Source organism: Kaistia nematophila (assembly GCF_026343855.1).
GTDB lineage: Bacteria > Pseudomonadota > Alphaproteobacteria > Rhizobiales > Kaistiaceae > Kaistia > Kaistia nematophila.
In genome coordinates, this window is sequence record NZ_JAPKNK010000005.1 from 114,876 (window position 1) to 227,431 (window position 112,556).

A 112,556-nucleotide genomic window follows, 5' to 3' on the forward strand; every position below is an offset into this window, starting at 1 on the left:
GCTTTTCGATGAGCCGGTCGCCGACGGCCGCGACCCGCTCCGCCAGCCAGGCGCCCTCATAGAGCATGCGCGCCACGGCGAAGAAGGGTTCGAGGTCCATCTCGACGATGGTTGCGCCGCCCTTCGCGAGATCCGCGACGGTGGCGCGGAAGTCGTTCGCCTGGACGGTGTCGCCGAAGGTGACGAGGCTCGCGGCGTTGGGCACGCCGATGCGGAGCGAGGGCGGCGGCGCGGTCAGGGCGGGAACGGCGATCGGCCGCGAATAGGCATCCGCGCTATCCGGCGCGGCGGCGGCCTCGAGCGCGGTCCAGGCATCGGCGACCGTGAGCGCGAAGATCGAAATGGTGTCGAGCGTGCGGCAGGCAGGCACGACGCCCGTCGCCGACAGCGCTCCCAGCGTCGGCTTCAGGCCGACGAGCGAATTCAGCGCCGCCGGGACGCGGCCGGAGCCGGCCGTGTCGGTGCCGAGCGCGAAACTGGCGATGCCATGCGCCACCGCGACGGCCGAACCCGAGGACGATCCCCCCGGCACGATCGCCGGGTCGAGCGCGTTCTTCGGCACCGGATAGGGCGTGCGCACGCCGACGAGGCCGGTGGCGAACTGGTCGAGATTGGTCTTGCCGAGGCAGATGGCGCCAGCGGCGCGCAGTCGCGCCACGACGAAGGCATCGGCGTCGGGCGCATAGGCGAAATCGGGGCAGGCGGCGGTGGTCGGCATGCCGGCGACGTCGATATTGTCCTTCGCCGCGAACGGAATGCCCCAGAGCGGCCGGCCGTCCGGCTCGCCCAGCGCCTTCGCCTCGGCCAGCGCATTTTCGCGCGCCGCATGGATAAAAATGCCCGCATCGCCAACGGCATCCAGCCGGCGGAAAGCTTCGGCGATCACCTGTTCCGGCCGCAGCCCGGCCCGATAGGCCTCCCGCAACGCGTCGATGGTGAAGGGCAGTTCCGTGAGATTCATGGTTCGCTCGCCGCAGAGATCAGCCTCTGCAGCTTGCAGCTTTTCCTGTTGTCTAGAATTGCTATGTTTTCAGCAACGCGGTGCAGAAAATGCACCGCCTCGCGGGAGGAGGTCCGGATGAGGCACATGCAGACATTCCAGATGATCGAGGCGGTGGCGCGCGCCGGCTCGATGCGCAAGGCGGCCGAGGACATGAACATCACCGCCTCGGCGCTGGTCCGTCGCATCAACCGCTTCGAGGAGGAGTTCGGCGCCGAGCTGTTCGAGCGCCTGCCGAACGGCGTCCGGCTCAATTCGGCCGGCGAACTTCTGCTGCACCACTACCGCGCCACGCGCTCGGACCTTTTGCGCGTGCAGGGACAGGTGGCGGATCTTTCCGGCGAGCGGCGCGGCCATGTCTCGATCGCCTGCTCGCAGGCGCTCCTGCCCTATTTCCTGCCGCAGGAGATCGCCCGCTACCGCGCCGACCATCCCGGCGTCACCTTCTCCGTGCATGTGCGCGATCGCGCCCAGGCCGAGCAGGACCTCGCCTCCTATTCGAGCGACCTGGCGCTGGTGTACGAGCCGATCTACCTGGTCGATTTCGAGGTGCTGCATGTCATCCCGCAGCCGGTGCATGTCGTCATGCGCGCCGACCACCCGCTGGCGTCGAAGAGCGAGATCCGGCTGCGTGATTGCCTCGACCTGCCGCATATCGCGCCCAGCACGCAGTTCGGCGTCCGCCACCTGCTCGATTTCGCCGCCCGGCGCGGTTCGCGGCGTGTCTCGCCCGTGGTCGAGACGGAGAGTTTCGACATGATCCGCCATTATGTCCGGCACGAGAACGTCATCGGCTTCCAGATCGGCATCGGCCTGCGCGATCCCGGCGACGGCTCGCTGGTGTTCCGGCCGATCGCCGAGCGCGACCTGCCGGCCGGCAACCTGATCCTCGGCCAGATGCGCGGCCGGGCGCTGCCGGTAGCCTCCGCCCGCTTCGCCGTCCAGCTCGCGGCGAGCCTGAAGGATTATGCCGCCGGCGGCATCGGCTAGGTTCCGGCCAGCGGGCGGAGTGCGATCCATCGGTCGAGTCGCCATGGTGCGATGCCGCAAAGCCCGCCGGCGCGGTCGCCGCGCGGTCCGCGCGCCCTGTCGCGCCCTTTTTTCCACTGCCGTGTTGATCAGCTTGCAGGCAGGGCGCGGACGCCATCGTCGACGGGTGGCGGCCGGTCGCCTGCCGGGCGGCCATCCTGGACCAGGTCGAAGGCGCTCTTGTAGGCTATTGTTATACAACAAGTATTTTCAGCGTCGATTTGGCTGCCGAAATCGGACCGCTCCTTCGGCGTGTCGGGCGCGGGATGACAGGCCGCCGCAGGGCCGGACCGGGGAGCTGGAAGATGCCGCCCCGTGGGCATCCCTGCGGAAAATTTAGCCTATACCAAAATTCCCTCCCGCTTATGCTGATGCGAAAGGCCGGTCGATCCGTCGCCGAGGAGCCGTCGCCGAAGATGAGGTTCGCCGCCCCGGGCAGGCCCGGATGCCGTCGTTCCGGCATCCCGGCAGGGCGCCGCGAGGGCCGCGGCGCCGGTCGAGGAGGGCAGGGCGAAAGCGCTGCCGCGGGCGACGCCGGGTGCGCGTCGCTCCAATTCAGCAAGACAGGGAATTCCAAATGCCGACAGAGACTGTGACTCGCGCTTCGGTTGATCCGGACGCCCTTGCCGCCGTGATCGAGGCGAACGCGCAGCGCCAGACCGACTGGCTGGCGACTCTGGTGAGCTTCGACAGCACGCGCGGCAACGAGGCGCCGTGCCAGGCGTGGCTGGCGGCGGAATTCGCCAAGCGCGGCTGGTCGGTCGACAGCTTCACGATCGATGAGGTGGATATCGCCGGCAAGCCCGGCTACTCGCCGGTCGTCGACGCCGATTATTCCAAGGCCGTGCAGGTGGTGGCGAGCCACAAGGTCGATGAGCCCGCCGGGCGCAGCCTGATCCTGCAGGGACATATCGATGTCGTGCCGCCGGGAGCCCCGGAACTCTGGGAGCATCCGCCCTTCGAGCCGCAGGTGAAGGACGGCATGATGAGCGGGCGCGGCGCCAACGACATGAAGGTCGGCGTCACCGAAATGGTGTTCGCGCTCGACGCGCTGCGCGATCTCGGGCTGGAGCCGGCCTCGAACGTCTTTGTCGAGACGGTCAGCGAGGAAGAGTGCACCGGCAATGGCGCGCTGTCGACGCTGGTGCGCGGCTACGTCGCCGATGCCTGCCTGATCCCGGAATCGATGGACAATCGCCTGCTCCGGGCGGAACTCGGCTCGGTCTGGTTCCGGGTGCGCGTGCTCGGCCAGCCGGTGCATGTGCTGCAGGCGCAGACCGGCGCCAACGCCATCCTCTCGGCCTATGAATATGTCGGCGACCTGATGGCGCTGACGGCGCGCATCAACGAGGAAGCCAAGGACCATCCCTGGTTCGGCCATATCGAGAACCCGGTGAAGTTCAGCCTCGGCAAGATCCGCGGCGGCGACTGGCTCGGCTCGGTGCCGTCCTGGTGCGAGTTCGAGTGCCGGCTTTCGGTGCTGCCCGGCCATACGCTGCCGGAGGTGCGCCAGCGCGTTCTCGACGCGATCGCAGCGAGCGCCGAGCGGCTCGGGGCGGCGCGGGTGCCGGAGCTGACGTGGATCGGCTTCCAGGCGGACGGCCACGTGCTGGAGCCGGGCAGCGATGCCGAGGCGGTGCTGGCGCGCGTGCACGAGACGGTGTTCGGCGCCAGGCTCGAGACATTCAGCCAGACGGCGACCAGCGACGCCCGCCAGTACGATCTCTATTACGGCATTCCGGCGCTCTGCTATGGCGGCTGCGGCAGCGGCAGCCATTCGCCGAAGGAGAAGACCGATCTCGCCTCGATGAAGCAGATCACCAAGGCGATCGCGCTGTTCGTCGCGGAGTGGTGCGGTGTGCGTCCGATCCGCGCCTGATCCGGCAGGAGGGCGGCCCGTTGCATCGGGCCGCTATCCCTCAGATGGCGATGCGGGCGTTGGTGCGGCCGTCAGCCGTGATCGAAGCCTGGATGTGGCGGACGATCTGGTCGGCGTGGGCGCTCGCCAGCGCGTCGGCGCGCTCGACGTCGCGGGCGACGATCGCCGCGATCATGTCCTCGTGCTCGTTGACATATTCGCGCGGCAGCATGTCGTGGAACGACGAATAGTAGAGCCGCAGGATGCGCCGACCCTCGTCGAGGAGCTGGGTGAAGAGGTCGGTGTAGTAGCGATTGCGGCCGGCCCGCGCGATCTCGATGTGGAAGTCCCGGTTGGCCGCGATCATCGCCAGCGCATCGCGCGCCTCCACCGCCTTCGCGAAGGTCGCCTGCAGGTCGCCGATGCGGCGAATGTCGTCCTCGCGGTGATGCACGGCGGCGAGGCGCGTCGTCACCCGGTACATCAGCGTCAGCGCGTCGAAGAATTGCGGCAGGCCGAGGAAATCGATGTTCGCGACGATGGTCGCGCGGTTCGGCAGCGTGGTGATCAGGCCCTCGGCGGCCAGGCGGACCAGCGCCTCGCGGATCGGCGTGCGCGACAGCGAAAAGCGCTGCGCCAGCTGCACTTCGTCGATCGGGCTGCCGGGCGGCAGTTCGAGTTCGATGATGTCGTTCCGCAGCGCTTCATAGACATGGCCGACACCGGAACCGCGCCGATGGGCGATCGAGGTTTCGACGGTCTGCGCGTCGTTCTGCTTGCTCATGGTGGCGTCAGCCCCTCGCGTTCCGGTGCGGCCTTCTTAGCCAACAATCCGGTTGTGTGAAAAGTGTCGATGCCTTTTATTTTGTTTGTCGACAACAGGAATGCAGGCCGTTACACATGATGCATTCATCGAAAACAGGATCGTGCGCTTCATGAAGATCGGCGTGATCGGGGCGGGTATCGTGGGAGTTTCGTCAGCGTTGGCGCTGGTGGAACGCGGCCACGACGTCACCATCCTCGAGCGGGCCGATGTCGCGGCGGGCGCCTCGCGCGGCAATGCCGGCGCCTTCGCCTTTGCCGATGTCATTCCGCTGGCGACGCCCGGCATCATGCGTCGCGCGCCGAAGTGGCTGTTCGATCCCGACGGTCCGCTTTCGATCCCGCCGGCCTATCTGCCGAAGATCGTGCCCTGGCTGCTGTCGTTCTGGCGCGCCAGCCTGCCGGGGCGCTATCGGGAGGCCGTGGTGGCGCAGGCGTCGCTGATGGCGCATTCGCAGGCGGCGCTGGAGCGGCTGGTCGCCGGCCATGCGCTGGAAGGGCTGCTGCGCCGCGAGGGCCAGTTGCAGCTCTATGAAGGCGAGCGCGATTTCCGCAGCAGCCTCGGATCCTGGGAAGAGCGCCGCGCCGCCGGCGTCCGCTTCGAATTCCTGCAGGGTGCTGCGGCGATCGCCGAGATCCAGCCGGGGCTCGCGCCGCGCTTCACCCATGCCGGCTTCACGCCGGACTGGATCAACGTCGTCGACCCGGTTGTGTGGACGCGCCGTCTCGCCGATCTCTTCCAGGCGCGCGGCGGCCGGATCGAGCGTTGCGACGTCAGCGGGATCAGGCCGTCCGAAAGCGGCGTCCGTCTCGTCGCGTCGGGCCAGGAATTGCCGTTCGACCGCGTCGTGCTTTCGGCCGGCGCCTTTTCGGGGCGGCTGCTGCGTCCGCTCGGCATCCGCCTGCCGCTCGAGACCGAGCGCGGCTACAACACCACGCTGCCGGCCGGCCGCTTCGACCTGCGCACCCAGGTGACCTTTGGCGGCCACGGCTTCGTCGTCACCCGCATCGGCGACGGCATCCGCGTCGGCGGCGGCGTGGAACTGGGCGGGCTCGACCTGCCGCCGCGCATGGAGCGGGCCGATGCACTGCTGCGCAAGGCGGCCGATTTCCTGCCGGGTCTAGACACCTCCGGCGGCACGCAGTGGATGGGCTTCCGGCCTTCCATGGCTGACAGCCTGCCGGTGATCGACGCGGCGCCGGGCCAGCGGAACCTCATCCTCGTCTTCGGCCATGGCCATCTCGGCCTGACCCAATCGGCCGGCACGGCCGAGCTCGTCGCCGATCTCGTCGAGCGCAAGCCGACCGCCATCGACATCAAGCCTTATCGCGCATCCCGCTTTTCGAGTGCTTCCGCATGACCAATCACACCTTCTCCTGCATCGACGGCCATACCTGCGGCAATCCCGTGCGCCTCGTCGCCGGCGGCGGCCCGCGCCTCGGGGGCGCGAACATGATCGAGAAGCGGGCGCATTTCCTCGCCGAATATGACTGGATCCGCACCGGGCTGATGTTCGAGCCGCGCGGCCATGACATGATGTCGGGCTCGATCCTCTATCCGCCGACACGGCCGGATTGCGACGTCGCGGTGCTGTTCATCGAGACCTCGGGCTGCCTGCCCATGTGCGGCCACGGCACCATCGGCACCGTCACCATGGCGATCGAGAACGGCCTGGTGACGCCGAAGGAGCCGGGCAAGCTCCGCCTCGACACGCCGGCCGGCCTGGTCACGGTCGAGTACCGCCAGGAGGGCCGCTTCGTCGAGGAAGTCCGCCTCACCAACGTGCCGGCCTTCCTCTATGCCGAGGGGCTGACGGCCGAGGTCGAAGGGCTCGGAGAGGTGACGGTCGACGTCGCCTATGGCGGCAATTTCTACGCGATCGTCGAGCCGCAGGCGAATTTCCGCGACATGGCCGATTTCTCGGCCGGGGAACTGGTCGGTTTCAGCCCGAAGCTGCGCGCGGCGTTGAACGCCAAGTACGAGTTCGTGCATCCGGAGAACCCGGCGATCCGCGGCCTGAGCCATATCCTGTGGACCGGCGCGCCGCTCAATCCCGAGGCGACCGCCCGCAACGCCGTCTTCTATGGCGAGAAGGCGATCGACCGCTCGCCCTGCGGCACCGGCACCTCGGCGCGCATGGCGCACTGGGTCGCCAAGGGCCGCCTCAAGGTCGGCGACGACTTCATCCACGAGAGCATCATCGGCAGCCTGTTCAAGGGCCGCGTCGAGGCGGCGGTGAAGGTCGGCGATCGCGACGCCATCATCCCGTCGATCGGCGGCTGGGCCCGCCAGACCGGCTTCAGCACGATCTTCATCGACGATCGCGACCCCTATGCGCACGGCTTCACGGTGATCTGACAAGGCGGGATCAACCCGCCGCATCCGGCGCGCACCCTTCACGAGGACTTCCATGACTGACATCGCATTCATCAATGCCCGGCTTCCCGATCTCGATGCGGAGAGCCTCGGCGCGCCGACGACCGTGGTCGTCCGCAATGGCCGCATCGCCGAGATCGGCGGCGCCGCGCCCGAGGGCATGCCGCGCCGCGATCTCGCTGGCCGCACGCTGATGGCGGGCCTGATCGACTGCCACTTCCATGTCGTCGCCCATTCGCTCGATCTCTGGTCCAACGTCATCGCGCCGGATTCGCTGGCAGCGCTCCGCGCCGCGAAGATCATGCAGGGCCTGCTCGACGCCGGCTTCACCACGGTGCGCGACCTCGGCGGCGCCGATATCGGCCTGGTGCGCGGCGTCGAGGAAGGGCTGATCGACGGTCCCGACCTCGTCATCTGCGGCAAGGGCCTGTCGATGACCGGCGGCCATTGCGACCTGCGCGCCCGCACCGACATCCGCCCGGACGCGATGGGCTGGCGGCTCGCCAACATGGGCGTGCTGGTCGATGGCGTCGACGACGTCCGCCGCGCCTGCCGCAAGATGCTGAAGGAAGGCGCCCGCTTCATCAAGGTGATGGCGAATGGCGGCGTCGCCTCGCCGAACGACCCGATCGACTCGCTGCAATATTCGGACGACGAGATCCGCGCCATGGTCGAGGAGGCCGGCAATGCCGGCACCTATGTCTCGGCCCATACCTACAGCGACGCCTCGATCCGCCGCTGCGTCCAGCTCGGCGTCAAGTCGCTCGAGCACTGCAACCTGATCGGCGCCGAGACGGCGGCGATGGCGGCCGAGGCCGGCTGCACCGCGGTGCCGACGCTCGCCGCCTATGAGGGCCTGAAGCTCGAAGGCGCCGCCCTCGGGCTCGGTCCGGCCGAACAGGCCAAGGTCGACATCGTTCGCGACAAGGGCCTGGAATCGCTGCAGATCATGCGCGACGCCGGCCTGCCGATGGCCTTCGGCACCGATTTGCTCGGCCAGCTGCGCAAGTATGGCGGCCTCGAATTCGACCTGCTCGCCAAGGTTCTGAGCCCGGCCGAGATCCTGCGCTCGGCCACCGAGATCGGCGCGAAGCTGTGCCGGATGGAAGGCGAGGTCGGCGTGATCGCGAAGGGCGCCCGCGCCAACTTCGTCGTCGTCGACGGCGATCCGCTCGCCGACGTCACGCTGCTCGGCCGCCCGGCCGAGACGCTGCGCGCCGTCGTCAAGGACGGCCGCGTCGTGCGCGGCGCCCTGGCGGAGGCGGCGTGATGGCCGTCCCGTTCGACATCGAGCACGTCGCCCGCATCGTCGCCGGCCCCAACGCCGCCGCGAACCTGTTCGCCTACCTGCATGCCGGCATCAACCGCGACGTCGGCTGCGGCCTCCTGACCGCCTCGGTCTACGACATCCCGAACCTTCGCTCGCGCCGGGTCTTCTCCGAGGATGTCGAGGCCTATCCGCTCGGCAATTTCAAGCGCCTCGACAAGAACCTCTACTTCGAGACGGTGCTGGCCGGCCGGCGCCACTTCTCCTCGACCACCATCGAGGAGATCGCCGGGGTGTTCTTCGACTGGGAGAAGATCCAGGCGCTCGGCTTCGAATCCAACATGAACCTGCCCGCCATCGCCAACGACACGGTGATCGGCACGATCAACCTTCTCGAGAAGAAGGGCCACTACACGGCCGAGCGCGTCGAAAAGGCGCTCGCCTGGCAGCCGATCGTGACGCTGGCTTTCCTGCTGCTCGCCAGCGAGGGCAGCGACGAGGCGAATTTCCAGCCCGGCCTTTCGGTCGCGCGGAATGCCGGAATGGAAGGGGGCGCCGCCACGGCGTGAGCCGTCGCCTGCCACCACAACAAGAACGAGCCGAAAAGGCCTGGGCGGCGGATCGAAAACGACCCCTGCCAATGACAAACACCTGACGGAGACATGGAAATGAAGAAGACCCTCATGACCGCTGCCGCCCTGTCGGCCCTGACGCTGATGTCGCCGCTGGCGGCCAATGCGGAAGACGCCCCGGTTCGCGTCGCCTTCCTCGCGGCTTCGAGCCAGAACGGCTTCAACCAGGCGATCTATGCCGGCATCCAGAAGGCGGCCAAGGACTTCGGCGGCAGCGTCACCACCGAGATCTTCGACGGCGAATTCTCGGCAACCAAGCAGTTCAGCCAGGTCGAGGATCTGGTCGCAGGCGGCCGCTTCGACGCGATCATCATCGCCCCGAACGACACGGTTGGCATCGCCACCGCGCTCGAGGACGCCACCGGCGCCGGCCTCAAGGTCGCGACCACGCTGTTCCCGGTCGGCCCGGAACTCAGCAACATGCAGCCGCAGGTGAAGGGCCTGACCACGACCGTCGCCACCGATCCGTCGATCGGCGCGCGCGCCCAGGCCGAGAAGATCGTCGAGTACTGCGCCGACAAGAACCCGTGCAAGGTGGCCGTCATCATCGGCCAGCTGATCTATCCGTTCGATAACCTGCGCAACGAGACCTACAAGAAGGTGCTCGGCGAGCACAGCAACATCCAGATCGTTGCGACGGGCGAGGGCAACTACGACCCGAACACCGCGATGAAGTCGATGCAGGACATCCTGCAGGCGCATCCCGACGTCAACGCCGTCCTCGGCAGCGCCGACCAGCACCTGATGGGCGCCGAGATCGCACTGACCGATGCCGGCATCGACCTTTCGAAGGTCTACACGATCGGCGGTGGCCTGAACCAGATCGCGGTCGACGCGATCCGCGCCGGCAAGTGGAACGCCACGCTGATGCAGGTGCCGGCGTCGATGGGCGCCGCGGCGCTGACCGCCATCGTCAAGGCCAAGCGCGGCGAAGAAGTCCCGACCTGGATCGACGAGTCGAAGCTGCGCGAGATCCCGCAGATCGTCGACAAGAAGTGGCTGGATGCGAATCCGGACTTCGTTGCCGAGTGGCAGGGCTGACGCCTCGGCGTCACGTTTCGGCGGCGCCGCTTCGGCCGCGCCGCCTCCTCTGCCCGGGCGATACGAAGAAAGGAAAACCATGACTGCGGAAGGCCATGCCGTCAGCATTCGTGGTGTCGTCAAGAGCTTCGGAGGGACACGGGTCCTCGACGACATCAACATCGATTTCAAGGCTGGCGAGGTCCATGCCCTCGTCGGCGAGAATGGCGCCGGCAAGTCCAGCGTCGGCAAGATCGTCGGTGGCTACTATTCCGCCGATGGCGGCGAGATCACGGTCTTCGGTGAGAAGATCGGCCGTTTCTCCCCGCGCGAGGCGCTTTTGCGCGGCATCGCGATGATCCACCAGGAGCTGCAGCTCGTACCCGAGCTCACCGTGGCCCAGAACGTCTTCCTGGGCCTCGAAAGCCACCGCGCCGGCCTGCTGGTCGGCGGCGATCTCGAACGCTTCGCCGTGATCGAGGCGACCTGCGACTTCGGCCTCGATCCCAGGGCCAAGGTGGCGAACCTTCGCATCGCCGAGCGGCAGAAGGTCGAGATCATGCGGGCGATTGCCCGCAACGCCCGCGTCATCATCATGGACGAGCCGACCTCGTCGCTGACCGAGGACGAGGCGGAGCGGCTGCACCAGCTGATCCGGCGGCTGAAGTCGAACGGCGTCACCGTCATCTATGTCAGCCATTTCCTCGATCACATCCTGGCGAACTGCGACCGCATCACCGTCATGCGCGACGGCCGCGTGGTGCGCACCGCCTCGGTCGAGGGAGAGACCAAGCAGAGCCTCGTCGACAGCATGCTCGGCCAGGCCTCGAACATCATCTGGCCGAGCCTTCCCCCGGCGCCGGCGGAGACGGTGAAGCCGATCGCCGAGATGCGCAATGTCTCGACCGATACGGGCCTGCGCGACGTTTCGCTGCTCGTCCGGCCGGGCGAGATTGTCGGCCTGATCGGGCTGGTCGGCTCCGGCCGCACCGAAATCGGCCGTGCCATGTTCGGCGCCGATCCGATCGAGGCGGGCAGCTACGCGATCGACGGCATCGAGCAGCGCCGGCTCAACGTCACCCGCGCCGTCGCCCAGGGTGTCGCGCTCGTTCCAGAGGACCGGCGCAAGCAGGGCCTCGTGCTGACGCAGACGACGCGGCCGAATATCAGCCTCGCGACGCTGGGCGGCCTCAGCCGCTTCGGCCTCCTCAATCGCAACGAGGAGATGGACCGTGTCCGCGCGATGATCAAGCATTTCGGCATCGTGCCGGGCAAGGTCGATGGCGAGGTCGCGTTCTATTCGGGCGGCAACCAGCAGAAGGTGCTGCTGTCGAAATGGGCCGTCGCCAAGCCGCGTCTGCTCATCCTTGACGAGCCGAGCCGCGGCGTCGACATCGGCGCCCGCCAGCGCATCCATGAATTCATCGTCGAGATGGCCGCCGCCGGAACTGGCGTCCTGCTCATTTCCTCCGAGCTGGAAGAGGTCATCAACCTCTCCCACCGCGGCTACCTCATGAGCGAAGGCCGGATCTTCGACGAGGTGTCCTGCCGCGATCTCACCGTGGACGCCGCGCTCAACCGCATCTTCCGGGAGCAGAGCCGCAACCACGACATCCAGGAGACAACCCTGCAATGACCGATACGCGTGCAATCCTGGCAGGCGGACGGCAGGCCCCCCGGTTCTCGGTCGCGTCCTTCGCGCGCGAATATGGCGTTCTCGTCATCATCGCCGCGCTTCTGATCGGCCTGACCTTTGCCTCCGACAGCTTCCTGACGCCCCGCAACCTGCTCAACATCGTCAACCAGAGCGCTCCGCTCGCGATCATCGCCTGCGCGCTGACCTTGGTGATCATCGCCGGCGGCTTCGACCTTTCGACCGGCGCCATCTTCGGCGTCGCCTCGGTCTCGGCCGGCTGGATCGCCGTCAATGTCGATCCGGTGACGGCAATGATCGCCGGACCGCTGATCGGCGTGGCGCTGGGTCTTGTCAACGGCGTGATCATCACCGCCTTCAACGTGCATTCCTTCCTGGTGACGCTCGCCACCAGCCTCGTCTATCGCGGCATCGCCATCCTGATCACCGGCGGTGCGCTGATCCCCGTGCGCATTCCGGAGTTCGCCTGGCTCGGCCGCGAGAAGGTCGGCATGGTCAACATCGCCGTGATTGTCTTCGTCGTCTTCATGCTGGTCATGATGCTGCTGCTGAACCGCACCACCTTCGGCCGGCGCGTGTTCGCGGTCGGCGGCAACGAGGAAGCGGCGATCCTCTCCGGCATCCGCACCAAGCTAATCAAGATCGCCACCTTCGCCATCTCTGGCGGCGCGGCGGGCCTTGCCGGCGTCATCACCGTGTCGCGCCTCTCCATGGCCTCGCCCCAGGCGGGCGCCGGCATGGAGCTCGAGGCGATCGCGGCGGTCATCCTCGGTGGCACCTCGATCATGGGCGGCGCCGGCGCGATCTGGCGTTCCGTCTCCGGCGTGCTGCTGATGGCGCTGATCGGCAACGGCTTCAACATCCTGAACGTGAACCCGTTCTTCAAGGATCTGACCACCGGCGTGATCATCGTCGTCGCGGTGGCGCTCGCGGCGTCGAAACCGCGCCGCTGATCCTTTAGCGGGCGCGCCCGGCGCGCCCCCATTCGCTTCCGGCTCCCGCGATGGCCCGACGGTCGTCGCAGGCATCGGCACTCATTTGCCCGAGAGGTCGTTCATGACTGAGAAGATTACGCGTGTCTCCACCGACGTTGGCGGCACCTTCACCGATCTCGTCTATTTCGAGATGGACATGGCCACCGGCGTGCAGACCGTGCGGACGGAAAAGTCCGACACCACGCCGCCGGATTTCGAGAAGGGCGTTCTGAACGTCTTCGACAAGGCCGGCGTCGACGTCGAGGCGGTCGACTTCTTCGCCCACGGCACCACCGTGGTGATCAACGCGCTGACCGAGCGCAAGGGCGCCAAGGTCGGCCTGATCGTCACCCGGGGCTTTCGCGACGCGATCGAGATCGGCCGCGGCAACCGCCCCGATTTCTTCAATCTGAAATATGTGAAGCCGGAACCCTTCGTCGAGCGCTACCTGCGCCGCGAGGTGACGGGCCGCATGGATTATCGCGGCACCGAGGTGACGGCGCTCGATCTCTCGGAGCTCGACGCGATCGTCGCCGATTTCCGGGCTGATGGCGTCGAGGCGGTGGCGATCTGCCTGCTGCATTCCTACGCCAACCCGGCGCATGAGAAGGCGATCCTCGACGGCGTTCGCGCCCGCTGGCCGGGCGTCACCGCCGTCGCCTCGCACCAGATCACCCGCGAATGGCGCGAATATGAGCGCACCAACACGACGGTGTTCTCGGCCTATGTCCAGCCGAAGGCGGAGCGCTATCTGGAGAAACTCGAGAGCGGCCTGAAGGGCAGGGGCTATCGCGGCAATCTCTTCATCATGCAGTCGAACTGCGGCGTCGACTCGGTCGAGGCGGTCAAGGCCGTGCCGATCACCATGGTCGAGAGCGGCCCGGCCTCGGGCTTCTGGGGCGCGGCGGAACTCGGCCGCATCATCGGCGAGCCCAACGTGCTGGCGCTCGACATCGGCGGCACGACCGCGAAGTGCTCGCTGATCGAGGGCGGCCAGGTGACGATCAAGACGGACTACTGGATCGAGCGCAACCGCCGCTCGGCCGGCTATCCGATCATGGTGCCGGTGGTCGATCTCGTCGAGATCGGCAATGGCGGCGGTTCGATCGCCTGGGTCGACGATTTCGACAAGCTGCATGTCGGCCCGCAATCGGCCGGCTCCACCCCCGGACCGGCCGCATATGGCCGCGGCGGCACCAGGGCGACGACGACCGACGCCAACCTGGCGCTCGGCCGCATCAATCCGGACTATTTCTGCGGCGGCACGGTCAAGGCCGATATCGGCGCGCTGAACGGCGCGCTGGCGGAGCTCGCCGACAAGCTCGGCACGGCGCCGGTCGACGTGGCGCGCGGCATCGTCCGCATCGCCAATTCGAACATGGTCAACGCGCTCAAGCTGGTCTCGGTCAATCGCGGCTATGACCCGCGCGATTTCACCCTCGTGGTGTTCGGCGGTGGCGGCCCGATGCACGGCGTGGCGCTCGGCCAGGAGCTCGGCGTCAAGAAGGTGGTGGTGCCGCGCGGCGCGCCGGTCTTCTCGGCCTGGGGCATGATGATGTCGGACCTGCGGCGCGACTATTTCGTCACCCGCCTGCTCGACGCCACCGACCATGCCGGCCTCGACGACCTGCTCGCCGGCATGATGGACCTCGCCCGTGAAGAGTTCGCCCGCGAGGGCGTCGAGCGCGAGAAGATCACCATGCGGCCGCAGGTGCGGTGCCGCTACCAGAACCAGGAATTCGCCGTCGAGGTGCCGATCGAGGCCGGCCGCATCGGCCCGACCGAGATCCAGGCGATGGTGACGTCGTTCCACGAGGTCTATGAGCGCGAATACACCTATCGCCTGCAGGCGGAGGTCGAGATCATCGGCCTTCACCTGATCGCGGCGAGCGAGGTCGGCAAGCTCGAGCTGGTGCCGATGCCGGTCACCGGCGCCAAGCTGGAGGACGCCGTCAAGGGCCGCCGCATGGTCGACTACGCCACCGAGGGCGTGCACGAGGCGACGATCTACGACGCCACGAAGTTCGAGCCCGGCATGCGCTTCAACGGCCCGGCGATCATCGAGGATCCCGGCACCACCATCGTCGTCCATCCCGGCAACCGCGTCGAGATCGACACCTTCGGCAACACCCACATCGAGATCCGGGGCTGATCATGAACGACATGACGACCGTGAAGGCCACGACGACCAAGGACTTCGATCCCGTCACCTTCGACATCATCCAGAGCGCGCTGGAGGCCATCGCCGACGAGATGTTCGTCGCGCAGGTGAAGACCTCGATGAGCGCGATCATCTACGAGGTGCTCGACCTCTCCACCTCGGTGCTCGACCGCCATGGCGAGATCGCGGCGTCGGGCGCCGGCATTCCCGCCTTCATCGGCGTGCTCGACAAGGCGATCAAGGGCATCTTCAAGAAGTACTCGCTGGACGAGATCAAGCCGGGCGACGTGTTCGCCTCGAACGATCCCTATTTCGGCGGCGTCACCCACCTGAACGACATGGTGCTGGCGGCCCCCGTCTTTCATGAGGGGCGCCTGATCGCCTGGGTCTCCAACATCGCCCACTGGAACGATGTCGGCGGCAACGTGCCGGGCTCGATGTCGACCGACGCGACCGAGATCTTCCAGGAAGGCGTCCGCATCCCCGCGGTGAAGCTGTTCGAGGAAGGCCGCGAGAACAAGGCTGTGTTCGACATCCTCTACGTCAACACGCGCCTGCCGGATTATCTGCGCGGCGACCTCTGGGCCGGCATCGCCGGTCTCCGGATCGGCGAGCGGCGCGTGCTGGAACTGGTCGAGAAATACGGCGCCGACACCTTCGAGGCGGCTGTCGACGACTACATGCAGCTCGGCGAGCGCCGGGCCCGCGCGGCGCTGCGCAACATTCCCGAAGGGACCTACACCTTCGAGGAAGAGCAGGACACCGGCGCCATCCACCGGGTCACGCTGACGATCAATGCCGACGAGTTCGTCGTCGATCTCACCGACAATCCGAAGCAGAAGGGCTCGTCCAATTCGAGCCGCGAGGGCACGGAGATCGCCGTCCAGCTCGCTTTCAAGGCGTTCACCGACCCGGACGCGCCCGGCAATGGCGGCTTCTTCCGGCCGTTGAAGGTGGTGACCAAGCCCGGCACGATCTTCCACGTCGAGGCGCCCGGCGCGCTCGGCTACTATTCGGAAGTCGAGATCCGCGTGTTCGACATGATCCTGCGCGCGCTCGCCTCGCATTTCCCGGGCGTCGTGCCGGCCGGCAATTTCGCCTCGATCTGCGGCACCACCGTCGGCGGCCCGCATCCCGAGCATGGCCGCCACTACACCATCGTCGAGCCGCAGATCGGCGGCTGGGGCGCATGGGAAGGCTCGGACGGCCCGAGCGGCCAGTTCTCCGGCTTCCACGGCGAAACCTTCAACTGCCCGGCCGAGGTCGCCGAAGCCCGCTACGGCCTCGCGGTCGACCAGGTCGCGCTCAATGCCGAGCCGGGCGGCGAGGGCCAGTGGCGCGGCGGCAAGGGCATCGACGTGCATTACCGCGTCCGCGCCGACAACAACTTCCTGTCGCTCGGCTACACCCGTTCGCGCATTCCGCCATGGGGCGTCGCCGGCGGCCTGGACGGCTCGACCAACTATATCGAGCTGCGCCGCACGGACGGCAGCAAGGAGCGCCTCTCCTTCGCCACCAATGTCGAGGTCAACACGGGTGACGTCATCCGCGTCGTCACCGGCAATGGCGGCGGCTTCGGCGATCCCGCCCGGCGCAGCCGCGAGGCGATCGAGCGCGACATCCTGAACGGCTACCTGACCCCGGCGCGCGCCACCGAGATCTATGGCTACGAAGGCTGAGATCCGCGCTTCGTTGCGCGGCTAGACGGGCGGATGCCGGATCGCAGCTGATGATCCGGCATCCTGCAATCAGGACGGGCAGGCTGGCGTGAGCCCGCCGTCCGGCGAGGGCACCAGGCATTGTTGGTGCCTGTCCGTTTCGTCATGCCGAACGCTTTCCGAGTTTGCCGTTTTCCGCGCTTTCGGGCGCGGCTGGCCACGCGGAAGGGCTTGCCGAACGGATGCCGGAGCGGGCAGCCTAAAGTTGCTCTCGGTCGTGCAATTTTTGTCGACAAGTAAAATACAAATGATATGGTGAGTCAGGATCAAGGCGGTTCGCGCCCTGCGCCGCGAAGCCGAGAAGACAGGCTCTGAAGGAGAACCAAATGAAGTCCGCCATTTTTTCCGGCTGCATTCCGGCGCTGATGACGCCGTGCAAGGCTGATCGCACGCCCGATTTCGACGCGCTGGTGCGCAAGGGCAAGGAACTGATCGCCCACGGCATGTCGGCTGTCGTCTATTGCGGCTCGATGGGCGACTGGCCGCTCCTCTCCGATGCGCAGCGCATGGAAGGCGTGGAGCGCCTGGTGAAGGCCGGCGTTCCCGTCATCGTCGGCACCGGCGCGGTCAATACCGCGAGCGCTGTTGCGATCTCGGCACACGCGCAGAAGGTCGGCGCCCAGGGCCTGATGGTCATTCCGCGCGTCCTGTCGCGCGGTTCGTCGGTGGCGGCGCAGCGCAATCACTTCAAGGCGATCCTCGCCGCCGCGCCCGACCTGCCGGCGGTGATCTACAACAGCCCCCATTACGGCTTCGCCACCCGCGCGGACCTGTTCTTCGCGCTGCGCGCCGAGCATCCGAACCTGATCGGCTTCAAGGAGTTCGGCGGTCCGGCCGACATGACCTATGCGGCCGAGCACATCACCAGCCGTGACGACACCGTCACGCTGATGGTCGGCGTCGACACCGCCGTCTTCCACGGCTTCATCTATTGCGGCGCCACCGGCGCGATCACCGGTATCGGCAATGCCCTGCCGAAGGAAGTGCTGCACCTCTTCACGCTCTGCAAGGCGGCGGCGAAGGGCGACGTCGAGGCCCGCGCCCGCGCCCTTGAGCTGGAGAGTGCGCTCAAGGTGCTGTCGTCCTTCGACGAGGGCGTCGATCTGGTCCTCTACTACAAGCACCTGATGGTGCTGAAGGGCGACGCGGAATACACGCTGCACTTCAACGAGAGCGACGTGCTGAGCGACAGCCAGCGCAACTATGCCGGCTCGCAGCTGGCGCTGTTCGAAACCTGGTACGCCGAATGGAGCAAGCAGTTCGGCAACGCCAAGAAGAACGCGGCCTGATCAGGAACGCGGCCTGGAAGATGACGAGGCCCTCCCGGCGGGAGGGCCTTTTCTTTTCCGCTCCGCAAGCGATGGACGTGCTGATTCCACCTGCCGGAACGCGACATCCCCAGGAATCCGCGCGGCCGGTCGCCGAGACCGCAACGGCAGCCGGATCACCCGCTGACGGCGGCTTTTCCCTCCATGCCGTAGCGTCTGCCTAAGTTTCATGCGTGGTCGCACAACCTGCGCGCACAATTCCGTCGCGACAGCCTGTTTTCGCGCCCTGTGCCCAGATCCTGGGCGATCTGGAAACGCCCGGCGTAGTGTGACACGACTAAGACATCACCCTTTGAAACCGTCGGGAGAAGCGCAATGCGACTGAAGGGGCTACTGGCCATGGGAGTGGCCGTCATGCTGGGAACCGCGTCGGCGTCCGCCGGCGAACTCAGCTTCTGGCATGCTTATGCCGGCCAGCAGGACAAGACCGACTTCATCAATTTCGCGCTCGACGCCTTTGCCAAGGCGCATCCCGACATCAAGCTCGATGTCGTTCCGGCCGAGCAGTCCGCCTACAAGACCAAGCTCAACACGGCGATGGCCTCCGGCAATCCGCCCGACGTGTTCTACACGCTCCCGGGCGGCTTCCTCGGCGCCTTCGTCGATGGCGGCCAGATGTACGCTCTGGACCAGGACCTGGCCAAGGATGGCTGGGGCGCCACCTTCCTCGAGAGCGCGCTCGCCCAGACCACCAAGAACGGCAAGGCCTATGCCGTGCCGGTCGACGTCGACGCCGCCGTGTTCTGGTACAACAAGGCGCTGTTCGCCGAGCATGGCTGGGAAGCTCCCAAGACCTATGACGAGCTCGTCGCGCTCGCCGAGAAGGTCAAGGGCGAGGGCCTGATCCCGTTCGCGCTCGGAAACAAGGATTCCTGGCCGGCCACCTTCTGGTTCCAGTATCTCGAGATGCGCCTGAAGGGCTCGGGCGCCGTCGCCGCCTTCGTCAACAAGGACGCCGACGCGACGCTGCTCCCCGAGGCCAGTGACGCCTTCGCCCGCGTCGCCGATCTCGCCCAGAAGGGCTATTTCCCGATCGGCTTCAACGGCATGAGCGACCAGGAAGCCAACATGCTCTTCCTGAACGGCCAGGCGGCGATGCTGCTGAACGGCACCTGGCAGATCGGTGCCTCCAAGGACGCGCCGGAGGGCTTCGAGCTCGCCTCCTTCGCCTTCCCGGCAGTCGCCGGCGGCAAGGGCGACCAGACGGACGTGCTCGCCGGCGTGGCGGCGGCGTTCGGTATTTCCGAGAAGGCCGCCAACAAGGCCGACGCGGTGACGCTGCTGCGCTTCCTGACCTCGCCTGAGGTGATGACCAAGTATGTCGAGCTGCGCAAGACGATGGTCACCGTCAAGGACGCGACCACCGAGGCGGCCGCCGGCCCGGTCCTCTACGGCATCAGCAACGGCCTGATGAAGTCGGCCGGCCATCTCGACCCGTTCTACGACACGGCGATGCCGCCCAAGGCCACCAACGCCTACTACACCAGCCTGCAGGGCGTGCTCGACGGTTCGGTCAAGCCCGAGGACGCGGCGAAGAAGGTCGAGGACGCGCTCAAGGCCGGCCAGTAACGACTGTTTTTCGACATCGCGCGGCGGGGGTGACCCCGCCGCGCGCGTTTCCGGGGAAAGCCCGAGGAAGACCCAAGGAAAGCGGCAGGGACAGCCCATGACATCGAGCTCGCGCGACGTCGCGCCGAAGGAGCAGACCCGCGCGGCGCTCCTGTTCCTGCTGCCGGCCTTCGTCCTGATCGCGGTCTTCGTCGCCTATCCGATCGTCTATGCGGGCTGGCTCTCCTTCTTCCGCTGGGACGGCGCCTCGGCCCCGGCCTTCATCGGCCTCGACAATTTCCTGCGCCTCGCCGCCGACGCGATCTTCTGGAAGTCGCTCGGGCGCAACATCCTGATCGCCGCGACCGCGATCGTGCTGCAGGTGTTCCTGGCGCTCCTCATCGCCTATTGCCTGGTCCGCATCGTTCCCTTCGTCAGCCGGCTGTTCCTGTTCTTCTATCTCGTGCCGGTGATGGTCAGCGAGATCTGCATCGGCCTGCTCTGGCGCTTCCTGTACAACCCCTATTTCGGGCTCGTGAACGCGTCGCTGAAAGCGCTCGGCCTCGGCTCCTTGCAGCGCGGCTGGCTCGGCGATTCCGCCACCGCCTTCCCGGCCGTCGTCGTGGTGATGAGCTTCACCTATCTCGGCCTCTACGTGCTGCTCTTCGTCGCCGCCGTGCGCAACGTGCCCGAGAGCCTGTACGAGACGGCCGAGATCGACGGCGCCGGCCATTTCACCAAGTTCTTCTCGATCACCGTGCCGATGGTCTGGGACGCCGTGCGCGCCAATGCGCTGCTCGCCATCATCGGCTCGCTGAAGACCTTCTCGCTCGTCTTCGTGCTCACCAATGGCGGACCCAACCATGCCAGCGAGGTCGTCTCGACCTATCTCTACAAGGCCGGCTTCAGCAGCTTCGAGATGGGCTACGCCGCGACGATCGGCTTTGCCCAGATGGTGCTGACGGCGGCAGGCGCCTTCGTCATCTTCCGCTATCTGAAGCGGGCGCGCGGAGGGAGCGAGCGATGAGCCGCGCCTCGACCCTGCCGGCCTCCGGCCCCGTCCGCCGCGTCACGCCGACCACCATCGTCGTGCTGGCGGTGCTGACCGCGCATGTCCTGATGGTGATCTTCCCGTTCGTCTGGATGGGCTACAGCACGCTGAAGACCAACAAGGAGTTCATGCGCTCCGTCTGGGCGCTGCCGACCTCCTTCTCCTTCGACGCCTATGTCGGCGCCTGGAGCGGCGGCGCGCTCGGCACCTATGCGATGAACTCGCTCTGGATCATGGCCGGCGCGACCCTCCTCACCGTGATCGTCGCGACGCTCGCCGGCTATGCGCTCGCCGTCTACAAGCCGCGCTGGATGGCCGGCGTCGAGCTCAGCCTCATGGCGGCGATGGCGATCCCCGCCTATGTCGCGCTGGTGCCGCTGGTCGTGCTGCTGCGCAAGGCCGGCCTGCTCGATACCCATCTCGGCGTCATCCTGCCGACGGCGGCGTTCAACATCCCGGTCTCGATCTTCATCATGCGGGCCTTCTTCGTGACGCTGCCGCGCGAGCTCTTCGACGCGGCGCGGCTGGACGGCACCGGCGAGTTCGGGATCTTCCGCCACATCGCCATGCCGATCGCCTGGCCGGCCATGTTCACGGTCGCGGTCGTCAACATGATCTGGGTCTGGAACGACTTCCTGTTCCCGGTCGTGTTCATCAACAGCCCCGCGCGCAAGACGCTGCCGGTCGGCCTGACGGATTTCGTCGGCGAGCACATCACCAACTATCCCGTCATGCTGGCAGCGATCCTGATCGCCGCCATCGCCCCCTTGGTCCTCTTCGTCTTCTTCGAACGCCAGATCACGTCCGCCCTCTTGGGTGGCGCCGTGAAGGAATAACCAGGAGCTTCCCCATGTCGTCCAAGCCCCCGCTCTCGGACCTGAACTTCGCCAGCCAGGCCGTCTTCTACGATCCCGAAGAGCATTCGCAGTCGATCAGCTACCCGATCTACATGTCGGCCAACTTCCAGTATGGCGGCGACATCTACGACCAGATCGTGGCGGGCGCGCGCAAGGAAGTGAACATCTACTCGCGCTGCGGCAACCCGACCGAGTACAAGCTCGAGGAGCATGTCGCCAAGCTGACGGGCGGCACCTCATGCCTCGCCACCGCCTCGGGCATGGCGGCGATCTCGCATGCGCTGTTCGGCATCCTGAAGGCGGGCGACCATGTCGTCGCCGACCTCACCACCTATTCCAGCACGCACGAGTTCTTCGATCACCGCGCGCAGGATTTCGGCCTTTCGGTCAATCTGGTCGATTGCACCAATGTGAAGGCCGTCGAGGCGGCGTTCACCGAGAAGACCAAGGTGCTCTACGTCGAGTCGATCGCCAACCCGACCATGAAGGTGCCGCCGCTGAAGGCCCTCGTCGAGCTGGCGCACGCGCGCGGCATCGTCGTGATCTGCGACAACACCTTCGCTTCGCCCGCCGTCTGCCGTCCGCATGATTTCGGCGTCGACGTCGTGGTCGAGAGCGCGACCAAGTTCATCGGTGGCCACAATGACGCGGTCGGCGGCGTCATCACGCTGAAGTCCGACATCCTGCCGGCCGACTGGCTCGAGGACGTCCGCTGGAACACGCTGAACAAGCTCGGCGCGCCGCTGTCGCCGTTCAACGCCTGGCTGCTGCTGCGCGGCGCGCAGACGCTGGCGCTGCGCCTCGAGAAGCAGTGCTACAACGCCCGCAAGCTCGCCGAATACCTGGAGAAGCACCCGCAGGTGAAGCGCGTGTTCTATCCGGGCCTCGAATCGCATCCGAACTATGCTTCCGCCAAGGAGCAACTGAAGGACGGCGGCGCCATGCTGTCGTTCTGCGTCGTCGACGAGGCGTCGGGCGTGCGGCTCCTGAAGCGTCTGAAGCTCTGCTCCTTCGCGGCCAGCCTCGGCGGCCTGCGCACGACGACCCAGATGCCCGCCACCATGGCCTTCCTCGACATTCCGAGCCAGGAGCGCGAGGCGATGGGCGTGGTCGATGGGCTGGTGCGCTTCTCGGTCGGCATCGAGCACATCGACGACATCATCGCCGACGTCGACCAGGCGATCGCGCAGATGCATATCGACCTCTGAGCGACGGCTTCGCGCTCCGGCGCGCGTGCGGCACGGAAACAGAAACGGGCGGCCCGAGGTCAGGGGCCGCCCGTTTCTAGTTCCCGGCCAGGCGGAGCTGGGGTTGCTCGCCGACCGGGGCAGGGCCCGCATCTGCGGCGGGCGATCAGAGCGGCCGGAAGCGCACCGGCGCGGTGATGGTCTTGTTGGCGCCGGGGGGCGGCGCCGGCACCGGCGAGGCGCGACGGACAAGCGCCAGCACTTCCTGGTCGAGCTCCGGGAAGCCGGAAGAGCCGGCGAGCACTACGGTCAGCACGTTGCCACTGTCGTCGATGCTGAAGCGGACCGTGGCCGTGCCGACCTCGCCGCGCGACTGGGCGCCGGACGGATAGCGCTTGCGCCGTTCGAGATGCGCCATCAGCCGCGACTGCCATTTGGCCGGCGTCATCGACGAGGAGAACAGTCCGCTCGTCGACTGGCGCGCCGCCGTGCGGTTGGATGGCTTCACCTGCGCCGCCGCCTCGACGCTGGCCTTCGACGAGGCGGAGGGCGCCGGACGCGCCGGCTTCCTGGTCCGCTCCTTGGGCGGCTTCGGACGGGTTTCCTCGACCATTTTGCGCTCCGGCGGCTTCGGGCGCGGGGCGGGGAGGGGCACGGCGATGTTCTCGATCTCTACGGTCTCGTCATCGACCGGCTCGATCTCGTCGACTACGGGCTCGATCTCCGCAACTTCCTGCACCGGCGGCGTTGTCTCTTCGAGGATCTCCTCCGGTTGCACCGCCTCGGCGACTTCCTGGACCGGCTGCACCTCTTCGGGCGTCGGCTCGTCGATCGGCTCGGCCATGTTCGGCGCGATCTCCGACTGGTTGGTGGTTTCCTGCGAGATTTCCGTTTTCTCGGTGACGGCGGCTTCGGGTTCCGCCGCCAGCTCGATCATGATCGCGGGCGGCGGCGAGGAGTCGGCGGCTACGATCGGCGGCTCCTGCATCAGCCAGGCTGCCGCGCCGACATGGGCGGTCAGTACGACGAGGCCGGCCGAGGCCCACAGCAGTGTCTCGCCGACCCGCGCGCCCCGGCCGACCGAGCGGCTCCAGTCGGTCATGGCACGACCGGCCCGGCCGCGGGCGGCGGTGCTTCTCCGGTCGGGGCCTGCGCCTCGGGAAGCACTTCCAGCCCGACCAGCGCGATCTTCAGATAGCCGGCCTTGCGCAGCAGGTTCATCACGTCCATCAGTTCGCGATAGGCCACCGCTTCGTCGGCGCGCAGGAAGATGCGGGCTTCCTTGTCGCCGGAGGTGAAGCGATCGAGCGCGGCCGCGAGGTCCTCGCGCTGGACGGGATCGTTGCCGACATGCAGCGCCAGGTCCGTCTTCAGCGTCAGGTAGAGCGGCTCGTCGGGGCGCTCCTTCGGCTGCGCGGTCGAGGCCGGCAGGTCGATGTCGATGTCGACGGTGGCGAGCGGCGCCGCCACCATGAAGATGATGAGCAGCACCAGCATCACGTCGATGAATGGCGTGACGTTGATCTCGTGGTTTTCTTCCAGCTCGCCATTGTCGCGCTGACGGATGCCTCCGGCCATGGCGGTTACCCCGCCAGCCGGGCGTTGACCGGCACCTTGGCGTAGTCGAGATCGCGGCTGACGAGACGCTCGACGCCGGTCGCGGCGTCGGTCAGCAGCTGGCGGTAGGCGGTGATCGAGCGCGCGAAGACGTTGTAGATGACGACAGCGGGAATGGCGGCGACCAGGCCGATCGCGGTGGCGAGCAGCGCCTCGGCGATGCCCGGCGCGACCACGGCGAGGTTGGTCGTCTGCGATTCCGAAATGCCGATGAACGAGTTCATGATGCCCCAGACGGTGCCGAACAGGCCGACGAAAGGCGCGGTGGAACCGATGGTCGCCAGCGCGCCGGTGCCTTTCGACATGCGGCGGCCGGCCTGGGCCTCGATGCGGGAGAGGCTGGAAACGAGCCGTTCCTTGACGCCGCCATCGCCGGCGTAGTCGAGCACGATCGCCGATTGCCGCAGCTCATCCTCGGCCGTGCGGACCATGAAGGCGGCCGGGCCACCGCGTCCGGACAGCGAACGACTGGCTTCCGACAGGCCCGATGACGACAGGATGGTGGTCAGCGCCCGGCGGATGCGGGCCCGCGCGCAGGCGAGCTCGATGGTCTTCGCCAGCCAGATCGTCCAGGTGATCAGCGAGGCGACGGCGAGGCCGATCATCACCGTCTTCACCACCCAGTCGGCCGCCATGAACATGCCCCACGGCGATAGGTTGTGCGGCAGGTCGCTGCGCGGCTCGGGCGTCAGGAGCTGGGTCAGCATCTCGGTCGGCGAGGCCGGCTCGGCGGTGACGGGCTTGGCGGGCGCGGCCGGAGCCGTTGTCTCGGCGGTTGCCGGGGCGGCATCGGCAGGCGTCGCAGCGCCTGGCGCGTTGACGGCCGGCGCAGCGGCCGGGTCGGCCGTGGCTGGCGCTGCACTATTGGTGGCTGGTGCCGTGTCTGCCGGGGCGGCATTGGCGGGGCTGGCAGCCGGCGGCGCGTCCGCATTGACGGAAGGGGCGGCAGCAGGAGCGGCCGGGGCTTCGAGGGTCGCGGGCGTCTCGGCGCCGGCATTCTGGGCGATGGCCAGGCTTGGGAACATCAGCGTCGTCGCCAGCGCCAGTCCGGCGAGAAGACCCACCTTGCGTTTCCCTCGGGGCGCGGCAATGGCGGCGGCGGGCTGCATCAGGTGGGGCATGTCGGTATCTCTTGCTCATATGTACAGGCTATGGACGACGCCGGACCCGGACCTTGCGGCCGGGTCGTCGCGATCCGAGACGACAGTCGATTTGGGTGCCGGTGGACGCGTTCGCCCTGGGTGCCTGTACATGTGGCGGCGGCAGGCTGAGCAGCCCGCCGCTTCCGATCTTCAAAGCCGTGGCGCGTTGTCCCCGGCGGCCGTTCTTTTCGCGATCACGCTCAATTCACGCGACCGGTATCGGTTGCCTTCAGGCGAAGACTTCGCTCACCAGGCCCTGCACGCGGCGGAACGCAGCCCGGGCGCCCTCGACCATGCGTGCCTCTTCGTCCTGGTCGAGCTCGATTGCGTCGAGCGCGGCAGTGAACGTCTTCCAGTGCAGGCCGCGGCCTTCCGGCGCGCCGGCGAGATGGCGGGCGCCGAATTCTTCCGACAGGCCGAGCTTGGCGGCTTCCTTGATCAGGAAGGCGGCGCCGAGATTGGAGCCTTCGGCGACATAGAGCCAGCCGAGCGCGGTCGGGATGTCGGCCTCGCCATGGAAGGCGGGCGCCGTCGCCGGGGCAGGGGCCGCGACGGCGAGATCGCCAAGATCCTGCTCGACGTCGCCGAAGCGGCGGCGGCCGGCAAGGTCCGGCAGAATGCGGTCGAGATCCGGGTTGGAGTAGAGCGCGTCGATGTCGCGGTGGAACTGGTGCTGCACCGTCAGGAACATCGCATAGCGCTCGCGGCTTTCGAACGGCCGTCCCGCCATGATCGACTTGTCCAGCCGGCTATGGGTATCGGTGGTCTCCGCCTTCAGAAGCTTGGCGCGGCTCGCTTCGATGGGCTTTGCCTGTTCCGTCGTTGCGCTCATGGCCGGGTGAGTCTTTCCATAAAGTTGACTTTCTCGCCTTGGTATAGCTCAGAACTTTGCTGTCAAGCTGGCTCGGATGGTTCTGCCCGGCGAAGGCATCAATCCGAGGGTGAGCGCGTCCATGTAGTAGGCGTCCGTCAGGTTATCGACGGCCGCGTCCACCGTGACGTGCTGGTTCACCTTGTAGGAGGCGAACAGGTCGACCAGCGTGTACTTGTCCCAGTTGATGACGGTGGTGTAGCCGCCGGTGTCGGCGTTGGTGGTCGTGGTGCCACGGTCGCCCATGTAGGTGAGCCTCCCGCCGACCTCGAGGTCGCCGTCGAGGAAGCGCACGCCGGCCGTGACCGTGCCGCTCTTCTTCGGTGGAACATGCAGCTGTGCATAGCCGTTCTGGACACCTGCGGGGCGGCAGGCCAGCTGGCCGCCGGTCTCATAGGCGCAGAACTCGATCTGGTCGTAATAGGTGCCGGAGAGCTCGGCGAAGGCCCAGCCGACATCGTAGCCGATATTGCCTTCCCAGCCGACGAACCGGGCGCCGGGGATGTTCCGGACCGTGACGGCCGGATAGTTGGTGCGTGTCAGGTAGTCGTCGACCTTGTTGTCGAAGTGCGAGATTTTCAGGCGCAGCTTGTCGCCGGCGGTCAGGACGTCGTCGCGCAGCACGTTGAAGCCGAACTCGGTGTTCTTGGCGTGCTCCGGCTTCACCGCCGTCAGCGGATCGACGTTGAACGAGAAGCCGGTTGTCGATTCGAACAGGCTCGGCGCGCGGATGGCTTCCGCATAGCGGGCATAGAACTCGATGCCCTGGATCGGCTCGATCGTCGCCGCGATGATCGGCGCGAAGCCGTCATTGACCTCGTGATTGTGCAGCGTCGAGCCATAGTTGGATCCGTTGTCGTAGGACTCGGTCCAGGTGTAGCGGAGCGACGAGTCGAACTTCAGCCACTGGGTCGGGTTCCAGGTGCTTGCAACGAAGCCGCTCGCCTCCTGGCGCCAGCCGTCGCGCGAGGCGAGCCGGTCGTTGGAATCGATGTTCACGACGCCGGACGGCGGCGCGATGGTTTCGTAGATGTACGAGCCGCCGGCCGCGACCTCGACCTTGCCGGCCGCCGTCTCGAAGGTGGAGGTATTGACCGCATCCGTGCCGTAGCGCTTGGCGACGTCCCAATAGCCCTGCGGCACATCCAGGGTGGTGCCGTTGCTGAAGCTGAAAGCGTAGGGCGTGCGGATATGGGTCTCGGTATCCGTCATCCAGACATTGGCCTTGAAGTCGATCCATGGGTTCTCGGGATCGTACTTGTAGCCGGCGCGATAGGTGTTGACGGCGACGTCGCTCAACTCGGCCTGGGTGGCGCCGTCGAAGCGGAGGATCACCGAGGGCATCATCTCGCCGAAATTGCTCTCGTAGCGCATGAAGCTGGCGTCGAAGACGTGGCCGCCATCCAACTCCAGCTTCGCCTTGGCGAGGTAGGAGGTGTTGTCCTGCGAGGTGTTCAGAACCTCCTCGCCGCCGCGATAGCGGTTGAGGGCGTTGAGCGAGATCGTCGTGTATTCGGTGACGCGGTCGACCGGGATGCGCGGCGGTGCGGCCGGCGTGATCTCGGTCGTCTCGGTGATCGTCACTTCCGGCGTGCGGCCATTGGTGCCGGCGAAATAGTTGCCGTTCTTGCGGCGCGAATAGCCGGCGACGAACTCTACCATGTCGTTGCGCGCGGCGAACGAGACGCTGCCGGCGCCGGAAGTCGGCAGCAGGGTCGCCGGCCGGTCCATGCCATAGGCGCTGCCCGTGATCGGCTCGGTCGGCACCGTCTGGATCACGCAGTTCCAGTCGCAGCCGGTGCGGTAGCGGCCGAAGCCGGTCGTGGCATAGCCGCCCGGCGTACCGACCGGCGGCGGGCTCGCCGTATTGGTCATCAGGCTGCCCTTGACGCGCACGCCCCAGGCCTTGTCGCCGACGATGATGTCGTCGGCGTTGATTGTCTCCATCCGTACGACGCCGCCCGTTGCGCCGACGCCGTAGACGCCGGCCGAAGGACCCTTCTCGACCACCACCCCGCCGATGAAATCGGGATCGACATAGTTGCGCGAGGCGACGCCGGAATAGCCACGATAGACGGTGTTCTGCTGTTGCGTGCCGTCGACGACGACGGGAACGCGGCCGAAGCCCTGCATGCCGCGCACATTGACGTCGATGGCGCCGCTGTTGCGGTTGTCGCCGGTCAGCACGCCCGGCATGCCCTTCAGGAAGTCGCCGACCGAGGAGCCGCGGAAGCGCTCGATCTGGCGCTCGGACAGGAATTCGACGCTCTGCGCCACCTCATATTTCGCGTCCGGGCTGGCGAGGCTGCCGAGCCCGCCATAGGATTTGCCGCCCGTCACATCGATGATGTCGAGCACGGTCGTGCCCTCGGTCGAGCCCTGGACGCCCGGCGATCCGGCCGCGCCGATCGCCACGGTGCCGGCATTCGGAAACGAGTAGACCAGGCCGGAGCCGGAGAGGAGGCGCGCGAGCGCCTCGTCGCGGGTGGCGCGGCCGGTCAGGCCCGGCGAGGTCTTGCCGGCGGCCGAGGCGGCCAGATAGGTCACCTGCAGGCCGGACTGGCGGCCGAACGCCGCCAGCGCCTGGCTGAGCGGGCCGGCCGGAATCCTGAAATCGACGGCCTGCGCAGCCTGGGCCTGGGCCGCAGGAGCCATCGCCGTCCCGGCGCCGATCGTCGTCGTCAGCATCAGCGTCGCGACCAGCGCCCGGCGCGCGGTTCGTCCGCGCGCCGTATTCCCCGAATTCCGCATCATGGCTCGGCAATTCCCGTTGTTTGCATATGAGCGGGATGCCGTGCCTGAATGCTGGGTAGTGCCGTCCCGAAGCCTGTTACAATCGGGACGCCGGAATTTTCTCTCGGGCGCGCGATTTTTTCGGCCGCGCGCGATTGGGGCATGCCGGCCCGCCGATCCGCGCCGCGCGGGAGCGGTCGCATCGTGCCGATGGCAGGCAGGACTCGGGAGCGGACGCACGTCGAGGGAAACCTTGTTTCAGGGCGACCCGACCTATGGGAAGCCGGATCGCCCCGCCTCGGGGGAGGAACGGGGTGTCTGTGGCCCGGCTGTTCCCGCTCCTTGCCTGCGGGCGGAATGCCGGGCGTGAAAACCTGGGTTGTTCCGTCCCCGTCATGGATACAAACGGGCCGACGGAATTTTCTCCCGCCGGCACGTTTTTCCGGGGACCGGATGCCTAGAACTTCGCCGTCAGTCCGGCGCGCACCGTCCGGCCAGGAGACGGGATCGGGCCGGTCGACATGGCGTCCATGTAGTAGCGGTCGCCGATGTTCTCGGCGCTGAAGTCGAGCGTAACGTCCTTGCTCACCTTGTAGCTGCCGAACACGTCGACGATCGTCGACTTGTTCCAGACGGTCGGCGGGTTCACCGCGCCTGTCACAAGTCCGTAGCCGCCGAGGCGCTCGCCGAAGGAATAGACACGCGTGCCGATCTCCAGCCGCTCGTCGAACAGGCGCGCACCCACCGTCACGGTGCCCGAATATTTCGGCGGGACGTTCATGATGCCGTAGTCGCCGGCGGCCGCCGCGTTGCCGCAGACTCCGTTGCTGCCGCAGAATTCGATGTCGTCGTACTTCGTGAAACCGGCCTCGACGAAGAACTTGCCGGTATCGTAGCGCGCGGAAAGCTCGTAGCCGCGGAACTCGGCCTGGTCGATGTTGGACCAGGTGTAAGTCGAATAGGGCGCGCGGACGCGGACGATGTAGTCGTCGTAATTGTTGTCGAAATAGACGGCCTTGAAGCGAAGGGCGTCACCGGCGGTGAACACGCTGTCCCGCTTCACGTTGAAGCCGAATTCGACGTTCTTGGAGATTTCGGGTTGCAGGTCCGGGTTCTGGACGATGGCGCCGATGCCGATCACCGACCATTCGCGCAGGCTCGGCGGCCGCCAGCCCTCCGTATAGGAGGCGAAGAGCTGCAGGCCGTCGAGTGGCATCACCGTGACCGTGGCCGAAGGATTGATGCGGGAACCGCTGCCGGTCGGGAGGGCGGAAAGGCCCTCGCTCGTCCCCTTCGCCTCGTAGCTGTCGTAGCGGAGGCCGCCCTCCAGCCGCAGCCAGTCCGTCACGTCGAGCCGGGTCTGGTTGAAGGCGCTCCAGAGCAGGCGGTCGCCATTGGGGTTCGAGTTGATATAGATCGGCACGTCCGGCGCCGAGGGGGAGTAGACGCGGGTCTCGCTTTCACGGGCGCGCTCCTCGACGAATTCGAGGCCGTTGTTGAGGGTCAGGAGGCCGAGGCCCGTCTCGAGGGTCGTGCGGTTCGAGACATCGCCGCCATAGGTCCGCACATGCGTCCTGCCGTCGGCGCCCAGGCCATAGGTATTCGAGCGCAGCGTCTGGCTGAAGGTGTCGATGTCGGTGGCCCAGAGATTGGCCGTCACGTTGAGGTAGTCATTATCGGCCGGATCATACTGGTACGTAGAGCGGAAGGTGTTGGTCGTCGTCTCGCTGAGGCCTTTCTGCGTCGCCGGAAGCGGAAAGGTGGGGCTGGTCGCGAAGCCGAGAAGGGTCTCGTCGTTCTCGCCATACTGGTTGTTGTAATAGGTGTATCCCAGCTCCAGCGAATGACCGTCGCCCCATTTCACCTTGCCCTTGGTAAGAAAGGTCGTCGTGTCCTGCGAGGTGTTGAGAACCTCGTCGCCGGGACCGAAGGGCGAGAACTTCTTGTCCGTCGGGAATTTCGAGCCGTTTCGGCTGGTGTCGAAGGTCGCGGCGCCGTTCTTGCCGGCGAAGTAGTTGCCCTGCTGGCGACGCGCGAGGGCGGCGACGAACTCGTAATTGTCCTCGACCAGGCCGGCGGCGATGTTGCCGCTCCAGGCATCGCCGTTGAATCCGGGCGGGCCGTTGCGGATTGTCTCCGTTCCCCCCGTCGGAGGGCTTTGCGTGTTGGTGCCGAGGCTGCCGCGCAGGCGGGCGCCATAGGTCTGGCCCTCCTTGACGATGTCGCGCGCGTCGATCGTCCGCATGTTGACGACGCCACCCATCGCGCCGGTGCCGCCCGCGCCGCTATAGGGGCCCTTGTTGATGTCGACGCCGGCCAGCAGGTCCGGATCGACATAGACCTCGTTGCGGCTGCCGCGATAGCCGCGATAGGAGCCGTTGGTCTGGCGCGTGCCGTCGACCATGACGTTGACGCGGCTCTGGCCCTGCAGGCCGCGAATGTTCAAATCCATCGAGGCGCCGACGCGATTGCCGACGGCATTGACGCCGGGCGTATTGCGGAAGATGTCGCCGACCGAGGTCGGCGGCGTGCGCTGGATCTGTGCTTCCGAGATGTGAGCGATCGAGCCGGGCGAGGCGAAGGGAAGATCCGACGCCGCCATCGTGCCGCCCGCCGTCACGTCGATGACGTCGAGGACCGTGGTGCCGTCCGCCGGCACTGCGGCGGCGGCGCTGGCGTCGACCAGGGCTGCCGAGCCGGGCGCTCCGATACGGACCTGCAGGCCGGTTCCGGCCACCAGTCGCTGCAGCGCCTGCGCCGGCGTCATCGTGCCGACGACGGCGGCAGAATTCTTGCCGCGCGCCAGCGCCGAGGAATAGCTGATCTGCCAGCCGGTGACGCCGATGAAGGCGTTGACGGCGGCGGAAAGCGGCTGGGCCGGAATGGAGAAGGCGACGGCCTGGTTGGCGGCGTTCGCCGGTGCCGGCTGGGCCAGCGCGGGCTGGGCGGCAAGGCTCGTCGTCACGGCAAGCAGGGCGGAGGTGACGAGCAGCGAGGCCAGCCGGCGTTTCGTGCGCAGTCCCGCCTGTGCGCTCGCCCCGGTCCCGGTGGTCAACATCCCGTTCGTCATGCCGCAAAGCCCCTTTTCCAGATCGAAGAGGCCGTCCGGCGTCGTGCTGAAATCGCCCTCTCACACATCCGACGTTCGGGGTGGGCGAAACCGGAAAAGAAAAGTTGAATATTCAGCGAAGGATTAGAATACCACCGGGCAGGGTCGTGACGTCGACGCCGGCGGCGGCGGCGAGCGAACGCAGCGCGCCGTCGATGTCGGTGGTGCGGTAATTGCCGCTGACGCGGAAGTCTTCCGCGAGGCCAGTGGTGACGACGACCGGGGCGCTGCGGTAGCGGCGCAGTTCGGCGAGCACGGTCTCGAAGGGCTGGTCGTCAAAGACGATGCGTCCCTGTCGCCAGGCGAGCGCCGTCACCGGATCGGCCGGCTCGACGGCGGAAAGGGCGTTGGCGCTGGCGACAACCTGCTGGCCCGGCTCCAGCGTCGCCTGCGCGGCCTCATCGGCGACGAGGCGGACCTCGACGCGACCGCGTTCGAGGATGACGGTATCGCGCGCCCCGTCTTCGCGGACGGAGAACGCCGTGCCCTTCACTTCGATGGCGCCGAACCTTCCGGCGACGCGGAACGGATGGGCCGGGTCATGCCGCACGTCGAAGAAGGCCTCGCCCTGCAGCAGACGTACGTCGCGCCGTCCGTTCTCGAAATCGAGCGCCACCGCCGAGGCCGTGTTGAGGATCATGCTCGATCCGTCGGGCAGCGCGATGGTGGCGCGATCGCCGACGGCGGTGACGTAGTCGGCCTGCCAGCGGAGTATAAGCGCCGGCGCCTGCCAGACGCCGATCGCGAGCAGCAGCATGGCGGCGATCGCGCCGAGCCGGACGGGGAGCTTCCGCGATGGACGCGCATGCGGGCGGGGCTCGACGGTGCGGCGGGCGCTCGCTGCCGCCGGCGTTGCGACCGGCAGACTGCGCACGGCGCCGAGGAAGGCGGGGGATCCCCAGATCGCCTCGAGATCGTCAAATGCCTCGGCATGGCGCGGGTTCTGCCGCAGCCAGGCGGCGAATTCGGCCTCGCCGGCATCCTCCGGCGTGGCGTTGCGCAGCCGCGCGAACCAGTCGAGTGCCTCGTCGGCGATGCGATCGGATGCGATCTCGTCCGTCCCTTCCGGGATCGGCGAGGCATCGTCCATCGAGCGTTCTCGTCCCACGCAACTCATCCGATCGTCCGGGCCTTCGGGTCTTTATAGAGTCGACGTGCGGCAGTCTGGAATCCGGCAAAAATAGTTTTCCGGCTCCGGAGGGGACGTCGCGGGGAGGGGATCAACGCCGGTCGCTCCGTGCCAGCGCGTCGCGGCAATGCGCCATGGCGAGCTTCAAATCATTGAAGACGGTGCGTTCGGAAACGCCGAGATGCTGCGCGATCCGCGCGTTGGTCCATTCCTCCATCCGGCTCAGCACGACCACCTGCTGCGCCCGTTCCGGCAAGGTGGCGAGCGCCGCCTGGAACAGTCGCAGCCGCTCGCGCTCGATCAGTTCGGCTTCCAGCGACGGCGTATCGGCGGGAATGTTCTCCAGCGCCTCGTCGCTCAGCCCATCCGTCTCGACGCGCGACCGCGTCTTGCGGCGGCGCAGATAGTCGAGCGCCAAATTGCGCGCCGTCTGGTGCAGGAACGCCTCGACATGCTCGATCGGACCCGCCTCGATCGCCTTGTGCGCCCGCACATAGGTCTCCTGCGCCAGGTCCTCGGCGATCTGCGGATCGCGCACGATCCGCATCACGCTCCAGGTCAAGGAACGGCGATGCAGTTGAAATGCGTCGTGGAGGAGAGGCGGCATGAAACGGAGTGGCGCGGGGCAAGAGCAGGCTCGCGCATCGTCGATACGGCGAGTGGGGGCTACCTGCGGCGTCCAATAGTCCAGAGAAAAAGATCACGCAACGTCAATGATTTAGACTGTCTCTAGACTGTGTTCCGGTCGTTTCTGTCAGATCGGCGAGATCACCGTCAGGAAGGACGAGGCCTGGCGGACGCGGCCGCCTGCCGGCAGGACGACCGCTTCCAGCGCCCGGTGCGGGTCGCTCAGGTCGAACAGGCCGCTCACCCTCTGGGCGCCGACGAACGGGTCGGCGATGACGATCCGGCCGGGCACCCAGCGGCCGATCCTCGCCACCAGCGCCGCGACGGGCTCGCGCTCGGCGAGGATCAGCTTGTCGCGCCAGCCGCCGATCTGGCCCGGCTCTCGCCGGCCGCGCTCGACGAGCTGGGCGGCGGCGTCGAAGCTCATCCAGTCGCCGGCCGCGAGATCGAGCGAAGGGATGGCCGGCCTGTCGATACGCGTCTCGACCTCGCCGGTGTCGACCGAGACGCTGACGATGCCGGCATCGCTCGTGATGTCGAAGGCGGCCTGCTGCGCGATCGCGGCGATCGACCCGCTCTTGACCTGGAACGGGCGCCCGAAATCCGGGGCGACGGCGAAGAACGACATGCCCTGGAGCAGCGCGATGTCGCGCGTCGCCCCGTTGAAGGCGATCGAGATCGCGGTGTCGGGGCCGAGCGTCGCCACGCTGCCGTCCGGGAGGGGAACGCGGCGTATCTCGCCCTTTTCGGTGACGTAGTCGGCGCGGGCGCGCAGGATCGCGTCCGGACCGAACAGCGAGCCGGCCGCCAGCGCGCCGAGTCCGACCGCGCCGCCGAGCATGAAGTTGCGCCGCGACGGCGCACTGCCGCGACGGCGCGCGGCCTTTGCCTGCTCGGTCAGCACCTGGCCGCTCATGCCGTGCACTTCGGCGACCTGGGTCCAGACATGCTCGTGCTGCGGGCTGCGCGCCCGCCAGGCGCGGACCATCTTGATCGCCACCGGATTGTCGGGAGCGGCCTGCAGGCGGATCACCAGATCGATGGCCTCGTCGAGCAGCCGATCCGTCTCCGGCGTCAAGTCGCGCATGCTGCCCCTCCGGCGATCGGGCGGCCCGGCGGCCGCCTCCTGTCGTTCTCGCCCTCTATTACCCGTGGCGCGGGCGATTTTTCTCTCGCGGCCGGAATTTTCGCTCAAAGGCTCCCGGTGCGCAGCACGATGTGGCGGTAGGCCTCGCGGATCAGCGCCCAGGTCCGGGTCGTCGACAGGCCGAGCTCCTGGCCGATGGCGGCGATCGTCTGTCCGCCGAGGCGGTGGCGTGCGAAGGCGAGCCGCGTCCGCTCGGGCAGTTCCGCCAGCGCCGCCTCGACCTGGCGCAGCCGCTGGCGGTCATGGACCACTACCTCGGGCGAAGGCGTCGGATCGGCGACCTGGGTCAGGATGACGTCGGCGACGTCGACGATCCCCGACCGGCGCATGCGCTGGACATGGTTGATGCTGAGATTGCGCGAGACCTGGTGCAGATAGGCGCGGGGATTGTGGTTCAGCGTGCCGTCCTGCGGCGGCGAGGCCAGCACGCGCAGGAACGTGTCCTGCGTGATGTCGGCGGCCGTTTCCTCGGTCAGTCCGCGCCGCCGGAGCGCCCGCGTGATCTCCTTGGCATGGCGCCGGAACAGGCTCTGTATGTCCCAGGACACGCGCTACCACCCGCCGCCGCGGCGCTGCAGCCGTTCGAGCGAGGCGGCCACCCGGTCCGGCCGTTGCAGCCGGCGGCCGGCGCGCGCGATCGGCGCCGTCACGATCGGCGGATGCCAGTGGCGCAGGCGGATCGGCGCGGGATTTTCCGGGCTGTCGGTCGTGAACGTCGTGGTCATGGGGCTGCACAGGTGAGAGATGAAGCTCGCGCGCCTGCGAAACGGCGAGTGGGTTCAACCTAGCGTCCGGATAGGCCGAATAGAAAAGCGTTGCAACAACAATGATTTAGAGGGCTTCTAACTGGCCCTCTCGCGGATGTCGGCCGTGTCAGGGCTTGGGTCGGCCGATATGGGATGGCTCACCCCATGTGGTCTGACCGGTTGCCGCTCGCCGCGGCGGGCTGCCGACCTACCAAACGCACCTGCATCGGGACTGGCCTGGAGAGGAGCGCGGAGAGCGGCTCGGCCGGTTTCGACCTGGGGTTGCCGAGGATTTGGGCAAGGCCGGAATCCAGTGGAACGGGCCTGGCGCGCCTGACCAGTTTGATCACATCGGTCAGACCAAAAAGCAGGCAGACGGGAACGCGATCCTGCCTCGCGAGAGGATTGGCGGGGCACCGGGTCGTTCGCTGCTGACGAAGCGCTTTCCTATAGTGATGTATAATCAAGTCGGAAAATGCGATGGGTTCGCTCGGGTAATCCGACGTTGTTCCTATTGATGTTTTTGTATCGATCGTAAAATTTTGATCGATTGTCGATTTCAAAGATAACGAATGCGTACTCTATTTTATTGATCACATTGTGATCAGCTGATTTCAGCGAAGAATGGTCACGTATATGGCCGTTATTTGAGAAATTTTGTTCGGTATAGGCAATACTGCCCGAAATTTCGGCGTGTCCGACTCTTGGGCAAATTGCGCCGAAAATTTGTCATTGTCGGTTCGCGCGGGTGCCGCGAGGATACTTGAGCACTCGCAGTGGTCAGACCAGTCCTGCGGTGTTCCTCCCATCTCAAGGAGACTAGCGTGCAGACCTTCCCTCATACCTCCATCGGCATGACGAAACGTCTGCCGGACGGCCAACGTCTGTCCGACGGCCATGGCGCCGCGCGGAACCGCTGGCTGCGCAAGACGCCGCTGAAGAGCCTTTTCGCCGGCTTGGTCGGCGCCTTCATGGTCACCACCATTCTCGGCACGGTCGGCGCTTCGGCGCAGGACGCCAAGACCACGCTCGTGGTCGCCGCGCCGCGCACGCCGGAATCGCTCGACCAGGAATATCCGCCGACCGAGGCCGGCCATGAGGTGCGCCGCAACGTGTTCGAGCGCCTGCTGACCTACAAGCAGAAGCAGGGCGAGGACGGCGTCTTCTACGAGGACTTCGACACCATCGACGGCGCGCTCGCCGAGACGTGGGAAGTCTCCGAGGATCGCAAGTCGATCACCTTCCACCTGCGCAAGGGCGTCAAGTCGGCGCTCGGCAACGAGCTCAACGCCGATACGGTGATGTGGTCGTTCCTGCGCGGCTGGAACATGAAGTCGAACTTCCACTGGTACATGACGCAGATCTTCAAGATCGAGGATTTCGACAGCGCTTTCCAGAAGGTCGACGACTACACCGTCAAGGTCACGCTGCCGAACGCCTCGCCGCTGATCGAGCGCATCTGGATCAACAGCGATCTGGGCATTCTTGACGCCGTCGAGGTCAAGAAGCACCTGACCGATGCCGATCCGTGGGCGGCGACCTGGCTCGCCACCAATACGGCCGCCTTCGGCCCGTATTTCATCAGCAAGTACAAGCCCGGCCAGGAAGTCGTCTACGACGCCAATCCGAACTACTATCGTGGCGAGCCGAAGCTGAAGCGCGTCATCCTGCGCGAGATGCCGACCTCCGCCAACCGTGTCGCCGCCATCCAGGCCGGCTCGGTCGACGTCGCCGAATACCTGCTGCCGCGCGAACTGGCGCTGCTGGAGAAGGCGCCGGGCGTCAAGGTCGAGAAGGTGTTCGGCAATTTCATCCATCGCGTCGAGATGAACAACGCGATGCCGCCCTTCGATAACGTCAAGGTTCGCCAGGCGCTGAACTACCTGGTGCCGCGCGACGAGATCCTGAAGAGCGTCTACTTCAACACCGCGCGCTTCACCAAGAGCCCGATCTCGGAGATCTATCCGGGATTCACGGATGAATACTTCGCCTTCTCGAACGATCCGGCCAAGGCCAAGGCGCTGCTCGCCGAGGCCGGTCTGCCGGACGGGTTCAAGACCCAGCTCGCCTATCGCACCGGCGACCAGCTTGAAGAAGAAATGGCGGTCATCCTGAAGTCGGCCTTCGCCAAGGCCGGCGTCGAGGTCGAACTGTTGAAGCTGCCGGCCTCGACCCTGGTCGAGCGCTACACCAAGGGCGAAGTGCCGATGTACTTCTTCCGCGACATGGCGATCGTCCCCGACGCCGCCTACGTCGCCAATCTCTGGCTGAACAGCGCCTCGGCGATCAATTACTCCAAGTTCAAGAGCGCCGAGGTCGACCAGCTGATCGACAACGGCCTGAAGAGCACGGACGAGCCGAAGCGCCTCGCCGACATGAAGCGCGTGCAGCAGATCACCATGGAGCAGGCCCCCTGGGTCTTTCTGATGAACCCCGGCTACCAGCTCGCCACGCGGGCCAACGTCAAGGGCTACTCCTGGTACACGCCGAACGGCAACGCCTTCTTCGACCTCTCGAAAGAGTAGTCGCCGTCGCGGCCTCGCCCTCCGGGCGGGGCCGCATCTCCTTCTCCGGGTACGAAGACAGGAAAGACCCCCGATGACCCTGGCCGTTGCCAATCTTGGCGTCTACTGGCGGGCGATACCCCGGCCGTTGCGCATCATCACCAGCCGGCTCGCCATGCTGGTGCCGCAGATGTTCGGCGTCATGATGGTGACGTTCCTGCTGGTGCGGCTGCTGCCCGGCGATCCCGCGCTGCTGCTGCTCGGCAACATGGCGACGCCCGAGACGATCGCCGCCTTCCGCGAGAAGCTGGGCCTGCACCTGCCGCTCTGGGAGCAGTTCATCCACTATATCGGCAACGCGCTGCATGGCGACCTTGGCGTCTCCATCCTCACCTCCAATCCCGTCGTCACCGATCTCATGGAACGCGCGCCGGCCACGCTGGAGCTGATCGGCTACGCCATGCTGCTGACGATCCTGATCGGCGTGACGCTGGCGGTCATCTCGGTGGTCAAGGCCGGCGGAGTCGTCGATATCGGCAGCCGCGTCTATGGCCTCGCCGCCGGCGCCATCCCCGATTTCTGGGTCGGCCTGCTGCTGATCTACTTCTTCTTCTTCATCCTCGGCTGGGCCCCGGCGCCCTTTGGCCGGATCGACACCTTCGTGTCGCCGCCGGACACGATCACGGGCTTCTACACGATCGACAGCCTGCTCGCCGGCGATCTCAACGCCTTCTTCTCCTCGGTCGGGCGCCTGATCCTGCCGGTGCTGACGCTTGCCATCGTCAATGCCGGCGCGCTGATGAAGATGACCAAGACGACCTTCGCCGACATCTATCGCAGCGACTTCATCCGCCATGCCCGCGCCTCGGGCCTGCCGGAACGCACCATCCGGCGCATCGCGCTCCGCAACAGCCTGCCGCCGATCATCACCCTCGTCGGCTTCATGTTCGGCTTCCTGCTCGGCGCCGCCGTGCTGGTCGAGACGATCTTCGCCTGGGGCGGGCTCGGCCAGTATGCCGTCCAGTCGGTCGTGAACAGCGACTATCCGGCCCTGCAGGGCTTCGTGGTCGTCGCCGCCGCCTTCATCCTGATCGTCTACACGATCGTGGACATCCTCTACGAACTCGCAGATCCGAGGATTCGCGTCTGATGACCCGCTTCATCCGCTATGTCTCGACCCATCCGGGCGCCATGGTCGGGCTTGCCCTGCTGGCCCTGCAGATCGCCTCGATCCTGTTCGCGCCCTGGCTGACCTTCTACGCGCCGGAGGAGGCGGATCCGTTGATGTCGCTGCAGCCGCCTTCCGCGGCGCACTGGTTCGGCACCGACGTCTCCGGCATGGATATCTACACCCGCATCGTCTACGCGACGCGCATCAACCTCCTGATCAGCATCACCGCTGTCGCCTTCGCCTTCGTCGTCGGCGTGCCGATCGGCCTTCTGATCGGCTTCTATCGCAACTGGATCAGCGCGCTGGTCATGCGCGTCTTCGACTTCATCCAGTCCTTTCCGGTCTTCGTGCTGGGCATGGCGCTGGTGTCGGTGATGGGGCAGGAGATCTGGAACGTCGCCATCGTGCTGGCGGTACTGTTCATCCCGATGTTCGCCCGCCTTATCCGCGCCGAGGTGCTGTCGCTGCGCGAGCGGCCCTATGTCAGCGCCGCGCGCTGCAGCGGGGCGACCGACGGTTCGATCATGTTCCGCCACATCCTGCCCAACGCGCTGACGCCGGCCATCGTCCAGGTCTCGATCAGCATCGGCCTCGCCATCCTGCTCACCGCCGGCCTCTCCTTCGTCGGAGCCGGCGTGCGCATGCCGACGCCGGAATGGGGCCTGATGGTCTCGACCGGCGCGCAGCAGATGATCCTCGGCGTCTGGTGGGTGGCGCTGTTCCCCGGCCTCGCCATCGTCGTCTCCGTGCTCAGCTTCGCGCTGCTCGGCGACATGGTGAAGGACCTTTCCGACCCGACCACGAGGGAACGCCAATGAGCGACGCAAACACGAAGCCGCTTCTCGAGGTCGAGAACCTTTCCGTCGACTTCGGCGAGGGCACGGCGAAAGCGCTCTCCGACATCACCTTCAGCCTCGGCCGCGACGAGATTCTCGGCATCGTCGGCGAGACCGGCGCCGGCAAGTCGCTCCTCGCGCGCAGCCTGCTCAACCTGTTGCCGGAGGGCGGCCGCTTCACGGCGGGCGACATCCGCCTCGAGGGCAAGACCCTGTTCGGCATCGACGCCGCCGAGCAGCGCAAGGTCCGCGGCGGCCGGGTCGCGCTGATCGGCACCAACGCCAAGGCATTGCTGTCGCCGGTCGAGACGGTCGGCATCCAGATCGCTCGCGTGCTGCGCGCCCATCGTTCCTGCAGCCACAAGGAGGCCTGGAAGGCCGCCGTCGACCTGATGGCGCAGGTCGGCATCGTCAATCCCGAGCGCCGCGCCAAGGCCTATCCGCACCAGCTCTCCGGCGGCATGGCGCAGCGCATCGTCATCGCCATGGCGATGGTCACCAATCCCGAAGTGGTGCTCGCCGACGACGCCACCCTCGGCCTCGACGCGACCATCCAGGTGCAGGTGCTCGACCTTTTGGTAAAGCGCTGCCGCGAGCTCGGCGCCGGCGCGGTGATCATCACTCACGACCTCGGTATCGTCGCGCACTACTGCGACCGCGTTGCGATCATGAAGGAGGGCAGGATCGTCGAGCTCGCCGAGGTCGGGGCCTTCCTCGATGCGCCGAAGGAGGCCTATGGCCAGGCGCTGCTCGACGCCGCCCGCGTCCGGCCGACTCCGATGGTCGCCAAGGTCGAAGACCCGGCGCCCGAGGCGCAGCACGAGACGCCGCTGCTCGACGTCCGCCGCCTGCTCAAGATCTTCCCGATCGCCGGCACGCAGGACGTGGTGCGCGCGATCGACGACGTGTCCTTCTCGGTCAAGCGCGGCGAGACGCTGGCGCTGGTCGGCGAAAGCGGTTCCGGCAAGACCACGGTCGGCCAGTGCCTCGTGCGCCTGCTCGACAGCGATGGCGGCGGCATCACCTTCGACAATGTCGATGTCACGACCATGTCGTCGTCCGAGTTCCGCGCCATGCGGCGCCGGATCCAGATGGTGTTCCAGGAGCCCTATGTAGCCCTCAATCCGCGCTGGCCGGTCCGGGCGCTGGTCGCCGAGCCGCTCCGGCTCGACCCGACGCTGGGCCGGGATGCGGTCGAGAGGCGCGTGCGCGAGCTGGTCGATCTCGTGCGGCTGCCGGCGTCGATCGCCGACGCCTATCCGCACCAGTTGACTGCCGGCGAGCAGAAACGCGTCGGCATCGCCAGGGCGCTGGCGACGCGGCCGGACTTCGTCGTGTTCGACGAGCCGACCACCGCACTCGACATCCGCGTCCGCGCCCAGATCATCGACCTCGTCCGCGACCTCCAGTCGGAGATGGGCATGTCGGCGCTGTTCATTACGCACGACCTCAACTCGGTGCGCTCGCTCGCCCATCGCGTCGCGGTCATGCGTCATGGCAAGATCGTCGAGGAGGGCGAGACCGAGACGATCTTCTCGGCCGCGAGGGAAGACTACACCAAGGCGCTTTTGGCGGCCGAGCTTCCGGTCGAGCAGGGCGCCGCGCAACGGGACCGCGCCGAGATGCGGCGCATGGCGGGAGTGGCGGCATGAGCGGCAAGGCAGTTCTCATCACCGGCGCGGCCGGTCTCGTCGGCAATGTCGTGCGCCGGAAGCTGGAGGCGCAGGGGCGCGCCGTCGTCGCCATCGACCGCACGGACCGCAGCGCCGACGGCCAGCCGATCATCCCCTGTGACGTCACCGACATCCACCGCCTGCATGCTGTGGTCGCCGACCACGACATCGACGCGATCGTCCATTGCGGCGCCTATTCCGGCCCGATGGTGGCGCGCGACAATCCCTATTCGATGGTGCAGGTCAACATCGTCGGCACCGCCAACATGCTGGAGCTGGCCCGCGTCCACAAAATGCGGCGGATGGTGTTCTGCTCCTCGACCAGCGCCTATGGCAACACGCCGGAAGGCCCGGTGCCGGAGGACGTCGCGCTCTATCCGACCTCCGTCTATGGCGGAAGCAAGGCGGCCAGCGAGCAGCTGGTCTGGACCTATTTCCGCCAGTTCGGCGTCGATGCCGTGGCGCTGCGGCTCTCCTGGGTCTATGGCCCCGGCCGCACCACCGACTGCATCATCCGCACCATGATCGAGGACGCGCTGGCGAAGCGCCCGACGCGCGTGCCGTTCGGCGCCGATTTCCATCGCCAGTTCATCCATGTCGAGGACGCCGCCGGCGCGCTGATCCTGGCGCTCGATGCCGGCGACCTGCCGCGGCGCATCTATACGGTCACGGGCGGCACCTACCTGACCCTTCGCGAGATCGGTGATGTCGTGAAGAAGGTCCTGCCGCAGGCCGATATCGAGATGCAGCCCGGCCCCGATCCGGTCGACGAGGTCCACCGGCGCTTTGATATCTCCGCCGTCGAACGCGACCTCGGCTACGCGCCGGGCTTCGACCTCGAGGCGGGAATTCGGTCCTATGCCGGCTGGATCGCCAGCCGAAAGTCGATTGCAGGAGCCCATTGATGAACGAGTTTTCGCTTGCGGGCCGCAAGGCCCTGGTCACCGGCGGCAGCCGCGGCATTGGCGGCGAGACGGTCGAGCTTTTCGCCCGCTACGGCGCCGAGGTGGCCTTCTGCCATTATGGCGATGCGGCCAATGCCGAGGCGCTGGTCACGCGCCTGACCGGCGAGGGCTACAAGGTCCATGCGACCGAGTGCAACGTCGCCGACGAAGCCTCGGTCGACGCCATGGCCGCCTGGGCCAAGGAAAAGCTCGGCCAGGTCGACATCCTCGTCAATCTTGCCGGCATCGGTGGCGACAAGGCCTTCGTCGACATCTCTGTCGCCGACTGGGACCAGATGCTCGGCGTGCATCTGCGCGGTACCTTCCTGGTCACGCGGCACTTCTTCGGCGACATGCTGGCGCGCGGCTATGGCCGGGTCATCAACTGTGCCTCGCAGCTCGCCTACAAGGGCGCGCCGGGCCTCGCGCATTACTGCGCCGCCAAGGCCGGACTCGTCGGTTTCACCCGCGCTCTCTCCTATGAGGGGGCGCCGCATGGCGTCACGGTCAACGCGATCGCGCCCGGGGCCACCGAGACGGTGCTGCTGAACGGCCTCAGCCAGGAATGGCGCGACATGAAGAAGGCGCAGCTGCCGATCGGCCGCTTCGGCAAGGTTTCTGAAATCGCGCCGACCATCCTGATGCTCGCTTCCGATGCCGGCGCCTATTATGTCGGCCAGACGCTGTCGCCGAATGGCGGCGACGTGATGGTCTGACGGCAGCGTTCCAGAAACACCCGGCCCGGAGAGGCTCCATGAGCGAATATGATCTCGTCATCCGCGGCGGCACCGTCGTCACCGCGTCCGATACGCTGCGTGCCGATGTCGGCATCCGCGACGGCCGCATCATCGCCGTCGCCGAAAAGCTCGATGATGCCGACCGCATCATCGACGCCACCGGCCTGCTGGTCATGCCGGGCGGCATCGATAGCCATGTCCATCTGGCGCAGCCGGCCTTTGGCGGCCCGGCCATGGCCGATGGCTTCGAGAGCGGCACCCGTTCGGCGATCGCCGGCGGCAACACGACGGTGATCCCGTTCGCGCTGCAGCCGCGCGGCGCGTCGCTGCGCACCAGCGTCGTCGACTATCACAAGGAAGCCGACGGCAAGTCCTACTGCGACTACGGCTTCCATCTGATCATCTCGGATCCGAGCCCGAGCGTGCTCGGGCAGGAACTGCCGGCGCTGGTCGATGACGGCTATTCCTCGTTCAAGGTATTCATGACCTATGACGATCTCGTCCTGAACGACCGGCAGTTGCTGGAAGTGTTCGACTGCGCGCGCGGCTGCGGCGCGCTCGTCATGGTCCATTGCGAGGGCTACGACGCCATCCGCTTCATGGCCGAGCGCCTCGAGGCTGCCGGCAAGACAGCGCCCTACTATCACGCCGTGTCGCGGCCGCAATCGGTCGAGCGCGAGGCGACGCACCGCGCCATCAGCCATGCCGAGCTGACCGACGTGCCGATCATGGTCGTGCATGTCTCCGGCCGCGAGCCGATGGAGCAGATCCGCTGGGCCCAGCAGAAGGGCCTCAAGATCTACGCCGAGACCTGCCCGCAATATGTCGCCCTCACGGCGGACGACCTGAAGGGCCTCAACATGGACGAGAGCGGCGGCAAATATGTCTGCTCGCCGCCGCCGCGCGACCATGCCAGCTGGGACGCGATCTGGGAGGGCATCCGCACCGGCGTGTTCCAGACCTTCTCGTCCGACCACTGCCCGTTCTTCTACGAAGGCGAGATGGGAAAGCTCAATCCGAAGGCGCGCACCTCGTTCCGCTGGGTGCCGAACGGCATACCGGGCGTCGAGACGCGGCTGCAGATCCTCTACCAGAAGGGCGTCGTCGAGGGGCGGATCACCGTCAACGAGTTCGTCGCGCTGACCTCGACCAACCACGCCAAGATCTACGGCCTCTATCCGAAGAAGGGCTCGATCGCGCCCGGCTTCGACGCCGACATCGTGCTGTGGGATCCGAACCGCAAGGAGACGATCCGCCAGGAGCTGATGCATCACGGCGCCGACTACACGCCCTATGAGGGGCTGGAGGTTACCGGCTGGCCGGTGATGACCGTGCTGCGCGGCAAGGTCGTGATGCAGGACGGCGAGATCCTCGGCGAGCCCGGCGATGGCGGCTTCCTCAAGCGCTCGCTTTCGCCCTACGCTGTGCCGAACGGCGCACCTGCCCTGTAAGGATCGGAATTCTCATGACGCAGCCAATCGCCATCATCACCGGCGCCGGCATCGGCATCGGCCGGGCCACCGCCTTCACCTTCGCCCGCGCCGGCTACCATGTCGTGGTGACCGATGTTCTGGAGGCCGAAGGCAACGCGGTCACCGAGGGCATCCGCGCGGAAGGCGGCAGCGCCGAGTTCCAGTTTCTCGACGTCACCTCGACCCAGCGCACGGATGCGCTGGTCGCCGATGTCGAGGCGCGCTTCGGCAAGATCGACGCGATCATCGCCAATGCCGGCATCGCCAAGAAGGTGCCGCTCGCCGATCTCTCCGACGAGCAATGGGACCGCACGCTCGACGTCGACCTGAAGGGCGTGCTGCGCATCATCCGCGCCGCCGCCCCCGGTATGCGCCGCCGCAAGTCCGGCGCCATCGTCGCGCTGTCCTCGATCATGGGCGTTGCCTATGGCTGGGACGAGCACGTCCACTATTCCGCTGCCAAGTCCGGCGTGGTCGGGCTGGTGCGCGGCCTCGGCGTCGAGCTTGCCCCGGACGGCGTCCGCGTCAACGGCATCGCGCCCGGCTATATCCGCACGGCGCAGGCGCTGTCGAAGGAGCATTCGCTTGGGCCCGAAGGGCTGGAGCAGGCGGCGTCCTTCATCCCGATGGGCCGTGTCGGCGAGCCGGAGGACATCGCCGACGTCATCCTCTTCCTCGCCTCGCCGGGCTCGCGCTATATCACCGGCCAGGTGATCGTCGTCGATGGCGGCCTGCTCGTCGGCCGCTACTGACGGCGCATTCCGCCTCCATTCCAAACCCGAGCCGCGCGCCGACCTCGTTCCGGCGGCGGCTCCCGCGTCTCCGCGGAAAGGGAACCCATGCCCAAGATTGCCCTGATCACCACCGGCGGCACCATCGCCTCCCGCCTTGACGCCGACGGCCGGGACGTCGTCGCGAGCGTCACCGGCGCGGCGCTGCGCGAGACGCTGCACGATCCGCTGGACGGGATCGAGATCACCGTCGACGAGTTCAGCAATATCGGCAGCTATGCGATCGACCTGCCGCTTGCCTTTGATCTCGCGAAGCGCATCGCCGAGCATCTCGCCAATCCGGCCTGCGACGGCGTCGTCGTCACCCATGGCACCGACACGATGGAGGAGAGCGCCTGGATGGCCGATCTCCTTGTTGCCAGCGACAAGCCGGTGGTGTTCACCGGCGCGCAAAGAAGCGCCGACGAGCCTGACACGGACGGCCCGCGCAACATCGCCGAGGCGATCCGTATCGCCGCGAGCCCGGCGGCGCGCGGCCTCGGCGTCGTCATCGTCTTCGAGCAGGATTTTCACGCTGCCCGCGACGTCACCAAGACCCATACCTCGCGCGTCGATACCTTCCGCTCCGGCGAGCATGGCAAGCTCGGCGAGGTCGATGGCGATCGCGTCCTCGTCCATCGCAAACCGCTATTGCGCAAGACCTATGCGCCCGGCCGCGTCGAGACGGATGTCGAGCTGATCAAGATGGTGATGGGCGCTTCCGATCGCGCCATCCGCTTCGCCGCGGCGAGCGGCGCCAGGGCGATCGTGCTGGAAGGGTTCGGTCGCGGCAACGCGCCGCCGGCGGTCACCCGCGCGGTCGAGGAACTGGCCGCGAGCGGGCTTCCCGTCATCGTCACCTCGCGCTGCCCGGAAGGCCGGGTCAAGCCGGTCTATGGCAATGGCGGCGGCAAGGACCTGGAGCGGGCGGGGGCGATCTTCGCCGGCGACCTGACCGGCATCAAGTCGCGCATCCTCGCCTCGGTGCTGCTTGGACTGGGCCTCGACAGGGAAGCGATGCGGACGGAATTCGAGGTGCTTGGCGGGTAGGGGAGTTTCACCTCTCCCTCGGGGAGAGGTCGACGGCCGAAGGCCGGCGGATGGGGGGCGACCTCGCCGGGAAGGTCCGAGCCCTCGGTCTCGGCTCTCAGCCGTCATCCTCGCGAAGGCGAGGATCCATGCATCGGGGTTGCCGGAGGTGAGACCTCGGTCCGTTCTGACCTACGAATGTTCAGGGCGTATGGATCCTCGCCTTCGCGAGGATGACGGCGAGCTTGCCGATGCGCCCTGCGGAAATCCGAACCCAGGAACGCCAGATTTCTGCTCAGGCGCTCTTCGCCAACCCGCCCGATAGCGGCGACAGGCCGTTGAACGCGCGGAAGGAGCGTTCCACCAGCACCGGGTCTAGGCCGCGCGCGATCACCACCAGATGCGTGCCGTTGACGCCTTCCGGCCAGCGGTCGAGATGCATCGGCTTGTGGATCAGGTGCTGCACGCCCTGGATTACCACCGGGCTGTCATTGCCCTCGATATCGAGCAGGCCCTTCAGCCGCAGGATCTCGCCGCCATGCCGGTTGAGCAGCATCGACAGCCAGAGGCCGAAGCGCGCCCAGGAGAGCGGCGCGTCTCCCTTCAGCACGAAGGCGCGGATGTCACCATGTCGGTTGACATCATGCTCATGCGCTTGGTGGTGCGAATGACCGTGATCATGGCCGTGATGATGGTGGTGGCCGTGAGCATCGAGCGCTCGCGTCTCGGCCTTGAGCCAGCGGGCCACCTCCGCTCCACGCGCGGAACTGTCGTGGATGTCGCGCATGAACAGCGCGTCGTCTGGCTGCATCGTCTCGTCGAGTTCGAGGATCTCCGCAGCCGGGTTCAGCGCCTCGAGCCGCGCGCGCAGGCGGGCCGTGTCCTCGGCCGGCGAAATATCGCTCTTGGAGACGATGATCCGGTCGGCGACGGCGACCTGGCGCTGTGATTCCACGAAGCCATCGAGATTGCTCTGCCCGTTCGGCACGTCGACGACGGTGACGATGTTGCCGACGCGAAAGTGGTGGCGCAGCATCGGGTCGGCCGAAAGGGTGGCGACGATCGGCGCGGGATCGGCGATGCCGGTCGTCTCGATGGCGATGCGCGAAAAGCGAGGAATCTCGCCGTTGCGGCTGCGCTCGAACAGTGACAGCAGCGCATCCTTCAGCTCCGTGCGGATGTTGCAGCAGATGCAGCCGCTTTTCAAAAGCACGATGTCGTCGTCGATCGCCTCGACGAGGAGATGATCCAGCCCGACTTCGCCGAACTCGTTGATGATGACCGCCGTGCCGGAAAGCGAGGGGAGGGCGAGCAGGCGCTTCAGCAGCGACGTCTTGCCGGCGCCGAGAAAGCCGGTCAGCACATTGGCGGTGATCCGGCTGTCGCCATCGTCCGGGGCGGTCATGGCGAAACTCCCTCCATCCGGTCGAGGATGGCCGGGTCGAGCGGGTCGAAGGTCCGGCCGGTGAGCTTTTCTGCCTCCGGCCAGATGGCGCCGAAATGATCGATGATGGCGGTCTTGCCGTTGCGGGCGCGCAGCGTGAAGCGGCCGGCCCATTCGTCGAGCGTCAGGCCATAGGGCTTCAGGATCTGGTTGGCGATGCGGGCGCGCGCCTGCCGCTCGGCCGCCGGCGTCAGTCCGGTCGCCGTCGCCGCGCTGCCGCCGGTCCAGTGGTCACTGCCGCCAAAGGCGCCGCACAATCCGCACATCGTCTCGTCCTTCAGGCTGGGGGCGCGGCGGCGATCCGAAAACCGTCGCCGCGCCAAAAACTTGATCAGGACTGCGGCCGCGCCGTGCCGCTCTTCGGGAAGCGCTTGGCGAAGTCCTCGGCGATGGTCTCCATCGTCACGAACTTCACGCCCTCAAAACCCTTCATGTACTCGAACAGGCGCTCATGCATCTTCAGGACATGCGGCTTGCCCGAGACGTCCGGATGGATTGTCAGGGGGAAGACGGCGTAGTCATAGTTCTCGTAGACCCAGTCGAACTGGTCCTTCCACATCTGCTCGATATCGCGCGGATTGACGAAGCCGTGGCTGTTCGGCGAGGCCTTGATGAACATCATCGGCGGCAGGTCGTCGAGATACCAGGAGGCAGGGATCTCGATCAGGTCCGTCTCCTCGCCCTGCACATAGGGTTTCATCCAGGTCGAGGGATGCTTCGAATAGTCGATCTTGGTCCATTCGTCGCCGACCGTCACGTAATAGGGGTGATGGTCGTTGTGCATCAGCGAGTGGTCGTACTTGATGCCCTTCTGCTTCAGGAGTTCGTTGGTCTTGGAGCCGAATTCCCACCACGGCGCGACGTAGCCGCGCGGCGGCTTGCCGGAGAGCTTGGTGATCAGCTCGACGCACTTGTCGAAGATCGCCTCTTCCTGCTCCGGCGTCATGGCGATCGGGTTTTCATGGCTGTAGCCGTGCATGCCGATCTCGTGGCCGGCGTCGGCGACGGCCTTCATCTCGGTCCAGAAGCTCTCGATCGAGTGGCCGGGAATGAACCAGGTGGTCTGGATGCCCCACTTCTCGAACATGCGGAGCAGGCGGGCGCTGCCGACATGGCCGGCAAAGGCGCCGCGCGAGATATCGCAGGGGCTGTCCTCGCCGCCATAGGAGCCGAGCCAGCCGGCCACGGCGTCGACGTCGATCCCGTAGGATACGAAGATCTCTTTCGGCATGTCGTTCCTTTCCGCTTGTCGGGGCGGCGCGCGCCCGCTTTCAGACCAGTTCAACGATGGAGATGCCGACGCGGTGAGCCGTCCGGCTCAGATGGCGTCGCATATAGTAGCCCGCGCCTTCCGGGTCGTTCATCACGAACGCCTCGATGACGCGTTCGTGCTCGGCGACGGGATCCCAGAGCTTCTCGCGGGTGATCGGCAGCTTGGTGCTCTCGATCAGCACCTTGGCGAAGCTGTGATGGATGTCGCAGAGCAGGCGGTTGCGCGAGAAGCGCATGATCATGGCGTGAAATTCGAAATCGACCCTGGCGAATGCCTCGACATCGAAAGTCTGCGCCGCCGAGCGAAACGCCTGCAGATTGTCCTTGAGCAGGTTGATCTCGGGCGCGGTAAGCGTCATCGCCGCCAGCTGCGCCGCCTGGCTCTCGGCGATGTAGCGCACCTGGTAGACCTCGGCCGGGCTGTAGCGGGCGGAAAAGCGCCACGACATCGCCGAGCCGGATTCCGCCACCGCGCTCGGGTCGCGCACGAAGGTGCCGCGCCCAGGCTCGATCGACACCAGCCCGACGGTCGCCAGGATCGACAGCGCCTCGCGCAAGGTCGCGCGGCTGACATTCAGTTCGCGCGCCAGCTGGCGCTGCGGCATCAGCGCTTCGCCGACGGCGAATTCACCGGCTTCGATCATCCTGCGCAGGCGCTCGACCGCCGTCTGGGCGACGGTCGCGACCGAACCGGCGCTGTCTTCGGCCGGAGCTCCGGTCTGACCGGAGGCGAGGGGAGTGTCCTGGGATTGCTCAGTCATGGGCGCGTTTTGGTCGATTTCAGCGGTCTTGCCGTCTGGAGCGATCATTGCAGCTTCGGATTGGTCCGACCAGACTTTCCTTTGTGCATCCGCCTGTGCAGTTGCCGCGATTGACGGCACGGTCAAGGGGCGCGCCAAGTCCGCCCGCGCGTGGCCGGACATGCCGCAGGGCGGCCGGATCGATCCATTTCGCGAGGTAAGTCATTGCTGCGGGAGGGGCCTCGGCGTCACGTCATTCTCCGGCCAATACGGCAAGAGAAATACTCTACCGATCTTGTCGAGTTTAAATTGACAGCCGCCTTGGCGCTCTCCTACGCCTGCTCGCAGGAGGCCCGCGACGCCATAGCGAGCCCCGGAACGCGCAGTCAACAGGACATTCCCATGAGCTCTTCCACTGTCGCCCCTTCGAGCGGTGCCCGTTTCTATGCGCTGCGGCTGAAGCCCGGCCAGGACGTCGCGCTCGAACTGCGCAAGTTCGTCGACGACAACGGCCTGAAGGCGGTCAGCATCGTCACCGTCGTCGGCAGCCTGACCAAGGCGTCGCTGCGCTTCGCCAATACCGGCGTCTGGGTCGAGCGCGAGGGTCATTTCGAGATCGTCTCGCTGGTCGGCACCGTCGACGCCAAGGGCGACCATCTGCATATCGCGCTCTCCGACCGGCACGGTGTTACCACCGGCGCGCATTTCGGCCCCGGCTCCTCGGTCTACACCACCGCCGAGATCGTGCTGGCCGAGCTCGCCGACCTCGACTTCACCCGCGAGCCCTGTGCGCTCTCCGGCTACGAGGAACTGATCGTCAAGCCGCGCGGCTGAACCGCAATTAGCGGGATCGGGCGATCGGGCGCCGGTCCCACCACCAAGCTGGGGGCTATCCAACCATGTCGACCCAAACGGCCAATACCGCGAGCCTGATCAGCACGCGCGTCCTCGTCCTGATCGCGGCGGCGATCGTCATCAACATCGTCGGCGGCCAGATCAACGACGCGCTGCGGCTGCCGATCTTCCTCGATTCGATCGGCACTGTGCTGGTCGCCGTGCTGGCCGGGCCGATCGCCGGCGGCCTCGCCGGTCTTCTCACCAACCTGATCTGGGGGCTGCTCACCAATCCGGTCGCCGCCGCCTTCGCGCCGGTGGCGCTGGTGATCGGCGTCGTCGCCGGCGTGCTCGCCCGCCTCGGCTGGTTCCGCACCATCTGGCAGGCGGCGATCTCCGGCGTCGTCATCGCCTTCTTCCTGACCCTCGTCGCCGTGCCGATCCAGGTCTACCTGTTCGGCGGCGTCACCGGCGCCGGTTCCGATTTCGCCGTCGCCTACCTGTCGCAGGTCGGCCAGTCGCTGTTCGGCTCCGTCGCGCTGACCGTGTTCGGCTCCAACATCCTCGACAAGGTCGTCACCGCCCTGGTCGTCTGGCTGCTGGTCCGCCAGCTGCCGCAGCGCCTGGTCTCGGGCTACGAATATCTGAAGTTCAGCCGCGCCTGATGGCTACAGGCGTTCTCTACAGCCCGGTGGAGTCGTGGCTCCACCGGGCCAATCCGCTGACCAAGTTGGCCGGCCTCGTCTGGATCGTCAGCCTGACCTTCGTCCTGCCGCCCACCTGGGTCTGGGGACTGGTCGGGCTGATCCTGCTCTGGGCGTGGTCGCTCGGCATGGCGCGCGCGGTGCTGGCGCGTTTCGCGGCGGCGGCGCTGCCCTTCGTCGCCTCGATCTCGATCGTGCAGGCGCTCTTCATCGTCCATCCCGACGCGCGGCCGCTGATCGGCCCGCTGTCGATCAGCGATATCGGCCTCGCCCATGCGGCCTCGATTGGCGGCAGGGTCGCCGCCATCATCGCCGTCTCGCTGGTCTTCGTCGCCTCGACCCATCCATCGCGGTTGCTGCGCGCGTTCGACGCTGCCGGCTGGCCGCCGGCGCTCGCCTATCTGTTTGCGAGCCCGCTCTTGATGATCGAGACCTTCGGCGCCCGCGCCAAGGCGATCCGCGACGCGCAGGCGACGCGCGGCCTGCGGCTGAAGGGCCGTTTCCTCGCTCGCTTCAAGAGCCTTCCCGCGCTGGTGGCGCCCCTGGTCACGACCGCGCTGATCGAGGCGGACGAACGCGCCCATGTTCTGGCCGGCCGCGGCTTCCGCGCGCACAACCGGCGGGCCACGCTGGAGCCGGTCGCCGAGGCGCCGCTCGAACGTCCGCTCCGCCTGCTCCTGCTGGCGCTCGCCTTTCTCCAGATCGCAGTCCGCCTATGGCCCTGATTGAAATCCGGGGGCTTTCCGCCGCCTTCGGCGATGCCCCCGTGCTCGACCAGCTCGATCTCTCCGTCGAGGCAGGCGCGACGCTCGCCGTTCTGGGCGGCAATGGCTCCGGCAAGACGACGCTCGCCCGCCATCTCTCCGGCTGGAGCGGCAGCGACGCGGTCAGGATCGACCGCAGGACGCTCGCCGAACGCCCGATCGCCGAGCGCGCCAGCCTGATCCAGTATGTCGGCCAGGTGCCGGGTCGGCATCTTTCCGGCCGCGCTTTCAGCGTGCGCGACGAGATCGCCTTCGGCCCGGAAAACCTGCTGCTGCCGCGCGAGGAAATTGCCCGCCGCGTCGAGGCGGCGCTGGTGCGGACGGGGCTTGTCCCTCTTGCGGCGCGCGATCCCTTCACGCTTTCCGGCGGCGAGCAGCAGCGGCTGGTGCTGGCGGCAGCGCTCGCGATGGAGCCGGAAATCCTCGTGCTCGACGAGCCGGTCTCCAACCTCGATCCCGAGGCGCGCGGCGAGGTGCTCGATATCCTCGCCGAACTGGCCGGGCGGGTGACTCTGGTCTGGCTCGACACCTCGCTGGCCCTGCTGCGCCGGCTCGGCGGAAGGCAAATGCGGCTGGAGGGCGGCCGGCTGAACGAGGTCGAACCCGGCGAGCTGGCGCCGGACGCCGGGAGCATTGCGACCCAGGAAAAGCTTGTCGCATTGCCGACCTTCCGCGCCGCTGCGACGGAGCCTGCGGCAGCGTCGCTCGGTGCTGCGGCGATGCCAGCGGTTCTGTCCGTCGAGAACCTGTCCTTCGGCTATGCCGGCGCGCCACCGCTTTTGGCCGATCTCAGCTTTCGCGTCGGGGCAGGGGAGATCCTCGCCCTGATCGGTCCGAACGGCGCCGGCAAGAGCACGCTGCTGCGATTGATCAACGGCCTGCTGAAGCCGGCAGGCGGGCGGATCAGCATCGAAGGCTTTGACACGCGAAAACTGCGGGTCGACGAACTGGCGCGTCATGTCGGCACCGTGTTCCAGGAGCCGGAATACCAGATCTTCGAGCCGACGGTGCGGCGCGAGGTCGAATTCGGCCCGAGGCAGCTCGGTCTCGCCCGGGCCGAGATCGACAGCCGGCGCGACAGGGTTCTCGCCCGAACCGGGCTCGCCGCCGAGGCCGGGCGGCATCCGCTTGACCTGACGCACGCGCAGCAGCGCTTCGTCGCCATCGCCTCGGTGCTCGCCAACGCGCCGAAGCTGCTGCTGCTCGACGAGGCGCAGCGCGGGCTCGATGCCCTCCATACGGAAAGGCTGGAGGCCATCCTGGCGGCGGAGAAGGCGGCCGGCACGGCGACGGTGATCATCAGCCACGATCTCGAATTCGTCGCCCGCAACGCCACCGCCATCCTCGATCTCGGCATCCGCTAGCTCGTCTGCGCCTTCACGAATGCGGGAGCCGGGCTGGCTCTCTCTTTCCTGTCACCCACATCAACGCCGATCCGCGCCGGATCGCGCGCTGGCCGCTCGCCTTTTCGTGGCTTCCGATACATATCAAGATAGTTTTCGATATATCTTGATTTACGATATATCGTGATCTATATCGGCAGTATGAAAAACAGACATATGGACGACGGCCATCACCGTCACTTCGCCGCCCACGAGGATTTCTCGGGGCATCGCCACTCTCACCCCCACTTCCATCCGCATTCGCATCACGAGCGTCCGGGCCGGCATGGCCGCGGCGGCGGGCGCCATGGCGGCGGCAGGCTCTTCGACTATGGCGAGCTGCGCCTGCTGCTGCTGGCGATGATCGCCGAGCGCCCCTGGCACGGCTACGAGCTGATCAAGGCGATCGAGGAGCGCTTCGGCGGCACCTATTCGCCCAGCCCCGGCGTCATCTATCCGACGCTCGCCTGGCTCGACGACATGGGCTATGCGGCGATCGAGCCGGTCGAGGCCGGCCGCAAGCGCTATCGCATCACCGCCGAGGGCGAGGCCTTTCTCGCCGCCAACCGCGCCGCGGCGGATGAGCTTCTGGCTCGCGTCGGTCCGGCCGGCAGGCGGGAAGGCGGCGATGCGGTTCCCGCACCCATGGTTCGCGCCATGGAAAACCTCAAGCTCGCCCTTCGCCTTCGCATCCAGCGCGGCTCGATCGATGCCGCCGCTGCCGAAGCCATCGCCGCCGCCCTCGACGCGGCCGCCCAGACCGTGGAGCGCAGCTGATGACCAGCCCGAACCCGCAGACTTCTGTCGCCACCGTGGCGACGGAGCATGCGAGCCGCTACCTGCAGCAGCTCTGCAAGCATTTCGCCCACAAGCTGCCGGTCACCTTCGACGAGACGGCAGGGCAGATCGACTTTTCGATCGGCTCCTGCCGGCTCGCGGCGGCGGACGGCGTACTGACCATGACGCTCACCGCGCCGGACGGCAGCGAGATGCCGCAATTGCAGGATGTCGTCGTGCGCCATCTCGTGCGCTTCGCCTTCCGCGAGGAACTGGCCATCGACTGGCGCCCCGCCTGAGGCGGGGGGCGCCCACCCTCACCATCGGAGACAATCGCATGGACGACCGGATCAGCCTGGTTCTCGACGCCTATCACGAGCGGATGGATGAGGAGCGGAACAGTCCGCGCGAGGAAGCGCCGGGCGGCCGCGATGGCGGCCAGGACCAGCGCATGCGCGCCGTCGGGCCGAATACCGGGCGGCTGCTTAACATCCTCGCCCGCAGCCTCGAAGCGCCGACCATCCTCGAACTGGGGACGTCCTTCGGTTATTCCGGCATCTGGCTGGCGGAGGCGGCGCGAGCGACCGGCGGCCGGCTGATCACCATGGAGCTGCATGGCTACAAGTCGGCCTATGCCCGCGACATGGCGGAGAAGGCGGGCCTGGCCGGGCATGTCGACTTCCGCGTCGGTGACGCCGTGGCGATGATCGGCGACCTCGCCGGCAAGGTCGATTTCGTGCTGGTCGACCTCTGGAAGGACCTCTACCTGCCTTGCCTCGAGGCGTTCTATCCGAAGCTCAATCCGGGCGCGATCGTCGTCGCCGACAACATGATCCGTCCCGGCAACGAGGATATCCGGCGTTATGGCCGCGCCGTCCGCGCTCTGCCCGGCATGACGAGCGTCTTGCTGCCGGTCGGCTCGGGTATCGAAGTCAGCCGCTACGAGCCGAACGGCGCCTACTGAGGCTCACTCCGCCTCGAAATCGCGGCGGGCGGCGCGGACGCTGGCGACGATATGGCGTTGCACCTCGGCGACCCGGCGCAGCCGGTGTGTGTCGGGGTGCGAGATCAGCCAGTAATTGCGGGTGAAGCGGATTTCCGGCAGCAGCTGCTTCAGCTCCGGGAAGGGGCGGGCGGCATAATCGTGCAGGATGCCGATGCCATGTCCCGCGCGCACCGCCTCCATCTGCCCCATCACGCTGCCGCATTCGAAGCGGCGATGCATCAGCTGGCCGAGCCGGTCGGCATAGTCGAGCGCGCGGCTGTAGACGAAATCCTCGACATGGGTGACGAACAGCCGGCCGGCGAGATCGGCCTGGCGCTCGATCGGTCCGGTCTCGGCGAGGTAGCTCTCCGACGCGTAGACGCTCAGCGTATAGTCGGTCAGCTTCTGCACCAGCATGCGGCCCTGCTTGGGCCGGTCGAGCGTGATGACGATGTCGGCCTCGCGGCGGGACAGCGAGAAGGTACGGGGCAGCGGCACCAGCTGGATGACGAGGTCGGGATAACGCGCCGCCATGCCGCCGAGCGCGCCGGCGAGGAAATAATTGCCGAGCCCGTCCGGCGCGCCGACGCGGACGGCGCCGCTGATCGCCTCCGCCGTGCCGGATAGCTCGGCTTCGAGCTGCAGGAACTCGGATTCGACCCGCTCCGCCGTCCCCAGCAGCGCCTCGCCGGCAGGCGTCAGCACGCAGCCATGCGTCTGCCGCTCGACCAGCTTGGTCGAAAGCTCCTCCTCCAGCGCCGTCAGCTGGCGGCCGACCGTGGCGTGGTTGAGCCCGAGCCGCTTGGCGGCGCCGGCCAGCTGGCCGGTGCGCGCGACGGCGAGGAAGATGCGGATGCGATCCCAATCCATGGCTGGACTATAATTTCCGCACATCGGAAGCGCAATTATCGCCGTTGCTGTGCAATTCTGTGGAGCCCATAAACCCGGCATCAAAACCGGCTTGTGGAGGGCGAAATGCCGAACCTGATTTCCCATTTCATCGGTGGCGGCCTGGTCGCCGGACAGAGCGGCCGTACGTCGCCCGTCTATAATCCGGCGACCGGCGAGCAGACCGGCCTCGTGCCGCTCGCCTCGACGGCCGAGGTGCGCGAGGCGGTCGCCGCCGCTCGGCATGCGCTGCCCGGCTGGGTCGCGACCACGCCGCTCCGCCGCGCCCGCATCTTGAACAGGTTCCTGCGCATTCTCGAGGAGCGCACCGACGAACTCGCGGCTGTCATCACCGCCGAACATGGCAAGGTGCTTTCCGACGCCAAGGGCGAGATCCAGCGCGGCATGGAGGTGGTCGAGTTCGCTACCTCGGCGCCGCAGCTCCTGAAGGGCGAAGTCACCGAGAATGTCGGCACCCGCGTCGACAGCCACTCGCTGCGTCAGCCGCTCGGCATCGTCGCCGGCATCACGCCGTTCAACTTCCCGGCCATGGTGCCGATGTGGATGTTCCCGGTGGCGCTCGCCTGCGGCAACTGCTTCATCCTGAAGCCGTCGGAGCGCGACCCGTCCGCCTCGCTGCTGGTCGCGGAATGGCTGAAGGAAGCCGGCCTGCCGGACGGCGTCTTCAACGTCGTGCATGGCGACAAGGAGGCCGTCGACGCCATCCTGACCGACCCGGATATCGCCGCCGTCAGCTTCGTCGGCTCGACGCCGATCGCCCGTTACATCTATGAGACGGCGGCGCGGACCGGCAAGCGCTGCCAGGCGCTCGGCGGCGCCAAGAACCACATGATCATCATGCCGGACGCCGATCTCGACCAAGCGGTCGATGCGCTGATGGGCGCTGCCTATGGCTCGGCCGGCGAGCGTTGCATGGCGATCTCGGTGGCGGTGCCGATCGGCGAGAAGACGGCCGACGCGCTGATGGCCAAGCTGGAGCCGAAGGTGCGCGCGCTCAACATCGGCCCAGGCACCGATCCTGACGCCGAGATGGGGCCGCTGGTCACTGCCCAGCACCTCGCCAAGGTGCGCGGCTATGTCGATGCCGGCGTCGCCGAAGGCGCGACGCTGGTGGTCGACGGCCGCGACTTCAAGCGCCAGGGCTACGAGGACGGCTATTTCATCGGCGGGACGCTGTTCGACAACGTCACCACCGAGATGAAGATCTACAAGGAAGAGATCTTCGGCCCGGTGCTGGCCGTGGCCCGCGCGCCGGACTACGCGACCGCCGCGAAGTGGATCAACGAGCACGAGTTCGGTAACGGCACCGCGATCTTCACCCGCGACGGCGACGCCGCCCGCGAATTCGCGCACCAGATCCAGGTCGGCATGATCGGCATCAACGTGCCGATCCCGGTGCCGATGGCGTTCCACTCGTTCGGTGGCTGGAAGGCGTCGCTGTTCGGCGACCATCACATGCACGGGCCGGAGGGCGTGCGCTTCTATACGAAGCTCAAGACCATCACCAGCCGCTGGCCGACCGGCATCCGCGCCGGCGCCGACTTCGTGATGCCGACGATGCGCTGATCGAAAAGGAAGCGCGCCCGGCCGGGAAGGCCAGGCGCGCTTTCGTCTGCGGGCGGGAAGGGATCAGGCCTTGCGGCCGATCTCGAACAGGAACCAGCTGCGCCGCTCGGTTTCGTCGATCCAGACTTCGATCAGGCTGGTCGTGGCGACGTCGTTGTGTTCCTCGGCCGTCGCATGGGTCGAGCGCAGGAAGCCGACGAGCTCGCGATTGTCGCTGGCGAGTTCCGCGATCATGTCCTCGGGCGTGACGAATTCGGCGTCATTGTCGGGAATGCGCTGCAGGCGGGCGATGTGCCCGATCGAGCGGATCGTCGTCCCGCCCAGCTTGCGGGCGCGTTCGGCGATGGCGTCCGTCATCGCGAAGATCTGGTCGCCCTGGTCGTCGAGCATCAGGTGATAGTCGCGGAAATGCGGCCCCGACATGTGCCAGTGGAAATTCTTGGTCTTGAGATAGAGCGCGAAGGTATCGGCCAGCAGGCCCGACAGGGCGGCCGAGATGTCCTTGGTGGCGTTTTCGCCGAGATCGGTCGGGGTGCGAAGGGCAGCGCGTGGGCTCATGGTGGATTTCCTCGTGGTTGAAGGATCGGTGAGGGGACGACGGGATTCAGCGCGCCGGGGTGAGCGGGCTGGCTGGCGAGATCAGGTATCGGGATCTGGCTTCAGTCGTGGTCACGGAAGGCCGCCTGGGGATCGGTTCCTGATGTGCTGATCTAGCCACAGGGCCCGCTGCGGCAATATCGGCTTCATGTTTCGGTTGGCTCATACGTCGGTATAGGGCGACGGATACCGATCGCCGCGGCTAGTCTCCGCCATCGGGATCACAGCCGCGGCCGCGGGGCTCTCGCGTGCCGGCTTCGCGGATCGCGCCGATCTGATATGGCAATGCAGCATCAAGCGCCTGGGGGGCCTCATGTCGCGATATTCGCCGGTTGCTGCGATCCTCCTCGCCGCCGCGATCTTCCTGTTCGACACGCTGACGCAGTTCGACGTGGCGATCGCGGTTCTCTACGTCGCGGTCGTGCTGCTTTCGGTGAACTTCACCGGCCGGCGCGGGACACTGGCGGTGGCGGCGATCTGCATCGGCCTCACTCTGCTCAGCTTCGGCGTCACGCACGGCACGGACATGAGTTCCGGCCCGGTGGCGCGCTGTCTCGTCAGCCTCGCGGCGATCGCCATCACCACCGGCCTGGCGCTGCGCCTTGCCGCGACCATCGCGATCACGGGCGAGAGCGAAAGGCGCTATCGCACCATCTTCCGGGCGACCGGTGTCGCCATTCTCGAAATGGATTTTTCGGCGCTGAAGGCGCGTCTCGAAGCCAAGCGGTCCGACGGCCTCGGCAGCATCGAGGAGATCGCCAGTCGCGATCCGGGCTTTGTTCGCGAGGCGCTCGGCCTGATGAAGCTGGTCAATGCCAACGACACCACCTTCTCGACCTTCAGGGTGCCCGATCTCGATATCTTCCGGGCGCGGCTGCCAAGCCTGATCCCCCGCGAGATGGAGTCTTCGATCCTGCTGCTGCTCGACGCAATTTGGCAGGGACGAAGCCATTTCGAAGCGGAAGGGATCATGGATGCCATCGACGGCAAGCGGCTCAACATCCTCTATACGGTGGCGATGCCCACCGATCGCAAGGCGCTCGACCTCGTGCTGGTCAGCATCATGGACGTCACGGCGCGCCGCGAGGCCGAGAACGGCCTGCATCAGGCGCAGAAGGAACTGGCGCATGTCTCCCGCGTCGCCACGCTCGGCGAGCTGACGGTGTCGATCGCGCATGAGGTCAACCAGCCGCTCGCCGGCGTCGTCACCAATGGCGAGGCCGGCCTGCGCTGGCTGAAGCGGCCGGAGCCGGATCTCGGCGAAGTCACCGCCTCGATCGAGCGCATGATCGCGGACGCGCGCCGCGCCAGCGAGGTCATCAAGCGGCTGCGCGCGCTGTCGAGCAAGGCGACGCCGCAGCCGACCTTGGTCGACATCAACGACCTCGTGCAGGATACGCTGACGCTGGTGCAGCGCGAGATCGCGTCCCAGCACGTGGCGCTGCGGCTCTCGCTTGCCGATGGTCTCGGTCGCATCTCCGGCGACCGCGTGCAGTTGCAGCAGGTGATCATCAACCTGATCGTCAACGCCATCCAGGCCATGGGCGCGATGCCGGTGGGCGCGCGCCAGCTCGCCATCCTGACCCGCGCCTCCGAGGACGGCGTCGCGCTGGAGATCGCCGACAGCGGCCCGGGCTTCGCGCCGGCCGACGAGGCCCGGCTGTTCGCCGCCTTCTTCACGACGAAGCCGGAGGGGATGGGCATGGGCCTCTCGATCTGCCGCTCGATCGTCGAGGCCCATGGCGGACGCCTGCGCGCCAGCGCCCGTCCCGCCGGCGGCGCCAGCTTCGAATTCCACCTGCCAGCCGACAAGGAAGCCGCCTGATGCCCGAGATCGCCCCGCTGGTCTTCGTCGTCGATGACGACGCCTCGCTGCGCGAAGCGCTCGGCAGCCTGTTCCGCTCGGTCGGCATGCGGGTCGAACTGTTCGGCTCCTCAGCGGAGTTTCTGGCCCGCGGCCCGGTCGACAGCGAAAGCTGCCTCGTGCTCGACATACGGCTGCCCGGCGTCAGCGGCCTCGATTTCCAGAGCCAGCTTGCGAAGCTCGGCAACAATATCCCGATCGTCTTCATGACCGGCCATGGCGACGTGCCGATGTCGGTGCGGGCGATGAAGGCCGGCGCGCTCGACTTTCTGATCAAGCCCTTCCGCGACCAGGACATGCTCGACGCGGTTTCCGCCGCGCTTGCCAACGACCGCCTGCGGCGCGCCGGCGAGGCGCAGCTCGCCTCGCTGCGGGCCCGCTACGCCACGCTGACGGCGCGCGAGCGCGAGGTGTTGGCGCTGGTCACCACGGGGCTGATGAACAAGCAGGTGGCCGGACAGCTCGGCGTCAGCGAGATCACCGTCAAGATCCATCGCGGCCATGTCATGGAGAAGATGGCGGCGCGCTCGCTGGCCGAGCTGGTCAAGATGTACCAGGCGCTGCAGCCCGGGCTCGAAATTCAGCCCGGCTAAACTTCAGTATGATTCCAATCCGGTGCGGCGCGGCGCATCAAGGAAAGCATGAACCGGGCGCATGGGGCGTGTGCCGCTCCTAAGGAACGTCAGTGTCTCACGTAAAATCCATAGCCATCGTCGATGATGATGCCTCCGTCCGCATCGCCACCGAAAGCCTCGTCCGCTCGCTCGGCATGAAGGCGACGACCTTCCCCTCGGCCGAGGAATATCTCGCCGCGCTCGGAACCCAGCCGGTCGATTGCCTGATCACGGACGTGCAGATGGACGGCATCGGCGGCGTCGAGCTTTCGCAGATCCTGCGCGAACGCGGCGACACGACGCCGGTGATCTTCATCACCGCCTTTCCGGACGACCGCATCCGCGACCGCGTGATGGCGGCGGGCGCCATTGGCTTCCTCGGCAAGCCCTTCGAGGGGCAGGCACTGATCGACTGCATCGAGATCGCGCTGACGGCCTGACGCCGCAACGCCGAAAGCCCGCGGATTGCGGGCCTTGTCCTTCTGCTTGGCAGGTCTGTTTTCGCGGGGGGGGGCGGCCGCGCCGCTAGGCGTTGTCCGCCAGCGCCGCGTGGATCTGCGCCACCACCGCCGCGCCTTCGCCGACCGCCGCCGCGATGCGCTTGGTCGAGCCCGACCGCACATCACCGATCGCGAACACGCGGGGGATGCTGGTTTCCAGCGGAAAGGCCGCGCGCTTCGGCGACGCCGGACGGCCTTGCACGGCAGTTCCCGTCAGTACGAAGCCATGTTCGTCGCGATCGACGCAGCCTTCGAGCCAGCCGGCATTCGGGTCGGCGCCGATGAAGAGAAACAGATGGCGGAGCGGGTGGCGGATATCTCTTCCGGTGAGGCGATTGCGGATGACCGCAGCGGTGAGCCCGGAGGCGTGGTCGCCATCCAGCTCGACGATCTCGCAATTCGCATGCAGCTCGACATTCGGCAAGGCGGCGATGCGATCGATCAGGTAGCGCGACATCGTCGCCTCGAGGCCGTCGCGGCGAATGACGAGATGCAGCCGCCTGACGCGCGGCGCCAGGAAGGCGACGGCCTGACCGGCCGAATTGCCGCCGCCGACCAGGGCGATCTCCTCGCCCTCGCATAGTTTCGCTTCGATCGGCGAGGCCCAGTAGGAAACGCCCGCGCCGTCGAAATCGGCAAGGTTGGCGATATCGGGCCGGCGATAGCGCGCGCCCGAGGCGATGACGACGGTGCGCGCCAGGATCTCGCGGCCATCGGCGAGGCCAAGCTTCAGGGGCGCGAAGGTCCCGCTGGTAGCTGGCGGGCAGTCGAGCCGGGCGATGGCGAGCGGCACGGCGATCTCGACGCCGAATTTCAGTGCCTGGTCGAAGGCGCGGCCTGCAAGCGCCTGGCCCGATATGCCGGCGGGAAAGCCGAGATAATTCTCGATCCGCGCCGAGGCCCCGGCCTGTCCTCCGACGGCCCGTTCGTCGAGCACGAGCACGCCAAGCCCTTCCGAGGCGGCGTAGACGGCGGCGGCGAGGCCGGAAGGCCCGGCACCGACGATCGCGACGTCATAGAGCCTGTCGGGCGCGAGGGCGGGCGCGATGCCGAGGCAGAGGCCGACTTCTGCCTCGCTCGGATGGCGTAGCACCGTGCCGGCCGGGCAGACCATCAGCGGCAGCTCGGAAGGCTGGACGCCGAGATGCTCGACCAGTGCGTGGCCTTCGGTGTCGAGCGACGCGTCGAGGACGACATGCGGGTAGCCGTTCCGGGTGAGAAAGCCGCGTAGCCGCACCATCTCGGCGCCGTCCGGCGCGCCGATCAGCACGGGGCCGCCGGAACCTTCATCGATCAGGGCGACCCGGCGCAGGATGAAGGCGCGCATGACGATCTCGCCGATCTCGGCCGAGCCGATCACCAGCGCGCGCAGCTCGGCGGCGTCGAAGGGAATGGCGAGGCAGCCATCGGGGCCGGCGCGACCGCCCGCCAGCGCCGGTCGGCCGGCAAGTTGGCTGATCTCGCCGGAGAACTGGCCGGGCCCATGCGTGGTGATGGCGGCGCTGCCGGCAAGGCCGGCGCGGCTGAAGACCGTGAGCGAGCCCTCGACGACGAGCCAGGCCGGGGCATTACGCGCGCCAAGGCTGAAGATGGACTGGCCGGCGCCGAAGCGCTGGGCCGGCGTTGCGGAAAAGCGCGCGGCAATTTTGACCTGCGCCGGCGAGAGCGCGGGAAACATCTGGAGATCGCGCGGCTCCGCCATCGCATCCTCATGGGGTGAGGGCGCCGGTCAAGCGCACCGTCTGCTGGGGGGAAAAAGGGCCGACAGGAGGGCGTCAGTAGTAGCGCGGGATCGGTCCGAGCTGCGGCGTCTGGTCCGGCAGCGTCACCATGATCTCGTCGACATAGCACCAGCCCCAGCCTTCCGGCGGATCGTAGCCCTCTATGATCGGGTGGCGCGTGGCGTGGAAATGCGCCGTGGCATGCCGGCCCGGAGAATCGTCGCAGCAGCCGACATGGCCGCATTGGCGACAGAGCCGCAGATGCACCCAGGCCTGGCCAATCTTCAGGCATTCCTCGCAGCCCCGGCTGCCGGGGGTGACGTCCCGGATGGTGTCTACGTGATGGCACTGCATCGACATGGCTCGTCTCCTGGCGGGGCTGGAATGGACGAAAGGCGTGCGAGGGCACCGCGCGGAGGGCCGCGATACCCTCGCACTCCGCGCCTAGGCGCGGATGAACGCCAGCACGTCGGCGTTGAACTTGTCCGTCTCGGTTTCGGCGAGGCCATGCGGCGCGCCCGGATAGACCTTCAGCTCGGCGCCCTTGACGATCTTCGCGGTCTTCAGGCCTGCGGCGGCGATCGGCACGATCTGGTCGGCGTCGCCGTGGATGACCAGCGTCGGCTTGTCGATCTTCTTCAGATCCTCGGTATAGTCGACCTCGGAGAATTCGTGGACGCAGTCATATTCGCCCTTGATGCTGCCCATCATGCCGAGCCGCCAGAAGTTCTCGCGCAGGCCTTCATTGACCTTGGCGCCTTCCTTGTTGAAGCCGTAGAACGGCAGCGACAGGTCCTTGAAGAACTGCGAGCGGTCGCCGGCCGTACCTTTTCGGATGCCGTCGAACACTTCCAGCGGCGTGCCTTCTGGATTGGCCTCGGTCTTCAGCATCAGCGGCGGAACGGCGCCGACCAGCACCATCTTGGCGACGCGGCTGGTGCCGTGGCGGCCGACATAATGGGCGATCTCGCCGCCGCCGGTCGAATGGCCGATCAGCACGACGTCGCGCAGGTCGAGCGCCTCGATCAACTCGGCCAGGTCGTCGGCGTAGCGGTCCATGTTGTTGCCATCCCAGGTCTGGTCGGAGAGGCCGTGGCCGCGCCGGTCATGGGCGATGACGCGATAGCCCTGCGAGCCGAAGAACAGCATCTGCGGCGCCCAGGCGTCGCCCGCCAGCGGCCAGCCATGCGAGAAAAGGATCGGCTGACCCTTGCCCCAGTCCTTGTAAGCGATCGTGGTGCCGTCTTTGACCTGGAACGTGCTCATCGTCTCTCTCCATCGTGATCTCGGGGAACCCCGCCGCCTGCCGGCTGGTTGACGGTCACAACATCGGACAGGCCACGCCTTCGAGCCATTCTACGTGGGGTTGTCCGGGTCATACTTGGGTATGGGCATCTGATGCCGGGCCGTCCGCGAAGGGCGGGACGGCTGTTCAATGCCGCAGCCACGGCCCCGATCCGTCACGGCTTCGTGGCCTCCGCGATGCGCAGATACTGGCGTCCGCCGGGCACGTGCCGAAAGACGGCGCCCGGATCATCCATGCGACTCGACATTCCGTGCAAACTTCGCCATGAATCGTACATAATCTGCGAAAGATTGCGTGCGCTGGCCGCCGGTGGGCGGAAAGTGCAAGCGAAAACGGGGGGATGCGTGGTCTATGAGCTTCGTTCCGAGCCTCGACTTGACGGGTCTGCAGACGCTGGACCGCGAGGCATCGGTGTATGAGGCGATCCGCGAGGACATCATCTCCGGCCGGCTGCCCGCGAATGCCCGCCTGATCGTCGCCGATCTCGCCGAGCGGCATGGCACCTCGACCAATCCGATCCGCGAGGCGCTGCATCAGCTGCGCGGCGAGGGCTTCGTCATCATGGCGCCCAATCGCGGCGCCCGCGTCCGGCCGATCGACGAGGACTTCATCCGCGACATCTACGAGATCGAGGTGCTGATCGAACCGGCGCTTACGAAATGGTTCGTCGGCATCGCCACCGACGAGAACATCGCGACGCTCGAGGCGCTGCATGCCGAGATGATCGAGCTCAACTATGCCGACCCGGTCCGGCACGGCCTGCTCGACACGCAGTTCCACCACACCATGTACCAGCGCCACTACAACCGCCACGCCGTCGATCTATGGTGGAAGCACCGCGAGATCCTGCGGGCGATCAGCCGCCGGCACCGCATCTCGCTGGGACGGCAGGCCGCCGTGATGCGCGAGCATGCCGAGGTTCTGGAAGCGATCAAGGCTCAGGACGAGAACGCCGCCGCCGCGATCATCGCGCGGCATGTCGAAGGTTCCGGCCGTCACATCATCGAGCAGATGCGCGCCGCGCGCCGGGATATCCAGAACAGCAAGGCGGAATTGCCACCCTACACCTAGGCCCGTCGAGGAACGCCATGACGAATGCGGCCCTGCCGCTGGAATTGACCAGACGCGTCAATGCTGTCGTCACTGTTGCGCCCCAGCCGTCCAGCGGCTTGCGCGGGGACATGGTTCGCGTCCCCGCGCCGCCGGGATCAGGCGAGTTCCGCCATCCGCAGGAGGCCCTGCATGTAGCCGATCGCGTGCGCCCGGCCGCGATGGTTCCAGTCGGTGTCGTCATCCATGTGCGGGACATGGTCGTCGAGCAGGAAGCCGGTAAAGCCGTTCTTCCAAAGCAGCGTCATCACCTCGGCAGGATTGAAATTGCCTTCGCCGATGAAACACTCGATGAAGTCCGGCACCGTCCCTTGCACGTCGCGGAAGTGGATGTAGAAGATCCGCCCCTTCGGCGCGAAGAAGGTGATCAAGTCCTTCACGTTGTCTGCGCCGCCCGGCATCTCCGAACAGCAGCCGAGGCAAAGGTCCAGACCCCAGGACGGGCTGTCGGCATAGCGGGCATAGGCGCGCTTGAAGTCGGTCGGCTCCTTGAAGATGCGGGCGACGCCGCCCAGCATCGGCACCGGCGGATCGTCGGGATGCAGGGCGATCTTGACGCCGGCTTCCTCGGCGACCGGCAGCACGGCGTCCATGAAGTAGGTGTAGTTGTCCCACATCATGTCGGCGGTGATGATGCCGTCGTCGGCGTCGAACACCGGCATCGAATCGGCGCGGCCCAGCGTCGTCGGCATGAAGCCGCGCCATTCCGTCTTCGTCGCCGCCTCAACCTTCGCCATCTCGAAGCGCGTGTTGCCGGCGCCGCCGCGACCGGGCGCCCGGCGCTCGGTGCGCCAGACCGAGTTCGGCATGAAATGCAGGCCGAGGATCGGCACGCCGGCGCGGCCAACATTGCGCACCGTGCGGCAGTAGTTCTCGATCTGCTCGTCGCGACCCGGCAGCCCCAGCATCGCCTTGTTGTAGAAATGGGTTGGCACGTTCTCGATCGCCTCGAAGGTGAGACCGGCGGCCTCCACCCGCTCGACCAGCCTGCGGATGTCCGCTTCTTCCCAATGGGTGTCGCCGGGAAGTGTCGGATTGTTCATCTGGATGCCGGTGACGCCGATCTGGGCGGCGAAGCGAAGTTTTTCGTCCGAGAGTTCGTGAAACTGGCCTACGGCAACGCGCATGGCGGGTTCCGACATGGCTCTTTCCTCCTCTTGTTGTCGTGGATCGGAACGGTCGGCGCCGTTCGTCGGGGCGTCGGCCGGAGATGGATGGGCAGGGTCGGCAAGGGGCGTCGAACGGTCTCCAGGAACCGGTCCGCAGGAATCTGGAATCGTTCGGAAGTTTTAGGCGGCAAAGACCTGTTCGCGGTTGACCGGGTGGAGAATCTGCCATAACGCTAAGGCAATAAATATATAAATGGCGGATCTAGATAAAAAAACAAAAGTCCGCATCAGGAGGGAATATATAAATTTCACAATTGGATCAATTTATAAAGATTTCTCTTTGAGGTCAGCATTCTATCGCTGATTTCATGGATTGGTGTCTTGTGACTTATTTGGTCCGGTCGATCTGGATCGAGAATTATCATGCGCCGTTGCTGGTCGTCGGTTGCGGTGGATTGCCGTATCGAATGCGGATGCCGGTTCCGGAGTGCGCCAAGGTCTCCGAAGCGGAAAATCAGGAAAGGAACTGTGTCCGTACAGAATAAGCCGCTCGCAAGGCAAAAAAAACGAAACGCCCGGGCGGGACTGCATAGGAAATCGAATACTGAAAGTGTTCCATTCGGCAGTAGGGAGGAATTCTGTCATATGGTAAATCTTAAAAGTATTGCGGGCGCGCTTTTGATCGCCACGGCGATTCTGGCGCCCTCTGCGTCGTTCGCGCAGAATGCGGGATTGCCCGCAGCCCAGGAGATCAAGCCCAAGGGCCCGCTGCCCGAAGTTCCGCGCAACCAATCGCTGGTTCTCGGCTGGGGCGTCTCCGGTGGCACGTCGATCGGCACCACCAATCCCTGGGTGCTGCCCGGCTACACGCACCAGGAGGGCAACAATCTCCTGTTCGAGCCGCTGATGTACTACGGCATCTTCAAGAGCGAGTTCATTCCGTGGCTGGCCGACAGCATGGAATACACCAGCCCGGACTTCACCTCGCTGGAGATCAAGCTCAACAAGGATGCGAAGTGGAGCGACGGCAAGCCGGTTACCGCCAAGGACGTGATCTATACGTTCGAAGGCCAGATGAATCGGGAGTCTCTGCCGTATCACGCGCATTTCCAGCAGTTCGTCGAGAGCGTGACGGCGAAGGACGACCTGACCGTCGAAATGAAGTTCAAGCAGCCGGCACCGCGCTTCAAGTTCGAGGTGCTGACGGAAAAGTTCGACACCGGCCTGCCGATCGTTCCGGCGGAATGGATGTCGGCCCAGCCTGATCCGGTCGCCGCCGTCGGCCTCGACGAGATGCCGAGCTCCGGCCCGTACCGGATCGTCGCCTGGAACGCCACCCAGAAGATCCTCGACCTGCGTCCGGACTGGTGGGCCGTCAAGGCCGGCCGCGTCAAGGCTGAGCCGGCGGTGAAGCGTGTCATCGTCGCCAACATCCTGAACCAGCCGATGGACACCGTCGCCCAGCGCCTGGTGAACAACGAGTTCGATTCCTCGGTCGACATGCGCGCCCAGGTGATCGGCAACATCCTGGAGCAGAACAAGGACATCCAGTCCTGGACCGGCAACGAGTCGCCCTTTGGCTATCTCGACTGGTGGCCCAACTCGCTCTGGATGAACACGCAGCTGCCCGGATATGACGACCCGCGCGTCCGCAAGGCCGTCAGCCTCGCCATCAACCGCGACCTCATCAACGAGGTGCTCTACGACGGCGCCAAGATCGCCACCATCTATCCGTTCCCGCTCTATCCGAATCTGCAGAAATTCGCGGATTCGGAAGCCGTGAAGGCGGAAGAGGCGAAGTACGAGCCGGGCAAGTTCGATCCCGAGGCGAGCGCCAAGCTCATGGAGGAAGCCGGCTTCACCAAGAATGGTGACGGCCTCTGGGAGAAGGACGGCAAGACGTTCGACGCCACCATCCAGGCTTTCGACACCATCCATGGCGACCTGGCGCCGGTGCTGGCCGAAATGCTGCGGCAGGCGGGCTTCGATTCGAACGTGAACTTCGGCACCGACGCCTTCCAGAACATGGTCGACGGCAAGCCGGGCTTCTATCTGTTCGGCCATGGCGCCAGCCTGTACGACCCGTTCGAGGCCCTGAACCTCTTCCACGGCAAGTACAGCAGCACCATCGGTTCCGCTGCCGGCAACAACCGCTTCTCGCGGTACAAGAACCCCGAGTTCGACAAGATCCTCGACGAGATCTCGCCGCTCGATTCCAACGATCCGAAGTTCCAGGAAGGCGCCGCGAAGGCTCTCGGCATCTACTGGCGCGACGTGATCGACGTCCCGGTCATCCAGTGGCTGCACCGTATTCCCTACAACAACCACTACTGGAAGAACTGGCCGAGCTCGACCAACATCGCCGACGGCACCAACGGTGCGTTCTGGGCGCATACCGGCCTTCTGGTCGTCACGGGGCTTCAGCCGACCGGCGCGAAGTAGCCGCTTGCAACACAAGGGCGCGCGTCCCCGGGCGCGCGCTCTCCCGCTGGCAAGAGACCCCCAGGAACGTTTCCAGTGACCCTTAAGCTTGCAATCCGGCGCCTGCTCTTCCTCGTTCTGGTTATCTGGGCCGCGTCGACCATCGTCTTCTTCATCCCTCGCCTGTCGAACCGGAACGCGCTCCGCGAGCGCTTCGGCGAACTGGCCCGCACCGGCGGTTTCTCGCCGCAGGATCTCGAAAAGATCATTGCCTCGATGCAGCAGCAATTCGGCCTCGATCAGCCGTTGCTGCATCAATACTGGACCTATTTGGGCAATCTCGTGCGGATGGACTTCGGCTATTCGCTGTACCGCTATCCCTCGACCGTGTCGGAGCTGATCGCGCAGTCGCTGCCGTGGACGATCGGCCTGCTGCTGGTGACCACCGTCCTGAGCTTCATCATCGGCAATCTGCTCGGCGCCGTCGCCGCCTGGCCGCGCGCGCCGCGCTGGCTGCGCATGACCGCCACGCCCTTCATCCTGCTCACCGGCGTGCCGCCGGTGATCATGGCCATCCTGCTGATCTTCTTCATCGGCTTTCGCCTGAAATGGCTGCCGCTCGGCGGCGCCTATTCGGTCGGCATTGTGCCCACCTGGTCGTGGAGCTTCGCCCTGGACATGCTGAGGCACCAGATCCTGCCGGCACTGGCGCTCATCTTCGGCTCGGTCGGCGGCTGGGTGCTGTCGATGCGCGGCATGGGCATCACCATCCAGGGCGAGGACTATGTGAACTTCGCCGAGCACAAGGGGCTGACCGGCGGCCGCATCTTCCGCGACTACTATCTCCGCAATGCGCTACTGCCGCAGATCACGGGCCTCGCTTTGGCGCTCGGCACCGTCATCGGTTCCGCCATCATCGTCGAGGGCCTGTTCGGCCTGCCGGGGATCGGCAACATGCTCAACCTCGCCATCCGCGCCAACGACTTCCCGACGATCTACGGCATCGTGCTGTTCATCACGATCGCGGTCGCGCTGCTGATGACGCTCGTGGAGTTCATCTATCCGCTGCTCGATCCCCGCATCAAGAATTCGTAGGAGCGCCAGCATGTCGACCATCGCGCTGCCGCCAGCCGAGACAACCCGCATCGAACAGCCGGGACGCGCCATCCGCGTCATGCGCTACCTGCGCCGCAACAAGGGCCTGGCGATCGGAGTCCTGATCCTGCTCGGGCTGGCGGCCTTCACCGTCATCGGCCTGATGACGATCAATCCGAAGCACGCCTATCCGCTCTCGGCCGCGCTCAAGAAGCCGCCAAGCTGGCGCTATCCGTTCGGCACCGACTTTTTCGGTCGCGACCTCTATGCAGCGATGGTCGTCGGCATGTGGCAGACGGCCGTGATCGGCTTGCTTGCCGGCGGCGTGGGCACCGTGATCGGCGTCATCTTCGGCTTCATCTCGGCTTATTTCAGCGGCCGCGTCGACGCGACGATACGCACCGTCTGCCAGATCCTGACGCCGATCCCGGTCCTCATGATCCAGGTCGTCATCGCCGGCTCGCTCGACAAACGCGACGTGACCATCCTGACCATGGCGATGATCGTGGTGTTGCTCGCCTGGATGGGCCCGACGCTTGTGATCCGGTCGCAGGTGCTGACGATGAAGGAGAGGCAGTTCGTCGCCGTCGCCAAGCTCTCCGGCGTCAGCGACCTCGGCATCATCTTCAAGGAGATCATGCCCTGCCTGCTGCCGTTCATCGCGGCCGCCTTCGTGGCCCAGGTGTTCGCGGCGGTGTTCGCCTCGTTCTACCTCGCCGTGCTCGGCCTCGGCCCGCTGCGCGAGCCGCTCCTCGGCAATTTGATCTGGGCGGCGCAGTCGCAGGGCGCCTTCTTCAATGGCTGGTGGTGGTGGCCGATCATCCCCTCCGTCGCGATGATCCTGATCCTGGGGTCGCTCGCCCTCATCAACATGGGGCTCGACGAACTCGCCAATCCCCGAATCCGGAGGACGGAGTGACCGCCATGAACTACGCGAACCTCTCGGTCGCGCCCGGCGCGCGCGCCGCCATGCCGCCGCTCGCGGCCAAGGTCGAGCCGGTCCTGCGCGTCAGCGGCCTGGAAGTGACCTATTACACCGATGCCGGCCGCGCCAAGGCGCTCGACAATGTCGGTTTCACGCTCAATCCGGGCGAGAAGCTCGGCATGGTCGGCGAATCCGGCTCCGGCAAGAGCACCATGGCGCTCGCCATGATGCGCATGATCAAGGCGCCGGGGCGGATCGAGGCCGGCTCGGTCGTTGTCGGCGGCACGGACCTGATGGCGCTCGACTCGGAAGGCATGCGCAAGGCGCGCCTCAGCAAGATCGCCTACATCCCGCAGGGCGCGATGAACTCGCTCAACCCGGTGATGCGGATCGGCGCCCAGATGATGGACGCGGTGAAATCGCATCTGCCGCGCGAGTCGCGCGGCGCGATCGAGGCGCGCTGCAGGCGGGCGCTGCAGTCGGTCGATCTCGATCCCGGGGTCTTCCGCATGCACCCGCACGAGCTCTCGGGCGGCATGAAGCAGCGCGTCTGCATCGCGATCGGCATCCTGCTCGATCCGCAGGTGATCATCGCCGACGAGCCGACCAGCGCGCTCGATGTGGTCACCCAGCGCCAGGTGATGGAGACGATCGACAACGTCAAGAACGCGATCAACGCCGCCGTCATCCTGATCGGCCACGACATGGGCCTGATGGCGCAGTTCGTCGACAAGGTGGCGGTGATGTATGCCGGCCGGCTGGTCGAGTTCAGCACGGTGCGCGAGATGTTCACCAGCCCAAAGCATCCCTATGCGCGGGCGCTGATCGACAGCCTGCCGAACCTCGACAACAAGGGTGTCTTCCAGGGAATTCCGGGCCTCGCGCCCTCGTTGCTGCGCCTGCCGTCCGGCTGCGCGTTCCATCCGCGCTGCTCCAGCGTCATGGACGCCTGCCGCTCCGTGCGCCCGGAACCGCGCGTTCTGGCCAGCGGCCGCAGCGTGACCTGCCATCTCTATGACAGCGAGGGCTGACATGGCCGATCTCCTGCGGCTCGAAAACGTCTCCAAGGTCTATACGGGCGGGCTCACCGGCGGGCGCTCGACGATTGCGCTGCGCAATTTCTCGATGACGCTGAAGGAAGACGAGCCGACCATCCTGACCGTCGCCGGCGAGAGCGGCAGCGGCAAGACCACGCTCGCCATGCTGCTGCTCGGCTTCATCACGCCGTCGGCCGGCCAGATCATCTATCGGGGCAAGAATGTCGCCAGCCTGCACGGCAAGGAACGGCTGGCCTATCGCCGCGAGGTGCAGGCCGTGTTCCAAGATCCGTTCGCCGTTTTCAACCCGTTCTATACGGTCGACCACCTGCTTTCCGTGCCGATCAAGCACTTCAAGCTGGCGAAATCGAAGGCCGACGCCCGCGACAAGATGGAAGAGGCGCTGACCGCGGTGGGCCTCCGGCCGGAGGACATCCTCGGCCGATTCCCGCACCAGCTCTCCGGCGGCCAGCGCCAGCGCATCAACGTCGCCCGCGCGCTGCTTTTGAAGCCGCGCCTGCTTATCGCCGACGAGCCGGTGTCGATGGTGGATGCGTCGCTGCGCGCGACGATCCTGGAAACGCTGCGCAACCTGCAGCGCGATCACGGCGTGTCGATCATCTACATCACGCATGACCTGACGACTGCCTATCACATCGCGAAATCGATCGTCGTGCTCTATCGGGGCGCGGTGATGGAGGCGGGCGACGTCGACGCGGTTATCAAGGATCCGCAGCATCCCTATACGCAGCTGCTGGTCGACTCGATCCCCTGGCCCAATCTCGACCAGCGCTGGGGCGCGCAGCCGATCAAGGTGCGCGAGGCCGGCGGCGGCGGCGGCGAGGGCTGCCGCTTCCGTTCGCGCTGTCCCGTCGCGATGGACATCTGCGCAACCGACCCGCCGCTCTACCGGATCGGCGACAGTCACACCGCATCCTGCTTCCGCTACGACCGCCAGCCGCTGGTCGCGCGGGAGAACCTGTCGGAGCTTCTGCCCGCCTGACGCTCTTCTTCCCCCAACGCCCACCCGTTCGATGAGGCCGGTCGCGCGACCGGTTGGAAATACAGGAACTTTGCAACGATGCTCGAGATTGCTGAATTTATCAGCCCGACGCCGACGCCGGTCTGGAAGCTCGCGAAGCAGGCGGGCGTTGACCTGGCGGTGGGCGGCCTGCCGTCCGACGACCTCCGGCCCGGCGAGGCGCCCTGGGACCTGGCGCCGCTGCAGCGGATGAAGGCGAATTATGAGGCGAGCGGCTTCCAACTCCGCGTGATCGAGGCGCGGCCGCCGCTCAACCGGGCGAAGCGCGGCCTGCCGGGTCGCGACGAGGAGATCGCCACCGTCTGCACGCTGCTCGAAAACATGGGCACGCTCGGCGTCCCGGTCTGGTGCTACGAGTGGATGACAGACTTCAACTGGGTGCGTACCAATCTCGCCACCCCGTCGCGCGGCGGCTCGGTCGTCACCAGTTTCGACATCAACGACGTGCCGGTGGATCTGACGAGCAATCCGCCGATTGACGAGGAGGCGCTCTGGGCCAACCTCGAATACTTCCTGAAGAAGGTGCTGCCGGTCGCCGAGAAGGCCGGAGTGAAGATCTCGATGCATCCCGACGATCCGCCGCTGTCGCCGATCCGCGGCGTCGGCCGCATCATGCGCTCGATCGAGAACTATCGCCGGCTGGTCGAGCTCGTGCCGAGCCCGATGAGCACGATCACGCTCTGCCAGGGCAATTTCACCCTGATGACCGATGATCTGCCCGGCGTCATCCGCTCCTTCGGCAAGAAGATTTCCTTCGTGCATTTCCGCGACGTGATCGGTGTCCCGACCCGCTTCGAGGAGGCGTGGCACGACGCCGGCAAGACCGACATGCTCGCCTGTATGAAGGCCTATCGCGACATCGGCTTCGAGGGCGTGCTGCGTCCCGACCATGTCCCGACGGTCGAGGGCGACAGCAACGAGCACGCCGGCTACTCGGCCTTTGGGCGGCTCTACGCCATTGGCTACATCCGCGGCCTGCATCAGGCTGTCTACGCCGCATAGGATCACGCCCCATGAAAATCGCCATCACCGGAGCCACGGGCAGGATCGGCCGCGCCATCACGATCGAGGCGCTGCGTCAGGGCCATCATGTCGTGACGATCGATCGCGTCGCGCCGGCCGAGCCGGAAGAGCGGCCGAACTGCCGTTTCGTCCAGGCCGACATCGGCGACTACGAGGCGCTGGTCGCCGCCTTTCGGGGCTGCGACGCGCTGATCCACATGGCCGCCATCCCCGCGCCGATCGGCTATCCCGATCATGTGGTGCACAACAACAACGTCGTCGGCAGCTACAACGCGCTCAGGGCGGCGGTCGAGGTCGGCATCCGGCGCATCGTGCAGGCGTCGAGCGTGAACGCGATCGGCCTTTCCTTCAGCCGGGAAGGGCGCTTCGACTATTTCCCCGTCGACGAGGAGCACCCGAACCATAGCGAGGAGCCCTACAGCCTCTCGAAATGGATCTGCGAGCAGCAGGCCGACAGCTTCGCCCGCCGTTACGAGGACATCCGGATCGCCAGCATGCGGTTCCATCTCGTCGTCGACGAGCGGGCCAAGGCGAGCGGCGTCTATTCGGCGGTGACCAGGGAGATGTCGAAGCATCTCTGGGCCTACACCCTCTACGACGCGGCCGCGCGCGCATGCCTGCTGGCGCTCGAGGCGCCGTTCACCGGCCACGAGGTGTTTTACATCGTCGCGCCGGACACGGTGCTGGAGATCCCGACGCTGGAACTCGCGCAACGCTTCTATCCCGACGTGCCGATCCGCGGCGATCTCGGTGGCAATCGCAGCTTCTTCTCTTCCGCCAAGGCCGAGCGATTGCTCGGCTGGCGACACGATCCGAGCTGATCCCATCCCTCGTCCGGATCGCCCGGCCCGATTTCACACAAGGCAGAATCCATGAAAATCACCGACGTCAAAGTCATCGTCTGCTCGCCGGGGCGCAATTTCGTCACCGTCAAGATCCTGACCGACCAGGGGCTCTACGGCATCGGCGACGGCACGGTGAACGGGCGCGAGCTCGCCGTCGTCAGCTATCTGCAGGATCACGTCGCCCCGCTCCTGATCGGGCGCGACCCGTCGCGGATCGAGGACATCTGGCAATACCTTTATCGCGGCGCCTACTGGCGGCGCGGACCGATCACCATGGCCGCGATCTCGGCCATCGACATGGCGCTCTGGGACATCAAGGCCAAGGCCGCCAACATGCCGCTCTACCAGTTGCTGGGCGGCGCCTCGCGCGAGAAGGTGATGGTCTATTCCCATGCCCAGGGCATGAGCATCGAGGAGGCGGTCGACGCCGTCGGCAAGAAGCGCGAGGAGGGCTATGTCGCGATCCGCGCCCAGGTCGGCATTCCCGGCCTGCCGGCGATCTATGGCACCGGCAAGGGCTCGGACCAGGGCAAGGGCGGCATGGTCGAGACGCTGCCGCACGAGGAGGTGTGGTCGACCTCCAAATACATGGTCCATATACCGAAGCTGTTTCAGCGCCTGCGCGATACCTATGGCGACGACCTGCATCTGCTGCACGACACCCACCACCGCCTGACGCCGATCGAGGCGGCGCGGCTTGGCAAGGACCTGGAGCCGTTCCGCCTGTTCTGGCTGGAGGATCCGGTGCCGGCCGAGCTGCAGGAAGGCTACCGGCTGATCCGCCAGCATACGACGACGCCGATCGCGCTCGGCGAGATCTTCAACACGATCTGGGACGCGCGCCTGCTGATCGAGGAGCAACTGATCGACTACATCCGCGTCACCTCGGTGCATGCCGGCGGCGTCACAGGTATCCGGCGCATCTTCGATTTCGCCTCGATCTATCACGTGCGCACCGCCTGCCACGGACCGATGGACGTGTCGCCGGTCGCGATGGGCGCGAATGTCCATGTCGATCTCTGGGTGCCCAATTTCGGCATCCAGGAATTCTCCGGCTACACGCCGCTGATGCATGAGGTGTTCCCGCATGCCTGGAGCCAGGACGGCGGCTATCTGCATCCGGGCGAAGCGCCGGGCCATGGCGTCGATATCGACGAGGCGCTCGCCGCCAAATACCCCTATGAGCGCGCCTACCTGCCGGTGAACCGGCTCGAGGACGGCACGCTCTGGAATTGGTGAACCGCCCTTCTTCACCTCTCCCTGAGGGAGGGGTCGACGGCCAGCGGCCGGCGGGTGAGGGTTTACGGCCTCACCCGGATCGTTCCCTAAACTCTCACCCGGAGCTCCGCTCCGACCTCTCCCCCAGGGAGAGGTGAAAGTCAGTTCAGAGCCGGATATTCCCAACGATGAAGATCTCCGCCATTCTCGCCTACCCGGTGTGGGTCGGCTCGCGCAACCAGCTGCTCGTCAAGGTCGAGACCGACGAAGGGGTCTTCGGATGGGGCGAGAGCGGCCTGTCCGGCCGCGAGAAGGCGGTGGTCGGCGCGATCGACCACTACCGCGAATTCCTGATCGGCCGCGATCCGCGCCAGATCGGCGCGCTATGGCAGGAGATGTATCGCAGCCAGTATTTCGAGGGCGGCCGGGTGCTGCAGGCGGCGATCTCGGCGATCGACATCGCGCTCTACGACATTCTCGGCAAGGCGCTCGGCGTGCCGGTCTACCAACTGCTCGGCGGCAAGCAGCGCGATCGCATCCCGACCTTCGCCAGCACGTCGGCGCCGCCCGGCGAGGCCATGATCGAGCAGGCGCGCGAACTGATGGCGGCTGGCTGGAACGCCATGCGCCTGTCGCCGGCCTTTCATGGCAACTCCAACATCTACGAGCCGCGCGAGAGCATCGCGGCGACGGCGAAATGGTGCGTCAAGGCGCGCGAGGCGCTGGGCGACGAGGTGGTGCTCGGCATCGACTATCACCACCGGCTCTCGGTCGCCGAGGCGGCGAGCTATTGCCAGAAGATGCCCTCCGGCACGCTCGACTTCCTGGAGGAGCCGATCCGGGACGAGACGCCCGAGGCCTACGAGGCGCTCCGGCGGATGGTCGACGTTCCCTTCGCCATCGGAGAGGAGTTCGCCTCGAAGTGGCAGTTCCTGCCGTACATCGAGCGCGACATCCATCAGTTCAACCGCATCGACATCTGCAATGTCGGCGGCCTGACCGAGTCGATGAAGGTCGCCGGCTGGAGCGAGGCGCACTATGTCGACATGATGCCGCACAATCCGCTCGGGCCGATCTGCACGGCCGCGACCGTGCATTTCGCGGCGGCGGTGCCGAACTTCTCCTGGCTGGAGACGCGGACCTCGACGGCCGAGCAGCTCGGCTTCGATAGTTCCGAATTCTTCCCGGTCCAGCCCCGCATCGAGAATGCGCACTACCCGGTTCTGGATGCGCCGGGCCTCGGTGTCGAGGTGAACGAGGCGCTGATCCAGAAGCAGAGCTTCAAGTTCTGGGAGGCGCCGCATCTGAAGCGGCGCGACGGTTCGGTGACCAACTGGTAGGCCGCGCGCGGCGCGGCCGTCAGGACGGGGATCGGTCGTCCTCGTCGTCGAGCAGGATGCGCTCGGCGGCGCCGTCGAGATCATCATACTGGCCGCTGCGGATCGACCAGAAAAAGATCCCGAGCGCGGCAATGCCGACGGCGATGGCGAGCGGGATGAGGAAGACGAGGCTCTGCATGGCTAGCGTGCTCCCCGCGCCACGATCGCTGCGGGCTTGGCGGCCGGGACGACGACTGTCTGCTTGGTCCTTCTGGTCGTCCTGTCGCGGGGCTCGGCGAAATTCGCCTTCAGTCGCAGTGCGTTGGCGACGACGACGATCGACGACAGCGACATGGCGAGCGAGGCGATCAGCGGCGTGACGAAGCCGGCGATGGCGATCGGCAGCGCGACCAGATTGTAGAGGATGGCGAGGCCGAAATTCTGCCGGATCAGGCGACCGGCCTCGCGCGAGATGGAGAACGCCAGCGGCACCGCCCTGAGGCTCGACCGCAGGAATACGAAGTCGGCGGCGTTGCGGCCGATATCGGCCGCGGTCGCCGGCGCCATCGACACATGCGCCGCGGCGAGGACGGGCGCGTCGTTCAGGCCGTCGCCGACCATCAGCGTCCTGTGGCCGGCGGCGGAGAGCGCCGCCACGCGCTCCAGCTTGCCGGCCGGCAGGACGGAGGCGGCAAAGTCGCCGATGCCGAGTTCGCCGGCCACCGTCGCCACGGCGGCGGGCTGGTCGCCCGAAAGGATCAGCGTCGCCAGCCCGTCGGCACGCAGCGCGTCGATCGCAACGGCGGCATCCGGCCGGAGATCGTCGCGGAACGCGAAGCGCGCGAGCGGCGACCCGTCGCGGCTGAGGACCGTTCCCGCCTGCGTCTGGGGCGAAGGCGGCGTTGCCGCCCATTCGGCCCGGCCGAGGCGATAGATGGCGCCATCATCAGCCTCTGCCTCGATGCCGCAGCCGGCGATCTCGCGGACACTGGCAAAGGTCAGGCCGGAGGGGCGGGCGCCGAAATGGGCGGCAATCGCCCGCGATACCGGGTGGTTGGAGGTGGCGGCCAGCGTTGTCGCGATGGCGGCGGCGGATGGCGCGACCGTTTCGCCGTTTTCCAGCCGCAGCCGCCCGAGCGTCAGCGTGCCCGTCTTGTCGAAGGCGACCGTGTCGATCTCGGCCATTCGCTCCATCGCGGCGCCGTCCTTGACCATGATGCCATTCTCGAACAGGCGCCGCGCGGCGACGACCTGGACGATCGGCACGGCGAGGCCGAGCGCACAGGGGCAGGTGATGATCAAGACGGCGATCGCGATGCTGATCGAATGATGCCAGTCGCCGGTCGCCCAGAGCCAGCCGAGAAAAGCGAGCAGGGCCGTGGCGTGGATGACGGGCGAATAGAGCTGGGCGGCGCGGTCGGCGAGCTGCCGGTAGCGGGCCTTGCCACCCTCGGCGACCTCCATCAGCCGCACCATCTCGGCCAGGAAGGAATCGGCGCTGCGCGCCGTCGCCGTCATCGTCAGAGCGCCGGTCAGGTTCAGCATGCCGGCCTTCAGCTCGGATCCGATGCCGACCGGCTGCGGCAGGCTCTCGCCCGAGACGACCGAGCAATCGAGTTCCGAGACGCCGGCGGCGATGCGCCCGTCGACCGGCACGCGGTCGCCGGCGGCGACGAGGAGCGTCATGCCCGGCTCGATCTCGGCCAGCGGAAGATAGTCGCGGCCGCCATCGGCGCGCAGGACGGTGGCGCCGCGCGGCGCGAGACGGACCAGCCCGCTCACCGCCTGCCGCGCCCGCTGGCGCATCATGTGGTCGAACACGCGGCCGATCAGCAGGAAGAACAGCAGCGAGATCGCCGCGTCGAAATAGGCATGCGGCTCGTTGTGATAGGTGTCGTAGACGCTCATTCCAAAGGCGAGCAGCACGCCGATCGAGATCGGGACGTCCATGTTCGAGCGGCCGCGGCGCAGCGCGCTCCATGCCGAGCGGAAGAAGACCTGTCCGGAATAGAGCAGGGCCGGCAGCCCCAGCAGCGCCGAGATCCAGTAGAAGGCCTGCCGCGTGCTCGGGTCGGCGCCGGACCAGACCGACACCGACAGGATCATGATGTTCATCGCCGAGAAGCCGGCGACGGCGAGCGCGCGCAGCAGCCAGGCGAGCTGCGGATCGCCGTTCTCGGCGTCGGCATCGAAGAGATGCGCCGCGTAGCCGAGGCCGTCCAGCGTCTCGATCAGCGGCGGCACCTCGCCGCTCCATTTGACGCTGGCGCGGCGGGTCGAGAGATTGACCCGCGCATGGCTGACGCCGGGCAGGGCGGCGAGGCCCCGCTCGATCTTGCGGATGCAATCGGCGCAATGCATCTCCGGCACGGCGAGATCGACCTGACGCAGGCCGTCGCCGAGATCGCGGCTGGCGAGCAGCAGCTCTTCCTTCGAAACGACGAGGTTGGTCGGCCGGGCGGCGGCTGCCGCGTCGACCGCGCAGCAGCTCATTTCATCGCCTCGTAGCTGTGCCAGGTGGCGTGGCCGAGCAGCGGAAACACGATGATCAGGCCGAGCAGTCCCGTGGCCACGCAGGCCAGGAACAGGACCAGCACGATCGCGCCCCAGGCCAGCATCACCGGCAGATTGTTCCAGACCAGCGAGATGCTGGTGCCCATCGCGGTGAAGGCGTCGGTCTTCTGGTCGAGCAGCATCGGGATCGAAAAGGTGCTGATGGCGAAGGAAAACGCCGCGAACAGACCGCCGACTACCGTGCCGACCAGGAGCATGGCGAGGCCGACCGGCGTCGTGAACAGCATGGTCGCGACATGGTCGAGGCCCGGGAACGGGTGCAGGCCGAAGAACAGCGCGTAGATGATCACCGCCGCCCGCATCCATACCAGCATCAGCAGGCAGAGGATTGCGCCGGTGAACAGCACCTGGCCGCCGGAATTCGCCCGGACGAACAGCATGCCGGCCAGCGAGATCCGTTCGCCCTTGGCGATCGCCCGGCTCTTGGCATAGAGGCCGATCGCGACCAGCGGCCCCACCACCATGAAGCCGGCAAGGGCCGGGAACAGGATGTAATCGAGATTGAGCGCGAACAGGCTCCAGACCACGACGACGGAGACGAGGAAGACGGCGAGGCCGTAGGCCAGGCTGTCGAGCGGGCGGACCTTGAGGTCGCGCCAGCCGGCCGCGAGCCAGCCGAGCGCGGCGCTGGCGGGGAGATGGCGTCGCCGCTGTTCGGCGAGCGGGCGCTGGAAGGCTTCGGATGCCTTTGTTGTGGTAGCCATGAGCCTCTCCTCGCTCAGCAGGCGGACTTGGCGGCGCTGTAGGCGCTGCCGGAACCATCGGTCGCTTTCGTATGCGCGACGCATTCCGGCTGCGAGCGCAGGGCGACATAGACGAGATGCGCATTGGCGCCGAAGAGGCCGAGAATGCCGATCGTCGCGATGGCGATCGAGATCCACTTCCAGTTCGGCGACCGGCGCGCGACGGCCGGCTGGCTGTCGATCGGACGGGCGAGCGTCATGGCGTCTTCGCTCCTAGCGACTGGACGTAGAGCGCGAGGATCTTGACGTCGACCGGCGACAGGCGGTTCTGCCAGTGCGGCATGTGACCCTGGCGGCCGCCATGCACGGTGTTGAACACCGACTGGACGTCGCTGCCATAGAGCCAGTTGGCGTCGGTCAGGTCGGGCGCGCCGACCTCGCGATTGCCCTTGCCTGCGTCGCCATGGCAGGCGACGCAGTTCGCCGCGAAGACCTCGCGTCCCGCCGCGATCCGCTCCGGCGTGGAGCCGGCGCCGGGTTCGAGGCCCGAGAGCGAACGGACATAGGCGACGACGTCGTTGACCTGCGGGCGGGTCAGGATGCCGTCACGGCCGAAGGCCAGCATCTGCGAGCTGCGCGTGTCGGCGTTTTCCGCGTTGATGCCGACGCGGATCGTCTCGGCGATCTGATCCGGCGAGCCGCCCCAGAGCCATGCCTTGGCGCTCAGGTTGGGGAAGCCGGGGCCGCCCGTGCCCTCGGTGCCGTGGCAGACGGCGCAATTGTCGGCGAACAGGGTCCTGCCGGTCTCCTTGACCGAGCGCATCAGCGCCGGATCGGCCTGGATCTCTGCGTAGTCCAGGCTGGCGACGCGGTCGGTCCAGACACCGCGTTCCGCGGCCGCGTCCTCGACCGCCTGGGTCACGGCCGCGCGGTCACTCCGCCCGAGCAGGCCCTTGGTGTAGGTCCAGCCCAGCGGCCAGGCCGGCATCAGGATCCAGTAGACGACGCAGAACAGGGCCGCTGCAGAGAGGAAGAACAACACGACGCGCGGCACGGGCGTATCGAGTTCCTCGATGCCGTTCCACTCGTGTCCGGTGGTGGTCCGACCGGTGACGGGATCACGCTTGCCTAGTTCCACGGCTTGTCATCCTTGTCGAGAATGCTCTCTTTGGCCCGGTCGAAGCGCTTCTTGTTCTTGGGCCAGAAGGTGTATGCCAGCACGCCGACGGCGAGCACGAGCAGGTAGATCAGGCCCCAGCTCTTGGCGAAGCCGACGACCGTCTGATGATCGAGATCCATCGCCTCACTCCTTGATGGCGACGTTCGCCGCCGTCGCGGCGTTGGTCAGCTTGCCGAGCACCTGCAGATAGGCGACCAGCGCGTCCATCTCGGTGACGCGGCCGGGTTCCCCGTCGAAGGCGCGGATGTTTGTCGCCTCGCCATAGCGCTCGGTGACGCCGGCCGCGTAGTTGGAGTCCGGATTGGCCTGGCCGTAGGCGTCGTTGGTGGCGTTGTCGATCATCGCCTGCGTGTAGGGAACGCCGACGCGGCTCATCGCCTTCAGATGCAGGCCGAGATCCTCGGTCCGGAGCGTGTTGTCCTCGAGCCAGCGATAGGCTGGCATGACCGAGACCGGCACGACGTCGCGCGGATTGCGGAGATGCGCCACCTGCCACGCGTCGGAATACTTGCCGCCGACACGGGCGAGGTCGGGACCCGTCCGCTTCGAGCCCCAGAGCATGGGGTGGTCGTACTGCGACTCGACCGCCAGCGAATAGGGGCCGTAGCGCTCGACCTCGTCGCGCAGGGTGCGGATCATCTGCGAATGGCAGGCATAGCAGCCCTCGCGGATGTAGATGTTGCGGCCGGCGAGCTCCAGCGGCGTGTAGACCCGCATGTCGGGCGCCTTCTCGACCGTCTCGTCGATGGTGAAGAGCGGCGCGATCTCGACGAAGCCGCCGATCGACGAGACCACGATGATGGCGAGGACGAAGCCGATCGCGCTGCGTTCGAGTTTGCGATGGAAGTTCGGCATGGTCGGTTACTCCCCGGCCTGAAGTGCGGTGGGGGCGAGCGCCGGCTCGTCGACATCGGGAGCATTCTGCAGGACCACGCGACCGCCGGCCTGCCGGATCGTCATCCAGATGTTGTAGCAACCGACCAGGGCGCCGAGCAGGAACAGCAGGCCGCCGAAGGTGCGGGCGATGTAATAGGGATGCATCGCGACGAGCGAGTCGACGAACGAATAGGCGAGCGTCCCGCTTTCATTGTAGGTCCGCCACATCAGGCCCTGGATGATGCCGGAATTCCACATCGCGAAGACGTAGACGACGGTGCCGGAGAGGGCGAGCCAGAAATGGACCTCGATCAGCTTGGACGAATACATCCGCTCGCGCTTCCACATCCACGGAACCAGCGCGTAGATCGAGCCGAAGGAGATCATCGCCACCCAGCCGAGCGCGCCGGCATGCACGTGGCCGATCGTCCAGTCGGTATAGTGGCTGAGCGAGTTCACGGCGCGGATCGCCATGAAGGAGCCTTCGAAGGTCGACAGGCCGTAGAAGACCGCGGCGACCATCATGAAGCGCAGCGTGGCATCGTCGCGCACCTTGCCCCAGGCGCCGTTCAGCGTGGCGAGCGCATTGCCGGCCGAGGCCCAGGACGGCACCAGCAGGATGACCGAGAAGGTCATGCCGAGCGTCTGCACCCATTGCGGCAGGGCGGTGTAGTGCAAGTGGTGCGAGCCCGCCCACATGTACATGAAGACGATGCCCCAGAAGCTGATGATCGACAGCCGGTAGGAGAAGATCGGCCGGCCGGCGCGCTTCGGCAGGTAGTAGTACATCATGCCGAGGAAGCCGGCGGTCAGGAAGAAGGCAACGGCGTTGTGGCCGTACCACCACTGGGTCATGGCATCCTGCACGCCGGAGAAGAGCGAGTAGCTCTTGGCGTGGCCGAACGAGACCGGCACCGCGAGATTATTGACGATGTGCAGGATCGCCACGACCAGGATGAAGGCCATGTAGTACCAGTTGGCCACGTAGATATGGGGTTCCTTCCGCCGCTGCAGCGTGCGGATGTAGATCAGGAAATAGACGACCCAGACGATGACTAGCCAGATGTCGGCATACCACTCGGCCTCGGCATATTCCTTGGACTGCGTCAGGCCCATGAAGTAGCCGCTGACCGCGAGCACGCAGAAGAGGTTGTAGCCGATCAGCACGAACCACGGGCTGAACTGGTCGGGCAGCCGGGCGCGGGTCGTGCGCTGCAGCACGTGCAGCGACGTGGCGATCAGCGCGTTGCCGCCGAAGCCGAAGATCACGCCGGTGGTGTGGACCGGCCGGATCCGGCCGAAGCTTGACCATGCGGCGTCGAAGGTGAGTTCGGGCCAGGCGAGCAGGGCCGCGACCCAGACGCCGAAGAACAGGCCGAACACGGCCCAGGCCATGGCCAGCACGATGCCGGCGCGCGTCGGGTCGTCATAGTAGCGCGACAATTGCGCCTTGTCGGGCTCGGGCGCGTAGTAGCCCGCGATGACCACGCAGGCGAGGCCGATCGAGACCAGCAGGATGATGAAGCCGTGCGTTCCGATCGGATCGTCGCTACCGACTGCCGCGAAGGCGAGGCCGCACAAGGCCAGCAATGTCAGGACGGCCAGCGATAGCTGCCGTTCCCCTTTCGTCAATCCCGCTACCATTCGGGGAGCCCCCATCTTGTCACACCGAAGCGCTCTGGCGTCTTCCGACGTCGAATGCTGGCCAACTAGGTGGACGAGATTCGGCAGGCTGTATTTGTTCTAGATCAAATAGCGCGGCGATCGGAGGCGGCGCGGCGGATCGGCCACACCGTTTCCGTCAGCCGCGCGGCGCGCGTCCTTCGGCAAGGACGAGCAGGCGCGCCGGCTCGACCACGGTCACCTGCTGGCGGCCGCCTGCGATGATCCCCTTGGCCTCCCATGCGGCGAGCAGCCGGCTGACGGTATGGAGCGTCGTGCCGGTCATTTCGGCAATGTCCTGGCGGGAGATCGGAAAGTCGATCTGTCGTCCGCTCTCGGTTTGGCGGCCGCTCTGCTCGACCAGTCGATGCAGCGCCCGCGCCACCCGCTGTTCCACCTTTTCGGTCGCCATCTCGACCAGCCGCGCCTGCGCATCCTGCAGGCGGCTGCCGACGGTCTGGTAGGTGCTCGCCGCGAAGCCGGGGATCTGCGCAACGAAGCTCGGCCACAGGCTCGAAGGCCAGGCGAGCGCGACGCAGTTGACCGCGGCGATGGCGCTGGCCGGGTAGGTGTCGCGGCCGAACGCATGCGCGATGCCGATCATCTCGCCGGCGCTGATGTAGCGAACGATGACCTGGTCGCCGGCCGGCGTCGTCTTGACGACGCGGACATGGCCGTCGAGCAGGAGAAAGAAGGAGTGCGCGTCGCCCTCCTGCTCGAAAATCGCCGTTTCCCTGGCGAAGCGAAGCGGGCGCGCGCCGGCAAGGACACGGTCGAGATCCTCGGCGCGAGCCGAGCGGAACAGCGGCAGCGTCGCGATCAGGGAGCGGTCAAGCTGGGACACGATCCATTCCAAGCTGTGTTGCGATCGCATGGCCGCACATGTCGTTTCTCCTGGACCCGTTCCGACGGCGACTTGCGGGCGAAGCGTCTTCGCGATCCCTTATTGCGCCAGCGCAAATGCGATCCGTTGCTTCCTGCCTATAAGCGGACCGATGACGGATGTCATTGGCTTGATGGAAGGAATTGCAGGATGAGACGGATGGCTCTGGTGGCGGTGGCTCTGGCGACGTGCCTGGCGGCGGGAACCGCGGCTGCCGCGGATCACGAGGTCAGGATGCTCAACAAGGGCGCCAAGGGCTTCATGGTGTTCGAGCCGGATTTCATTTCCGTCGCGGTTGGCGACACGGTGACCTTCGTGCCGACCGACAAGTCGCATGATGCCGAATCCGTGCCGGGCATGGCGCCGGCCGGTACGACGCCGTTCAAGGGCAAGATCAGCGAGAAGGTGACGGTCGAGATCGGCGCCGAGGGCGTCTACGGCATCAAGTGCACGCCGCATTACGGCATGGGCATGGTGGCGCTGATCGTGGCCGGCAAGCCGGTGAATCTCGAGGAGGCCAAGGCGGTGAAGCACCCCGGCAAGGCCAAGAAGGCGTTCGAGGCGCTGCTGAGCCAGGCCGCTCCCTAGCGGCCCCAGATCACGGCGTTCTCGTGCCGCTTGATGATGTGCTTCAGGTTCTCGAACGCAGTGATGACATGGCCGGCGAAGCGTTCCGCCGCCGGCGACCGTGGCCCGCCGACCCGGCGCAGGATGCCGAGTGATCGGTTGGGCTGCGGGATCTCGTAGGGAAGCACCGTGACCCGGTTTTCCTTGCGCTGGGCGAACACCACCGAGAAGGGCAGCACGGCAAGCGCGTCCGTCTCGGCCAGGAAGTTGATGACGCTCATTAGCGAGCCGCCGGAATAGCGCACGTTCAGGTCCGACATGCCGATGCTCATCAGGATCATCTGCAGGTCCGACATCAGCGGCGAGCCGGGCAGGGGTGCCACCCAGGGGAAGCTCGTCAGGTCATGCGCGCGCAGCCGACGGTTGCGCAGCAGCGGATGGTCCGGCCGGCAGGCGACGATGTTGCGGCCGGGCAGGATTTCCGTGAATTCGAAGCCGGGGCCGAGGTCGAGCACGCCGATCGGCACGATGCCGAGATCTATCTGGTTGCCCTCGAGCGCGGCGACCATCTCCGGCAGGTTCAGGTAGCTCTGCTGGACGGTGACCTCGGGCTCCAGGTTCTGGAACTCGCCGACCATCCGGCTGATCATCGCGTCCATGAAGAAGGGCACGCCGCCGACGCGGACGACGCCCTTCGTGCCCTTCATGAAGCCCTGCACCGCGTCGGAAGCCTTGCGCGACGCGGTGATGATCGTGCGGCCCTGCGCCGCCAACTGGGCGCCGAGCGGCGTCGGCTGCAGCGGGCGGCGACCCTTGAGGAAAAGTGGCTCGCCGACCCGCGCCTCCAGCATGGCGAGCGACCGGCTGACCGCGGGCTGGGTCAGGCCCAGCATCGCGGCGCCTTCCGATACACCGCCGGCATCGAGCACGGCGGCAAGCTGCATGAGATGGCGTTCGTTCAGTCGCATAGCAAAGTGCTATACCGATGGACGTAGAACTCATCAAGACTGCCACCGGGCCGTGCTACCCATTTTGCCAAGGGGAAGGGAGGCCCCGGCGGAATGCACGGCCAGCACGACGGCTCGCGCAGGGGTGGAAGTCCCGATGCGTTTTCGGCGCAGGCGAACGAGTTCGCCAGACGGCTCGCCGCTTCCGATCCGACCCGGCTCGCCGACGCGGCCCGGGCGACGGTGAACGGCCTGCATGCCCTGATCTCCGCCCTGCGTCCGACGCCGGACGAGTTCCGGCTCGCCATCGATTTCCTGACCGAGGTCGGCCACTACGCCGACGCCCGGCGGCAGGAATGGGTGCTGCTTGCCGACGTGCTGGGCGTCTCTTCGTTGATCGAGGACCAGAACAGCCCGCGTCCGGCCGGGGCGACCCCGAACACGCTTGCCGGCCCGTTCTACCGCGCCGACGTGCCGGAGATGGCGCTCGGCGCCAACATCTCCCGCGACCGCAAGGGCGAGCCGATGCAGGTCGCCGGCCGGGTGCTGGATCTCGACGGCCGTGGCATCGGCGGCGCGTCGGTCGAGGTCTGGCATGCCAATGCCGACGGTCTCTACGAGAACCAGGAGCCGGACCGGCAGCCGGAGTTCAATCTGCGCGGCAATTTCCGCACGGACGCGCAGGGGCGGTTCAAGTTCCTGACGATCAAGCCGAAGGGCTATTCGCTGCCGTCCGACGGGCCTGTTGGACGTTTCATGGCGGCGCTAGGCCTCTGCCTGGAACGGCCGGCGCACATGCATTTCCGCGTCTCGGCGGAGGGGTTCGAGACGCTGACGACCCACATCTTCGACCGGGCGGATGCCGCCATCGGTCGGGATGCCATCTTTGGGGTCAAACCCGAGCTCCTGGCCGATTTCCAGACCTTGCAGCCGAATGGTGGCAAGCGGAACCACGGCCTCGACCTCAATCTCGTGCTCTGCCCGGAGGGGCGGGGCGACGCTGCAATACTGGGAGGAGATTCACATGTCACGGATTAGTGGCTACCACCACCTGACGATGTCGACCGACGGCGCGCAGGAAGACTTCGACTTCTATACCAAGGCGCTGGGCCTGCACTCGGTGAAGCGGACGGTGCTGTTCGACGGCGTGGTCCCCGTCTACCACCTCTATTACGGTTCGCCGAACGGCGATGCCTCGACCATCATCACCACCTTCCCGTTCCGCAAGCCGGCCGTCTACGGCCGTCGCGGCACCAACCAGTCCCGCACCATCCTGCAGTCGATCCCCGTCGGCGCCGCCGATTTCTGGGTCGACCGGCTGAACGCCCGCGGCATCGAAGCCGCCAAGATCACCCGCTTCGGCGCTGTCCGCGTCGCCTTTGCCCATCCGTGCGGCATCCCGCACGAACTGGTGGAAAGCGACGGTGATCCGCGCGAGCCGATCACCAATGCCGCGCAGGGCATCGGCAGGGAGCACGGCATCAAGGGCATCTATGGCAGCGTCGTCGCCGTCATGGACCGCACCGCCATGGACGATTTCCTCACCATCGCGCTGCCGCTCACGAAGGAGGCCGACACGCATGAGGGCCTCGTCTACCGCGTGCCGGACGCGAGCGGCGTCATCCAGCGCGTCGAGGTCGTTCTCGACCGCGAGACGCTGCAAGGCACCTGGACGCTGGCGGGTGGCACCATCCACCACCTGGCCTTGAACACCGGCGACGAAGAGAACCAGTTGAAGCTCCGCGCCCATATCGAGGGCCTCGGCTTCACGGATATCTCGGAGCAGAAGGACCGCAACTACTTCAAGTCCTGCTATGTCCGCTCGCCGGGCGGCGCGCTGTTCGAACTCGCCTGGACGACGCCGGAAGGCTGGGCCAAGGACGAGCCCCCGGGCGCGATCGGCAAGACGCTGGTCTTCCCGCCCTGGTTCAAGGACCGCGAGGACGAGCTTCGTTCCGGGCTGGAGCAGGCGGAGTTCGCATGAACCCAGGCGGCGGACCGCTCAGGCTTGGCTCGAGGGCCCCGGAGGCGAAGGCGATCTGCGTCTTCGTCCACGGCCGCGGCCAATCGCCGGAGGAGATGCAGTCCCATGTGCTGGCGCGGCTTTCCGCGCCGGCCGTGGCCTTCGTCCTGCCGCGCGCCCCTGAGGGCGCGTGGTGGGATGCGCGGGCCGTCGATCCGTTGACGCCGGTCGCCCGCGCGCAGCTTTCCGCCGCGCTCGATCATGTGGCGGCCGCCGTCGCGGCGGCTCGAGGTGAATTGCCCGGCCGGCCGCTGCTGCTGGCGGGCTTCTCGCAGGGCGCCTGCCTTGCCATCGAATATCTCTGCGCCGGGCTGCCGCCGCCGGAAGCTCTTGCGGCGCTCACCGGCTGCCGCGTCGGCGTTCCTGCCGATGCGCGCGCCGAGGCGGTGCCGCCGGGCGTGCCGGTCTATCTCTCCGGAGGCGATGCCGATCCTTGGATCCCGGTCTCGGCCTTCGCCGATGCCGCGAGGACGCTCGGCAGCAAGGGCGCGAGCCTGCGGGCGGACCTGTTCCCGCGCCGGGGGCATGAAGTTTCGGATGCCGAGATCGCCATGCTGGGAACCATCCTCGCGGATCTGGTCGCTGGCCGGCACCCGCGCATGGAGGCGGCGCGATGATGGAGAACTTCGTCTTTCCGGGTCTGACGACCCGCGTCGTCTTCGGGGCCGGCACGATGAGCCGCGCCGGCGAGGAAGTCCGCCGTCTCGGTCATTCCAAGGTTCTGGTCCTCTCGACGCCGCATCAGAAGGACGACGCGGACAAGCTGGCGGCCAGCCTCGGCGACCTCGCCGCCGGCGTCTTCGCCGGCGCGACCATGCATACGCCCGTCGAGGTGACCGAGACGGCCCTGGAAGCTTATCGCGCCAGCGGCGCCACGGCGGTCGTCAGCCTCGGCGGCGGTTCGACCACGGGGCTCGGCAAGGCGATCGCCGTCCGCACCGGCGCCGACCAGGTCGTGATCCCGACCACCTATGCCGGCTCGGAGATGACCGACATCCTGGGCGAGACGGCGATGGGTGAGAAGACCACCCGCCGCTCGCCGGATATCCGGCCTGAAACGGTCATCTACGACGTCGACCTGACCCTGAGCCTGCCGCTCGGGCTGACGGTCACCTCGGCGATGAACGCCATCGCCCATGCGATGGAGGCGTTCTACGCGCCCGACCGCAATCCGGTGATCGTGCTGATGTGCAGGGACGCGATGACTGCCTTCCGCGATGGCATTCCGCGCCTGATCCAGGATCCGCACGACCGTGCGGCGCGGGCGCAGGCGCTTTACGCCGCCTGGTGCTGCTCGACCGCGCTCGGCTACGTGTCGATGGCGCTGCATCACAAGCTGGCGCATGTCTTCGGCGGCTCGTTCGATACGCCGCACGCCGAAACTCACGCGATCCTGCTGCCCTACACGACCGCCTTCAACGAGCAGGCGGTGCCCGATCTGCTGCGCCCGATCGCCGAGGCTTTCGGCGGTGGCTCGGCCGGCGGCGGCATCTGGGATTTCGCCCAGTCGGTCGGCGCGCCGCTGAGCCTCAAGGCGATCGGGATCGAGGAGAGCGATCTCGACCGCGCCACGGCGATCGCCGTCAAGAATGCCTATGCGAACCCGAGGCCAATAGACCCGGGATCGATACGGGAACTGCTCCAGGCGGCGTGGGAGGGACGCCGTCCGGGGCTCTGAGAGTGACGACCAGGGAGGAGGGACGCATGCTTACGAGACGGACGTTTCTGAAAGCGTCGGCGGCGACGGGTGTCGCGATGGCCGGCGTCGGGCTGGCCGCGCCGGCCATTGCGCAGGGCGCGAAGATCAAGCTCGGTTATGTTTCGCCGCAGACAGGCCCGCTGGCGGGCTTCGCGGAGAGCGACGCGTATAACATAAAGGCATTTCTCGAATCCGAGGCCGGCAAGAATTTCGACGTCATCGTCAAGGACAGCCAGTCGAATCCGAACCGGGCCGCCGAGGTGGCGAAAAGCCTGATCGTCGACGACGAGATCGACCTGATGCTCGTCGGCTCGACGCCGGAAAACACCAATCCGGTCGCGACCACCTGCGAGGCGGAAGGGATGCCCGTCATCTCGACCACCGCGCCGTGGCAGCCCTGGTTCATCGGCCAGCAGGGCAATCCCGGCGACCCGTCGTCGTGGAAGCCGTTCGACTTCGCCTTCCATTACTTCTGGGGCCTGGAAGACATCATCGCCGTCTACACCAGCATGTGGAAGCAGCTCGACACCAATGGCAAGGTCGGCGGCCTGTTCCCGAACGATGCCGACGGCAATGCCTGGGGCGATCCGAAGAACGGCCTGAAACCGGGGCTGGAAGCCGCCGGCTTCAGCCTGACCGATCCCGGCCGCTACCAGAATCTCTCGGACGACTTCACCGCGCAGGTCAACGCATTCAAGGCCGCCAATGCCGAGATCGTCACCGGCGTCGTCATCCCGCCCGACTTCACCACCTTCTGGAACCAGGCGCGCCAGCAGGGCTTCCGGCCCAAGGCCGTGACGGTGGCCAAGGCAATCCTCTTCCCGCAATCGGTCGAGACGCTGGGCGATGCCGGCAACAACCTGTCCTCGGAAGTCTGGTGGTCGGCCTCGCATCCGTTCAAGTCGTCGCTGACCGGGCAGAGCTCGGCGGAGCTGGCGGCGGACTTCACCGCCAAGACCGGGCGTCCCTGGACGCAGCCGATCGGCTTCTCCCATTCGCTGTTCGAGGTGGCGGCGAATGTCATGGGCCGGGTCTCGGATCCGAGCGACGCCGAGGCGATCGCGGCGGCGATCGCCGCCACCGACATGACGACGGTGGTGGGCAAGGTGGCCTGGAACGGCGCCGGCGTGCCGCCCTTCGCGGCAAAGAACGTCTGCAAGACGCCGCTCGTCGGCGGCCAGTGGCGGAAGAAGGCGGATGGCGGCTTCGATCTGGTGATCGTCGAGAACGCCACCGCGCCGGAGATCCCCACCGCCGGCAAGATGGAAGCGCTGGCCTGACGCGAAAGGGGCGGCGCATGCCGCCGCCCCGTTCCGTTCGGCTCCCCAGGTGCGCCCGAGGAAGGCAGCAATGATACTCAGGCTGGAAAATGTCTCGAAGTCTTTCGGGGCACTGAAGGTTACGGATGCCGTGACAATCTCGGTGCCGCGCGGCGAGGCATTGGGCATCATCGGCCCCAACGGCGCGGGCAAGTCGACGCTGTTCAACCTGATCACCGGCAACCTGCTGGCGAATGCCGGGCGGATCGAGTTCCTCGGCCGCGACGTCACGCGCGTCCCCGCCATGGAACGGGTGCGGATGGGCGTCGGCCGCAGCTTCCAGATCCCGCAGCCCTTCGAAGGCCTGACCGTGTTCGAGAACCTCTTGACCGCCGCCGCCTTCGGCCGGGGCGGGCGCGAGGCCGACATGGTCGACGCCTGCGCGCAGATCCTCGAGGAAACCGAACTGCTGAAGAAGGCGAATGTCGTCGCCGGCTCGCTGAGTCTTCTCGATCGCAAGCGCCTGGAACTTGCCCGTGCGCTGGCGACCGGTCCCGAACTGCTGCTGCTCGACGAGATCGCCGGCGGCCTGACGGAGGGCGAGTGCAAGGCGCTCGTCGCGACGATCCGAGGCATCCATGCGCGCGGGACGACGATCATCTGGATCGAGCACGTCCTGCATGCGCTGACCTCGGTGGTCGAGCGCCTGCTCGTGCTCGATTTCGGTCGCGTCATCGGCATCGGCGCGCCGGACGAGATCATGGCCTCGAAGGCGGTGCGCGAGATCTATCTGGGGCTCGAGGTCTGATGCTGCAGACGCACGGTCTCACCGCCAGTTACGGCCAGTTCCGCGCTCTCTTCGGCGTCGATATCGCCGTCGGCGAAGGCGAATGCGTGGCGATCATCGGCGCCAATGGCGCCGGCAAGTCGACGCTGATGCGCTCGATCACCGGCGTGATCCGCAACGAGCCGGGAATGGTGCTGCACCGGGGCGAGCCGATCGGCGCGCTGTCCTCGGCCGAGGTCATGAAGCGCGGCATCGCCATGGTGCCCGAGGGCCGCCGGCTGTTTCCCTCGCTCACGGTCGAGGAAAATCTCCTGATCGGCGGCCAGGTGCGCAAGGCGCAGGGGCCGTGGAACCTGGAGGCGATCTACGATCTCTTCCCGATCCTGCGCGAGCGGCGGAAGAACCCCGGCACCGCGCTTTCCGGCGGCCAGCAGCAGATGGTGGCGATCGGCCGGGCGCTGATGTCGAACCCAGAACTGCTGCTCTGCGACGAGATCAGCCTCGGCCTCGCCCCCGTCGTCATCCGTGACATCTACGCGGCGCTACCGAAGATCCGTGCTGGCGGCGCGGCGGTCGTGGTGGTCGAGCAGGACATCGGCAAGGCGCTCGCCGTCGCCGACCGGGTCTATTGCATGATGGAAGGCCGCGTGACGCTGGCGGCGCAGGCCGCCGCGGTTTCGCGTCAGGACATCCATGCCGCCTATTTCGGGGAGGCGGCATGATCTGGGTCGACACCTTGGTGCAGGGCATCCTTCTGGGCGGTCTCTATGCCCTGTTCGCGGCCGGCCTCAGCCTCGTCTTCGGCATCATGCGGCTGGTCAATCTCGCCCATGGCGACCTGATCGTCTTCGCCGCCTATCTGGTGCTGATGGGCGTCACGCTGCTCGGCCTGTCGCCCTGGACCGCGGCGCTCGTCGCCATGCCGCTGATGTTCGGCCTCGGCTGGCTGCTGCAGACCGCCGTGCTGAACCGCGTGTTGGGCAAGGACATCCTGCCGCCGCTGCTCGTCACCTTTGGCCTGTCGGTCGCGCTGCAGAACGGCCTGCTCGAAGCCTTCTCGGCCGACAGCCGCCGCATTCCGGCGGGAGCGCTCGAAGGAGCGTCGCTCGATCTCGGCCTCGTCACTGTCGGCGTTATGCCGCTCCTGACCTTCGCCTCTGCCGTCCTCGCGATCGTCGCGCTGAACGGGCTATTCTACCACACCCCGCTCGGCCGGGCCTTCCGCGCCACCTCTGATGACGCTGTCACGGCCGGACTGATGGGGATCGAGCCGAAGCGGATCTTCGCCATGGCGACCGGCATCGCCATGGTCGTGGTGACGATCGCCGCGCTCTATCTCGGCATGCGCTCCAACTTCGATCCGGCGATCGGACCGGCGCGGCTGATCTATGCCTTCGAGGCCGTGATCATCGGTGGCCTCGGCAGCCTGTGGGGCACGCTCGCCGGCGGCGTCATCATCGGCGTCGCGCAGACCTTCGGCGCGGCCGTGAACCCGGAATGGCAGATCCTAGCCGGCCACATCGCCTTTCTGATCGTGATGCTGCTGAAGCCGCGCGGGCTGTTCCCGCGCGCCGTGGATTGAGGGGCGGCATGTACCGATCGACAACCCGTACCCGTGCCGGAGCCGCCACAGCGATCGTCGTGCTGGCGCTTGCCGTCGCCGGCCTGGCCCTGCCGGCGGTCGCTTCGCGCAGTGTCATCCAGGACCTGTTCTTCATCCTCACCATGCTGACGCTGGCGCAGATCTGGAACCTGCTGGCGGGCTATGGCGGCCTCGTCTCGGTCGGCCAGCAGGCCTTTGTCGGCCTCGGCGCCTACGCCATGTTCGCCGGCGTGATCCTGCTCGGCTGGAACCCGGTCTGGGCCATCCTGCTCGGCGGTCTCGCCGCCCTCGTGCTGGCCGTGCCGACCGCCTATTTCGCCTTCCGCCTGCAGGGCGCCTATTTCGCCATCGGCACCTGGGTGATCGCCGAGGTCACGCGCCTGTTGATCGCGCAGTGGAAGGCGCTCGGCGGCGGCACCGGCACGTCGCTGCCGCGCGAGGCGACCAGCAACATCCTCGGCACCGACCTGATCCGGGCGCTGTTCAGCGTGCGCGAGGCGGCGGCGCGCGACATCCTCGCCTATTGGCTGGCGCTGGTGCTGGTCGTCGCGGTGACCGGCGGCATCTACTGGCTGCTGCGCAGCCGGCTCGGGCTGGCGCTTTCCGCCGTGCGCGACAATGTCGAGGCGGCGCGCTCCGTCGGCGTCGATGCCAGGCGGCTCAAATGGGCCGTCTTCCTGATCGCCGCCGCGGCCACCGGCCTGACCGGCGCGCTGATCTTCCTGCAGACGGCGCGGATCTCGCCGGATGCGGCCTTCGCCGTCACCGACTGGACCGCCTACGTCATTTTCATCGTCGTCATCGGCGGCATCGGCACCATCGAGGGGCCGATCGTCGGCGTGCTCGTCTTCTTCGTCCTGCGCTCGGCGCTGGCCGACTATGGCAGCTGGTACCTGATGACGCTCGGGCTGATCGCCATTGCCGTAATGCTGTTCGCGCCGAAGGGCCTGTGGGGGCTGATCTCGGCCCGCAGCGGCCTGCACCTGTTTCCCGTCCGCCGCAGGCTGGTCGGGCCGAAGATCGAGGGAGGAATTTGATGGTCGATATCGAAACCGACGTGCTGATCGTGGGAACGGGCCCCGCCGGCTCGGCCACGGCCGCGCTGCTCTCCAGCTATGGCGTCGCCAACATGGTAGTGAACCGCTACCGCTGGCTGTCGAACACGCCGCGCGCCCACATCACCAACCAGCGCACGATGGAAGTGCTGCGCGACCTCGGCGCCGACGTCGAGGCCGAGGCGATGATGCATGCCTCGCCGCAGGAACTGATGGGCGAGAACGTTTTCTGCGAAAGCCTGGCCGGCGAGGAGATCGGCCGCATGAAGAGCTGGGGCACGCACCCCGTCTCGAAGGCCGCCCATCTGCAGGCGTCGCCCTCCTTCATGAACGACCTGCCGCAGACCTTCATGGAGCCGATCCTGTTCAAGACGGCCTGCTCGCGCGGCACGCAGGCCCGCATGAGCACGGAATATGTGAGCCACGTCCAGGACGAGGACGGCGTCACCACCACCTGTCGCGATCGCCTGTCGGGCCAGACCTTCACCGTCCGCTCGAAGTTCCTCGTCGGCGCCGATGGCGGCAATTCGCTCGTCGCCGAGCATCTCGGCCTGCCGTTCGAGGGCAAGATGGGCGTCGGCGGCTCGATGAACATCCTGTTCCGCGCCGATCTCTCCAAATACGTCGCCCACCGTCCGAGCGTCCTCTACTGGGTGATGCAGCCCGGCGCCGATGTCGGCGGCATCGGCATGGGTCTCGTCCGCATGGTGCGGCCCTGGAACGAGTGGCTGATCGTATGGGGCTATGACATCAACCAGCCGCCGCCGGAGGTGACGCCGGAGCTCGCGACCGAGGTCGCGCGCCAGCTGGTTGGCGATCCCGAGCTCGAGATCGAGCTGCTCGGCGCCAATACCTGGACGGTGAACAACTGCTTCGCCAAGCACATGCAGAAGGGGCGGGTGTTCATCATGGGCGATGCCGCGCACCGGCATCCGCCGTCGAACGGGCTCGGCTCCAACACCTCGATCCAGGACGGCTTCAACCTCGCCTGGAAGCTCGCCAAGGTCGTCAAGGGCCAGGCGGGTCTCGGCCTTCTTGAGAGCTACTCGGCCGAGCGCGCGCCGATCGCCCGCCAGATCGTCACCCGCGCCAATCAGTCGATCGGCGAGTTCGGGCCGATCTTCGAGGCGCTCGGCATGGATGGCGGCGTCGATCACGCGAAGATCCAGAAAAACATGGAGGCGCGCGCCGACGCGACCGTCGCCGCCGAGGCGCAGCGCGAGGCGATCCGCAAGGCGATCGCCTTCAAGAAGTACGAGTTCGATGCCCACGGCGTCGAGATGAACCAGCGCTATGTGTCGGGCGCGGTGCTGGCCGATGGCGCGGCGCAGCCGGCGTTCGAGCGGGATCGCGAGCTGCACTATGCGCCTACGACCTGGCCGGGCGCGCGCCTGCCGCATGCCTGGGTGTTCGAGCGTTCCGGTCGCAAGGTCTCGACCCTCGATCTCACCGGTAAGGGCGAATTCACGCTCCTGACCGGCATCGGCGGCGAGGCCTGGGTCGAGGCTGCCGAGCAGGTCGGCCAGGAACTCGGCCTGCCGATCCGCACCCATGTGATCGGGCCTCGCCGCGCGATCGAGGATCACACCGGCGACTGGGCCCGCGCCCGCGAGATCCGCGATGCCGGCTGCCTGGTCGTCCGCCCCGATCATCACGTCGCCTGGCGCGCCGAGACGATCGCCTCCGACCCCGCGGCCGAACTGCGCCGCGTTTTCCAATCCGTTCTGGCGCGCTGAGGAAGATCGCATGATCGAAGCACACGAATACGGTTATTTCACCGAGGCGAATTCGGCCGAAGTCGTCGTGGCGCGAAACCGGAACGCCAAGGACGAGCGGCTGAAGCAGGTGATGGACGTCATCACCCGCAAGCTGCACGAGGCGGTCAAGGAGATCGAGCCGACCCAGGAGGAATGGCTCGCCGCCATCATGTTCCTCACCCAGACCGGGCAGATCTGCAACGATTGGCGTCAGGAATACATCCTGCTGTCGGACGTGCTCGGCGTCTCGATGCTGGTCGACGCGATCGACAACCGCAAGCCGTCCGGCGCCTCGGAATCGACGGTGCTCGGGCCGTTCCATGTCGCCGACGCGCCGGAACTGCCGATGGGCTCCAACATCTGCCTCGACCAGAAGGGCGAGCCGATGTTCGTGCATGGCCGCATCCTCGACACCGAGGGCCGGCCGATCGCCAACGCCAAGATCGACGTCTGGCAGGCGAATGACGAAGGCTTCTACGACGTCCAGCAGCAGGGCATCCAGCCCGAGTTCAACCTGCGCGGCGTGTTCCGCACGGGTCCGGACGGCCGCTACTGGTTCCGCGGCGTGAAGCCGAAATACTACCCGATCCCGGACGATGGCCCTGTCGGCAAGCTGCTCGGCGCGCTGGGGCGTCATCCCAACCGGCCGGCGCATCTCCACTACATCGTCGAGGCCGACGGCTTCGACGCGCTGACCACGCACATCTTCGATCCCGACGATCCGTACATCAACTCGGATGCCGTCTTCGGCGTGAAGCAGAGCCTGCTTGCCGAGTTCCGCAAGGTCGAGGACGCGGATGCGGCGGCGAAGGTCGAGGTCGCCGCGCCGTTCTACGACGTCGAGTTCGATTTCGTGCTGTCGCGCAGGAAGGGCTGACCGCGAAGCCGGCGCTGGGAAGCGTCGGCGCGCAGGTTTCCAGGGAACGAAGGGGAGGGAATTCATGGCCGCACTGGAAAAGATGTTCGATGTCAGGGGCAAGTCGGTGGTCGTCACCGGCGGCGCCAGCGGCATCGGAAGGGCCTATGCCGAGATCATGGCCGAGCATGGCGCGAGGGTCTGCATCTTCGACATCGATCCGGACGGCCTGTCGCGGGTGGCGGCCGAGATGACGGCGAAGGGGTGGGACGTCTGGGGCCAGGTGGTGGATGTCGGCGATCGCCCGGCGATGGCCGCCGCCTTCGACGCGGTCGCGGAGCGGCACGGCCGTATCGATACGGTCTTCGCCAATGCCGGCATCGATCCGGGGCCCGGCTTCAATACGCCGACCGGCGAGCGCAATCCGGACGGGGCGATCGAGAACACGCCCGACGAGCAGTGGGACCGCGGCATCGCGCTCAACCTGACCTCGGTCTACACGACCGTGAAGAACGCCGTCCGCCACATGAAGCCGAAGGGCGGCGGCGAGATCATCGTCACCTCGTCCATCGCCTCGCTGATCAACGAGAGCATCGTCGGCACGTCCTACATGCCGGCCAAGGCGGCGGTGAACCACTTCGTGCGCCACATGGCGATGGAACTCGGCGCCTACGGCATCCGCGTCAACGCGATCCTGCCGGGGCCGTTCATCACCAACATTGCCGGCGGCCGGTTGCGCAACAAGGCCGATCGCGCGGCCTTCGAGAGCCAGTCGCTGATCGGCCGTATCGGCGATGTCGAGGACATCAAGGGGCTGGCGCTGCTGCTCGCTTCGCCGGCCGGCGCCTTCTTCACGGGCTCGCTCATCGTCATCGACGGCGGCTCGCTGACCCGCATGACCTGACGCTTCGACCTGAGGCCGGTTCCGTCGAGGAGGGCGGGCCGGAGATACCTTATCAACGGGAGGGAACGACAATGACCTACTACAACAAGCTGGTGAAATCGGGCCTGCGGCCGAGCCGCCGGACTATCCTCAAGGGCCTCGGCGCCAGCGCCGCCGTCAGCACGCTCGCCCTGCCGGGCTATGCCCGCGCCGAGACTGCCGGCAAGATCAAGATGGGGTACATCACCCCCGCCACCGGCCCGCTCGGACTGTTCGGCGAGACCGACGGCTACACCGTCCAGAAGATCCGCGATCTGCTCGGCGGTAAGCTGCAGTCGGCCAATGGCAAGACCTACGAGATCGAGATCCTCGAACGCGACAGCCAGTCCAATCCGAACAAATCGGCCGAAATCACCGGCAACCTCATCCTGAACGACGAGGTGCACCTGATCGTCCCGGCGTCGACGACCGACACCATCCTGCCCGCCGCCGAACAGTCCGAACTCTACGAGACGCCCTGCATCTCCGCCGGCGCGCCCTGGCAGGCCGTCGTCTTCCCGCGCGGCGGCGGCAAGCAGACCTTCGAGTGGACCAACCACTTCTTCTGGGGTCTCGACGAGGCGCTGAACACCTTCGTCGGCCTGTGGAACCAGCTCGAGACCAACAAGAAGGTCGGCATGCTGTTCCCGCAGAACATCGACGGCGAGACCTGGGGCAACGAGGAATACGGCCTGCCGGCGCCGACCCGCAAGGCCGGCTACGAGGTCGTGGTCCCCGGCTACTTCCAGCCCCGCACCAACGATTTCTCGGCCCAGATCTCCGAGTTCAAGAAGCAGGGCTGCGAGATCATCGGCGGCATCACCTATCCGGATGATCTGAAGACCTTCGTCACCCAGTGCAACCAGCAGGGCTACAAGCCGAAGGCGATCACGGTCGCGGCGGCGCTCCTGTTCCCGGGCGGCGTCGAGGCGATGGGACCGCTCGGCAACGGCATGTCGTCGGAAGTCTGGTGGACGCCGGCCTTCCCGTTCAAGTCGTCGCTCACCGGCCAGGTCAGCAACGACATCGCCGCCCAGTGGGAAGTCGACACGAAGCGCCAGTGGACGCAGCCGCTCGGCTATTCGCACGCGCTGCTCGAGGTCGCCATCGACATCCTCAAGCGCTCGTCCGACCCGCTGAGCCGCGAGGCCAACCGGGACGCGATGGTCGCCACCGACCTGCAGACGCTTGTCGGCCACATCAAGTTCGATGGCTCGCCGCACAAGAACATCTGCAAGACGCCAATCTTCGGCGGCCAGTGGGTGAAGGGCGACAAGTGGCCCTACGACCTGAAGATCGTCGACAACACGGTCAATCAGCTCTTCGCGCCGCAGCAGAAGATCCAGGCGATCGTCTGGTGACATGAACCGGGACGCGGGGGGAGTGATGGACAGGGAAATCCTGCTGAAAGCGCGCGGTGTGTCGAAGTCCTTCGGCGCCGCCCGCGTCCTGCACGAGGTGAGCTTCGATGTCCGTCGGGGCGAGGTGCTTGGCATCCTCGGCCCGAACGGCGCCGGCAAGACGACGCTGTTCAACATGATCAGCGGCGATCTGAAGGTGTCGGGCGGCGAGATCCAACTCGGCGAAACGGCGCTGCGCGGCGAGCCACCCTATCGACGCTGCCAGATGGGGGTCGGGCGCACCTACCAGATCCCGCGTCCCTATTCGGGCATGACCACCTTCGAGAACCTGCTGGTCGCCGCCGCCTTCGGCGGCGGCCGGTCGGAGAAGCAGAGCTACGCTTTCTGCGCCGAGGTGCTGCGCCAGTGCGAACTCGCCGACAAGGCGAATGTCTCCGCCGGTGCGTTGACGCTGCTCGACCGCAAGCGGCTCGAACTGGCGCGCGCGCTCGCCTCGGATCCGAAGCTCCTGCTTCTGGACGAGATCGCGGGCGGCCTGACCGAGGATGAATCGAAGGCGCTGGTGGCGCTGGTGCGCCGCATCCGCGACCGCGGAGTCACCATCGTGTGGATAGAGCACGTGCTGCACGCGCTGATGGCGGTGGCCGACCGGCTGATGGTGCTGAACTTCGGCGAGAAGATCGCCGAGGGTGTGCCGGCCGAGGTGATCGCGCTGCCCGAGGTCCAGCGCGTCTATATGGGGATCGAGGTATGACCGCCGTCCTTTCCACCCACGGGCTCGTCGCCCGCTATGGCGATTTCCAGGCGCTCTACGGCGTCGATACCGAACTGCACGAGGGCGAGGCCGTGGCGCTGATCGGCGCCAACGGGGCCGGCAAGTCGACCTTCCTGCGCTCGATCATGGGGCTCCTGCCCGTGGCGCGCGAGATGGTGCGGCTGAACGGCGAGCCCGTCGGCGGCACGGCGACCGACCGCATGGTTCAGAAGGGCATCGCCATCGTGCCGGAAGGCCGCCGCCTCTTCACCGGCATGTCGGTCGAGGACAATCTGCGCGTCGCCATGGATCAGGCGGCCCGTATCGGCGCCAAGGGCGGCTGGACGCTGGCGCGGCTGCACAAGCTGTTCCCGATCCTCTCCGAGAAGGCGAGGGCGCAGGTGCAGAGCCTGTCGGGCGGGCAGCAGCAGATGGTCGCCATCGGCCGGGCGCTGCTCTGCCAGCCGCGCGTGCTGCTCTGCGACGAGATCAGCCTCGGCCTCGCGCCCAAGGTGATCCGCGAGATCTACGCCGCCTTGCCGGAGATCCGCGCCACCGGCACGGCGGTGATCGTGGTCGAGCAGGACGTGGGCCTCGCCCAGTCCGCCTCCGACCGCCTGTACTGCATGCTGGAAGGGCGCGTGACCCTGACCGGCAAATCCGGCGACGTCACGCGCGACCAAATCAGCAAAGCTTACTTTGGAGCGGGCCATGGAGTGGTTTGACGCATTGGTGCAGGGCATCCTGCTGGGCGGCATGTATGCCCAATATGCGCTCGGCATGGCGCTGATGTTCGGCGTCATGCGGATCGTCAACATCAGCCATGGCGACCTCGTCATCCTGCTGTCGCTGATCGGCATCTCGATGGCGACCGCCTGGGGCCTCGCGCCCGTCTCGGTGCTGATCATCCTGGTGCCGCTCGCGGTGCTGATGGGCTGGGTGCTGCAGAAGGCGGTGCTGAACCGCGTCGTCGGCAGCGACCCGCTGCCCTCGCTGATCGCCACCTTCGGCCTGTCGATCGCGCTGCAGAACCTGATGCTGCAGATCTGGTCGGCCAACAGCCGCTCGCTGCCTGGCCACGGCATCGAGAGCCAGTCGATCGAGATCGGCGGCATCTATGTCGGCCTGCTGCCGCTGATCGTGCTCGCGGTCGCCACCGGCCTGACCTGGGGCGTCGACATGATGCTGAAGCACACCCGCTTCGGCCGCGCGCTCCGCGCCGCTTCGGCCGATGTCGAGGCGGCGGCGATGACCGGCATCAACCCGCGCGCCGTCTATGCGCTGGCGACGGCGGTAGCGGTCGGCATCCTCGGTTTCGCGGCGGTCTTCCAGTCGCTGCGCTCGACCGTGGCGCCGGCCGATGGTCCGGCCCAGCTGATCTATGCCTTCGAGGCAGTGATCATCGGCGGCATGGGCGCCGTCTGGGGTGCCTTCCTCGGCTCGATGGTCCTCGGCATCTCGCAGGCCATCGGCTTCCGTATCGATCCGGGCTTCGGCGTGCTCGCCGGCCACATCGTCTTCCTGATCGTGCTGGCGACCCGCCCGCAGGGCCTGTTCGGAAAGGCATCGACATGAGTGCAATTCCCTATGCCGTCTCCGAGGCTCCCGACGTCTTGGTCCAGCGCCAGACCTCGTCCGGCCGCATCGCCATGACGCTCGCGGTGCTGGGCGTGGTCGCGGTCGCCGCCATGCCGTGGTGGGCGTCGACCGGCACGATCCGGTCGATCCTCATCCTCTGCTGCTACATCGCCGTCGCGCAGATGTGGAACCTGCTCGCCGGCTATGCCGGTCTGGTGTCCGTCGGCCAGCAGGCCTTCATGGGCGCGGCCGGCTATGCGCTCTTCGTGCTGGCGCAGACCTTCGGCATCAATCCCTTCGTGGCGGTCTTCCTGTCGCTGCTGGTGCCGGCCGTGCTGGCCGTGCCGATCTACCTGCTGCTGCATCGGCTCGACGGGCCGTATTTCTCGATCGGCACCTGGGTGGTGGCGGAGGTGTTCCGGCTGGTCTGCTCCAACCTGCCGCTCGTCAATGCCGGCGCCGGCATGTCGCTGCGGGTGATGAAGGACTATTCCGCCTTCGAGCGGAACCTCGCCATGTCGCTGCTCTGCGCCGGGATGCTGCTCTTGACGGTGGGCGGCAGCTACTGGCTGCTGCGTTCGCGCTACGGGCTCGCCTTGATCGCCATGCGCGACAACCCGGTCGCCGCCGCCAGCCAGGGCGTCAACGTCGCCAAGCTCCGCTTCCTGATCTACGTCGCCTCGGCGGTCGGCTGCGGCCTTGCCGGCGCGATCTATTTCATGGCGCAGCTGCGCATCACGCCTGGCTCGGCCTTCGACCCGATGTGGGCCAACGTCGCTATCTTCATCGTCATGGTCGGCGGCATCGGCTCGATCGAGGGGGTGCTGATTGGCGCGCTGATCTTCTTCATCGCGGATCGCTATTTCGGCGAGTACGGCGCCACCTATTTCGTCGTCCTCGGCGTCATGACGCTGCTGGTCGCGCTCTACGCGCGCACCGGGATCTGGGGCCTGATCTCGAAACGATGGGATGCGCCATGGTTCCCGATCCGGCGCAAGCTCGTCGATCCGAACCGCTGACAGGAGGGAGTTTCATGAAAGCGGCCATTTTCGACACGGTTGGCAGTCCGCTGCGGATCGGCAGCGTGCCGGACCCGGCGCCGGCTCCGGACGAGGTCGTCCTGCGCGTCGCCGCCTGCGGCATCTGCGGTAGCGACCTGCATATCACCGAGGACCCGGTGCCGTTCGGCATCGGCGCGGGCTTCGTGCTCGGCCATGAATTCGCCGGCGATGTCGTCGCCGTCGGTTCGGAGGTTTCCGATCTCCGCATCGGCGATCGTGTCGCCGTCGTGCCGATGCGCGGCTGCGGGCATTGCGCCTCCTGCCGTCGTGGCGATCCGGCGCGCTGCGCCGAGATGGTTCTGATCGGCGGCGGCTATGCCGAATATGCGACGGTCGCGGCGCGCCAGTGCCGGATCCTGCCCGATGACGTGCCGCTCGAGGATGGTGCTCTGGCCGAGCCACTTTCGGTCGCGCTCCACTGCATCGTCCGTTCGGGCATGAAGCCTGGCGACCGCGTCGCCATCATCGGCGCGGGGCCGATCGGCCTGCTCGTCGCCTTCTGGGCGCGGCGGATGGGCGCGTCGCATGTGGTTGTCGCCGACATTCATGAACACCAGCGGGAGCGGGCTCTGGCGCTCGGCGCGACGGGCTTCGTCCTGTCCGGTGAGCGCCTTAGCGAGAACCTCGCCGATGCCTGCGGCGGCGCGCCGGACATCGTCTTCGAATGCGTCGGCAAGCGCGGCCTGCTCGGCAAGGCGGTCGAATCCGTTCGCCTGCAGGGCACGGTGGTCGGCGTCGGTCTCTGCATCGGCGGCGACGAATGGGATCCGTTCGTCGCCCTGTCGAAGGAAGTGAACCTGCTCTTCTCGGTCTTCTTCGACCAGCGCAGCGAATTCGGCGTCGCGCTCGACGCGTTGCGCGGCGGGCCGTTCGCGCCGCAGGGGCTGATCACCGACCGTATCGATCTGTCGCCCGTGCCGCAGATCTTCGAAAGCCTTCGCCGTCGCACGACCCAGTGCAAGGTGCTGATCCAACCGGAATTTGTCTGAGGAGGTATGAACATGGCCGTTTCATTCGAGACGCTCGAATATGACGTCGGTGGCACCAGGACGGTGATCAAGGCGATCGGCAAGGGCAAGCCGATCCTCTTCCTGCATGGCGCTTCGACGCTGGAAGGCTTCGACTTCGCCGCCGGCCTCGCCGACCGCTTCCGGGTACTCTGCGCCAGCCATCCGGGTTTCGGCTTTTCCGGCGCCGCGCCGCATGTCGCGGGCATGTCCGACATGGTCGTTCACTATCTCGACCTGCTCGACGCGCTGGACCTTGAGGAGAAGCCGCACCTGATGGGCTTCTCTATGGGCGGCTGGATGGCGACTGAGCTCGCCGGCGTGGCGCGCGAGCGCTTCGACAAGGTGGTGCTGGTCGCGCCGGCGGGCCTGAACGATCCCGCCCATCCGGCCACCAATCTCGGCGCGCTCGCGCCGCAGGACCTGCCGGCCTATCTGGCGCATGACGTCTCCGTGGCGCTCCGCTACTTCCCGGACGGCTCGGATGCCGCCTTCGCCGAGGCGTTCGGCACCGACCGCGCCCGCGAGGGCGAGACGCTCGGCCGCCTGCTTGCGCCCTTCGGCATGGGGCACCCGAACCTGCGGCGTTTCCTGGGACGCATCAACAATCCCGCGCTGGTCGTCTGGGGCGAGGAGGATCGCCTTCTGCCGGCCAGCCAGGCGCCGCTCTTCGTCGACGCCCTGCCGGACGCGAGGCTGATCCTGGTGGAGGACGCCGGTCACTTCGTCATGCAGGAAAAGCCCGGGACCCTGACCCAGGTCGGCGATTTCCTCGCCGGCTGAACCGATTTCAAAGTGGAGGAAAAGTTCATGAACAAGCCCATCAAGCACAGCCCCTGGGGCACGACGGTCGACTATCGCGACCTGCTGAAGAAGATCGCCGAGATCGGCCCGATCCTCGAAGCCAATGCCGACGCCGACGAGAAGAACGGCGAACTGACGCCGGAGACCTTCGAGGCGTTGAAGCAGCTTCGCATGTCGCACGTCTTCGCGGCCGAGAGCCTTGGCGGCGCGCAGCTGCCGCCGACGCAGGCGCTCGAATTGCTCGAGGCGATCACCTGGCATTCGGGCTCCGCCGGCTGGGTTTCGATGGTGCATTGCTGCATCGGCGCGATGTCGGCCGCCTTCCTGCCCGACAGCGCCGTCGAGCGGCTGTTCGCGCCGGGCACCGACAACCGCTTCTCGGGGCAGGGCGCGCCGCTCGGCATGCTGAAGAAGGTCGAGGACGGCTATCGCCTGACCGGAAAGTGGAGCTATGGCAGCGGCTTCAGCCACGCCACCTATTCGCATAGCGCCGCCTTCGTCGACGACGGCACCGGCAAGCCGGCCAAGGACGCCAACGGCAACGTCATCGTCATGTGCGCCCACGCGCCGATCTCCGAGCACAAGCAACTCGGCAACTGGGACGTGCTCGGCCTCGGCGGCACCGGCAGCATCGACTATGCGGCCGAGGACGTCTTCATCGCCGACGACCTCGTCTTCCCGATCCTGACCGCGCCGCCGCTGCGCCAGAAGGAGTTCTTCAGCCTCGGCGTCGTCGGCCTCGCCGCCATCGGCCATACCGGCTGGGCGCTCGGCACCGGCCGCCGCATGCTCGACGAGATCGCCAAGTTCGCCCGCGCCAAGTCGGGCCGCGCCGGCCTGATCGGCGAGAGCGAGAAGTTCTGGTATGACTACGGCCGGGCCGAGGCCCGCTACCGCGCCGCCCGCGCCTTCGTCTTCGAAGTCTGGCGCGGCATCGAGGCGACGGTCGAGGCCGGCGAGAGCGTCTCGACCCATCAGATCAGCCTGGTGCACCTCGCCAAGTCGGAGATCCACGAGGTCGGCGTCGACGTCTGCAACTTCGCCTATCGCGCCGGCGGCGGCGCCTCGCTGCGCGCGGGCGTGATCCAGCGCACCTTCCGTGAGATGATGGTGGCGGCCAACCACTTCACCATCGCTCCGTCGGTCGTGACGTCGGCCGGCCGCGATCTCGGAGGCAGCTGGAACAACCGCGTCTGGCAGTTCTACGATCTGATCGAGAAGAAGTAGTTCGAAGGGCCGGGCGGTCTTGCCGCCCGGCCCCCTTTCCATGCTGAGAAGAGGCACGTCGATGAGCCTGCACCCGATGACCAACGCCTTCCGCGAGGCCTTCCGCCGCCATCCTGCCGGCGTGGCCGTGATTACCGCCGATCCCGGCGAGCGGCCCGTCGCGATGACTGTGTCCTCGCTGATCTCTGTCAGCGCCGCGCCGCCGGTGGTAGCCTTCTCGCTGTCGATGAAGTCGGGTTCGTCCGAGCCGCTGCTCCGGGCCGAGACGATGGTGATCCATCTCTTGCGCTACGCCGATATCGACCTGGCGCAACTCTGCGCGTCGAGCGGCGCGGACCGCTTCCCGCCGGGCGGCGCCTGGGAACGGCTTCCCTCCGGCGAACCGCGCTATACGGGCGTCTCCACCTGGTTCCGCGCCCGGAGGCTCGGCGTCCTGCCGATCGAGGGCGCGACGCTGGTTGCGGCCGAATTGCTGGAAGGCGAGGCGCATCCGGAGGACACCGCTCCGGAGGACCATTCGCTCGTCTATCTGGACCGCCGCTGGCATCGCCTGCACAAGGAACTCGGCGGCGGCATGTTCGACCTCGTGGATTCCTCGCGCTTCATGTAGGCGATCGCCGTCCCCGATTGCCCGAAATGCGCGTCGTCAGGCCGCCCCCGGAACCAATTCGATGAACCATGCCAACCCGCGGCCGGCCGATTTCGGCACCTTTGACGTCGTGATCGTCGGGGCCGGATCGTCCGGCTCCGTGATCGCCAACCGCCTGTCGGCGGATCCGGCCCGGCGCGTCCTGCTCATCGAGGCCGGCAAGAGCGACAACCACCCGTGGGTGCACATTCCGGTCGGCTATCTGTTCGCCATCGGCAATCCGCGGCTCGACTGGGGTTTCAAGACCGAGGCCGTCCCGGGCCTGAATGGTCGAAGCCTGCTCTATCCGCGCGGCAAGGTGCTCGGCGGCTGTTCCTCGATCAACGGCATGATCTACATGCGCGGTCAGGCGCAGGACTATGACGGCTGGCGCGAACTCGGCAATGACGGCTGGGGCTGGTCGGACGTGCTGCCGCTGTTCCGCCGCTCCGAGCGACATTTCGGCGCCGCCGACGAGGCGCATGGCACGACGGGCGAACTGCGCGTCGAGCAGCAGCGCCTGCACTGGCCGATTCTCGACGAGGTGGCGAGGGCGGCCGAGGAGATGGGCATTCCGGCCGCCGCCGATTTCAACGCCGGCGACAATGAAGGTGTCGGCTATTTTCCGGTCAACCAGAAGCGCGGCATTCGCTGGAACGCGCGCAAGGCCTTCCTGGATCCGGCGCGCCGGCGGCCCAACCTGACGATCCTGACGGAATGCCATGTCCGGCGGCTGCAAATGGAGGGCCGGCGCGTCACCGGCGTCGTCTTCGCGCGCGGCGGCGATCTGTTCGAGGCGCATGCCCGCCAGGAGGTGGTTCTTTCCGCCGGTGCGATCGGCTCGCCGCAGATCCTCGAACTCTCGGGCATCGGCCAGGCGGGCGTTCTGGAGCGCATCGGCGTTCCGCTGGCGCACGCCCTGCCGGGCGTCGGCGAGAACCTGCAGGATCACCTGCAGCTGCGCACGATCTATTCGATCACCGGGGCGCGGACGCTGAACGACCGGGCCGCAACGCTCTGGGGCAAGGCCGGTATCGCGCTTCAGTATGCGCTGACGCAGAGCGGGCCGATGTCGATGGCGCCGAGCCAACTTGGCATTTTCACCCGCAGCGGCCCGGCGCATAACCGCGCCAACATCGAATATCACGTCCAGCCGCTGTCGCTGGATGCCTTCGGCCAGCCGCTGCACCGGACGCCGGCGCTGACGGTCTCGGTCTGCAACCTGCGGCCGACGAGCCGGGGCGCGACCCATGCCGCGACCGCCGATCCGCAGGCCGCGCCTGCGATCCAGCCGAACTATTTGTCGACCGAGGCGGACCGCGTGGTCGCCGCCGACAGCATCCGCCACGCCCGCCGCCTGATGGCGCAGCCGCATCTGGCCCGCTATCGGCCGACCGAGATCAAGCCGGGTCCCGGCCCGGGGGATGACGAAACGCTGGCGCGGCTGGCCGGCGAAATCGGCACCACGATCTTCCACCCGGTCGGCACCGCGCGGATGGGGCATGACGCGCAGGCCGTCGTCGATCCGGAACTCCGGGTGCACGGGCTGCAGGGATTGCGGATCGCGGATTGCTCGGTGATGCCGACGATCGTGTCGGGAAACACCCACGCGCCGGCGGTGATGATCGGCGAGCGGGCGGCCGACCTGATCACCGCCGCGGGCAAGGGCTAGAGCGTTTCGAGCGAAGCGGATACCGGTTCGCGTGAAGAAGACGCGACCAAGCAAAGAGCTGGAGCGCCTTCAGCGCAGGATTTCCCGCATCTTCCGGCCGACCTCCTGGAGGGCCGGCAGATAGCGCTCGATGATGGCCTCGATCGGCTCGCCGCGGGCCGGCAGGCCTAGATTGACGGCGGCGACGGTGACGCGCCGCGCCGTCATCAGCGGGACGGCGATCGAGCGCAGGCCCATCTCCACTTCCTGGTCGATGGCGGCATAGCCATTGGCGCGAACGCGGGCGATCTCGGCCAGCACCGCTTCCGGGTCCGTCAGCGTGTGCGGCGTGCGGCGCGGCAGCGGGCCGGCGCCCAGGCGTTCGCGGGCCTCGGCCTCCGGCAGGGCCGCGAGCAGCACCCGGCCCATCGAGGTGCAATAGGCCGGCAGGCGCGAGCCCGGCATCAGCGCGATCGACATCACCTTTCGCTGCGCGGCGCGGGCGACATAGACGATCTCGTCGCCATCGAGGATCGAGACCGACGAGCTCTCGCCGATCGTCTCGGACAATTGGTCGAGCAGCGGCTGTACGAGCTGCGGCAGCGGCATGGTGGCGAGGCAGGCCGTGCCGAGCCGCAGCACGCGCGGCGTCAGCGTGAAGTATTTCCCGTCATAGTCGGCATAGCCGAGATGGGCGAGCGTCAGCAGGCAGCGCCGCGCGGTGGCACGGTCGAGCCCGCTCGCCGCCGCGACTTCGGAAATCGACTGGCGCGGATGGTCGGGGCTGAACGTCTCGATGACAGATAGCCCCTTGGCGAGGCCGCCCATCAGGTCGCGTTCGGGAATGGTCATGGCGCCGGTTATCCAATTTGAGCGATATTCGAACAAATGAATGATATCGCACAAATTGGATGGACGGAAGAGCGTACCCGGCCTATCCCTTGGCTGCGCCGGGCGGTTCCGGGCCAGGGCGCCAGGGGAATTTGCATGGACAAGACAGTCACAGACCTCGCCACCGCCGTGGCCGGGATCGGGGACGGCATGACCGTGATGATCGGTGGCTTTGGTGGAGCAGGCTCGCCCATCGAACTGATCCACGCGCTCATCGATCGCTTCCGCGCCACCGGCCATCCCAAGGCGCTGACGATCATCAACAACAATGCCGGCAACGGCCATGTCGGCCTGGCCGCGCTGATCGAAGCGGGGATGGTGAAGAAGCTGATCTGCTCCTTCCCGCGCTCCGCCGATCCGGTGGTGTTCACCGAGCTCTACCTGGCCGGCAAGATCGAGCTGGAACTGGTGCCGCAGGGCACGCTGGCCGAGCGCATCCGCGCCGGCGGCGCCGGCATCCCGGCCTTCTACACCCCGACCTCCTATGGCACGGACCTCGCCAGGGGCAAGCCGGTCGCCGAGTTTGACGGCCGCTCCTACGTGCAGGAGCGCTGGCTGAAGGCCGACGTGGCGCTGGTGAAGGCGGAAACGGCCGACACGCATGGCAATCTCGCCTATCGGGCCGCGGCGCGGAACTTCAATCCGCTGATGTGCATGGCCGCGGCCGAGACCGTGGTGCAGGCGAGCCAGATCGTGCTCGCCGGCGGCATCGACCCGGAGACGGTCGTGACGCCCGGCATCTTCGTCCAGAAAGTGGTCGAGGTCGCCCACGCGCAGCAGGAAGAGGATCTGAACCGCGCCAACGCCGTCTATCCGGGAGTTGCCTGACATGGCCGCCAAGCTGACCAACAATCAGATCGCCTGGCGCGCCGCGCAGGACATTCATGACGGCGCCTATGTCAACCTCGGCATCGGCTTCCCGGAGAAGGTCGCGCAGTACCAGCCGCCCGGCCGCGAGGCGATCTTTCACACCGAGAACGGCATCCTGAACTTCGGCGAGGCGCCGCCGAGCGGCGAGGAAGACTGGGACCTGATCAACGCCGGCAAGCGCGCGGTGACGCTGAAGCCCGGCTCGGCCTTCTTCCACCATGCCGACAGTTTCGCCATGGTGCGCGGCGGCCATCTCGATGTGGCGATCCTCGGCGCCTATGAAGTGGCGGAAAACGGCGACCTCGCCAACTGGTCGACCGGGCCCAAGGGCGTGCCTGCGGTGGGTGGCGCGATGGATCTCGTGCATGGCGCCAAGCGCGTCGCCGTCATCACCGACCATGTCACCAAGGACGGCAGGCCGAAGCTGCTGCAGCGCTGTACCCTGCCGCTGACCGGCGTCGCCTGCGTGACGCGCGTCTATACCTCGCTGGCGGTGATCGACATCGAGGGTGGCCGCTTCGTCCTGCGCGAGAAGCTGCCATCCCTGTCGCTCGACCAATTGCAGGCCGTAACCGGCGCCGAACTCGTCAACAACGGCAGCGTTGCCGATCTGATCGTTCCGGAGCTCTGAGATGACCGACGTCTTTATCTGCGACTATATCCGGACCCCGATCGGCCGCTTCGGCGGCGCGCTCGCCTCGGTTCGCGCCGACGATCTCGGCGCCGTTCCGCTCCGGGCGCTGGTCGCCCGCAATGCCGGCGTCGACTGGGAGGCCGTCGACGACGTGATCTTCGGCTGCGCCAACCAGGCAGGCGACGACAATCGCAACGTGGCGCGCATGTCGTCGCTTCTGGCCGGGTTGCCGGTCGGCGTTTCCGGCACGACGATCAACCGTCTCTGCGGCTCCGGCATGGACGCCGTGATCGCCGCTGCCCGCGCCATCAAGGCGGGCGAGGCGGAGCTGGTGATCGCCGGCGGCGTCGAGAGCATGTCGCGCGCGCCCTTCGTCATGCCGAAGGCCGAGGCCGCCTATTCCCGCAACGCAGAGATCTATGACACGACGATCGGCTGGCGCTTCATCAATCCGCTGATGAAGGCGCAGTATGGCGTCGATTCCATGCCGGAGACCGGCGAGAATGTCGCCGAGGACTTCGCCGTCTCGCGCGAGGACCAGGACCGCTTCGCGCTGGCGAGCCAGGCCAAGGCGGCAACGGCGCAGGCAAACGGACGGTTGGCGCGCGAAATCACGGCTGTAACCATACCGCAGCGCAAGGGTGATCCGGTCGTGGTCGATCGGGACGAACATCCGCGCGCCACCACGATCGAGGCGCTGGCCAAGCTGCCGACGCCGTTCCGCAAGGGCGGCAGCGTCACGGCCGGCAATGCCTCCGGCGTCAATGACGGCGCCGCCGCGCTGATCCTGGCCTCGGCGGAAGCCGCGAAGCGGCATGGCCTGACGCCGATCGCCCGCGTGCTCGGCGGGGCGGCGGCCGGCGTGCCGCCGCGGATCATGGGCATCGGCCCGGC

At 66.8% G+C, this 112,556-nt stretch carries 106 protein-coding genes (2 of these 106 cut by a window edge); 72 read left to right on the forward strand and 34 right to left on the reverse strand.

All coding sequences use genetic code 11. From position 1 onward, the window contains the following. Positions 1-961, reverse strand: the 5' portion of a protein-coding gene (atzF, locus tag OSH07_RS13495) for an allophanate hydrolase (protein ID WP_266339182.1). It extends 854 nt beyond the left edge of the window; only the first 961 of its 1,815 coding nucleotides appear in the window; the start codon lies at positions 959-961; the stop codon falls past the left edge of the window. Positions 962-1,087: 126 nt separating this feature from the next. On the opposite strand from atzF, the gene OSH07_RS13500 reads away from it, so the two are divergent. Together OSH07_RS13500 and OSH07_RS13505 are read left to right on the forward strand one after the other, a co-directional pair. Beyond that, positions 1,088-1,990 carry a LysR family transcriptional regulator gene (locus OSH07_RS13500; protein WP_266339183.1) on the forward strand — a complete coding sequence of 301 codons (903 nt, stop codon included), beginning with the start codon at positions 1,088-1,090 and terminating at the stop codon, positions 1,988-1,990. A 616-nt stretch (positions 1,991-2,606) separates the two neighbouring features. Then, a complete protein-coding gene (locus tag OSH07_RS13505; protein WP_266339184.1) occupies positions 2,607-3,908 on the forward strand; it encodes an ArgE/DapE family deacylase in 1,302 nt (433 codons plus the stop codon). A gap of 40 nt (positions 3,909-3,948) precedes the next feature. On the opposite strand, the gene OSH07_RS13510 is transcribed toward OSH07_RS13505, so the two are convergent. Further along, positions 3,949-4,671, reverse strand: coding sequence for a GntR family transcriptional regulator (locus OSH07_RS13510; protein ID WP_266339185.1), 723 nt, complete (start codon positions 4,669-4,671; stop codon positions 3,949-3,951). 151 nt (positions 4,672-4,822) lie between these two features. Here OSH07_RS13510 and OSH07_RS13515 point away from each other — a divergent pair, with 151 nt between their 5' ends. The 14 genes from OSH07_RS13515 (at position 4,823) to OSH07_RS13580 (ending at position 22,504) form a co-directional block, all read left to right on the forward strand. Next, positions 4,823-6,070: an NAD(P)/FAD-dependent oxidoreductase gene (locus OSH07_RS13515; RefSeq protein ID WP_266339186.1), complete on the forward strand. Its 1,248-nt coding sequence runs from the start codon at positions 4,823-4,825 to the stop codon at positions 6,068-6,070. Beyond that, a complete protein-coding gene (locus OSH07_RS13520; RefSeq protein WP_266339187.1) occupies positions 6,067-7,068 on the forward strand; it encodes a 4-hydroxyproline epimerase in 1,002 nt (333 codons plus the stop codon). The genes OSH07_RS13515 and OSH07_RS13520 overlap by 4 nt, the downstream gene beginning before the upstream one ends. A 52-nt stretch (positions 7,069-7,120) precedes the next feature. Further along, complete coding sequence (locus OSH07_RS13525; protein WP_266339188.1) at positions 7,121-8,356, forward strand: metal-dependent hydrolase family protein; 1,236 nt, start codon at positions 7,121-7,123, stop codon at positions 8,354-8,356. After that, positions 8,356-8,922 carry a hypothetical protein gene (locus OSH07_RS13530; protein ID WP_266339189.1) on the forward strand — a complete coding sequence of 189 codons (567 nt, stop codon included), beginning with the start codon at positions 8,356-8,358 and terminating at the stop codon, positions 8,920-8,922. The genes OSH07_RS13525 and OSH07_RS13530 overlap by 1 nt, the downstream gene beginning before the upstream one ends. A 99-nt stretch (positions 8,923-9,021) precedes the next feature. Continuing rightward, a complete protein-coding gene (locus OSH07_RS13535; protein ID WP_266339190.1) occupies positions 9,022-10,026 on the forward strand; it encodes a sugar ABC transporter substrate-binding protein in 1,005 nt (334 codons plus the stop codon). A gap of 79 nt (positions 10,027-10,105) precedes the next feature. Next, positions 10,106-11,641: a sugar ABC transporter ATP-binding protein gene (locus tag OSH07_RS13540; RefSeq protein ID WP_266339191.1), complete on the forward strand. Its 1,536-nt coding sequence runs from the start codon at positions 10,106-10,108 to the stop codon at positions 11,639-11,641. Beyond that, positions 11,638-12,612 carry an ABC transporter permease gene (locus tag OSH07_RS13545; RefSeq protein ID WP_266339192.1) on the forward strand — a complete coding sequence of 325 codons (975 nt, stop codon included), beginning with the start codon at positions 11,638-11,640 and terminating at the stop codon, positions 12,610-12,612. Before OSH07_RS13540 ends, OSH07_RS13545 begins: the two co-directional genes overlap by 4 nt. 103 nt (positions 12,613-12,715) lie before the next feature. Then, the gene (locus OSH07_RS13550) at positions 12,716-14,785 is read left to right on the forward strand and encodes a hydantoinase/oxoprolinase family protein (protein WP_266339193.1); all 2,070 of its coding nucleotides are present in this window, start codon (positions 12,716-12,718) and stop codon (positions 14,783-14,785) included. Between the two features lie 2 nt (positions 14,786-14,787). After that, on the forward strand, positions 14,788-16,473 hold the full coding sequence (locus OSH07_RS13555) for a hydantoinase B/oxoprolinase family protein (RefSeq protein ID WP_266339194.1): 1,686 nt from the start codon (positions 14,788-14,790) through the stop codon (positions 16,471-16,473). 365 nt (positions 16,474-16,838) lie between these two features. Beyond that, positions 16,839-17,801, forward strand: a complete 963-nt coding sequence (locus tag OSH07_RS13560) for a dihydrodipicolinate synthase family protein (RefSeq protein WP_266339195.1) — start codon at positions 16,839-16,841, stop codon at positions 17,799-17,801. 393 nt (positions 17,802-18,194) lie between these two features. Next, the gene (locus OSH07_RS13565; RefSeq protein ID WP_266339196.1) at positions 18,195-19,409 is read left to right on the forward strand and encodes an ABC transporter substrate-binding protein; all 1,215 of its coding nucleotides are present in this window, start codon (positions 18,195-18,197) and stop codon (positions 19,407-19,409) included. Between the two features lie 97 nt (positions 19,410-19,506). Beyond that, complete coding sequence (locus tag OSH07_RS13570) at positions 19,507-20,415, forward strand: carbohydrate ABC transporter permease (protein WP_266339197.1); 909 nt, start codon at positions 19,507-19,509, stop codon at positions 20,413-20,415. Continuing rightward, a complete protein-coding gene (locus OSH07_RS13575; RefSeq protein WP_266339198.1) occupies positions 20,412-21,275 on the forward strand; it encodes a carbohydrate ABC transporter permease in 864 nt (287 codons plus the stop codon). Before OSH07_RS13570 ends, OSH07_RS13575 begins: the two co-directional genes overlap by 4 nt. 14 nt (positions 21,276-21,289) lie before the next feature. Then, on the forward strand, positions 21,290-22,504 hold the full coding sequence (locus OSH07_RS13580; RefSeq protein ID WP_266339199.1) for a trans-sulfuration enzyme family protein: 1,215 nt from the start codon (positions 21,290-21,292) through the stop codon (positions 22,502-22,504). A gap of 145 nt (positions 22,505-22,649) precedes the next feature. Here OSH07_RS13580 and OSH07_RS13585 read toward each other — a convergent pair whose 3' ends face one another. The 11 genes from OSH07_RS13585 to OSH07_RS13635 form a co-directional block, all read right to left on the reverse strand. After that, on the reverse strand, positions 22,650-23,585 hold the full coding sequence (locus tag OSH07_RS13585; RefSeq protein ID WP_266339200.1) for an energy transducer TonB family protein: 936 nt from the start codon (positions 23,583-23,585) through the stop codon (positions 22,650-22,652). Then, on the reverse strand, positions 23,582-24,061 hold the full coding sequence (exbD, locus tag OSH07_RS13590; RefSeq protein ID WP_266339201.1) for a TonB system transport protein ExbD: 480 nt from the start codon (positions 24,059-24,061) through the stop codon (positions 23,582-23,584). Before exbD ends, OSH07_RS13585 begins: the two co-directional genes overlap by 4 nt. Before the next feature lie 5 nt (positions 24,062-24,066). Further along, a complete protein-coding gene (exbB, locus tag OSH07_RS13595; protein ID WP_420909631.1) occupies positions 24,067-25,209 on the reverse strand; it encodes a tonB-system energizer ExbB in 1,143 nt (380 codons plus the stop codon). A 262-nt stretch (positions 25,210-25,471) separates the two neighbouring features. Then, complete coding sequence (locus OSH07_RS13600) at positions 25,472-26,074, reverse strand: biliverdin-producing heme oxygenase (RefSeq protein ID WP_266339203.1); 603 nt, start codon at positions 26,072-26,074, stop codon at positions 25,472-25,474. 48 nt (positions 26,075-26,122) lie between these two features. Beyond that, positions 26,123-28,867 (reverse strand): TonB-dependent receptor, encoded by a 2,745-nt coding sequence (locus OSH07_RS13605; RefSeq protein WP_266339204.1) that lies wholly within the window; start codon positions 28,865-28,867, stop codon positions 26,123-26,125. 436 nt (positions 28,868-29,303) lie between these two features. Continuing rightward, positions 29,304-31,916, reverse strand: coding sequence for a TonB-dependent receptor (locus tag OSH07_RS13610; protein ID WP_266339205.1), 2,613 nt, complete (start codon positions 31,914-31,916; stop codon positions 29,304-29,306). Positions 31,917-32,028: 112 nt separating this feature from the next. Beyond that, on the reverse strand, positions 32,029-33,045 hold the full coding sequence (locus OSH07_RS13615; RefSeq protein ID WP_266339206.1) for a FecR family protein: 1,017 nt from the start codon (positions 33,043-33,045) through the stop codon (positions 32,029-32,031). A gap of 130 nt (positions 33,046-33,175) precedes the next feature. Then, positions 33,176-33,691: an RNA polymerase sigma factor gene (locus OSH07_RS13620; RefSeq protein WP_266339207.1), complete on the reverse strand. Its 516-nt coding sequence runs from the start codon at positions 33,689-33,691 to the stop codon at positions 33,176-33,178. 147 nt (positions 33,692-33,838) lie between these two features. Continuing rightward, on the reverse strand, positions 33,839-34,798 hold the full coding sequence (locus OSH07_RS13625) for a FecR family protein (RefSeq protein WP_266339208.1): 960 nt from the start codon (positions 34,796-34,798) through the stop codon (positions 33,839-33,841). 104 nt (positions 34,799-34,902) lie between these two features. Further along, positions 34,903-35,406, reverse strand: a complete 504-nt coding sequence (locus tag OSH07_RS13630) for an RNA polymerase sigma factor (protein ID WP_266339209.1) — start codon at positions 35,404-35,406, stop codon at positions 34,903-34,905. A 3-nt stretch (positions 35,407-35,409) separates the two neighbouring features. Then, positions 35,410-35,583 carry a hypothetical protein gene (locus OSH07_RS13635; RefSeq protein ID WP_266339210.1) on the reverse strand — a complete coding sequence of 58 codons (174 nt, stop codon included), beginning with the start codon at positions 35,581-35,583 and terminating at the stop codon, positions 35,410-35,412. Between the two features lie 845 nt (positions 35,584-36,428). On the opposite strand from OSH07_RS13635, the gene OSH07_RS13640 reads away from it, so the two are divergent. From OSH07_RS13640 to OSH07_RS13680, 9 genes are all read left to right on the forward strand, one after another. Then, positions 36,429-38,129 carry an ABC transporter substrate-binding protein gene (locus OSH07_RS13640; protein ID WP_266339211.1) on the forward strand — a complete coding sequence of 567 codons (1,701 nt, stop codon included), beginning with the start codon at positions 36,429-36,431 and terminating at the stop codon, positions 38,127-38,129. Positions 38,130-38,202: 73 nt separating this feature from the next. After that, the gene (locus tag OSH07_RS13645) at positions 38,203-39,258 is read left to right on the forward strand and encodes an ABC transporter permease (RefSeq protein ID WP_266339212.1); all 1,056 of its coding nucleotides are present in this window, start codon (positions 38,203-38,205) and stop codon (positions 39,256-39,258) included. Continuing rightward, entirely contained in the window at positions 39,258-40,097 is an 840-nt protein-coding gene (locus OSH07_RS13650) for an ABC transporter permease (protein WP_266339213.1), read from the forward strand. The genes OSH07_RS13645 and OSH07_RS13650 overlap by 1 nt, the downstream gene beginning before the upstream one ends. Further along, the gene (locus OSH07_RS13655; protein ID WP_266339214.1) at positions 40,094-41,767 is read left to right on the forward strand and encodes an ATP-binding cassette domain-containing protein; all 1,674 of its coding nucleotides are present in this window, start codon (positions 40,094-40,096) and stop codon (positions 41,765-41,767) included. Before OSH07_RS13650 ends, OSH07_RS13655 begins: the two co-directional genes overlap by 4 nt. Further along, positions 41,764-42,693: an NAD-dependent epimerase/dehydratase family protein gene (locus OSH07_RS13660; RefSeq protein WP_266339215.1), complete on the forward strand. Its 930-nt coding sequence runs from the start codon at positions 41,764-41,766 to the stop codon at positions 42,691-42,693. Before OSH07_RS13655 ends, OSH07_RS13660 begins: the two co-directional genes overlap by 4 nt. Beyond that, positions 42,693-43,448 carry an SDR family NAD(P)-dependent oxidoreductase gene (locus OSH07_RS13665; RefSeq protein WP_266339216.1) on the forward strand — a complete coding sequence of 252 codons (756 nt, stop codon included), beginning with the start codon at positions 42,693-42,695 and terminating at the stop codon, positions 43,446-43,448. Before OSH07_RS13660 ends, OSH07_RS13665 begins: the two co-directional genes overlap by 1 nt. A gap of 38 nt (positions 43,449-43,486) precedes the next feature. Further along, the gene (hydA, locus tag OSH07_RS13670; RefSeq protein WP_266339217.1) at positions 43,487-44,920 is read left to right on the forward strand and encodes a dihydropyrimidinase; all 1,434 of its coding nucleotides are present in this window, start codon (positions 43,487-43,489) and stop codon (positions 44,918-44,920) included. Positions 44,921-44,934: 14 nt separating this feature from the next. Beyond that, positions 44,935-45,693 carry an SDR family NAD(P)-dependent oxidoreductase gene (locus OSH07_RS13675; RefSeq protein ID WP_266339218.1) on the forward strand — a complete coding sequence of 253 codons (759 nt, stop codon included), beginning with the start codon at positions 44,935-44,937 and terminating at the stop codon, positions 45,691-45,693. 87 nt (positions 45,694-45,780) lie between these two features. Next, positions 45,781-46,761 carry an asparaginase gene (locus OSH07_RS13680; protein WP_266339219.1) on the forward strand — a complete coding sequence of 327 codons (981 nt, stop codon included), beginning with the start codon at positions 45,781-45,783 and terminating at the stop codon, positions 46,759-46,761. A 274-nt stretch (positions 46,762-47,035) separates the two neighbouring features. On the opposite strand, the gene OSH07_RS13685 is transcribed toward OSH07_RS13680, so the two are convergent. From OSH07_RS13685 to OSH07_RS13700, 4 genes are all read right to left on the reverse strand, one after another. Continuing rightward, the gene (locus OSH07_RS13685) at positions 47,036-48,145 is read right to left on the reverse strand and encodes a CobW family GTP-binding protein (RefSeq protein ID WP_266339220.1); all 1,110 of its coding nucleotides are present in this window, start codon (positions 48,143-48,145) and stop codon (positions 47,036-47,038) included. Beyond that, on the reverse strand, positions 48,142-48,450 hold the full coding sequence (locus OSH07_RS13690) for a hypothetical protein (protein ID WP_266339221.1): 309 nt from the start codon (positions 48,448-48,450) through the stop codon (positions 48,142-48,144). Before OSH07_RS13690 ends, OSH07_RS13685 begins: the two co-directional genes overlap by 4 nt. 65 nt (positions 48,451-48,515) lie before the next feature. After that, positions 48,516-49,415, reverse strand: a complete 900-nt coding sequence (locus tag OSH07_RS13695; protein ID WP_266333464.1) for a polysaccharide deacetylase family protein — start codon at positions 49,413-49,415, stop codon at positions 48,516-48,518. Positions 49,416-49,455: 40 nt separating this feature from the next. Further along, the gene (locus OSH07_RS13700) at positions 49,456-50,217 is read right to left on the reverse strand and encodes a FadR/GntR family transcriptional regulator (protein ID WP_266339222.1); all 762 of its coding nucleotides are present in this window, start codon (positions 50,215-50,217) and stop codon (positions 49,456-49,458) included. A 381-nt stretch (positions 50,218-50,598) separates the two neighbouring features. On the opposite strand from OSH07_RS13700, the gene OSH07_RS13705 reads away from it, so the two are divergent. The 7 genes from OSH07_RS13705 (at position 50,599) to OSH07_RS13735 (ending at position 55,621) form a co-directional block, all read left to right on the forward strand. Beyond that, complete coding sequence (locus OSH07_RS13705) at positions 50,599-51,030, forward strand: PPC domain-containing DNA-binding protein (RefSeq protein ID WP_266339223.1); 432 nt, start codon at positions 50,599-50,601, stop codon at positions 51,028-51,030. Positions 51,031-51,095: 65 nt separating this feature from the next. Beyond that, positions 51,096-51,695: a hypothetical protein gene (locus OSH07_RS13710; protein ID WP_266339224.1), complete on the forward strand. Its 600-nt coding sequence runs from the start codon at positions 51,096-51,098 to the stop codon at positions 51,693-51,695. Further along, complete coding sequence (locus OSH07_RS13715) at positions 51,695-52,459, forward strand: energy-coupling factor transporter transmembrane component T (RefSeq protein ID WP_266339225.1); 765 nt, start codon at positions 51,695-51,697, stop codon at positions 52,457-52,459. The genes OSH07_RS13710 and OSH07_RS13715 overlap by 1 nt, the downstream gene beginning before the upstream one ends. Then, complete coding sequence (locus OSH07_RS13720; protein ID WP_266339226.1) at positions 52,450-53,862, forward strand: ABC transporter ATP-binding protein; 1,413 nt, start codon at positions 52,450-52,452, stop codon at positions 53,860-53,862. The genes OSH07_RS13715 and OSH07_RS13720 overlap by 10 nt, the downstream gene beginning before the upstream one ends. Before the next feature lie 195 nt (positions 53,863-54,057). Further along, positions 54,058-54,657 (forward strand): PadR family transcriptional regulator, encoded by a 600-nt coding sequence (locus OSH07_RS13725; RefSeq protein WP_266339227.1) that lies wholly within the window; start codon positions 54,058-54,060, stop codon positions 54,655-54,657. Next, positions 54,657-54,956, forward strand: coding sequence for a DUF2218 domain-containing protein (locus tag OSH07_RS13730; RefSeq protein WP_266339228.1), 300 nt, complete (start codon positions 54,657-54,659; stop codon positions 54,954-54,956). Before OSH07_RS13725 ends, OSH07_RS13730 begins: the two co-directional genes overlap by 1 nt. A 38-nt stretch (positions 54,957-54,994) precedes the next feature. Next, a complete protein-coding gene (locus tag OSH07_RS13735; protein ID WP_266339229.1) occupies positions 54,995-55,621 on the forward strand; it encodes an O-methyltransferase in 627 nt (208 codons plus the stop codon). A 3-nt stretch (positions 55,622-55,624) separates the two neighbouring features. On the opposite strand, the gene OSH07_RS13740 is transcribed toward OSH07_RS13735, so the two are convergent. Next, positions 55,625-56,512, reverse strand: coding sequence for a LysR family transcriptional regulator (locus OSH07_RS13740; RefSeq protein WP_266339230.1), 888 nt, complete (start codon positions 56,510-56,512; stop codon positions 55,625-55,627). A 105-nt stretch (positions 56,513-56,617) separates the two neighbouring features. Between OSH07_RS13740 and OSH07_RS13745 the strand changes: the two genes are divergently transcribed. Then, positions 56,618-58,117: a CoA-acylating methylmalonate-semialdehyde dehydrogenase gene (locus tag OSH07_RS13745; protein WP_266339231.1), complete on the forward strand. Its 1,500-nt coding sequence runs from the start codon at positions 56,618-56,620 to the stop codon at positions 58,115-58,117. A gap of 63 nt (positions 58,118-58,180) precedes the next feature. Here the strand turns inward: OSH07_RS13745 and OSH07_RS13750 are convergent, their stop codons facing one another. Then, on the reverse strand, positions 58,181-58,675 hold the full coding sequence (locus tag OSH07_RS13750) for a Dps family protein (protein WP_266339232.1): 495 nt from the start codon (positions 58,673-58,675) through the stop codon (positions 58,181-58,183). Positions 58,676-59,027: 352 nt separating this feature from the next. On the opposite strand from OSH07_RS13750, the gene OSH07_RS13755 reads away from it, so the two are divergent. From OSH07_RS13755 to OSH07_RS13765, 3 genes are all read left to right on the forward strand, one after another. Further along, positions 59,028-60,539 carry a sensor histidine kinase gene (locus tag OSH07_RS13755; RefSeq protein ID WP_266339233.1) on the forward strand — a complete coding sequence of 504 codons (1,512 nt, stop codon included), beginning with the start codon at positions 59,028-59,030 and terminating at the stop codon, positions 60,537-60,539. Further along, positions 60,539-61,171, forward strand: a complete 633-nt coding sequence (locus tag OSH07_RS13760) for a response regulator transcription factor (RefSeq protein WP_266339234.1) — start codon at positions 60,539-60,541, stop codon at positions 61,169-61,171. The genes OSH07_RS13755 and OSH07_RS13760 overlap by 1 nt, the downstream gene beginning before the upstream one ends. 92 nt (positions 61,172-61,263) lie before the next feature. Continuing rightward, a complete protein-coding gene (locus tag OSH07_RS13765) occupies positions 61,264-61,632 on the forward strand; it encodes a response regulator (RefSeq protein ID WP_266339235.1) in 369 nt (122 codons plus the stop codon). A gap of 85 nt (positions 61,633-61,717) precedes the next feature. On the opposite strand, the gene OSH07_RS13770 is transcribed toward OSH07_RS13765, so the two are convergent. The 3 genes from OSH07_RS13770 to OSH07_RS13780 form a co-directional block, all read right to left on the reverse strand. Continuing rightward, entirely contained in the window at positions 61,718-63,394 is a 1,677-nt protein-coding gene (locus OSH07_RS13770; RefSeq protein ID WP_266339236.1) for an FAD-dependent oxidoreductase, read from the reverse strand. A gap of 73 nt (positions 63,395-63,467) precedes the next feature. Then, positions 63,468-63,773, reverse strand: a complete 306-nt coding sequence (locus OSH07_RS13775; protein ID WP_266339237.1) for a UBP-type zinc finger domain-containing protein — start codon at positions 63,771-63,773, stop codon at positions 63,468-63,470. An 84-nt stretch (positions 63,774-63,857) separates the two neighbouring features. Continuing rightward, positions 63,858-64,679 (reverse strand): alpha/beta fold hydrolase, encoded by an 822-nt coding sequence (locus OSH07_RS13780; protein ID WP_266339238.1) that lies wholly within the window; start codon positions 64,677-64,679, stop codon positions 63,858-63,860. A gap of 391 nt (positions 64,680-65,070) precedes the next feature. On the opposite strand from OSH07_RS13780, the gene OSH07_RS13785 reads away from it, so the two are divergent. Then, the gene (locus OSH07_RS13785; protein ID WP_266339239.1) at positions 65,071-65,790 is read left to right on the forward strand and encodes a GntR family transcriptional regulator; all 720 of its coding nucleotides are present in this window, start codon (positions 65,071-65,073) and stop codon (positions 65,788-65,790) included. A gap of 137 nt (positions 65,791-65,927) precedes the next feature. Here OSH07_RS13785 and OSH07_RS13790 read toward each other — a convergent pair whose 3' ends face one another. Continuing rightward, a complete protein-coding gene (locus OSH07_RS13790; protein WP_266339240.1) occupies positions 65,928-66,971 on the reverse strand; it encodes a mannonate dehydratase in 1,044 nt (347 codons plus the stop codon). A 699-nt stretch (positions 66,972-67,670) separates the two neighbouring features. Here OSH07_RS13790 and OSH07_RS13795 point away from each other — a divergent pair. From OSH07_RS13795 to OSH07_RS13835, 9 genes are all read left to right on the forward strand, one after another. Continuing rightward, complete coding sequence (locus tag OSH07_RS13795) at positions 67,671-69,380, forward strand: ABC transporter substrate-binding protein (RefSeq protein ID WP_266339241.1); 1,710 nt, start codon at positions 67,671-67,673, stop codon at positions 69,378-69,380. A 75-nt stretch (positions 69,381-69,455) separates the two neighbouring features. Further along, complete coding sequence (locus OSH07_RS13800) at positions 69,456-70,454, forward strand: ABC transporter permease subunit (RefSeq protein ID WP_266339242.1); 999 nt, start codon at positions 69,456-69,458, stop codon at positions 70,452-70,454. Between the two features lie 10 nt (positions 70,455-70,464). Next, complete coding sequence (locus OSH07_RS13805) at positions 70,465-71,373, forward strand: ABC transporter permease (RefSeq protein WP_266339243.1); 909 nt, start codon at positions 70,465-70,467, stop codon at positions 71,371-71,373. Positions 71,374-71,378: 5 nt separating this feature from the next. After that, positions 71,379-72,410, forward strand: coding sequence for an ABC transporter ATP-binding protein (locus tag OSH07_RS13810; RefSeq protein WP_266339244.1), 1,032 nt, complete (start codon positions 71,379-71,381; stop codon positions 72,408-72,410). A 1-nt stretch (position 72,411) separates the two neighbouring features. Beyond that, positions 72,412-73,419: an ABC transporter ATP-binding protein gene (locus tag OSH07_RS13815; RefSeq protein WP_266339245.1), complete on the forward strand. Its 1,008-nt coding sequence runs from the start codon at positions 72,412-72,414 to the stop codon at positions 73,417-73,419. A gap of 78 nt (positions 73,420-73,497) precedes the next feature. Continuing rightward, positions 73,498-74,460: a mannonate dehydratase gene (locus OSH07_RS13820; protein ID WP_266339246.1), complete on the forward strand. Its 963-nt coding sequence runs from the start codon at positions 73,498-73,500 to the stop codon at positions 74,458-74,460. 11 nt (positions 74,461-74,471) lie between these two features. Next, positions 74,472-75,302, forward strand: a complete 831-nt coding sequence (locus OSH07_RS13825) for an NAD-dependent epimerase/dehydratase family protein (protein ID WP_266339247.1) — start codon at positions 74,472-74,474, stop codon at positions 75,300-75,302. A gap of 51 nt (positions 75,303-75,353) precedes the next feature. After that, entirely contained in the window at positions 75,354-76,565 is a 1,212-nt protein-coding gene (manD, locus tag OSH07_RS13830; RefSeq protein WP_266339248.1) for a D-mannonate dehydratase ManD, read from the forward strand. Between the two features lie 167 nt (positions 76,566-76,732). Next, positions 76,733-77,884, forward strand: a complete 1,152-nt coding sequence (locus tag OSH07_RS13835; protein WP_277614270.1) for a mandelate racemase/muconate lactonizing enzyme family protein — start codon at positions 76,733-76,735, stop codon at positions 77,882-77,884. 19 nt (positions 77,885-77,903) lie between these two features. Here the strand turns inward: OSH07_RS13835 and ccoS are convergent, their stop codons facing one another. From ccoS to OSH07_RS13880, 9 genes are all read right to left on the reverse strand, one after another. Beyond that, the gene (gene ccoS, locus OSH07_RS13840) at positions 77,904-78,062 is read right to left on the reverse strand and encodes a cbb3-type cytochrome oxidase assembly protein CcoS (protein WP_266339249.1); all 159 of its coding nucleotides are present in this window, start codon (positions 78,060-78,062) and stop codon (positions 77,904-77,906) included. A 2-nt stretch (positions 78,063-78,064) separates the two neighbouring features. Beyond that, positions 78,065-80,356 carry a cation-translocating P-type ATPase gene (locus OSH07_RS13845; protein WP_266339250.1) on the reverse strand — a complete coding sequence of 764 codons (2,292 nt, stop codon included), beginning with the start codon at positions 80,354-80,356 and terminating at the stop codon, positions 78,065-78,067. Beyond that, entirely contained in the window at positions 80,353-81,141 is a 789-nt protein-coding gene (locus tag OSH07_RS13850; RefSeq protein ID WP_266339251.1) for a DUF2189 domain-containing protein, read from the reverse strand. The genes OSH07_RS13845 and OSH07_RS13850 overlap by 4 nt, the downstream gene beginning before the upstream one ends. 14 nt (positions 81,142-81,155) lie before the next feature. Further along, positions 81,156-81,380, reverse strand: a complete 225-nt coding sequence (locus tag OSH07_RS13855) for a hypothetical protein (protein WP_266339252.1) — start codon at positions 81,378-81,380, stop codon at positions 81,156-81,158. After that, a complete protein-coding gene (ccoP, locus tag OSH07_RS13860) occupies positions 81,377-82,258 on the reverse strand; it encodes a cytochrome-c oxidase, cbb3-type subunit III (protein ID WP_266339253.1) in 882 nt (293 codons plus the stop codon). The genes OSH07_RS13855 and ccoP overlap by 4 nt, the downstream gene beginning before the upstream one ends. Beyond that, positions 82,249-82,419, reverse strand: a complete 171-nt coding sequence (locus OSH07_RS13865) for a cbb3-type cytochrome c oxidase subunit 3 (RefSeq protein ID WP_266339254.1) — start codon at positions 82,417-82,419, stop codon at positions 82,249-82,251. The genes ccoP and OSH07_RS13865 overlap by 10 nt, the downstream gene beginning before the upstream one ends. A 4-nt stretch (positions 82,420-82,423) precedes the next feature. Next, positions 82,424-83,155, reverse strand: coding sequence for a cytochrome-c oxidase, cbb3-type subunit II (ccoO, locus tag OSH07_RS13870; protein ID WP_266339255.1), 732 nt, complete (start codon positions 83,153-83,155; stop codon positions 82,424-82,426). Between the two features lie 6 nt (positions 83,156-83,161). Further along, positions 83,162-84,820, reverse strand: coding sequence for a cytochrome-c oxidase, cbb3-type subunit I (ccoN, locus tag OSH07_RS13875; RefSeq protein ID WP_266339256.1), 1,659 nt, complete (start codon positions 84,818-84,820; stop codon positions 83,162-83,164). A 157-nt stretch (positions 84,821-84,977) separates the two neighbouring features. Next, entirely contained in the window at positions 84,978-85,682 is a 705-nt protein-coding gene (locus tag OSH07_RS13880; protein WP_266339257.1) for a helix-turn-helix domain-containing protein, read from the reverse strand. A 189-nt stretch (positions 85,683-85,871) separates the two neighbouring features. On the opposite strand from OSH07_RS13880, the gene OSH07_RS13885 reads away from it, so the two are divergent. After that, positions 85,872-86,309, forward strand: coding sequence for a pseudoazurin (locus OSH07_RS13885; RefSeq protein WP_266339258.1), 438 nt, complete (start codon positions 85,872-85,874; stop codon positions 86,307-86,309). On the opposite strand, the gene OSH07_RS13890 is transcribed toward OSH07_RS13885, so the two are convergent. Beyond that, a complete protein-coding gene (locus tag OSH07_RS13890) occupies positions 86,306-87,256 on the reverse strand; it encodes a LysR family transcriptional regulator (protein ID WP_266339259.1) in 951 nt (316 codons plus the stop codon). The genes OSH07_RS13885 and OSH07_RS13890 overlap by 4 nt on opposite strands. Positions 87,257-87,349: 93 nt before the next feature. Here OSH07_RS13890 and OSH07_RS13895 point away from each other — a divergent pair, with 93 nt between their 5' ends. From OSH07_RS13895 to OSH07_RS14000, 22 genes are all read left to right on the forward strand, one after another. Further along, positions 87,350-88,273 (forward strand): dioxygenase family protein, encoded by a 924-nt coding sequence (locus tag OSH07_RS13895; RefSeq protein ID WP_266339260.1) that lies wholly within the window; start codon positions 87,350-87,352, stop codon positions 88,271-88,273. Continuing rightward, on the forward strand, positions 88,260-89,219 hold the full coding sequence (locus OSH07_RS13900) for a VOC family protein (protein ID WP_266339261.1): 960 nt from the start codon (positions 88,260-88,262) through the stop codon (positions 89,217-89,219). The genes OSH07_RS13895 and OSH07_RS13900 overlap by 14 nt, the downstream gene beginning before the upstream one ends. Continuing rightward, positions 89,216-89,875, forward strand: coding sequence for an alpha/beta hydrolase (locus tag OSH07_RS13905; protein WP_266339262.1), 660 nt, complete (start codon positions 89,216-89,218; stop codon positions 89,873-89,875). The genes OSH07_RS13900 and OSH07_RS13905 overlap by 4 nt, the downstream gene beginning before the upstream one ends. Then, complete coding sequence (locus OSH07_RS13910; protein ID WP_266339263.1) at positions 89,872-90,936, forward strand: maleylacetate reductase; 1,065 nt, start codon at positions 89,872-89,874, stop codon at positions 90,934-90,936. The genes OSH07_RS13905 and OSH07_RS13910 overlap by 4 nt, the downstream gene beginning before the upstream one ends. A 26-nt stretch (positions 90,937-90,962) precedes the next feature. After that, on the forward strand, positions 90,963-92,237 hold the full coding sequence (locus OSH07_RS13915; protein WP_266339264.1) for an ABC transporter substrate-binding protein: 1,275 nt from the start codon (positions 90,963-90,965) through the stop codon (positions 92,235-92,237). Between the two features lie 70 nt (positions 92,238-92,307). After that, complete coding sequence (locus OSH07_RS13920) at positions 92,308-93,024, forward strand: ABC transporter ATP-binding protein (RefSeq protein ID WP_266339265.1); 717 nt, start codon at positions 92,308-92,310, stop codon at positions 93,022-93,024. Next, positions 93,024-93,725 carry an ABC transporter ATP-binding protein gene (locus OSH07_RS13925; protein ID WP_266339266.1) on the forward strand — a complete coding sequence of 234 codons (702 nt, stop codon included), beginning with the start codon at positions 93,024-93,026 and terminating at the stop codon, positions 93,723-93,725. The genes OSH07_RS13920 and OSH07_RS13925 overlap by 1 nt, the downstream gene beginning before the upstream one ends. Next, positions 93,722-94,585, forward strand: coding sequence for a branched-chain amino acid ABC transporter permease (locus tag OSH07_RS13930; RefSeq protein WP_266339267.1), 864 nt, complete (start codon positions 93,722-93,724; stop codon positions 94,583-94,585). Before OSH07_RS13925 ends, OSH07_RS13930 begins: the two co-directional genes overlap by 4 nt. A gap of 8 nt (positions 94,586-94,593) precedes the next feature. Beyond that, a complete protein-coding gene (locus tag OSH07_RS13935; RefSeq protein ID WP_266339268.1) occupies positions 94,594-95,643 on the forward strand; it encodes a branched-chain amino acid ABC transporter permease in 1,050 nt (349 codons plus the stop codon). After that, positions 95,643-97,397, forward strand: coding sequence for an FAD-dependent oxidoreductase (locus OSH07_RS13940; RefSeq protein WP_266339269.1), 1,755 nt, complete (start codon positions 95,643-95,645; stop codon positions 97,395-97,397). The genes OSH07_RS13935 and OSH07_RS13940 overlap by 1 nt, the downstream gene beginning before the upstream one ends. A gap of 10 nt (positions 97,398-97,407) precedes the next feature. Then, entirely contained in the window at positions 97,408-98,295 is an 888-nt protein-coding gene (locus tag OSH07_RS13945) for an intradiol ring-cleavage dioxygenase (protein ID WP_266339270.1), read from the forward strand. A gap of 64 nt (positions 98,296-98,359) precedes the next feature. Then, the gene (locus tag OSH07_RS13950) at positions 98,360-99,178 is read left to right on the forward strand and encodes an SDR family NAD(P)-dependent oxidoreductase (protein WP_266339271.1); all 819 of its coding nucleotides are present in this window, start codon (positions 98,360-98,362) and stop codon (positions 99,176-99,178) included. Between the two features lie 71 nt (positions 99,179-99,249). After that, positions 99,250-100,557 (forward strand): ABC transporter substrate-binding protein, encoded by a 1,308-nt coding sequence (locus OSH07_RS13955; protein WP_266339272.1) that lies wholly within the window; start codon positions 99,250-99,252, stop codon positions 100,555-100,557. Between the two features lie 25 nt (positions 100,558-100,582). Then, positions 100,583-101,311, forward strand: a complete 729-nt coding sequence (locus tag OSH07_RS13960; RefSeq protein WP_266339392.1) for an ABC transporter ATP-binding protein — start codon at positions 100,583-100,585, stop codon at positions 101,309-101,311. After that, a complete protein-coding gene (locus OSH07_RS13965) occupies positions 101,308-102,036 on the forward strand; it encodes an ABC transporter ATP-binding protein (RefSeq protein ID WP_266339273.1) in 729 nt (242 codons plus the stop codon). The genes OSH07_RS13960 and OSH07_RS13965 overlap by 4 nt, the downstream gene beginning before the upstream one ends. After that, positions 102,023-102,886: a branched-chain amino acid ABC transporter permease gene (locus tag OSH07_RS13970; RefSeq protein ID WP_266339274.1), complete on the forward strand. Its 864-nt coding sequence runs from the start codon at positions 102,023-102,025 to the stop codon at positions 102,884-102,886. The genes OSH07_RS13965 and OSH07_RS13970 overlap by 14 nt, the downstream gene beginning before the upstream one ends. Next, positions 102,883-103,908 (forward strand): branched-chain amino acid ABC transporter permease, encoded by a 1,026-nt coding sequence (locus OSH07_RS13975; protein WP_266339275.1) that lies wholly within the window; start codon positions 102,883-102,885, stop codon positions 103,906-103,908. Before OSH07_RS13970 ends, OSH07_RS13975 begins: the two co-directional genes overlap by 4 nt. A gap of 14 nt (positions 103,909-103,922) precedes the next feature. Further along, positions 103,923-104,939, forward strand: coding sequence for a zinc-dependent alcohol dehydrogenase (locus OSH07_RS13980; protein ID WP_266339276.1), 1,017 nt, complete (start codon positions 103,923-103,925; stop codon positions 104,937-104,939). A 12-nt stretch (positions 104,940-104,951) separates the two neighbouring features. Beyond that, positions 104,952-105,740 carry an alpha/beta fold hydrolase gene (locus OSH07_RS13985; RefSeq protein ID WP_266339277.1) on the forward strand — a complete coding sequence of 263 codons (789 nt, stop codon included), beginning with the start codon at positions 104,952-104,954 and terminating at the stop codon, positions 105,738-105,740. Positions 105,741-105,767: 27 nt separating this feature from the next. Beyond that, positions 105,768-106,988, forward strand: a complete 1,221-nt coding sequence (locus OSH07_RS13990) for an acyl-CoA dehydrogenase family protein (RefSeq protein WP_266339278.1) — start codon at positions 105,768-105,770, stop codon at positions 106,986-106,988. 61 nt (positions 106,989-107,049) lie between these two features. Continuing rightward, positions 107,050-107,598, forward strand: a complete 549-nt coding sequence (locus tag OSH07_RS13995) for a flavin reductase family protein (RefSeq protein ID WP_266339279.1) — start codon at positions 107,050-107,052, stop codon at positions 107,596-107,598. A gap of 61 nt (positions 107,599-107,659) precedes the next feature. Beyond that, entirely contained in the window at positions 107,660-109,288 is a 1,629-nt protein-coding gene (locus tag OSH07_RS14000) for a GMC family oxidoreductase (RefSeq protein ID WP_266339280.1), read from the forward strand. Between the two features lie 69 nt (positions 109,289-109,357). On the opposite strand, the gene OSH07_RS14005 is transcribed toward OSH07_RS14000, so the two are convergent. Further along, entirely contained in the window at positions 109,358-110,119 is a 762-nt protein-coding gene (locus OSH07_RS14005) for an IclR family transcriptional regulator (RefSeq protein WP_266339281.1), read from the reverse strand. 135 nt (positions 110,120-110,254) lie between these two features. Here OSH07_RS14005 and OSH07_RS14010 point away from each other — a divergent pair, with 135 nt between their 5' ends. The 3 genes in view from OSH07_RS14010 to pcaF are tightly spaced (at most 1 nt apart) and all read left to right on the forward strand, a layout consistent with a single transcriptional unit that may run on beyond the window. After that, positions 110,255-110,986, forward strand: a complete 732-nt coding sequence (locus tag OSH07_RS14010; protein WP_266339282.1) for a 3-oxoacid CoA-transferase subunit A — start codon at positions 110,255-110,257, stop codon at positions 110,984-110,986. Between the two features lies 1 nt (position 110,987). Further along, complete coding sequence (locus tag OSH07_RS14015) at positions 110,988-111,659, forward strand: 3-oxoacid CoA-transferase subunit B (protein WP_266339283.1); 672 nt, start codon at positions 110,988-110,990, stop codon at positions 111,657-111,659. A gap of 1 nt (position 111,660) precedes the next feature. Then, positions 111,661-112,556 carry the 5' portion of a 3-oxoadipyl-CoA thiolase gene (gene pcaF / locus OSH07_RS14020; RefSeq protein ID WP_266339284.1) on the forward strand. 307 nt of this gene lie beyond the right edge of the window, so only the first 896 of its 1,203 coding nucleotides appear in the window; its start codon is at positions 111,661-111,663; the stop codon falls past the right edge of the window.

Excerpts from the sequence above, each read along its gene's own strand:
- OSH07_RS13730 (WP_266339228.1), top strand. The coding sequence starts at position 54,657 with ATGACCAGCCCGAACCCGCAGACTTCTGTCGCCACCGTGGCGACGGAG.
- OSH07_RS13970 (WP_266339274.1), top strand. The coding sequence starts at position 102,023 with ATGGAGTGGTTTGACGCATTGGTGCAGGGCATCCTGCTGGGCGGCATG.
- OSH07_RS13935 (WP_266339268.1), top strand. The coding sequence starts at position 94,594 with ATGTACCGATCGACAACCCGTACCCGTGCCGGAGCCGCCACAGCGATC.
- OSH07_RS13820 (WP_266339246.1), top strand. The coding sequence starts at position 73,498 with ATGCTCGAGATTGCTGAATTTATCAGCCCGACGCCGACGCCGGTCTGG.
- OSH07_RS13620 (WP_266339207.1), bottom strand. The coding sequence starts at position 33,691 with ATGCCGCCTCTCCTCCACGACGCATTTCAACTGCATCGCCGTTCCTTG.
- OSH07_RS13990 (WP_266339278.1), top strand. The coding sequence starts at position 105,768 with ATGAACAAGCCCATCAAGCACAGCCCCTGGGGCACGACGGTCGACTAT.
- OSH07_RS13850 (WP_266339251.1), bottom strand. The coding sequence starts at position 81,141 with ATGGCTACCACAACAAAGGCATCCGAAGCCTTCCAGCGCCCGCTCGCC.
- OSH07_RS13530 (WP_266339189.1), top strand. The coding sequence starts at position 8,356 with ATGGCCGTCCCGTTCGACATCGAGCACGTCGCCCGCATCGTCGCCGGC.
- OSH07_RS13675 (WP_266339218.1), top strand. The coding sequence starts at position 44,935 with ATGACGCAGCCAATCGCCATCATCACCGGCGCCGGCATCGGCATCGGC.
- OSH07_RS13665 (WP_266339216.1), top strand. The coding sequence starts at position 42,693 with ATGAACGAGTTTTCGCTTGCGGGCCGCAAGGCCCTGGTCACCGGCGGC.
- OSH07_RS13520 (WP_266339187.1), top strand. The coding sequence starts at position 6,067 with ATGACCAATCACACCTTCTCCTGCATCGACGGCCATACCTGCGGCAAT.
- OSH07_RS13890 (WP_266339259.1), bottom strand. The coding sequence starts at position 87,256 with ATGCGACTGAACGAACGCCATCTCATGCAGCTTGCCGCCGTGCTCGAT.
- OSH07_RS13705 (WP_266339223.1), top strand. The coding sequence starts at position 50,599 with ATGAGCTCTTCCACTGTCGCCCCTTCGAGCGGTGCCCGTTTCTATGCG.
- OSH07_RS13980 (WP_266339276.1), top strand. The coding sequence starts at position 103,923 with ATGAAAGCGGCCATTTTCGACACGGTTGGCAGTCCGCTGCGGATCGGC.
- OSH07_RS13715 (WP_266339225.1), top strand. The coding sequence starts at position 51,695 with ATGGCTACAGGCGTTCTCTACAGCCCGGTGGAGTCGTGGCTCCACCGG.
- OSH07_RS13925 (WP_266339266.1), top strand. The coding sequence starts at position 93,024 with ATGCTGCAGACGCACGGTCTCACCGCCAGTTACGGCCAGTTCCGCGCT.
- hydA (WP_266339217.1), top strand. The coding sequence starts at position 43,487 with ATGAGCGAATATGATCTCGTCATCCGCGGCGGCACCGTCGTCACCGCG.
- OSH07_RS13555 (WP_266339194.1), top strand. The coding sequence starts at position 14,788 with ATGAACGACATGACGACCGTGAAGGCCACGACGACCAAGGACTTCGAT.
- OSH07_RS13635 (WP_266339210.1), bottom strand. The coding sequence starts at position 35,583 with ATGACCACGACGTTCACGACCGACAGCCCGGAAAATCCCGCGCCGATC.
- OSH07_RS13690 (WP_266339221.1), bottom strand. The coding sequence starts at position 48,450 with ATGTGCGGATTGTGCGGCGCCTTTGGCGGCAGTGACCACTGGACCGGC.
- OSH07_RS13805 (WP_266339243.1), top strand. The coding sequence starts at position 70,465 with ATGTCGACCATCGCGCTGCCGCCAGCCGAGACAACCCGCATCGAACAG.
- OSH07_RS14010 (WP_266339282.1), top strand. The coding sequence starts at position 110,255 with ATGGACAAGACAGTCACAGACCTCGCCACCGCCGTGGCCGGGATCGGG.
- OSH07_RS13885 (WP_266339258.1), top strand. The coding sequence starts at position 85,872 with ATGAGACGGATGGCTCTGGTGGCGGTGGCTCTGGCGACGTGCCTGGCG.
- OSH07_RS13905 (WP_266339262.1), top strand. The coding sequence starts at position 89,216 with ATGAACCCAGGCGGCGGACCGCTCAGGCTTGGCTCGAGGGCCCCGGAG.
- OSH07_RS13945 (WP_266339270.1), top strand. The coding sequence starts at position 97,408 with ATGATCGAAGCACACGAATACGGTTATTTCACCGAGGCGAATTCGGCC.
- OSH07_RS13940 (WP_266339269.1), top strand. The coding sequence starts at position 95,643 with ATGGTCGATATCGAAACCGACGTGCTGATCGTGGGAACGGGCCCCGCC.
- OSH07_RS13660 (WP_266339215.1), top strand. The coding sequence starts at position 41,764 with ATGAGCGGCAAGGCAGTTCTCATCACCGGCGCGGCCGGTCTCGTCGGC.
- OSH07_RS13695 (WP_266333464.1), bottom strand. The coding sequence starts at position 49,415 with ATGCCGAAAGAGATCTTCGTATCCTACGGGATCGACGTCGACGCCGTG.
- OSH07_RS13835 (WP_277614270.1), top strand. The coding sequence starts at position 76,733 with ATGAAGATCTCCGCCATTCTCGCCTACCCGGTGTGGGTCGGCTCGCGC.
- OSH07_RS13605 (WP_266339204.1), bottom strand. The coding sequence starts at position 28,867 with ATGATGCGGAATTCGGGGAATACGGCGCGCGGACGAACCGCGCGCCGG.
- OSH07_RS13650 (WP_266339213.1), top strand. The coding sequence starts at position 39,258 with ATGACCCGCTTCATCCGCTATGTCTCGACCCATCCGGGCGCCATGGTC.
- OSH07_RS13610 (WP_266339205.1), bottom strand. The coding sequence starts at position 31,916 with ATGACGAACGGGATGTTGACCACCGGGACCGGGGCGAGCGCACAGGCG.
- OSH07_RS13985 (WP_266339277.1), top strand. The coding sequence starts at position 104,952 with ATGGCCGTTTCATTCGAGACGCTCGAATATGACGTCGGTGGCACCAGG.
- OSH07_RS13745 (WP_266339231.1), top strand. The coding sequence starts at position 56,618 with ATGCCGAACCTGATTTCCCATTTCATCGGTGGCGGCCTGGTCGCCGGA.
- OSH07_RS13900 (WP_266339261.1), top strand. The coding sequence starts at position 88,260 with ATGTCACGGATTAGTGGCTACCACCACCTGACGATGTCGACCGACGGC.
- OSH07_RS13540 (WP_266339191.1), top strand. The coding sequence starts at position 10,106 with ATGACTGCGGAAGGCCATGCCGTCAGCATTCGTGGTGTCGTCAAGAGC.
- OSH07_RS13825 (WP_266339247.1), top strand. The coding sequence starts at position 74,472 with ATGAAAATCGCCATCACCGGAGCCACGGGCAGGATCGGCCGCGCCATC.
- OSH07_RS13725 (WP_266339227.1), top strand. The coding sequence starts at position 54,058 with ATGGACGACGGCCATCACCGTCACTTCGCCGCCCACGAGGATTTCTCG.
- OSH07_RS13815 (WP_266339245.1), top strand. The coding sequence starts at position 72,412 with ATGGCCGATCTCCTGCGGCTCGAAAACGTCTCCAAGGTCTATACGGGC.
- OSH07_RS13710 (WP_266339224.1), top strand. The coding sequence starts at position 51,096 with ATGTCGACCCAAACGGCCAATACCGCGAGCCTGATCAGCACGCGCGTC.
- OSH07_RS13995 (WP_266339279.1), top strand. The coding sequence starts at position 107,050 with ATGAGCCTGCACCCGATGACCAACGCCTTCCGCGAGGCCTTCCGCCGC.
- OSH07_RS13580 (WP_266339199.1), top strand. The coding sequence starts at position 21,290 with ATGTCGTCCAAGCCCCCGCTCTCGGACCTGAACTTCGCCAGCCAGGCC.
- OSH07_RS13965 (WP_266339273.1), top strand. The coding sequence starts at position 101,308 with ATGACCGCCGTCCTTTCCACCCACGGGCTCGTCGCCCGCTATGGCGAT.
- exbD (WP_266339201.1), bottom strand. The coding sequence starts at position 24,061 with ATGGCCGGAGGCATCCGTCAGCGCGACAATGGCGAGCTGGAAGAAAAC.
- ccoO (WP_266339255.1), bottom strand. The coding sequence starts at position 83,155 with ATGCCGAACTTCCATCGCAAACTCGAACGCAGCGCGATCGGCTTCGTC.
- OSH07_RS14005 (WP_266339281.1), bottom strand. The coding sequence starts at position 110,119 with ATGACCATTCCCGAACGCGACCTGATGGGCGGCCTCGCCAAGGGGCTA.
- OSH07_RS13920 (WP_266339265.1), top strand. The coding sequence starts at position 92,308 with ATGATACTCAGGCTGGAAAATGTCTCGAAGTCTTTCGGGGCACTGAAG.
- OSH07_RS13845 (WP_266339250.1), bottom strand. The coding sequence starts at position 80,356 with ATGAGCTGCTGCGCGGTCGACGCGGCAGCCGCCGCCCGGCCGACCAAC.
- OSH07_RS13740 (WP_266339230.1), bottom strand. The coding sequence starts at position 56,512 with ATGGATTGGGATCGCATCCGCATCTTCCTCGCCGTCGCGCGCACCGGC.
- OSH07_RS13770 (WP_266339236.1), bottom strand. The coding sequence starts at position 63,394 with ATGGCGGAGCCGCGCGATCTCCAGATGTTTCCCGCGCTCTCGCCGGCG.
- OSH07_RS13680 (WP_266339219.1), top strand. The coding sequence starts at position 45,781 with ATGCCCAAGATTGCCCTGATCACCACCGGCGGCACCATCGCCTCCCGC.
- OSH07_RS13600 (WP_266339203.1), bottom strand. The coding sequence starts at position 26,074 with ATGAGCGCAACGACGGAACAGGCAAAGCCCATCGAAGCGAGCCGCGCC.
- OSH07_RS13865 (WP_266339254.1), bottom strand. The coding sequence starts at position 82,419 with ATGGATCTCGATCATCAGACGGTCGTCGGCTTCGCCAAGAGCTGGGGC.
- OSH07_RS13895 (WP_266339260.1), top strand. The coding sequence starts at position 87,350 with ATGCACGGCCAGCACGACGGCTCGCGCAGGGGTGGAAGTCCCGATGCG.
- OSH07_RS13515 (WP_266339186.1), top strand. The coding sequence starts at position 4,823 with ATGAAGATCGGCGTGATCGGGGCGGGTATCGTGGGAGTTTCGTCAGCG.
- OSH07_RS13575 (WP_266339198.1), top strand. The coding sequence starts at position 20,412 with ATGAGCCGCGCCTCGACCCTGCCGGCCTCCGGCCCCGTCCGCCGCGTC.
- OSH07_RS13780 (WP_266339238.1), bottom strand. The coding sequence starts at position 64,679 with ATGAGCACGTTCCAGGTCAAAGACGGCACCACGATCGCTTACAAGGAC.
- ccoS (WP_266339249.1), bottom strand. The coding sequence starts at position 78,062 with ATGCAGAGCCTCGTCTTCCTCATCCCGCTCGCCATCGCCGTCGGCATT.
- OSH07_RS13535 (WP_266339190.1), top strand. The coding sequence starts at position 9,022 with ATGAAGAAGACCCTCATGACCGCTGCCGCCCTGTCGGCCCTGACGCTG.
- OSH07_RS13565 (WP_266339196.1), top strand. The coding sequence starts at position 18,195 with ATGCTGGGAACCGCGTCGGCGTCCGCCGGCGAACTCAGCTTCTGGCAT.
- OSH07_RS13810 (WP_266339244.1), top strand. The coding sequence starts at position 71,379 with ATGAACTACGCGAACCTCTCGGTCGCGCCCGGCGCGCGCGCCGCCATG.
- exbB (WP_420909631.1), bottom strand. The coding sequence starts at position 25,209 with ATGCAGCCCGCCGCCGCCATTGCCGCGCCCCGAGGGAAACGCAAGGTG.
- OSH07_RS13570 (WP_266339197.1), top strand. The coding sequence starts at position 19,507 with ATGACATCGAGCTCGCGCGACGTCGCGCCGAAGGAGCAGACCCGCGCG.
- OSH07_RS13755 (WP_266339233.1), top strand. The coding sequence starts at position 59,028 with ATGTCGCGATATTCGCCGGTTGCTGCGATCCTCCTCGCCGCCGCGATC.
- OSH07_RS13950 (WP_266339271.1), top strand. The coding sequence starts at position 98,360 with ATGGCCGCACTGGAAAAGATGTTCGATGTCAGGGGCAAGTCGGTGGTC.
- OSH07_RS13525 (WP_266339188.1), top strand. The coding sequence starts at position 7,121 with ATGACTGACATCGCATTCATCAATGCCCGGCTTCCCGATCTCGATGCG.
- OSH07_RS13700 (WP_266339222.1), bottom strand. The coding sequence starts at position 50,217 with ATGACTGAGCAATCCCAGGACACTCCCCTCGCCTCCGGTCAGACCGGA.
- OSH07_RS13560 (WP_266339195.1), top strand. The coding sequence starts at position 16,839 with ATGAAGTCCGCCATTTTTTCCGGCTGCATTCCGGCGCTGATGACGCCG.
- OSH07_RS13510 (WP_266339185.1), bottom strand. The coding sequence starts at position 4,671 with ATGAGCAAGCAGAACGACGCGCAGACCGTCGAAACCTCGATCGCCCAT.
- OSH07_RS14000 (WP_266339280.1), top strand. The coding sequence starts at position 107,660 with ATGAACCATGCCAACCCGCGGCCGGCCGATTTCGGCACCTTTGACGTC.
- OSH07_RS13790 (WP_266339240.1), bottom strand. The coding sequence starts at position 66,971 with ATGTCGGAACCCGCCATGCGCGTTGCCGTAGGCCAGTTTCACGAACTC.
- OSH07_RS13550 (WP_266339193.1), top strand. The coding sequence starts at position 12,716 with ATGACTGAGAAGATTACGCGTGTCTCCACCGACGTTGGCGGCACCTTC.
- OSH07_RS13505 (WP_266339184.1), top strand. The coding sequence starts at position 2,607 with ATGCCGACAGAGACTGTGACTCGCGCTTCGGTTGATCCGGACGCCCTT.
- OSH07_RS13855 (WP_266339252.1), bottom strand. The coding sequence starts at position 81,380 with ATGACGCTCGCCCGTCCGATCGACAGCCAGCCGGCCGTCGCGCGCCGG.
- manD (WP_266339248.1), top strand. The coding sequence starts at position 75,354 with ATGAAAATCACCGACGTCAAAGTCATCGTCTGCTCGCCGGGGCGCAAT.
- OSH07_RS13615 (WP_266339206.1), bottom strand. The coding sequence starts at position 33,045 with ATGGACGATGCCTCGCCGATCCCGGAAGGGACGGACGAGATCGCATCC.
- OSH07_RS13760 (WP_266339234.1), top strand. The coding sequence starts at position 60,539 with ATGCCCGAGATCGCCCCGCTGGTCTTCGTCGTCGATGACGACGCCTCG.
- OSH07_RS13910 (WP_266339263.1), top strand. The coding sequence starts at position 89,872 with ATGATGGAGAACTTCGTCTTTCCGGGTCTGACGACCCGCGTCGTCTTC.
- OSH07_RS13930 (WP_266339267.1), top strand. The coding sequence starts at position 93,722 with ATGATCTGGGTCGACACCTTGGTGCAGGGCATCCTTCTGGGCGGTCTC.
- OSH07_RS13585 (WP_266339200.1), bottom strand. The coding sequence starts at position 23,585 with ATGACCGACTGGAGCCGCTCGGTCGGCCGGGGCGCGCGGGTCGGCGAG.
- OSH07_RS13915 (WP_266339264.1), top strand. The coding sequence starts at position 90,963 with ATGCTTACGAGACGGACGTTTCTGAAAGCGTCGGCGGCGACGGGTGTC.
- OSH07_RS13955 (WP_266339272.1), top strand. The coding sequence starts at position 99,250 with ATGACCTACTACAACAAGCTGGTGAAATCGGGCCTGCGGCCGAGCCGC.
- OSH07_RS13500 (WP_266339183.1), top strand. The coding sequence starts at position 1,088 with ATGCAGACATTCCAGATGATCGAGGCGGTGGCGCGCGCCGGCTCGATG.
- OSH07_RS13960 (WP_266339392.1), top strand. The coding sequence starts at position 100,583 with ATGGACAGGGAAATCCTGCTGAAAGCGCGCGGTGTGTCGAAGTCCTTC.
- ccoN (WP_266339256.1), bottom strand. The coding sequence starts at position 84,820 with ATGGTAGCGGGATTGACGAAAGGGGAACGGCAGCTATCGCTGGCCGTC.
- OSH07_RS13645 (WP_266339212.1), top strand. The coding sequence starts at position 38,203 with ATGACCCTGGCCGTTGCCAATCTTGGCGTCTACTGGCGGGCGATACCC.
- OSH07_RS13775 (WP_266339237.1), bottom strand. The coding sequence starts at position 63,773 with ATGTCGATGCAGTGCCATCACGTAGACACCATCCGGGACGTCACCCCC.
- OSH07_RS13750 (WP_266339232.1), bottom strand. The coding sequence starts at position 58,675 with ATGAGCCCACGCGCTGCCCTTCGCACCCCGACCGATCTCGGCGAAAAC.
- OSH07_RS13735 (WP_266339229.1), top strand. The coding sequence starts at position 54,995 with ATGGACGACCGGATCAGCCTGGTTCTCGACGCCTATCACGAGCGGATG.
- OSH07_RS13625 (WP_266339208.1), bottom strand. The coding sequence starts at position 34,798 with ATGCGCGACTTGACGCCGGAGACGGATCGGCTGCTCGACGAGGCCATC.
- OSH07_RS13545 (WP_266339192.1), top strand. The coding sequence starts at position 11,638 with ATGACCGATACGCGTGCAATCCTGGCAGGCGGACGGCAGGCCCCCCGG.
- OSH07_RS13785 (WP_266339239.1), top strand. The coding sequence starts at position 65,071 with ATGAGCTTCGTTCCGAGCCTCGACTTGACGGGTCTGCAGACGCTGGAC.
- OSH07_RS13720 (WP_266339226.1), top strand. The coding sequence starts at position 52,450 with ATGGCCCTGATTGAAATCCGGGGGCTTTCCGCCGCCTTCGGCGATGCC.
- OSH07_RS13685 (WP_266339220.1), bottom strand. The coding sequence starts at position 48,145 with ATGACCGCCCCGGACGATGGCGACAGCCGGATCACCGCCAATGTGCTG.
- OSH07_RS14015 (WP_266339283.1), top strand. The coding sequence starts at position 110,988 with ATGGCCGCCAAGCTGACCAACAATCAGATCGCCTGGCGCGCCGCGCAG.
- OSH07_RS13975 (WP_266339275.1), top strand. The coding sequence starts at position 102,883 with ATGAGTGCAATTCCCTATGCCGTCTCCGAGGCTCCCGACGTCTTGGTC.
- OSH07_RS13655 (WP_266339214.1), top strand. The coding sequence starts at position 40,094 with ATGAGCGACGCAAACACGAAGCCGCTTCTCGAGGTCGAGAACCTTTCC.